Origin of the sequence: Cryobacterium sp. TMT1-2-1, assembly GCF_004403955.1 — a bacterium.
GTDB lineage: Bacteria > Actinomycetota > Actinomycetes > Actinomycetales > Microbacteriaceae > Cryobacterium > Cryobacterium psychrotolerans.
On sequence record NZ_SOHC01000046.1, the window covers coordinates 1 to 107,440 of the forward strand.

The following is a 107,440-nucleotide window of genomic DNA, read 5'->3' on the forward strand; positions in this document are numbered from 1 at the left end:
GGCCCCGGGCGAGCCGCTCCCCGAGGGGCCCGCCCCGGAGAGGCCGGGACGCAGCGCGAGGCGGCCGGCCAGCTCGCGCGGCGTCTCCGTGCCGCGAACCCGCACGGCGTGGTCGACCGCGGTATCGGCCAGCTCCGCCCAGGCGTCCGCGGGACCTCCGCTCCCGGACAGGATCCTCCGCCTGCGGCGCAGGCGCCGGGCCAGGCGCACCACGCCCGGGGTCAGCAGCAGCGCCAGCACGAGCGCGAGGAACAGGCCGCTGCGGAGTAGCGTGGCGGCCTCCTGCTGCCGGGCCTGGGCGGCGGGCACCGCGCCGCTGTCCGCGGTGATGCCCCCGTCGTCGGAACGGGGAGCGGTCGTCGGCGCGGCAGAGGCCGGCACGTCCTCGGGGGTCGTCGCATCCGCCGGTCGGGCATAGTCGGGCACGGTCCCGCGCCCGGGGGTCGGTTCGAAGGGAACCCAGCCGACACCGACGAAGTACAGCTCGGGCCACGCGTGCAGGTCGTGCGAGTCGACCTCGTAGCGGTTCGTGTCGTCCTCCGCGCTCGACGAGGGCGAACCGGGCAGGTAGCCGACCGCGATGCGGGCGGGGATGCCGAGGGAGCGGGCCATGACGGCCATCGCGGAGGAGAAGTGCACGCAATAGCCGCTCTTGACCTCGAGGAAGGTGCCGATGACATCCAGTCCCCCGCCGTCGTAGCCGTCTTCGACCGGGGCGTCGGTGTCGTAGTCGAAGGCGCTGCCGCGCAGATAGTCCTGCAGCGCCACCGCGGCGTCATAGTCCGAGGCGGCGCCCTCCGTCACGGACTTCGCGGTGGCGGCGATGATGGCGGGGCGCGGGAACGGCAGCTTGAGATTCGGCGCGACGCTCACCGGGTAGCGTCCGCGAGCAGCCCTCAGCTGCTCCGCGGTCGGCTGCAGTTCGAGCGCGGTGACGGTGTAGGTCTGCCCACGCGTGGTCGTGTTCGTGCTCTTGATGGTGTGAGTGAGGTTGTTCCAGAACCATCTGCCCTCAAGCCCCTCGACGCGGCTCGCCGGGTTGGGCGCGGGAAGCAGGTCCGTCTCCACCCCGTCGATGACGACGATCGTCGTCGTCTTCGTGGTCTTGACCTCGTCCGACAGGCCCGGCGGTCTCTCGATGCGGTCGACCGTGTTGCTCGTCGTCGCCGCATCGGACCGGGACGTCCAGGTCGTGCCGACGAACTGGTCGAGCGTCAGCAGCTTGAAATACGGCGGCGTTTTTGCCGTCGTGGTGTAGTGCAGCGCCGGCCCGGCATCCGGGCGTCGAAGGTCCTGGCCGAGGTCGATCATCGGGCTGACGCCGGCGCCGAACAGGGGTCCGCTGGAGCCCCCCGCGAACAGGTCGCCGTCCGAGATGGTCGGGGTTGCGGAACTGAGCAGGAGGGCGCTCACGATGCCCAAACCGCCCACCGTGACCGCCGCCCAGGACGGCCCGGGGGCACGGCGGCGCACCGGCGAGTACACGCGCGCCGCCTCGCGGCCGGACGGCGGGCCGTTCGCCTCGGCGACCCGACGCAGGCGCACGTCCACGCGGAGCACCAGAAGATAGGCGGCCGCCGTGGCGATCAGCGCCACGGGGCTGGCCCCCTCGTCGAGCAGGAGTCCGGGCACCGCGACCGGGACCAGCACGGGCAGGCCCGCCAGCGCCGGCCAGCGCAGCGTCAGCGCGAGGGCATCCATCAGGACGGCGATCAGCCCTGCTCCGGCGGCCAGGAGGAACAGGATGCCTTCGATCGGTTCGGCCGGGATGCTCTGCTGCTCGATGGAGGAGACGCCGGTGTCGACCAGGAGCCCGAACCGGTCGATTGTGTCCGGCGTCGGGATCAGCCAGAGCAGCCCGGTTCCCTGGCCGAACAGGAGGGTCAGGGTTGCCAGGAGCACGCCCAGCCCGACGACCGGCACCAGCGCCGACGCGACGCGGGTGCGCCGGAGTACGGCCGCGGAAACGAGCACGATCGTGCCCACGAGCGCCATCGGCCACCACCACGAGGAGCCGCGTAGCAGCGGGCCGAGCACGGCGCTGCCGGCGAGCAGCAGGAGCAGCATGGCCAGGCTGAGCAGCCATCGCCCTCTCCCCCGCCCCGCGCCCGGGCGACCGCGGTTCGTCGCAGCGCCGCTTGTCACAGCGCCGCTTGTCCGAGCGCCGAGGCGCTCAAGCCTGGTCACGGACGGCACCCCGTTCCTGCTGGGCCTGGTCCCAGGCCCCCGGGATGTCCCGGTGGCTGCGCAGCCCGATGCAGTGCCACCCGGCGTCGCGCAGGCGCTCGAGGGCGCCGCGGCTCATGGTGTCCAGGACGAAGGCCACCGCCGGGGCGCAGCGGCCCCGGATCGCGGCGAGCTCGGCGGAATCCTGGGCGTCGATGTCGACGAGCACGGCGAAGGTCGGCAGCTGGCCGCCCAACCCCCGAGAGGCGTCGCCGCGCGGTGAGCTCGCCCGTTGGGCCTCAGCGCCGCGTTCCGCGGCACGCTGGACCGGCGCGATGTTCGCCAGGCCTTCGAGCAGCAGGCGGTCGCCGCCGGGAGCACTGAAGAAGCCGGGCGCGTCTCCGTGCAGCCCTCCCCGCCCCGCGGCGGCCGCCGGGGCCAGCTGGCTGGGCCCCAGTTCGATCAGCTCGACCCGAAAGCCCGCGTCGAGCAGGTGCACGCCCACGCAGGCCGTGAGTTCCACGGCGATTTCGAAGGCCTGGTCCTGGCGGCTCGTGCGCGCCGCGGCCTGGCTCGCCGAGTACTCCGGCCGCCCGCTCAGTGTGGTGTCGAGGATGATGCGCGCGGCCGGGTTGCTGCGCTGTTCCTCCTGGCGCACCATGATCTCGCCGTGCCGGGCGGTGGCCGGCCAGTTCACGCGTCGCATCGGGTCTCCCGGCCGGTATTCGCGGGCGATGAGTTCATCGGAGCTGGGGCTGATGTGCCGGACCAGCTCATGGATCGAACCGTCCCCGCTCCGGATCGACCGGGCGTTGCCGGGCAGCGGGGTGACCCGGGGCGTGACGACGAGGTCGTGGGGCTCCCCGACGGGCCGCTCGCTGACCGCGAGGTCGAACGGGTCGGTGCGGCCGAGCATGAGCGGTCCGAGGTCGTAGACCCCCCGCCGCAGGGGCGTGAGGGTGTATTCGAGCCTCGCGGTGTCTCCCCCGGTGTCCGGGCCGCCCTCGTAGCGGTCGAGCGTCGGAAGCATGACGCTGCCCGGCACCGTGATCCCCGCCGACGCCGTGTCGCGCCAGCGGGATCCGGAGACCGGCCGGGAGGACAGGTTGCGCACGCGCAGCGCGACGACGGCGTCGCTTCCGGCCGGCACGATCACCGGTCGGATGGCGCGGCTGAGCTGCACCCTGGCCGGCCGGACGGTGACGTAGACCAGCGCGACGACGGGCACGGCCAGGAGCAGGCAGGCGACGAACAGGAGGTCGCGCCGGTCGATCACGAGAGCGTTGAGGAAGAGTGCGCCGCCGACGGCGAGGAACATCCCGCCGCGCCGGGTGAGACGCGGGAACCAGACCGGACGGACACGTCGTCGCTGCCGGGACATGACGGTTAGGGTCTGGCCTGCGAACCCACCGGCACCGGGGTCGCTGCGACGATCCGCGCGACGACCTCTTCGATGAGGGGGCCGCTGTCCTGGTGGTGGTGACCGAGCGCCCGGCTGGTGGGAACCAGTCGGTGGCCGAGCACGGCGACGGCGAGGGAGTCGATGTCGTCAGGCAGCACGTACTCCCGCCCGTGGAGGGCGGCCTGCGCCTTGGCCGCACGGATGAGCTGGAGGGTCGCCCGGGGGCTGGCACCGAGCCGGAGGTCGCGGTCTTCGCGCGTGGCGCGCACGAGGTTGACGGCGTACTCCTTGACCGCGCCGGAAGCGAAGACGCTTCGCGCGGTCGTCATCATCGCCCGGAGTTCCGCCCCGGACACGACGGCCCTGATCAGCGAGAGCGGGCTCGTGGTGTCCCGGGAATCGAGCATGGCCAGCTCGGAGTCGATGTCGGGGTAGCCCATGGAGATGCGGGCCATGAAGCGGTCGCGCTGCGCCTCCGGCAGGGCATACGTGCCCTCCATCTCGATCGGGTTCTGGGTGGCCACAACGGTGAACGGGCTCGCCAGCGGGTATGTGGTCCCGTCGACGGTGACCTGTCGCTCCTCCATGCACTCGAGCAGCGCGGACTGGGTCTTCGGGCTGGCCCGGTTGATCTCGTCGCCGATCACGATGTTCGCGAAAACGGCGCCCCGCTTGAATTCGAACCGGCGCTCGGCCTGGTTGAACACCGATACCCCGGTCACATCGGAGGGGAGCAGGTCCGGCGTGAACTGGATGCGGCTGACCGTGCAGTCGACCGACCTGGCCAGCGCCTTAGCGAGCATGGTCTTGCCGACTCCCGGCACGTCTTCGATGAGAAGGTGCCCCTCGGCCAGCAGCACGGTGAGTGCCGTCTGCACAGCGGAGTGTTTGCCGTCGATGACCATTTCGACGTTGCGGATGATCGCGCGGCCCTCGTTCGCCACGTCCGCGAACGTCACCGCTGCCCCACGCTCGACCGGCGCGACGGTGGAATCCGTCGGCAGTCCGGTCGGGAACGGGCTCATACCATCGACCTCTGGAGGTAGGAGGCCACGGCCGGCGGGACGTACGGGGAGATATCCCCGCCGAGCCCGGCCACCTGGCGGACCAGCGAGCTCGAGACGTGCGCGTGGGCGGGGTCGGGGAGCATGAAGATGGTCTCCACGGCGGCGAGGTTTCGGTTGACGATCGCCATCGGCGTTTCGTAGGCCACGTCGATCTGCGACCGGATGCCCTTGACCAGCACGCTGGCCCCGACCTCGACGCAGTAGTCGACGAGCAGGCCGACGCTCCAGGACGACACGATGACGTTGCCCTGCAGGCCGATGTCGCGGATCGACTGGTCGAGCAGTGAGACGCGCTGGGCGATCGGCAGCAGGGCCGATTTGGCCGGGTTGTGCACGACGAGCACGTGGAGCTCGTCGAAGAGCCCGGCGGCCCGCTCAATCACGTCGAGGTGACCGAGCGTGACGGGGTCGAATGATCCAGGGACGACGGCGATCCTGCGCATACAAATCACCCTAGCGCCACGGCGTGCCCGGCGCAGCCGATACCGGCAAGCTCAAAGCCGACCTCTCAGCCCTTGCTCAGAGAGGCCCGCTCGGAGTCGTCGAGCCTGCGCCGGACCGCCTCCTGCAGGGCCGGGACGCTCCGCAGTGCCGGGTCGCCGCCGATGAGGCGCTGCGCGCGGGCGCGGGCCTCGGCGATGATGTCGCCGTCGGTGGCGACGCGCAGCAGACGCAGCGACGACCGACCGCCGGACTGGATGCTGCCGAGCACGTCACCCTCCTGGCGAAGCTCCAGGTCGACCTGGGCCAGTTCGAACCCGTCGAGGGTGGCCGCGACGGCCTCGACGCGCTCGCGCGCCAGCGACCCGGCCTCCGCCGACGTGACCAGCAGGCAGAGCCCGGGAACCTCGCCCCGGCCCACGCGCCCGCGCAGCTGGTGCAGTTGCGATACGCCGAACCGGTCGGCATCCATCACCACCATGGCCGACGCGTTCGCGACGTCGACGCCGACCTCGATCACGGTCGTCGCGACGAGCACGTCGATCTCCCCGGCGGCGAACGCGCGCATGGTCTGGTCTTTCAGTTCGCTCGTCATGCGGCCGTGCAGCGGGGCAATCCGGGCCGACGCGAGGGCGGGTTTGCGCTTCAGCTCCTCGAGCAGGACCTCCACCGACGTCGGCGCGCCGGCATCCGCGGCCGCGGCACCGGGACCGATCGTCGCGCCCTCGATCGTTTCGCCCTGCTCGGGCTCCTTCGGCGCGATCGCGGGGCAGACGACGAACGCCTGGCGGCCGAGCGCGAGTTCCTCGGCGAGCCGGTCCCACACCCGCAGCGCCCAGTTCGGTTTGTCGGCCAGCGGCACGACAAAGCTCTCGATGCCGGCACGGCCGGCCGGGAGCATGGCGATCGTGCTGACATCCAGGTCGCCGAAGACGGTCATCGCGATCGTGCGCGGAATCGGGGTGGCGGTGAGCACGAGCACATGCGGCGGGATGGCGCCCTTGAGGCGCAGCGCCTCGCGCTGGTCCACCCCGAACCGGTGCTGCTCGTCGACGACGACGAGGCCGAGGTCGAAGAAGGAGACGGATTCGCCCAGCAGCGCGTGCGTGCCGATCACGATCCGGGCCTGGCCGGAGACCATCCGCAGCAGGGCGCGGCGGCGGTCGGCGACCGGCAGCTGCCCGGTCAGCAGCACGGGCATGAGCTCCGCGGCGAGGTCGGGCCCGAGGGTGGCCACGATCGAGCGGAGGTGCTGCCCGGCGAGCACCTCGGTCGGGGCGAGGAGCGCGGCCTGGCCGCCGCTGTCGGCGACGGCGAGCATGGCCCGGAGGGCGACGACGGTCTTGCCGGAGCCGACCTCGCCCTGCACGAGCCGGTTCATCGGGGAGCCCTGCGCGATGTCGCGGGCGATCTCGGAGCCGACGGTGTTCTGGTCGGCGGTGAGCCGGAACGGCAGCGCGGCGTCGAAGCGTTCGAGGAAGCCGCCGGGAACGGGGACCCGGGGCGTAGTGTGCCGCTCGCGCAGCACGGTGTGCTGCTGCACCAGGGCACACTGCAGCACGAACGCCTCGGTGAAGCGCAGGGTGTCCCTGGCCGCGTCCCAGTCCGTGTCCGACTCCGGGCGGTGGATCTTCTCGAGCGCGGAGCCGTGCGCCAGGAGCCCGCGCTCCGTGCGCAGGTCGTCGGGAATCGGGTCGGGCACCGCGCCCAGGCTGTCCAGGAGGATCTCGATCGACTTCTGCACCTGCCAGCTCGCGACCGTGCCGGTGGCGGGGTAGATCGGGATCGGTGCTTCCGCCCAGCGCCTGGCGGCGGTCGCATCCAGGGGCGCGGCATCCGATTCGGCGTCGAAGAGCTGGTAGTCGGGGTGCGCCAGCTGCAGGTTGCCCCGGTAGTCGGAGACCTTGCCGGCGAAGATGCCGCGCACGCCGGGCGACAGTTCCCGGGAGCGCCAGGCCTGGTTGAAGAAGGTGAGGGTGAGGATGCCCTTGCCGTCGGAGATCTTGACCTCGAGGATCGATCCGCGGCGCGCCTTCATGCTGCGTTCACGCACCTCGAGGACCTCGGCGACGATCGTGACGTTCTCGTCGACGGGAAGCTGGCTGAGCGCGGTGAGTTCGCCGCGGCGGGCGTAGCGACGCGGGTAGTGGCTGAGCAGGTCGCCGACGGTGGCGACGCCGAACGCCTTCGCCAGCGCGGTGGCGGTGCGCCCGCCGAGCACGTTCTGCAGTTTGCTGTCCAGGGTGACGGCATCGGTGCGCGCATCGGCATCGCGCGCATCGGCACCGTCGATGCCTGCGTCTGCGCCCGATCCGGTCATACTTCGATCGTAGGCGGGGGGCCCGTCATCTCTGGTGATCGTCAACCTCGGCCAGCTGGGCGAGTTCGGCCTGGACGAACTTTTCGTCCGGACGCTCGGCGGCGAGCTCCTGCTGGATGGCGAGCGCCTCGTCGCGTCGGCCGAGGGTGCGGAGGCACCGGGCCACGCCCCACCGCCCGATGAAACGCTGCTCCGGTGTGCCGACATCGGTCGCGACGGTGAGCGCCAGTTCGAACTCCCCGAGGGCCTCCTCCGGCCGGCCGGAGTCGTGCAGGTACCAGGCGAGGTTGTTGTGCAGGGCGACGCCCCAGCGGCGGGTGCGGTCATCCGTCGCCTTGTCCAGCACGAGCAGCCCCTCGATCGTCCACTCTTCCTCGTGCCCGGAGTCGGACACGGCAAGCATGTGCAGGGCGTCGAGGGCGATGAATTGCGCGCCGGCGGATGCAGCCTCCCGCGCGGCGAGGGTGAACAGCGGCACGGCCTGCTCCTGCTCCCCGGCCGACCGGTACAGCCGGCCGCGCTCCAGTGCGGCGCGGGCCCGCACGCGGCCGGAGGGCGACTGTATGTCTATGTCGTCGAGCACGGCGTGGCCCTCGTCGAAGCTCCCCTGCAGCCCCAGGGCGCGCGCCAGCTGGGTCTGCAGCTCCGCCCTCGCGTCGTCGTCGTGCGCGGCGTCCGCTTCGGCGCGGCGGAAGCGCTCGGCCGACGCTGCGGGGTCGTGGAAGTCCCAGAGCGCATCGAGCAGGGTCTGGCTGATCGGCGAGGAGACGGTCATCCATCCATCCTGACATCACCTCGACCCCCTCACCAGCACCCCGAACGATAGGCTCGAGAGGAGATGACGCGAATTGTCGCCGGGTTTGCCGGCTCTCTGACCCTGGCCGTTCCGAAGGCCGGCACCCGGCCCACCAGCGACCGGGTGCGCGAGGCGATCTTCTCGGCGCTCGACGCCCGCGACGCGGTGCGCGGTGCCCGCGTTCTGGACCTGTATGCCGGATCCGGGGCCCTCGGACTCGAGGCTGCCAGTCGCGGCGGGCGAATCGTGACGCTGGTCGAGAATAGCTTCAGCGCGGCTCAACTGTGCAAGAAGAACACCGAGGCGGTGCTGCGGGCAGCGCCCAAACGCGATGCCCCACGGATTCGCGTGGTCGGGCAGGCGGTTCAGTCGTTCCTGGCCGGTACCCCCGACGGTTTCGACCTCGTCTTCCTCGACCCGCCGTACGACCTCACGGACGCCGAGCTCGCCGGCAACCTCGCCGCTCTGGCCCCGCTGCTCGATCCGGATGCGCTGGTCATCGTGGAGCGGAGCTCCCGGTCGCCCGAACCCGACTGGGGCCCCGGCCTGAGGCTCGAGCGCCGCAAGGACTACGGCGACACCACCGTCTGGACGGCCTCCCCCGTCGCCCCCTGACCTCCCCCCGCGAAACCGCAGTTGTGCGCGTTATGCGTGCCGTTTAGCGCGCACAACTGCGGTTTCGCGGGAGGGTGAAGGGGCAGGGGAAGGAGCTAGCCGGCGGCGCCGTCCCAGCCTCGGTAGGGGTCCCAGCCGTTCTGGGTGTGCGGAACACCGTCGACGAGGATGGCGCCGGCAACACTCCCTGCGCCGGCCCCTGCGCCTGTGGCGGGCGCAGCGGTGACGACGCCGAGGGCGCGGAAGCCGTCGGGGAGCATCACGTCCGGCGGGAAGGTGGCGAGCAGGCCGTGGTCTTCGCCGCCGCCCAGAGCGAGTTCGATCCGGTCGCCCAGGGCCGCGGAATCGAAGTCGATGGCCACGCCGCTGGCTCTGGCCAGGCGTCCGCCGTCGAGGGCGAGGCCGTCGGACACGTCGAGCATGGCCGTCGCCCCGGCGCGGGCCGCGGCCGGACCGGCCTCGAGCGGCGGCACGGGCGTGAACTGGGCGGCGAGCACGTCGGGGTGCGTTTCCCGGAGTGCGGCGGCGAGCTCCGCGTTCGGGTTGCCCTGCGCGTCGACGGCACGCTGGAAGAGCAGTTCGAGGCCCGCGCCCGCCTGTCCGAGGCCGCCCGCGAGCGCGACCACGTCGCCGGGGCGCGCGCCGGACCGCAGCACGGGCGCGCGACCCTCCAGATCGCCGAACGCCGTCACAGCGATCGTCAGCACGTCGGAGGCCGACAGGTCGCCGCCGACCACGCCGCAGCCGGGCGCCAGCGCCTCGCAGCAGTCCCGCAGGCCGTCCGCGATGCCCTCGAGCACCGTGATCGGGGTGTGCGGCGGCGCGGCGATGGCGACGACGAGGGCGGTGGGCCTGGCGCCCATGGCGGCGACATCCGACAGGTTCGTCGCCGCGGCCTTCCAGCCCAGATCGTGCGGCGTCGACCAGGCCAGTCGGAAGTCGGGCCCGTGGATCATCATGTCCGTCGTCACCACGTAGCGCCCGTCGGGGGCTGCAATCACGGCGGCGTCGTCGCCCGGGCCGAGCAGGGCGGCGGCGGCGGCCGGTAGCCGGGGGAAGATGCGGGCGAGCACCTCTCCCTCGCTCAGCCCGGCGAGCGTCTCGGTCGTGGTCGCCTTCGAGCCCGCAGCATTCGTCATGCTCAAACGGTAGCCTGAATGCGATGACTTCCAGATTCCCGGCGCTGCGCATCGCGGCCGTCGGCGCCCTCCTTGCGGCCACCGTTGCGCTCACCGGCTGCGTCGCGATCGTTCCGCTCGAACCCGCCGCGGATGCCGTGAACCCGAGCTGCGCGGACCTGATCGTGCGCCTGCCGTCGACGGTGGCCGACCAGCCGGATCGCGAGACGAACGCGCAGGCCACCGGGGCGTGGGGCGACCCGGCCGCCATCCTGTTGCACTGCGGCGTGGAGGTGCCCGGCCCGACGACCCTGCCCTGCGTCAACATCAACGGCATCGACTGGATCGAGGACGACTCGGAGGCACCGCTCTACCGCTACACGACCTTCGGTCGCGACCCGGCGACCGAGCTCGTCGTCGACTCGGAAAAGGTGAGCGGCTCGACGGTCCTGGTGGACCTGTCCCGCGCCGTATCCACCATCCCCGCGACCGGCGCGTGCGTCGGCGCCGAAGACGTGAACCTCCCGCCCGCGCCCTGACCCCCCGCGAAACCGCAGTTGTGCGCGCTAAACGGCGCTGATAACACGCACAACTGCGGTTTCGCGGGATGTCAGCGCCAGGATGTCAGCGGGGGGTCAGCGGCGGGAGAGAGCGACCTCGATGAGCTCGTCGATGAGCTGAGGGTAGGTGTAACCGCTGGCCAGCCAGCAGCTCGGGAACATCGAGATCGGGGTGAAGCCCGGCATCGTGTTGATCTCGTTGATCACCCAGCCCGCCGCGGTGAGGAAGAAGTCCACCCGGGCGAGGCCGGCCGCGTCGATGGCGTCGAAGGCCCTGATCGCAAGCCCGCGCATGACGGCCAGCTCGTCCTCGGTGAGCGCCGCCGGGCAGACGAGGTCGATCCCGGGCGCGCCCCGGTACTTGGCGTCGAAGTCGTAGAAGTCGCGTCCGCTGACGATTACCTCGCCGGCGACGGATGCCCGAGTCGGCTCCCCCGGACGGCCCTGCAGCACCGCGATCTCGAGTTCGCGGCCCACCAGACCGGCCTCGATCAGCACCTTGCTGTCCTCGGCCAGGGCCACCGCCATCGCGTCGGCGAGCTGCTCCGACGTCGTGACCTTGCTCACGCCGACGCTGGAGCCGGCCCGGGCCGGCTTGACGAAGGCAGGGAAGCCGACCCCGGCGAGGGCGGCGTACGCCATGCCGGGGGCCTCGGCCCAGTCCTCCGCCGTGATCGTGCGCCACGGGGCGACGGGGAGCGCCGCATGCTGCAGCACCGTCTTGGTGAAGTGCTTGTCCATGCCGAGCGCGGAGGCGAGCACGCCGGAGCCGACGTAGGGCAGGCCGACCAGTTCGAGCATCCCCTGCACCGTGCCGTCCTCGCCGAACGGGCCGTGCAGGATCGGGAAGACCAGGTCGACCGTGCCGAGGGACCTGGTGCCGGTCGCGTCGGTGACGGTCAGTTCGCGGCTCTTGGTGCTGTCCGGCCAGCGCACCCGGGTGCCGTTGTCGACGACCGTGGGCAGCGCATCGGCATTCAGGCGGAACCGGTCCGGGTCGTTGACTTCGAGCACGAAGGCACCGTCGGGGGTGATCCCGATCGGGATGACCGTGTAGCGGTCCGGGTCAATTGCCGCCAGGACCCCGCCCGCTGTGGCGCAACTGATCGAATGTTCGCTTGAACGCCCCCCAAAGAGCAGCGCCACCGTGAGCTTGTCCGTCATCCGTCGTCCTTTCGCCCTGCGGTTCGTCTGAGTCTGTGGTCAGGTGGGGCGCAAGATCCCGAGGCTTCAGCGTACCGGCCAGCACCTGGCGCACCTGCTCCACGATGGGCATCTCGACGCCCCTGGCCCTGGCCAGTTCGAGGATCGGACCCACCGAGGCGAGGCCTTCCGTGGTCTGCTGCATCTGCTTGACGACGTCGTTGTAGCTGTAGCCCTGGCCCAGGAGCCGCCCGGCCGTGTTGTTGCGGGAGAGGGGCGACTGGCAGGTGGCGATGAGGTCGCCGAGGCCCGCCAGGCCGGCCAGGGTTTCCGGATGCGCGCCGTAGGCGACCGAGAAATCGGTCATCTCGACGAGACCGCGGGTGATGATCGCGGCCTTCGTGTTCTCGCCGTAGCCGACCCCGTCGACGATGCCGATGGCCAGGGCGATCAGGTTCTTCAGCACACCGCCGAACTCGGTGCCGATGACATCCGTGTTCACGTAGGAGCGGAAGTAGCGGGTGGTGGCGAGCACGGCCACGGCCTGGGCCGTTTCGAGGCTGGCCGAGGAGACCACCGCGGCGGTCGGCTGCTCCTTGGCGATCTCGAGGGCCAGGTTCGGGCCGGAAATCGCGGCGATGCGGGCGGGGTCGATCTCGAGGACCTGCTCGATCACGGTGCTCATCCGCATCCCGGAGGATCGTTCGACGCCCTTCATCAGCGAGACGACGATGGCGTCTTCGGAGATGTAGGGCTGGGCCTGGATCAGGTTTTCGCGCAGCGACTGGCTCGGCACGGAGACGAAGACCTGCTCGGCGCCGAGGAGGGCCAGGTCGAGCCTTGAAGTGGCGCGGAGGCCGACGGGCAGGTTGATTCCCGGCAGGTAGTCGCTGTTGCGGCGCCCCTCCGAGATCTCCCGGGCCAGCTCGGGCCGCCGGGCCCACAGCATGACGTCGGCGCCGCCGTCGGCGAGGATCTTCGCGAACGTGGTGCCCCAACTTCCGGCACCGAGAACGGCAACACGTTTGCCTGGCTGAACCTTAGGCTTCAAAACGGCCGGTCTCTTTCTGGTCGTGCTCGGACGGGTTCCAGCGCGTGTTCGGCGCCTTCTCCCCGCGGAGGTCTTCGAGCAAACGGGTGATGGCGTCCATGACGACGGCGGTTGCCTCGTTCAGCGTGGCCGAGTCGAGGGGGCGGCCGCGGAAACGGTCGAGGTCGACCGGGTCGCCGATCTTGACGGACACCGTCTTGCGGGGGAAGAGACTGATCTTTTTGGAGTAGCGCCCCATGATCTCCTGCGCGCCCCAGTGGGCGGCCGGAATGATCGGGATGTCATGCTCGAGGGCGATGCGCACGGCCCCGGTCTTGCCGCGCATGGGCCAGAGGTCGGGGTCCCGGGTGAGCGATCCCTCCGGGTAGACGACGACCATCTGGCCGTTGGCGACCAGTCGCTGTGCGGCCTTCACTGGCTCGCTCCCCCTGATCGACCCACCGCGCTCGACCGGGATCTGACCCGACTTCCGCAGGATCCAGCCGGCCACGGGGATCGTGAACACGGATGCCTTGGCCAGGAAGCGGGGCAGCCGGCCCAGCTTCCAGGACACGACGCCCATGACGACCGGGTCGATCTCGGTGTAGTGGTTCGGCGCGAGCACGAACGCTCCGGCGCGTGGAAACTTCTGTGCGTCGACGATCCGGTAGCGGGCCGCCAGGTTCATGATCGGCAGGATCAGGGCGGCCAGGAGCCAGAAGAACGACGGTCGACTCTTCTCCGAACGGGTTCGGGAATTCTGGTCAGGCGTCATCGGCTGCGGCACGTCCCTATTATCCCTGTCTCCCCCGGCGTCGACGTGCGAATCGCTCGACGTCGAATCACTCGAGATCGAAGTCCGCTCCGAGCAATTGGAGCTTGGTGATGAAGTTCTCGTAGCCGCGGCTGATGATTCCGACGTTGCTCACGGTGGAGGTGCCGTCGGCGCTGAGCGCGGCGATCAGGTGGCTGAAGCCGCCGCGGAGGTCGGGCACCTCGATGTCGGCGCCGTGCAGCTTCGTCGGGCCGGTGATGACGGCCGAGTGGTTGAAATTGCGCTGGCCGAAACGGCACGGATGCCCGCCCAGGCACTCCTTGTGGATCTGGATCGTGGCGCCCATCTCGATCAGCGCGTCGACGAAGCCGAACCGCTGCTCGTAGACGGTCTCGTGCACGATCGAGGTTCCCCTGGCCTTGGTCAGGGCGATCACGAGCGGCTGCTGCCAGTCGGTCATGAAGCCGGGGTGCACATCCGTTTCGATCACCACGGGCTTGAGGTCGCCGCCCGGGTGGTAGAAGCGGATGCCGTCGTCGTGGATGTCGAAGGCGCCGCCGACCTTGCGGAAGACGTTGAGGAAGGTGAGCATTTCGGGCTGGCGGGCGCCGCCGACGAAGATGTCGCCGTCGGTGGCGAGGGCCGCGGCGGCCCAGCTGGCCGCCTCGTTCCGGTCGAACAGGGCACGGTGGTTGAACCCCTCGAGGCGTTTGACGCCCTCGATCCGGATGACCCGGTCGGTGTCGACCGTGATGATCGCGCCCATCTTCTGCAGGATGTTGATGAGATCCATGATCTCCGGCTCGATGGCCGCACCCTTGAGTTCGGTGATGCCCTCCGCGCGAACGGCGGTCAGGAGCACCTGCTCGGTCGCTCCGACGCTCGGGTAGGGCAGCTCGACCTTGGCGCCCTTCAGGCCGTTGGGAGCGGACATCCGGATGCCGCTCTCCTGCTTCTCGACGACGGCGCCGAACTTGCGCAGCACGTCGAGGTGGAAGTCGATCGGCCGGTCGCCGATCCGGCAGCCGCCGAGGTCGGGAATGAATGCTTCGCCGAGGCGGTGCAGCAGCGGGCCACAGAACAGGATGGGGATGCGCGACGACCCGGCATGCGCGTCGATGGCGGCGAAGTGCGCGCTCTCGACGTCGACGGGGTCGAGGAGCAGTTCGCCCTCTTCTTCGCCCTCTGAGACCTTGACGCCGTGCACCTCGAGCAGGCCGCGAACGATGCGCACATCGCTGATGTTCGGCACGTTCTTGAGCACGCTGGGGCTTTCGCCCAGGAGCGCGGCCACCATGGCCTTGGTGACCAGGTTCTTCGCGCCCTTCAGTTCGATCCGGCCCACGAGCGGGATGCCGCCACGGATGGTGATGCGGTCGCCCTTGAGGCCGACGGCTGCGCCGTGGTTCTGCGCGTCCTGGATGAGTGTGCTCACGTATTACCTGCCTTGCGGGGAGAGTTCGGGGGAAGAAAGTGCGGGGAGGGTGCGGGGAAGCCAGGCCTCCCGCGTCGATTCGAATTCCGTGATCCGCGCCTCGTCGCGCAGAGTCAATCCGATGTCGTCAAGGCCTTCGAGCAGCCGCCATCTAGTGTAATCATCGATCTCGAACGAGACTGTGAGGTCGCCGACCCGCACCGTGCGGTCGACCAGGTCGACGGTCAGTTCAAGCCCCGGGTCGGACTCCAGCACGGCCCAGAGCGTCTCGGCGTCCGCCTCGGAGATCTCCCCGGCGAGCAGGCCCTGCTTGCCGGAGTTGCCACGGAAGATGTCGCCGAAGCGGGGGCTCAGCACGACGTCGAAACCGTAGTCGCGGAGCGCCCAGACGGCGTGTTCGCGGGAGGAACCGGTGCCGAAGTCGGCCCCGGCGACGAGCACGCGGGCTCCGCGGTAGGCCGGTTTGTTGAGCACGAAGTCGGGGTCCTGGCGCCAGGCCGCGAACAGCGCGTCCTCGAACCCGGTCTTCGTCACCCGCTTCAGGTAGACGGCGGGGATGATCTGGTCGGTGTCGACGTTGGAGCGGCGCAGGGGAACGGCGATCCCGGTGACGGTGGTGAACTTCTGCATGGTTACTTCTCTCCGTTCGCGGTCGTGTTCGCGGCCGTGTTCGAGGTCGCGCCTGCGGCCAGGTCAGCGGCCAGGTCCCACGGGCTCGACAGGGTGCCGCGGATGGCGGTGGCGGCGGCAACGAGCGGGGAGACCAGGTGGGTGCGTCCGCCCTTGCCCTGCCGGCCCTCGAAGTTGCGGTTGCTGGTCGACGCGCAGCGCTCCCCCGGGGCGAGCTGGTCGGGGTTCATGCCGAGGCACATCGAGCAGCCGGCGAAACGCCACTCCGCGCCGAAGTCGGTGAAGATCTTGTCGAGGCCCTCGGCCTCGGCCTCGATTCGCACGCGAGCGGAGCCCGGCACCACGAGCATCCGGACGCCGTCGGCGACAGAGTGACCCTTGATGATCTCGGCGGCGGCACGCAGGTCCTCGACCCGGCTGTTCGTGCAGGATCCCAGGAAGACGGTGTCGACCCGGATCTGCTTCATCGGCGTGCCCGCGGCGAGATCCATGTATTCGAGTGCGCGCTCGGCCGCCGCGCGCTCGTTGGCGTCGCTGATGGCGGAGGGGTCGGGCACGGTGTCGCTGAGCGAAACGCCCTGGCCGGGGTTGGTGCCCCAGGTGACGAACGGCTCGAGCGCGTCGGCGTCGAGCACGACCTCGGCGTCGAACACGGCGCCGTCGTCGGTCGCGAGGGTTTCCCAGTACGCCACGGCGTCGACCCAGTCCTGGCCGCGGGGCGCGTGGGCGCGGCCCTCGAGGTAGTCGTAGGTGGTCGCATCCGGCGCGATCATGCCCGCGCGGGCGCCGGCCTCGATCGACATGTTGCAGATCGTCATCCGGCCCTCCATGGAGAGGGAGCGGATGGCGCTCCCGCGGAACTCGAGCACGTAGCCCTGTCCGCCGCCGGTGCCGATCTTCGCGATCACCGCGAGGATGATGTCCTTCGCGCTGACGCCGGGGCGCAGGGCGCCGTCCACGGTGATGGCCATGGTCTTGAACGGCTTCAGCGGAAGCGTCTGGGTGGCCATGACGTGCTCCACCTCGCTCGTGCCGATGCCGAACGCCATGGCCCCAAACGCCCCGTGGGTGGAGGTGTGGGAGTCGCCGCAGACGACGGTGATGCCCGGCTGGGTCAGCCCGAGCTGCGGGCCGACGACGTGAACGATGCCCTGCTCGATGTCGCCGAGCGAGTGCAGCCGCACGCCGAATTCGGCGCAGTTTCGCCGCAGCGTTTCGATCTGCGTGCGGCTGGTGACGTCGGCGATGGGCCGGTCGATGTGCAGCGTCGGGGTGTTGTGGTCCTCGGTCGCGATCGTGAGGTCGGGGCGCCGCAGGGGCCGCCCGGCCACGCGCAGTCCGTCGAAGGCCTGCGGGCTGGTGACCTCGTGCACGAGGTGCAGGTCGATGTAGATGAGGTCGGGCGTGCCGTCTTCACCCCGGGCGACGAGGTGTTTGTCCCAGACCTTCTCGGCCAGGGTGCGTGGGCGTTCGCCCGTGATTGCTGCGTTGCTCATGAGTGTGCGTCTTCCTGGGAATGGGGAACAGCCGACAACGGACTCCGCGACGGGCGTGGCCTCAGAACTGGGACCCGTCGCGGCAAGGAAGAAGAAGCAGACCGGTAAGCATCCATTCAGGCTAACACCTCGACCTGTCGTCCACTCAGGCGGAATGCGTCCCGTCGCCGGGCGGCGGCCCGAGCAGCGACTCGACGAACACGACGGTGATGTTGTCACGCCCCCCGCGGGCAGTGGCCTCGTCGACGAGGGCGTCGGCGACATTCCCCCGGCCCTCGGCCGCGTCGGTGTGGGCCGCGAGCACCCGGGTGATGTCGTCGGAGTCGAGTTCCTTGGTGAGCCCGTCGGAGCAGACCAGGAAGGCCTGCCTGCCGGTCGCGGACAGCAGCCACACGTCGGTGTCGACGAACTCGTCGGCGCCGATGGCCCGGGTGATCACATTGCGCTCCGGGTGCTTCTCGGCGGCCTCGGCGGTGATCAGCCCGGCGTCGACCATCTCCTGCACGGCGGAATGGTCGACGCTCAGCTGCTCGAGCGCGGATCCGTCCCAGGTGTAGATGCGGGAGTCGCCGACGTTGAACGCCATCCAATGGAATCCCTCGTTGTCCCCCGCGTCGACGAACGCCACCCCGGCCAGGGTCGTTCCCGAGACGGCCGCGCCGATATCGTCGACGGCGCTGAGGTCGCGCACGGCGTCATTGGACGAGTGGATGGCGTCGAGGATGCGCTCAGGGGTCGAGGGGACATCCGCTTCGATGTGTTCGTCGAACACCCGGATGACCGTCTGGCTGGCGAGGTCCCCGCGGGCGTGGCCGCCCATCCCGTCGGCGACGAGGAAGACCGGGCACTGTGCCATGACACTGTCCTCGTTGACCGCGCGCACCGAGCCGACGTCCGACCGGGCGCTGAACACCAACCGGACAACCCCGGTGGGAAGCATGAGCACGCTCTCGCCATTCACAACCACGTCTACCCCAGCGTTCGTCACGGGTCCTCCGGTCAGGTCCCGCGGCCCCTGGCGGGGGCGCGAATGTCCCACCGTATCAAGAGTTTCGAGCCCGTCCCGCGGGCGGCATCACTCGTCCGCGTAGTGGGGCATCTCTTCGGCCAGGGTGTGGCCGCGCTTCCGGGCGTCGGAGCGCGCCTTGATCACGCTGGCGATGGTCGCCACCGCCATCGACCCGAGGATGACGCCGAGTGAGGTCCAGGTGTCGATCTCCGGGGCCCAGGCAAAGCCCTCGCCGCCGTTGATGAACGGCAGCTCGTTGGTGTGCAGCGCGTGCAGCACGAGCTTGACGCCGATGAAGAACAGGATGAACGCGATGCCGTACTTGAGGTACTCGAGGCGTTCGAGCAGGCCGCCGAGCAGGAAGTACAGCTGCCGCAGGCCCATCAGCGCGAAGATGTTGGCCGTGAACACGATGAAGGGGCTGGTGGTGATGCCGAAGATCGCCGGGATGGAGTCGAGCGCGAAGATGAGGTCGGTCGTGCCGATGGCGAGGAGCACCACGAGCATCGGGGTGAAGATCTTCTTGCCGTCGACCCGGGTGCGCAGCTTCGACCCGTCGAACTCGGCGGAAATCCGGATGTGCTTGCGGAGGAAGCGGATGATGCCGCTCTCGGACTCTTCCAGGTCCTCTTCCTTCTGGAAGGCCTGGCGCACCGCGGTGTAGAGCAGGAAGGCGCCGAAGATGTAGAAGATCCAGCTGAAGTTCTCGATCAGCTGGGCGCCCAGCAGGATGAAGATTCCGCGGAGCACGAGCGCGATGATGATGCCCACCATCAGCGCTTCCTGCTGGTACTTCCGGGGCACGGAGAACCTCGCCATGATGATGACGAAGACGAACAGGTTGTCGATGCTCAGGCTGTACTCGGTGAGCCAGCCGGCGAGGAACTGGCCCGCATGCTCCGCGTCGCCCAGCACGAGCATGAGCAGGGCGAAGACCAGGGCGAGGGCGACGTAGAACGCCACCCAGAGGCTCGCCTCGCGAATCGACGGGACGTGCGGGCGCTTGAAAACGATGAGCAGGTCGGCGATGAGGATGACCGTCAAGACGACGAGCGAGCCGATTTCGAACCAGATGGGGAGAGCGAGATCCACGAGGGCCTTTCACTGTGGTGGGATGCTGCACGGGGTGCTGATGACAGCACGGAACCCGAAAGTCTCTCCCGCACCTGGAAAAAAGATGCCACCGTGCCCGGGGCCCCGGCGTCGCGGCCCGTATTGACGATCACGGCATAGGACCCGAATCGAGTCCAGAGGGATACTCCCCTTCACTCCGAGGAGTCTACCGGATGCCCGGCGGCACGGCTTGCCTGCTGCGCGCTCGCAGCCTCCACACCTCCACCCTCGCGGCCTTCACCCGAGCCGTGATGCACGCCCTTTACACTCAGTGGAGCGTCACAAGCGCTCACGCTGTCGTGATTGACGGCATCCGCACCGCGTCGAACCACCAGTTCAACGATGAACGAAAGGCAACATCCGTGCTCGCACTCTTCAAACCCTCCGGAGCTCCCGGACTCGAGCTGGTCGACCGGCCCGAACCGCGCACCGGCGACGACGAGGTGAAGATCCGGGTGTTGCGCACCGGGATTTGCGGCACCGACCTGCACATCGAGTCCTGGGACTCCTGGGCGGCCGGTACCATCAGCCCGCCGATCATCCCCGGCCACGAGTTCTACGGCGAGGTGGTCGAGGTCGGCTCCCAGGTGCGCGACGTGCACGTCGGCGCCCGCGTCTCAGGCGAGGGCCACATCGTCTGCGGCAACTGCCGCAACTGTCGCGCCGGCCGCCGGCAGATGTGCATCCGCACGCTCAGCGTCGGCGTCAACCGCGACGGCGCCTTCGCCGAGTATGTGGTGATCCCCGAATCCAACGTCTGGGTGCACCTCGAAGACATCGACCCCGACCTCGGCGCGATCTTCGATCCCTTCGGCAACGCCGTGCACACCGCCCTCAGCTTCCCGCTCGTCGGCGAGGACGTGCTCATCACCGGAGCCGGCCCGATCGGCCTGATGGCCGCCGCCGTCGCCCGGCACGTCGGCGCGCGTTTCGTCGTCGTGACGGATGTCTCCGAGCCGCGGCTGGCACTCGCCCGCCAGATGGGCGCCGACCTCACCGTCAACGTCGCCGAGTCACGGATCGCCGACGCGCAGCGCACGCTCGGCATGCGCGAAGGCTTCGACGTCGGCTTCGAGATGTCGGGCCACCCGGGCGCGCTGCCCGAGATGATCACCAACCTCAACCACGGCGGCCGCGTCGCGATGCTCGGCCTGCCGAGCGCGCCGATCGACGTCGACTGGGCCAGGGTCGTCACGCACATGCTCACGATCAAGGGCATTTACGGCCGCGAGATGTACGAGACCTGGGTGGCCATGAGCGCCATGCTGCAGTCCAGTGAATGGCTTCGCGACGCCCTCTCCTCCGTCATCACCGACCGCTTCCCCGCCGCACGCTGGCAGGAGGGCTTCGACGCCGCCCGCGCGGGCACCGGCGGCAAGGTCGTACTCGACTGGAGCGCCCTCTAAGCCCGCACGAACCGGCCTCCCGGCCGACTGCCCCTGGTGGCCCCCTCGCGGGCCCTCGCTAACCCATCACCCCAAGGAGATCCATGTACGGCACCATGAAGGCCCAGCTGCAGGGCTCGCTCGACGACATCCGCGCCGCCGGCCTGTTCAAGAACGAGCGCAGGCTCGCCTCGGCCCAGTCCTCGCACATCCGCACCGGCGGCGCCGAGGTGCTGAACTTCTGCGCCAACAACTACCTCGGCCTGGCCAACCACCCCGACATCGTCGCCGCGGCGCAGACCGCCATGGACGACTGGGGCTTCGGCCTGGCCAGCGTGCGCTTCATCTGCGGCACGCAGGAGCTGCACATCGCGCTCGAGGCCCGGGTCTCCGAGTTCCTCGGCACCGAGGACACGATCCTGTTCTCCTCCTGCTTCGACGCGAACGGCGGCGTGTTCGAGACGCTGTTCACGGCCGAAGACGCGATCATCTCCGACGAGCTGAACCACGCCTCGATCATCGACGGCATCCGGCTCTGCAAGGCCTCCCGCTACCGGTACAAGAACCGCGACATGGCCGACCTCGAGGCGCAGTTGATCGCGGCGAAGGATGCCCGGCAGCGTCTCATCGTCACCGACGGCGTCTTCTCCATGGACGGCTATCTCGCGCCGCTGCAGGAGATCTGCGACCTGGCCGACAAGTACGGCGCGCTGGTGATGGTCGACGACTCCCACGCCGTCGGTTTCATCGGCGAGCACGGGCGGGGAACGCCGGAGCTGGCCGGCGTCGAGCGCCGCGTGGACTTCACCACGGGCACCTTCGGGAAGGCCCTCGGCGGGGCATCGGGCGGCTACGTCAGCGGTCACAAGGAGATCATCGACCTGCTCCGCCAGCGCGCCCGCCCGTACCTGTTCTCGAACACCGTGGCGCCGGCGGTCGTGGCCGGCACCCTCAAGGCCCTCGATCTGGTCGACGCCGGCGGGGAGCTGCGCGCGCGTCTGGGCGAGAACGCGGCCCTGTTCCGCCGCCGGATGAGCGAAGAGGGCTTCGACCTGCTCGAGGGCGAACATCCGATCATCCCGGTGATGTTCGGGGACGCCGCCCTCGCCGCCCGCGTTGCCGACCGGATGCTCGTCGAGGGCGTCTACGTGACCGCGTTCAGCTACCCGGTGGTGCCGCACGGCAAGGCTCGCATCCGCGTGCAGCTCTCGGCGGCCCACACGCCCGACGACGTCGAGGCCTGCGTCCGCGCCTTCGTCGCCTCCCGCGAAACCGCCTAAAGCCCCCTGCATCCTCGCCGAACTGTGAGTTTGGCACCTTCCCGGGCCCCACGAAGGTGCCAAACTCACAGTTCGGCGGCGGGGGTGGCGGCGGTCGAGGGACACGGTAGACAGAAAAAAGCCCTCCCGCTGGTGGCGAGAGGGCTTCGTTGTGGTGACCCCAGCGGGATTCGAACCCGCGTTACCGCCGTGAGAGGGCGATGTCCTAGGCCGCTAAACGATGGGGCCGTTTTTGCAACTTACCGAGTATGCCACACGGGAAGGGGCACCTCCAAACCGAGCGCCTAGGCGCAGATCAATAAGGCTCCAGGCTTCACGTCGACCTGCACCGGCAGGGGGCCGACCCGTTCCCCGTCGGCATAGGCGATCACCCCAGGGCCCTCGATCCGCACGCTCCGGCAGCGCGTCAGTTCCACCTGCGGCAGGTGCGTATGCGTTCCGGAGAATACCTTCGGGAACACGCGCAGCAGGCCAAGCCGAGACAGCGGCTTAACGATGAACAGGTCGAGCAGTCCGTCGTCGATGACGGCGTCGGGGGCGATCAGCATGCCCCCGCCCATGGACGTGTTGTTGGCGACGGAGATGAGCATCGCACTGAGGTTGCGCGGCACGCCGTCGACCGTGACCCGGTATGGGATCGGCCGGAACGTCGCGAGTTCCCGGAGCATGGCGAGCGTGTACCGGCTCTTCCCCCTGGGCCGGCGCATCCGGTTGGCTCGCTCGTTGACGTTGGCGTCGAAGCCCGCGGACAGCACACCGACGTACCAGGTGGTGAGGTCGCCGTGCCGCACCAGGACCGCGTCGATCGCGCGGGGCGGCCGGGTGATCGCCGCCAGCAGGTGACGGATGGCCGCTTCGGTGTCTTCGAGGGGAAGCCCCAGCCCCCTGGCGAAGTCATTGCCGGTTCCGCACGGAACGATCGCGAGGGGCAGGGACGTGCCGGCGAGCTCGTTCACGCCGAGGCTCACCATCCCGTCTCCACCGACGACGACGAGGAGGTCGACGCCGCCGGCAATGGTGGCCTGGACCTCGCGTCGAAGCAGGTCGATGTCGACCTCGGTCAACTCGGTCACGTCATGGCCCAGCTCGCGCAGCGCCGCCACGACCTTCGGACCGACGTCGCGCCGGCGCCCGAAGGACGCAAACGCGTTGATGGCTACGGCAATCCGCAGAACGGGGTGTGGCATATCTCGAGTGTGGCGGTTCCCGCGCTCCGCGCCGACGCACCGCTGGAGCGTGTTGCGCCGGTGTCGGATTGGGTATTAGCTCAGGGGATGAAACTGACCAAGCTGGAACACGCCGCGCTCACCCTCGAGGTCTCCGGAAAAAGGCTCTTCATCGATCCGGGCTCCTTCACGACGGCCCTGACCGACACGGCGAATGCGGCCGGTGTCGTGATCACCCATGAGCACACCGACCACTGGACCCCGGAGCAGCTGGACCGCATCCTCGCGATGAACCCCGACGTCCCCATCTACGGCCCGGCGGGCGTCGCGGCCGCAGCGACCGGCTACCACGTCACGGTCGTCGGCGACGGGGACACGGCGGAGGCCGGCCCGTTCACGCTGCGTTTCTTCGGGGCGCAGCACGCGGTCATCCACGAATCCATCCCGGTCGTCGACAACGTCGGCGTGCTCGTCAATGACGAGTTCTACTACGCGGGAGACGCCTTCACCATTCCGGAGGGCGTGCAGGTCGGCACCCTCGCCGTGCCGGCCGGCGCGCCCTGGATGAAGATCTCCGAAGCGATGGACTACGTGCTCGCCCTCAAGCCCCGGCGAAGCTTCACGACCCACGAGATGGTGCTCTCCCGGGCCGGCAAGGACCTCTCGAACGCCCGGATCAAAGGCGTCACCGAACACGGCGGCGGGGAGTTCTTCCCGCTCGAGCCGAACGAGTCGCTCGAGCTCTACCCGGTCTGTGGCTAACTCAGGAGATTCCGTCGGGTCGGCCACCGCGACCGCGTGATTCCGCGGGCTCGCCCCAGCCAGCTCCCGATTCTCCTGAGTTTGCCACAGGGCGCCCGCCGTGCCTTCGAGCCCGCCGGGATCGGCGCCGGCATCCGTCATCGCCGCCTCCGTCTGTGGCTAACTCAGGAGATTCCGTCGTGTCGCCGACCGCGACCGCGGGATTCCGCGGCGCCGCCCCGGCAATCTCCCGATTCTCCTGAGTTAGCAACAGGGTGCAGCCCTGTCACGCGGCCGGAAAAGGGCGCGCAAGCCGGTCCGAGCCAACTGCAGGACGGTGCGGGCGTCTACTCGCGCAGACCGAACCGGGCGTGGATGGGGTGCATCCAGCGCGGCGCCCACCACAGGTTCCGCTCCAGCGAGGTCATCACCGCCGGCACGAGCAGGGTGCGCACGAGGGTGGCATCCAGCAGCACGGCCACGGCCAGGGCCACGCCGATCTCCTTCATCTGCATCAGCTCCCCGGTGGCGAATCCCGCGAACACAAGCACGATGATCAGACCGGCCGAGGTGATGATCCGGCCCGAGCTCTGCAGCCCGGTCTCGATCGCCAGCCGCGTGCTCTCCCCCTGCTCGTAGTGCTCCTTGATCCGGGAGAGCAGGAACATCTCGTAGTCCATGGCCAGGCCGAAGCCGAAGGTCAGCACGAGTGTCAGCACGAGGGCATCGACGCCGGCGACATCGTCGGCGTTGAAACCCAGCACACCGGCGAGGTTGCCCTCCTGGAAGCCCCAGACGAGCACGCCGACGGCCGCCCCGAGGGAGATGACGCTGATCCCCAGCGCCGTGAGCGGGATGATCACGGACCCCGTCATCAGGAAGAGCAGGGCGAAGGTGGCGACGAAGACGATGAGGGCGGCCCACGGCGCCCCGCGCACCAGGGAATCGGTGTAGTCCACGGAGGCGGCATCCGAGCCGCCCACCCAGTTCTCGAAGTCGGGACGGTCCGCCCGGATTTCGCGCACGATATCGGAGCCCTGGTGTCTCTCGACCTCCACCCGGGACACCTTGTACCCGTTCAGCTCGACCGGAGCGGAGACATCCGTGACGCTCGGGATGGCCCGGACCTCTTCGGCCCAGGCCGCGGCGCCGGCCTCGTCGGTGTCGGACACCAGCTCCACCTGCGCCGGGGTCGCGAGCGGGAAGTGGTCCTCCAGCGCCGTCAGGAATTCGTACTGCGACGATGACGCCGGAATGACGTCATCCGAGGTGCTCGCCACGTTCAGGGCCAGCGCGGGGCTGCCGAGCAGCAGCAGGCCCACGATCCCGGCCAGCGCGACCAGCGCGGGCTTGAGCTGGATGCCGCGGGTGAGCTTCGAGAAGAAGCCCTCGCGCGGCGCGACATCGCCGAACCGGCTGAGCAGCCCGCCGAGACCGGGGATGCGCGTCATCAGGCCGGGCTTCAGCAGCCGCTCGCCGAAGTACCCGAGCAGGGCCGGCACCAGCACAAGGCCGGTGAGGATCGCGATCAGCACCACGGACACGGCGCCAACGGCGATCGCCCGGATGATATTCGGCTCGAACACGAGCAGCCCCGCGGTGGCGATCGCGAAGGTCAGGCCCGAGTAGAGCACTGTGCGCCCGGCGGTGTTCACGGTCGCGCCGACGGCCTGCAGCATCAGTTCGTGGCGATCGAGTTTGGCCAGGTCCGGGGCCGTGCGGGCCCGGGCGACCAGCGCCCGGAACTCCTCGCGGAATCGGCTGACGATCAGCAGGCCGTAGTCGATGGAGAGACCGAGGCCGATCACGGTGATCACGTTCATCACAGTGATGTCGATCTCCATCAGGTACGTGAACGCGTAGAGCGACCCCAGGGCGCCGAGGATCGAGGCGATGGCCCCGATCAGCGGGATGCCCGCCGCCAGGAAGCCGCCGAAGATGATCAGCATGACGAGCAGCGCGACCGGCAGCGCGATCAGTTCGCCCTTCTGCAGGTCTGCCTCCGCCACCGCGACCAGGGATTCAACGATGAGCGGACTTCCGCCCACCTCGACGGTGGCGTCGGTGTCCTGGGCGCGGATCTCGTCGGCCGCCGCGTCCAGGCGGTCGTCCACCTCGCGCAACAGGCTGTCACTGAGCGCCCCGTCGGTCGTCTCCATCGACGCGGTCAGCAGGAGCCCCGTGCCGTCGTCGGCGAGCAGGGGGGCGGCGGCCGGATTCGGCGAACCGCCCGGCAGCGCGGGGATCGCCAGCGGGTTGACCACCTCGGTGACGCCGTCGATGGCCGCCAGGTCCGAGGCGGTGTCCGCCAGGGTCGCCTGCAGCTCGGCGGACGCCGGGTCGACGTTGTAGACCAGCAGCTGGAGTGCCTCCGTGCCGGCGCCCTCGGCGTTCTCGGTGAGCCGCGCGGCCTCGGCGGCTTCGCCGTCCACCGACGGGCCGGAGCTGCCCAGCCGATCGAACAGGCTCTCGCCGGTGACCCCGACCAGTGCCGTCAGGGCGCACGCCGTGAGCACCACCGCCCACGCAATCAGGGTGATGAGCCGGTGGCGTGCAACGGCGATTCCCAGGCTGCGCAGCATTCTTTCGCTCCTTCGTTCGTCGCGCGGTGGCGCTGGCCAGAATACTCCCGCGAGCACAGGCGCCGACGAGCGAGACGTCCGGACGGTTCCCGGGCTCCGTTACCGCCGAATCTGCTCCTTCGCGGCAGTCGGGCGGGCCCGGTGCCGCCTGGCGCGACGGTGCCGGTTGACCTGGTGCACCGCCTCGACCAGGGGCGCCCCCACCGCCGCCGCGAGAACCGCCACGGTGAGAAGCGGCGCGGGGGGCACGGACAGCGCCAGGAAGTCGCCCAGGGGCGGCAGGAACACGAGCACTAGCCCGAGGTGCATGGCGACCAGCAGCAGGATCCGGAATCCCCCGAGCGGCCGGATGAGAACGTTCAACACCCACAGCCCCACGAGGGTCAGCGCGATCACCGAAGCCGACTGCGTCTCTTCGGCGCTGTACCCGCCCTGAACGCGGCTGTAGACCACGACCACGATCACGACCAGGCTCACCGACAGCCCGAACGGCACGCACGCGGCGGCGGCACGCCGCAGGAACCCCGGCAGGTACCGACGCTTGTTCGGCTTCAGCGCGAGGAAGAGTGCCGGGATGCCGATGGTCAGCCCGTCGACGACGGCCATTTGCCTGGGCAGGAACGGGAAGGGCCACAGCAGCAGACCGAAGACGAGCGCCAGGACGATCGCGTATACCGTCTTGGTGAGGAACACCTTCGACAGGAGTTCGATGTTGGCAATGACCTGACGGCCTTCGGTCAGCACCCGCGGCAGGCGGGAGAACGCCCCGTCGAGCAGGACCAGGTTGGAGACCGCCCGCGCGCTCGCGGCACCGCTGCCCATGGCGATGCCGATGTCGGCCGTCTTGAGCGCCAGCACGTCGTTGACGCCGTCCCCGGTCATCGCGACGACGTGTCCGGCGCTCTGCAGGGCGAGCACCATGTCCTTCTTGTGTCGGGGCGTCACCCGGCCGAAAGCGTCGTGGGCCTCCAGCACCCCCGCGAGCAGGGCGGGGTCGGCCGGCAGGTCGCGGGCATCGAAGGCGTTCCCGGTGAGGCCGACCGACCGGGCGACCGCGGCGACCGTGCGCGGGTTGTCGCCGGAGAAGATGCGCAGCCCCACGCCCTGCTCCCGGAAGTACTCGAGCGTTTGGGCGGCATCCGGTCGGATCTTCTCCCGGAACGCGATGATCGCAACGTGCCGGACTCCGGCGGGCAGCACCTCGGCCGTGGCTTCCTCCAGGGTCAGGGGACGAGGGCTGTGCGCGAGCAACAGCGTGCGGAGCCCTGCGGAGGCGAGTTCGGCAGAGAGCCCGGCCGATTCGGCATCCGGATCGGCTGTCAGTATGTCCGGGGCCCCGAGCACCCAGCTTCCCGCCAGGTCTCCGTCGGTGAAACTGGCCGCGCTCCATTTTCTGAGCGACGAGAACCCGATGGTCTGCGCGGGCGTCGTTCCCGGCTCCGCCGCGAAGCGGGTGCCGAGCGCCCTGGCTGTGACGTTTGCGTTCGGGTCCGAGGCGAACCAGCCCAGCGCCCTGTCCCAGCCGGCCGGGGGTTCCGCGCCGAGGGGCACGACCCGGTCGAGGACCAGGCCGCCCTCGCTCAGGGTGCCCGTCTTGTCGAAGCAGAGGATGTCGACGCGGGCCAGGCCCTCCACCGCGGCCAGCTCCTGCACCAGCACCTCGCGCCTGGCCAGCTTCACCGCGGACACGGCGAAGGCGACGCTCGTCATGAACACGAGCCCCTGGGGCACCATGCTGACGATGCTGGCCACAGACCCGAGGAGCGCCTCCCGCCACGCGCCGCTGCCGAGTGCTTCGTCCCAGCCGCCCGCCGCCTGCATCTGCCCGTTCACGACGACCGCGCTGACCGGGATGAGCGCCCAGCTGATCGTTCTCACCACGCCGTTGATCACGGTGCGCAGCTCGGAGTTCACCAGGGTGAACCGCCGGGCCTCGGCGGTGATGCTGTTCGCGTAGGAGTCCGCCCCGACCCGCACCACCCGTGCGGCGCCGTGCCCGCCGACCACGAACGATCCGGACAACACCTCGCGGCCGGCTTCGACCATGACCGGATCCGCCTCGCCGGTCAGCAGCGACTCGTCTATTTCGAGAGCCTGCCCGCGCAGGATGACAGCGTCGGCCGGCAGCTGGTCGCCGGGCCGGAGCACGAGGGTGTCGTCGAGCACGACGTCGCCCCGGGCTGCCTCGACTTCGACGCCGTCCCGGAGCACCCGGGTCCGCGGGCTGTTCAGCAGCGCGAGCCGATCGAGGGTTCGTTTGGCCTTGTACTCCTGGGTGACCCCGATGAGCACGTTCGCGATCACGAAGAAACCGAAGAGGGCATCCTGCCAGTAGCCGAGGACGACAAGCAGCAGGAAGCTTCCCCCCACCACGGCGTTGAACAGGGTCAGCAGGTTGGCCTGGAGGATGCGCGCAAGGCTGCGGCTGGTATCCATCGGCATGAGATTCGTGAGGCCCGCTGCCGTGCGCAGGGTGACCTCTGCCTCGCTGAGGCCCGCCAGTGCAAGCCGCTGCGGGTCAACGGGAGGCAGTTCGGCCCGGGCCGCAGCCGGTTCGTCCACGGTTGCGGCCTGCGCGGTGCGCCTGTGCCGTGAACCCGTGGACCGCATGGCCCCGAGTGTAATACGGCACGCGGAATACGCCCGGATGGGCAGAGAGCAAGCCCCGGCACGCGCGTCGCGCGCGACGCGCCGGGGCTTGGGCGACCGTGCCGGGCGGATGTCACCCGGTGCGAAATCAGGCGGCGACGAGCGTGCGCCAGTCGGCCAGTTCCAGGTTGTGGGCTTCGGCAACCGACCGGTTGGTCACTCGGCCGGCGGCGACGTTCAGGCCCAGGGCGAGAGCGTCGTCCCGCTCGAGCGCGACCTTCACGCCGAGGCCGGCCAGCGCCAGCGCGTAGCGGAGGGTGACGTTCGTCAGCGCGTACGTCGACGTGTTCGGCACGGCGCCGGGCATGTTGGCGACGCAGTAGAAGATCGAGTTGTGCACCGTGTAGGTGGGGTTTTCGTGCGTCGTCGCACGGGTGTCGGCGAAGCAGCCACCCTGGTCAACGGCGATGTCGACCAGCACGGAGCCGGCCTTCATGCGCGAAACGAGGTCGTTCGTGACCAGCTTCGGGGCCTTCGCACCGGGGATGAGCACGGAACCGATCACCAGGTCGGCATCCGTCACGGCCAGGTCGATCTCATAGGAGTTGGACGCGACGGTCTTCAGCCGGCCCGCGTACTGCGCGTCGAGCTGGCGAAGGCGGTCGATGTTGATGTCGAGGATGGTGACATCCGCGCCGAGGCCGAGGGCCATGGCGGCGGAGTTGGTGCCGGCAACGCCCGCGCCGAGCACGACGACCTTGGCCGGGCGCACTCCGGGGACACCGCCGAGCAGCACGCCCTTGCCTCCGGCCGGGGCCATCAGCGACTGGGCGCCGACCTGAACGGCCAGTCGACCGGCGACCTCGCTCATCGGGGCGAGCAGCGGCAGCGCGCGGTTGGCGGTCTGCACCGTCTCGTAGGCGATGGCGGTGACGCCGGCTTCGATCAGGGCCTGGGTGAGCTCCGGCTCGGCGGCCAGGTGGAGGTACGTGAAGAGGATGAGGCCCTGGCGGAAGCGGGGGTACTCGGAGGCAACCGGCTCCTTGACCTTCATGACCATGTCGGCCCGGGCCCACAGCTCGTCGGCGGAGTCAACCAGCTCGGCGCCGGCAACGAGGTATTCCTCGTCGGAGATGTGCGAGCCGATTCCGGCGCCCGTCTCGATCAGCACGGTGTGGCCGTTGGCCAGGAACTCGTGCACTCCGGAGGCGGTGATCGCCACGCGGAACTCGTTGTTTTTGATTTCCTTGGGAACACCAATGATCATGGCCGACTCCGTTGTTCGGTGAAATTGTTGAGGTGGGGGCCGCGAGCCACACCGTGACGGCGTGGAGCAACTGAGGACCAAGCGTAGGAGCAGGATTCATCGCCCTTCCTGGTGCAGAAGGGGCCCATCTGCCCCCGCGCCGGCGAAATCCGCGAAGACCCACGGAAGCCGCCCCGGAGCCACTCGACAAATGTCGAGCCGGCGGGCGCCAATCGTCGCCTCGTGTCCGCTGCGAGGCCCGCCCGGGCCGTAGCATTAGCCCATGAACAGCGCGGATATCGAGGAGCTGGTCGAGTCCCTCGCCACCAGCCTGGACCGCGCTTTGTCGCTCGAAGACGTGGGCGGCGTGCTCCTCGCCTACAGCCGCGACCAGCCGCTCGCCGACCGGGTGCGGGTGAACTTCCTGCTGAGCAAGAAGGTGCCGGAAGACGTCAGCGCCTGGCAGCTCCAGCACGGCATCGCCACCGCCGTTCAGCCCGTCGTCGTTCCCCCGAATGAGGCCCTGGGCATGCTCGGCCGGGTGTGCGTGCCGTTGATGGTGCGCGGCTTCCGCGTCGGATACCTGTGGGCCCTGCAGGGCTCCACCGACGAGTCCCCGGCCGAAATCCTCGACGCGCTGCCGGCCGTGCGTGCGCAACTGGACCACCTGGCCGACCTGCTGCTCGACACCAACACGGCCGAATCCGAACACCGGAGGCAGCGCGAGGCCCAGTTCCTGGCCGCATGCGCCGGGGATCCCGCCGCGGTCGAGGTCATCGCCGGCTGGCCTCAGGTTCACGCCACCGGACCGTGGCATCTCGCCGTCCTGATGGAGCAGCCGGATGACGCGGCGGCGGCCCGCGAGGCGGCGGCGGACCCGGCCGCCGGGCTGTTGCTGCAGAGAATCTCCGCCCTGCAGGCGACGGTTGGGATCGACGCTGCCCGGTTCAGCGCCGGCACCGAGACCCACGCGGTCGTGCTGCTCCGGGACCTGCCGGGCAAGCTGGTCCACGCCGACATCGTCGGCCGGTACGGCGCGGAGGCGACCCGGCGCGGAGGCAAGCCGCGGCGCCCCGACCTGATGGGTGTCAGCGAGGTGTTCCACGACCTGCGCAGGCTCCCCGAGGCGTACGCCCAGGCCCGCAGGGCGGTGCAGGCCGCAGCGGTCGACGGCTGGCTGGGGTCGATCGCTGACTACCGCCGGATCGGCGTGTACCAGTTCCTGGCCGCGAGCAGCCGCAACCTCTCCCCCAGGGAATCCGTCTATTTCGCCGAGCTGCAGGATTTCGACGTCAACCGGGAGCTCCTGCCGATGCTGGAGTTGCTCTATGACACGGGCGGCTCCGTGCAGGATGTGGCCACCGAGCTGCACCTGCACCGCAGCAGCATCTACAACCGGTTGGCGAAGATCCGCTCGCTGATCGGGGCGGATCCGCTGGCCGGCCAGGTACGCCTGGAGCTGCACCTGGCGATGAAGGCCCATCGCTGGTCCCGCCGCCCCCGCATCTAGCGCCGAACTGTGAGTTTGGCGCCTTCGTGGGCGCGGGAAGGTGCCAAACTCACAGTTCGGCGAGGGGTGACCGGTGATCGAGCAGCTGGTGATCGACCACCGGTTGGGATGCGTTAGCGAACGAGCGCGGCCTTCTCGGCGCGGGCTTCCGCCTTCCACTCCTCGATCCGGGCCTGCTGCAACGGCGCCTTGCGGTTGACGTACCAGGCGGCACCGAGTCCGAGGAACCACAGCGGGGCGACGATGAGCGCGAGGCGCGTGTCTTCCGCCTGGCCGAGGGCCCAGAGCATGAAGCCGAAGAAGCCGAGCACGACCCACGGCATGACTCGGGCGCCGGGCATCTTGTACTTCGATGCGGCGTGCAGCTGCGGACGGCGGCGGAGGAACGCGATGTAGCTGACCATGATGATCGACCAGACGAACATCGTCAGCACAGACGCGACCGAGGTGACAAGCGTGAAGGCACCCATGAACGAGTCACCCGTGTACAGCAGCACCAGGCCGGCCAGCAGGAAGATGCACGAGAACAGCAGGGCGTTCCGGGGCACCATGTGGCGGCTCAGCTTGCCGAAGGACTTCGGTGCGTTGCCGTCCTGGGCGAGGCCGTAGACCATGCGCGAGGTCGAGTAGATGCCGGAGTTGGCGCTCGATGCGGCTGATGTCAGCACCACGAGGTTGATCACGATCGCCGCGATGCCGAGGCCGGCCAGGGTGAACATGCCGATGAACGGGCTGCTGCCGGGGTCGATCGTGCGCCACGGGTTGACGGCCATGATGATGACGAGCGCGCCGACGTAGAAGAGCAGGAGTCGCACCGGGATGGTGTTGATGGCGCGCGGCAGGTTCTCTTCCGGGTCCTTCGTCTCCGCGGCTGCCGTGCCGACGAGCTCGATGCCGGCGAAGGCGAAGATGGCGATTTGGAAGCCGAGCACGAAGCCGGCGACGCCGTGCGGGAACATCCCGCCGTCGTTCCAGATGTTCTCGAGGCTCGCAACGGCACCGGAGGGCGACGTGAAATGGGTGGCGATCATCACGATGCCGGTGACGATGAGGGCCAGGATGGCGACGACCTTGACCAGGGCGAACCAGAACTCGGTCTCGCCGAAGGCCTTCACGCTCGGCAGGTTGAGAAGGATCAGCACGACCGGCGTGAGCAGGGCCGGGATCCACAGGGGCGTTCCGGGTGCGAGCACGTTGACGTAGCCGGAAATGGCCACGATGTCCGCGACTCCGGTGACAACCCAGAAGGCCCAGTAGGACCAGCCGGTGAAGAAGCTCGCCCACGGGCCGAGCAGGTCGCCGGCGAAGTCGCTGAACGACTTGTAGTTGAGGTTCGAGAGCAGGATCTCGCCCATGGCCCGCATCACGAAGAAGAGCATGAAGCCGATGATCATGTAGACGAAGATCACGGACGGCCCGGCGAGCGAGATGGTCTTGCCTGCGCCCATGAAGAGGCCGGTTCCGATGGTGCCGCCGATGGCGAGCATCTGGATGTGGCGGCGGCTGAGCGAGCGGGCCAGGTGAGGTTCTTCGCTGCGGCGGTTCTGTGCTGCGGGCGCGGTGCTTGTGGCTCCGGATGCCGCGGTCGTGCGTTCGGACATGTGGCTTCTTCCTCATCGCGAGTTGAACGAAGCCGCAGACAGACGACGACCATGTCAACCGCGTTGGAGCCCCCACGAGTGTGAGGGCCGTTACAACGGTGGTTCTGAAGTAACGACACTAGGTCAGCGTTTTCCCGGCCCCGAGCCGGCACGTGCCCCTGTGAGCATCCGCCGGGTCTGTAGGTGCCCGTTATCTGCCCGTTATACGGATTGCGGCGCTCGCGCGGTCTGCCCGTCCTCGACAGGTGTCGCGACTTCGCGCGTCATCTGTCGCCGGATGTCCCCGGCCCGGTCATTCATTCACGACGGGGTGGGACGATTCAGCGGGGCGCGAACGCGGCGTGGAAGATCGCCCGCGCTCGCCGGGCGACCTCTCGCCGGTCCCCCGGTTGCCTGCGCGCGAGAACGTCGGCCAGCATCGACACCGCGAGCAGCACATCGGCCGCGTCCACCACAGTGCTGATGCGACCGGCCTCCCGCTCGCGGGCGACCATCCGGTCGGCGACGTCGCGGACGCGATCTTCGAGGTGCGCGACCCGGGGATCGTGCGGGTGGACGGTGATCATGTCGATGAACGCGGTTGACACGAGAGCCTGCTCGATCACGAGATCGAGAAGGTCGTCGAGCGTGCTGTCCGGACGGTCGACGAACTCCTCGAGCTCGAGGATGTTCTCGTCGAAAACCGCCACGGCGAGCGCGGTGCGGTCAGGGAAGTGCCGGTAGAGGCTGCCCTGCCCAACCTCGGCCCGGCGCGCCACCGCGCTGAGCGGCGCGGCGAAACCCTCAGTTGCGAAGACCTCTCGCGCGGCGGCGATCAGCGCACGACGATTGCCGGGCCCCGCACTCGGCCCACGATTCTCTTTCCTCTTCACCGCCACGGGTGTAGCGTACTACCGGACAGCGTTGTCCGGTCTTTCACCGAGTAGAAGGAATGCCTCGAATGACATCAGCTCCAGCCCCCCTCACCGGCGACTCCTCCGTCGGCGCCTGGCTCGACCACCCGGTCGGCGGCCCGATCCTGCGCGATCTGCTCGCCCAGGGCGGCCAGAGCGCTGACGTGCTCAGGCCGGTGCGCAAGCTCGCCCTCAAGCGCCTGGTGAAGCTGAGCAAAGGCAGGTTCCCTGCCGACCTGATCGACGAGCTCGTGCGCCGCGTCGCAGCGGGCGACGTCCCCGCCTCGGCCGGGTCCTCCGCCGCCGTCGCAGCCCCCGACGCCGTCCCCGACGCAGCCCCCGAAGCCGTCCCGACGATCGAGAGCCCCGAGTGGGTCGAGCGCATCGACAACGGCCGGTTCTCCGGCAAGACCGTCATCGTGACCGGCGCCGGCTCCGGCATCGGCCGGGCGACGGCGTCCCGCGTGGCCCGCGAGGGCGGCCGCGTCATCGCCGTGGACATCTCCCAGGAGCGCCTCGACGAGTTCGTAGCTGAACTGCCCGCCGCCGACATCGTCCCGGTGCAGGGGGACATCACGGATGACGCCGCGGTCGCACGGATCGTCGCCGCCGCCGGAGACACGATCGACGGCCTCGCCAACGTCGCCGGCATCATGGATGACATGACCCCGGTCGCCGAGATGTCCGACGCGGTCTGGAAGCGCGTCTTCTCGGTCAACGTCGACGGCACGATGAAGCTCATGCGCGCCGTGATTCCCGCGATGCTCGCCCGGGCGACCGGCTCAATCGTGAACGTCGCCTCCGAGGCCGCGTTACGCGGCTCCGCGGCCGGCGCCGCCTACACGGCGTCGAAGCACGCCGTCGTGGGCCTGACCAAGAGCAGCGCGTTCATGTACGGCCCCAGCGGCCTCCGCATCAATGCGGTCGCCCCCGGACCGGTTATCACGAACATCGAGGCCCACTTCGGCTCGCCCCTGGGCGGGCGGCGCGTGCGCGACGGCATGGCCGTGATGCCTGACGCCGTCGAGGCCGACGCCCTCGCGGCATCCATCACATTTCTGCTCAGCGACGACGGCGTGAACATCAACGGTGTGACGCTCGCGAGCGACGGCGGCTGGTCGGCTGCGTAGGAAGGCGGACCGCGGATGCACGCGGGCGTGCGGCATGAACTGCGAGCTACGGCCCTGTCCCCGTGATGGCCCTGTCCCTAGGATGAGGGCATGGCGATGCCTGTCCTGGCGACCAAGCTCTTCATCCCGCGGCTCCGGCCCGGAGCGGTTCCGCGACCGCGCCTCGTGGAGCGTCTGCGTGAGGGGCTCCAGTCCGGCCGAAAGCTGACGCTCATCTCGGCCCCGGCCGGTTTCGGCAAGACCACGCTGCTCAGCGAGTGGATCGCAGATGCCCAGCGACGGGACCCCGGGGTGCGGGTCGGCTGGCTCTCGCTCGACGAGAGCGACAACGACCCGTCCCGCTTCCTCACCTACCTGGTCGGCGCCCTGCAGCGGGCCGATCCCGGTATCGGCTCCGAAGCGTTGCCCCTGCCGCTGCCCTCGTTCGAACCGGCGCTGACGGCCCTGATCAACGACGTCGCCCGGAGTCCGCAGGAGATCATCCTGGTGCTCGACGACTTCCAGCTGATCGAGGAAGAGACGATCCGCGATGCCCTCGTCTTCCTGCTTGATCACCTGCCGTCGAACCTGCACCTGGCCATCGCGAGCCGTAGCGATCCGCTTCTCCCCGTGGCGCGGCTGCGCGCCGGCGGTGAGCTCACCGAGTTGCGTGCGGCCGACCTGCGCTTCACGCCCGACGAGGCCGCCGCCTTCCTGAACCGCATGGTGGACCTGGAGCTCTCGGCCGACGACGTCGCCGCGCTCGAGGCCCGCACCGAGGGCTGGATCGCCGGCCTCCAGCTGGCCGCCCTGTCGATGCGGGAACGTTCGGATGTGTCCGGCTTCATCCAGGGGTTCACCGGAAGCAACCGCTTCGTGATCGACTATCTCGCCGAAGAGGTTCTGCAGCGTCAGCCCGATCATGTCCGCGAATTCCTGCTTCGCACCGCAATACTGGACCGGCTCAGTGGCCCCCTCTGCGATGCCGTGACCGGGCAGAAGGGAAGCAGCGAGGTGCTGGAGTCGCTCGAGCGGGACAACCTCTTCGTCGTTTCGCTGGACGACCGCCGCCACTGGTACCGCTATCACCACCTCTTTGCGGATGTTCTCCGGGCGCGGTTGCTGAGGGACCGACCCGATCGCGTAGCGCACCTCCACAGTCTCGCCAGCGAGTGGCACGAGCGGAACAACCTGCCGGAGGACGCCGTCACGCATGCGCTGGCGGCAGGGGATTTCGGGCGGGCGGCGAGAGTGATCGAGGGTGCCATTCCCGCGATTCGCAAGAGCCGGCAGGATGCCACTCTGCTGCGCTGGTTGACGCTGCTGCCGAAGGACGTCATCGACCGCAGGCCCGTGCTGGGCGTCTACCGCGCGTGGTCCTCGCTCGCCTCCGGTGACGTCGAGGCCGTCGAACCCCGACTGCGAGTGGCCGAGAAGGCGCTGGCTGCCACGACCGATGACGGCACCCCCGCGCACGACTCAGCCGCCGGTGACGAACTCCGGATGCTCCCCGTGACGATCGCCGTGTATCGGGCAGCCGTGGCGCAGGCGCGGGGGGATGTGGCCGGAACACGGGAACAGGCTCAGCGAGCCCTGGACCTCACGGAACCCGACGATCATCTCGGGCGCGGCGCGGCAGCCGGCTTTTTCGGGCTCGCGGCCTGGGCCACCGGTGACCTCAAGGCCGGCGTGCGGGCCTTCGGGGAGGCCAGAACCAGTCTGCGCCTGGCCGGCAACCTGGCCGACGTGCTCGGGACCACGCTCGTGTTGGCCGACATGCTCGTTCCGCTGGGGCGGCTGCGGGAAGCGCAACGGTCATTCGAGCAGGCGCTGCAGCTGGCGGCCGAGCAGGGCGAGCCGCCCCCGCAGTCAACGGCCGACCTGCACGTCGGGATCAGTGAACTGCTCCGGGAGCAGGGAGAGCTGCCCGCCGCGGTGGAACACCTGGCGGCGAGTGAGGCGCTGGGCGAACATGCCTCGTCGCACGAGAATCGGCATCGATGGTTCGTTGCGATGGCTCGAATCCGGCAGGCCGAGGGAGACTTCGACGCAGCCCTTGGCCTGCTCAGCACGGCGGAGCGCCTGTACTTGCGGGGATTCTTCCCGGAGGTGCGCCCGATCGCCGCGATGAAGGCTCGGATCTGGATTGCGCAGGGGAGGCTCGCCGAGGCCCTGGCCTGGGTCAACGACCAGGGCCTGTCAGCCGCGGATGACCTGACCTACCTGCGCGAGTTCGGGCACATCACCCTGGCGAGACTGCTGATAGCGCAACACTGGTCCGATCTGCAGAAGGGATCCATCCACGAGGCACTGGGACTGCTGAATCGGCTGCTCGAGGCGGCGGAAGCCGGACACCGCGTGGGAAGCGCGAACGAGATCCTGGTCCTGCAGGCGCTGGCGCACGCGGCGCAAGGTCACACTCCCCTGGCACTCCAATCGCTGGAGCGAGTTCTCGTCCGGGCCGAGCCGGAAGGCTATGTCCGGCTTTTCACGGATGAAGGCGCCCCCATGGCGGTGCTGCTCCAGGCGGCCGCCGCCAGGGGAATCGCCCCGAACTATGTGGGTCGACTCAGTCGGACCTTCGTCCACGGCGAGGGCGCGACGATCCAGCCCATCCCGGAAGCACTGAGTGAACGCGAACTGCACGTGCTCCGGCTGCTGGCGACCGAGCTCAGCGGCCCCCAAATCGCCCGGGAGCTCTACGTTTCGCTCAACACCCTGCGCACCCACACCAGGCACATCTTCGGCAAGCTCGAGGTGAACAGTCGCCCGGCGGCCGTGCTGCGCGCGGAAGCGCTGGGTTTGATCCAGCACCTCGTTTGACGGAGCACCCCCGCGCGCACAATCACCACATCGATCACCACACAGGGTGATGCCGCGTCACCACATGTCTCCGTAGGTTCGGGTCGTGCTCAGTCATCCGCCTGGGCAACTCAGAACATCGGAGAGCCGCCATGAGCATCACAACGTCCACCCTCACCCGAGCGGCCCCCCTCGCCGCCGCCCTGTCAGGGCTGATCTACATCGTCATCCAGTTCATCCATCCCGGCGACGAGGTCGACTCCCTCACCACCCAGGCCTGGGTGAGCGTGCACAGTCTCAGCTTCGGCATGGCCGTGCTCGGCGTGATCGGCATCACGGGCATCTACCTTCGCCAGGTGCGACAGTTCGGGCTGCTCGGTCTGATCGGCTACGCGATGTTCGGTCTCTTCTTCATCCTGCAGTCGGCCTTCGTCTTCGCCGAGGCGTTCATCGCGCCGTTGATTGCCGTTGACGCTCCGCAGCTCGCCGAGGACTTCGTCGGCCTCTTCGGCCGGCACCAGGCCGTGACCGACCTCGGTCCCCTCGCCGCGCTCCCCCTGGTCGGAGCCGGTGTCTACGTGGTCGGCGCCATCCTGTTCGGTGTGGCCATCCTCCGCGCGCGGGTCCTGTCACGCGGAGCCGGCATCCTTCTCATCGCCGCCGCGGCGGTGACGCCCATTGCCGGTGCGCTGCTGCCGCACACCCTCGAACGAATGGCCGCCATCCCGATGGGCCTGGCCTTGATCTGGCTCGGGTACTCGCTCTGGTCGGATCAGCGCAGGCTTGCAGCCCAGACGTCCTCCGGCGAGCAGGCCTCCCGCCTCGACCGGACGCCGGCAATCTGACGACGACGGATGTCCCGTGCGACGCGAAAGGAGGAGCGCGATGAGTGAGCGAAACCCGATGCCATGCGGGCACGGCCGACTCGATCGGTATGAGATTCGCCTCCAGGGGCAGCTCGATGAGAGCTGGAGCGACTGGTTCGAGGGCTTCACCCTGGCCAACGAGAGCGATGGAACGACCACCCTCACGGGCCCGGTCACCGATCAGGCCGCGCTGCACGGGCTGCTCCGACGTGTCGGCAACCTGGGCGTGACATTGATCTCGGTCAACGTGTTGAGGAGCAGACAACCATGACGAAAGACATCGCGACTGCCGCGCTAAACCGCGGCAATCGAACCAGGGGCCCTCGAGGGCAGTGGCTGGCGCCCGCCGGGTTGATCCTCCTCGCTCTCATCCCGGTGCTCGCCGGGGCGGCGCGACTCACCGAGCTGACCGGCGGGGCCGTCGCGACCCCGCAGAACGCCCGGTTCCTCGACTCCCCCGTGCCCGTCGTGACGCACATCGTGAGCGTGACCGTGTACAGCCTGCTCGGGGCATTCCAATTCGTGCCCGCTCTGCGTCGCCGCAGGGGCGGCTGGCATCGCCTCGCCGGGCGCATCCTCATCCCCGCCGGCCTGCTCGCCGCGCTCTCCGGCATGTGGATGGCGGTCTTCTACCCACACCCGCCCGGAGACGGCGCGATCCTTCTGGTGCTTCGGCTGGTCTTCGGGTGCGCGATGGTGGCCAGTATCGGGCTCGGGATTCGCGGGATTGTGCGCCGGGACTTCATCGGGCACAGCGCATGGATGACCCGCGCCTACGCGATCGGGGTGGGGGCCGGCACCCAGGCCCTGGTGCTCATCCCCCAATCGATCATTTTCGGCTCTTCCAACGAACTCTCCCGAGCCGTGTTCATCGGTGCCGCCTGGCTGATCAATCTCGCGGTAGCCGAGTACGTCATCCGTCGGCGCGCCAGGCCGGCCCGAAATGCTTTCAGTCCCTCGACAACCGCACCCCTGATAACCACACCCTAAAAGAAGGAGTCACCATGAACATGCAACCGGAAACTCGCACCCAGGCTCAGGATTCCCGAATGAAAGCCGCCGTCTATCGCCGGTTCGGGGCTCCGGAGGTGGTGCTCATTGAAGAGCTGCCCAAACCCGCGCCGGGGCCGGGCGAGGTGCTCGTCAAGGTTCACGCGAGCACGGTGAGCGCCGCTGACCACCGGGCTCGCGGGCGTACCGCCCCGAAAGGACTGGGCCTCATGGTCGCGCTCGCGCTCGGCGTCTTCCGCCCTCGCAAACGGGTCCTGGGCATGGATGTCGCCGGCGTCGTCGAGGCCGTGGGCGCGGACGTCACGTTGTTCGCTCCCGGCGACGAGGTGATCGCGATGCTCGGCGGCACGTTCGGCGGGCACGCCGAGTACGTGTGCATTCCGCAGGGTGGCGCGATCACGGCGAAGCCACGCAACATGAGCTTCGAGGAGGGCGTGGCCCTCGTGTTTGGCGGAATCACCGCCCATGCCTTCCTCAGCCGAACCACCGTCAAACCGGGCGACACCGTGCTCGTCAACGGCGCGTCCGGCGCGGTGGGGACCGCGGCGGTGCAGCTCGCCAAGGAGCTGGGTGCGCACGTCACGGGGGTGTGCAGCGGCGCCAACCGGGACCTGGTCACCGCGCTCGGCGCGGACCGGGTGATCGACTACACCACGGAGGACTTCCTCACCGAGGGGCAGTCCTACGACGTCTTGATGGATTGCGTGGGCAATGCCCCGTTCGAACGGGCGGGGGCGTGCGTCAACCCCGGCGGTGCGCTGTTGCTCGTCATCTCCGACCTGAAGGGAATCCTGCTGGCGTCTCGGCACAGCGCACAGAGCGGAAAGCTGGTCACCGCGGGCAACGTCGCGTACACAGCCGAAGCGCTGGCCTTCCTGGTCGGGCTCGCCGAAGCGGGTCGGCTGCACGCGGTCATCGACCGAAGCTACGACCTGGCCGATATCGCCCCGGCACACCGCTTCGTCGACACGGGGCGCAAGAAGGGGAGCGTGGTCCTGCGCCTCGCGAACGGTTGAGCGGCAGGGTGGTCAGATCGGTTGCTGGTCTTCTGGCTCGCGCGCTCACTCGTCACTATTGACTGTATAGTCAGTGCATGCTGACCATTGCTTCGCGTCTCGATGTGATGAACCGGCTCGGCCGGGCGATGGCCGATCCGACCCGGTCGAGGATCCTGCTCACCCTGCTCGAACAGCCCGGCTATCCCGCCCAGCTGGCGCGCGACCTCGATCTCACACGGTCGAACGTGTCGAACCATTTGAGTTGCCTGCGCGGCTGCGGCATTATTGCCGCTGTGCCCGAGGGCCGGCAGACACGGTACGAAGTCGCCGACCGACACCTGGCCCGAGCGCTGACGTCGCTCTTCGACGTTGTGCTCGCGGTGGACGACGGCGTCGAATGCCCCGACGAAAACTGCGACCTGCCCCACTACTGCGGGACCGGAGCATGACCGCCACAGCGAGCGGCCCCGCCCGCGTCATCGACCCCGGCCGCAAACGGATCCTGCAACGCCGGATCCGGATCATCGTCGCCGTCACCATCACCTACAACGTGATCGAGGCGATCATCGCTCTCGCCGCCGGCACCGTGGCCTCCTCCGCCGCCCTGATCGGCTTCGGTCTCGACTCCATCGTCGAAGTGCTCTCCGCCGCCGCGATCGCCTGGCAGTTCGCCGCCCCCGACCCGGAGAAGCGCGAGAAGGTTGCGCTGCGCGTGGTGGCGTACTCGTTCTTCGGCCTGGCCGCCTACGTGATCGTCGACGCGGGCCTGTCGATCTTTGGCCTTCGCGAGCCGGAACACAGCCCGGTCGGGATCGCGCTGGCCGCCGTCAGCCTCGCCATCATGCCGGTCCTGAGCTGGTTCGAACGTCGCACCGGCCGTGAGCTGGGATCGGCGTCGGCCGTTGCGGACTCGAAACAGACCCTCATCTGCAGCTACCTGTCCGCCGCGCTCCTCGGCGGGCTCCTGCTCAACTCCCTGCTGGGGTGGGCGTGGGCGGATTCGATCGCCGCTCTCGTGATTGCCGGGTTTGCCGTCAAGGAAGGTCTGGAAGCATGGAAGGGCGACACCTGCGCCGTGCCGATCAGCGCACTCACGGGCGAGCGAACCCTCGACGCGGACACCTGCTGCTGACAAGCACCTGGTCCGCTCACCGCACCACACCGACAAGGAAAACCATGGTCACCGCAGGCAATAAAGCGAGCATCCGCAACACACCGAGGTTCCGGGCGGCTGTGTTCACGGCAGTTGCGGTGGCGTCCACACTCACCGGATGCTCTGTCCCGACTGATCGCGGGCAGGAACCTGCGGCCGAGAGCGGTGACGCCTTCGGCCACGTCCACGGGATCGGCATCAACCCGGCCACCGGCGCCGCATTCGCCGCCACCCATGCCGGGGTCTTCGAACTCCCACCCCTGGACGCCGACACGGTTCGCGCCGGCGACCTCGAGGGACCCATAGCCGGGCGAGCGCAGGACACGATGGGGTTCACAATGAGCGGAGACACGATGTTTGGGTCCGGGCATCCGGACCCGGCCGAAGAACCGGCTGTGAGCCCGCCAAATCTCGGACTGATCACCAGCAGCGACAACGCCTCCACCTGGGAAACGATCTCCTTGCGCGGGCAAACCGACTTCCACGACCTTGCCGTGGCCCCGGACGGCAACACAACCCGCATCTATGGGCACGACGAGTCCGCCGGCACCGTCTCGATCAGCCGGGATGGCGGCAGCACATGGGCCGCCGGCGCCACGCTTGCCCTGCGCGATCTGAGCGTCGACCCGACGATGCCGAGCACGCTCTACGCCACCACCGCCGACGGACTGGCGGTCAGCACCGACAGTGCTCAGACCTTCACCCTCGTCCCGGGCGCGCCGCCCCTCTACCTTCTGGATTCGCTCGACGAGAAGGCCGGCGGGCTGATCGGGGTAACCGTGGACGGAACCGTCTGGGTCCAATCGGGGAGCAAGCCATGGACATCCACCGGCACCATTGAGGGCGAGACCGAAGCTCTCACCTACGCCGCAACGCCGATGTCTCGACTGGTTGTGGCCAGCGGTCGAGGGATCATGGCCAGCGATGACCTCGGCAAGACGTGGCGCGACGTGGTGCTGAACTGATGACTCGGATGCGGGTCGAGATCCTGCATGCCGAGGACTGCGCGAACGGGAGTCGAGGACATGAACCCGCATGTGCAATAATCTGCGTATGAATGCAGATACGGATGGTTGCGCGCTGGATACGGACAGTGAGTATGTCGAGTTAGCCGTCGAGGTGTTCGCGATGCTCGCCGACGCCACGCGCATTCGGATCATCCTCGCGCTGCGAGACACGGAACTGGCTGTGAACCAGCTGGCGGAAACCGTCAACAAATCCCAGGCCGCCGTCTCACAGCATCTGGCGAAGCTGCGCCTGGCCCGCATCGTGACCACCCGACGCGAAGGCACCCGGGTGTTCTATCGTCTCGCGAACGAACACGCCCGTCAGCTCGTCGCCGACGCCATCTTCCAGGCCGAGCACGCCCTCGAGGGCGTCCCGGCCCACCACCGGCACCCGTACGAAACCGCCGGCACCGAGCACGAGGCCGGCGCCCGTGCTTGAGGTCCTGCGGAACTCGGCCTACCGAAGACTGTTCAGCGCCCAGGTGGTGGCGCTGATCGGCACAGGCCTGCTCACCGTCGCCCTGGGGCTGCTGGCCTTCGATCTGGCCGGCGGGGATGCCGGCATCGTCCTGGGCATCGCGCTGACGATCAAGATGCTCGCCTATGTCGGCGTCGCCCCTGTCGTGTCCGCGCTCACCAGCCACATTCCCCGCAAGGTCTTGCTGGTCTCCTCGGATGTCCTGCGCGCCGGGGTCGCGATCTCGCTCCCCTTCGTCACCGAGGCGTGGCAGATCTACGTCCTCATCTTCGTGCTCCAGGCCGCATCCGCCACCTTCACGCCCGCGTTCCAGGCGCTGATCCCGGATGTTCTGCCCCAGGAAAGCGAATACACGCGGGCGCTGTCGCTGTCCCGCCTGGCCTACGATCTGGAGTCGCTGCTCAGCCCGATCCTCGCCGCGGCACTGCTCACCGTGATCAGCTACCATTCCCTGTTCGTGGGGACGGCGCTCGGCTTCGCCGGCTCGGCCGCGCTCGTGCTATCCGCCACCCTCCCGGCGATGAGGGTCACCGCAGGCACGCCGTTCCTCGACCGGCTCACTCGGGGTGTGCGCGTGTTCTGGCGCACCCCGCCGCTCCGGGCGCTGCTGGCGATGAACCTCGTCGTCGCCGCGTCCACCGCGATGGTGATCGTCAACACCATCATCCTCGTGCAGAACAGCCTCGGACGCAGCCAGGTCGACTTCGCGATTACCCTCGCCTGCTACGGATTGGGCTCCATGATCGTCGCCCTCGCCCTGCCGCGCGTGCTGGATCGGTTTCCAGATCGGCGCGTGATGCTGATCGGAAGCGCCATCCTCCCGGTCGGGCTCATCGCCGTTGCGCTCCTCACCCTGGCGCCTGGTTCCCCAGCCACCTGGCCGGGAGTGCTGACGGTCTGGTTCGTGCTCGGCGCCGCGACGGCGCTGATCCTCACCCCGTCGGCCCGGCTCCTCCGACGCCACTCCGACGACACCAACCGGCCTGCGGTCTTCGCCGCCCAGTTCTCGCTCTCCCATGCCTGCTTCATCGCCACCTACCCGCTCGCCGGGATCCTCGGCGCGACGCTCGGGCTCGCCCCGACCGCCCTCATCCTGGCCGCCATCGCCGTGCTCGCCGGGATCGTCGCCGCCCGGGCGTGGACGACAGCGGCGACAACTGACGAGGCCCAAGGGACGCTCACCTCGCCGTCCTCGAGCGGCCGTTGAGTCTCGGCAAGTGACAACGCGAGAGGCGATAGTCCTCTCGCCCGAGACACGGGCTCGACGGGCTCGACGGGCTCGAAAATCCTTGGGGTTCGATTCGCGGCCGTAAGTGGAATGATCTGCGCTGTGCCGCCAGCGCGATGCCCGCGGGCCGCGCTTCCGGGCGTGCAGTAAAACGGCAGTATTCAGTCGCGAGATACCTGGAATCGCGTGGCGGAACACGCCCGCAAGTCCTGCGGCTTCGGTGCCCGGCTTGCGGGTCCCTGTTCGCCCCTCTCGGGGCTCGGCGAGCGGCCCTCGACCTACCTGGTCGTGAGGGGCAGGAACTCAGGCGCCCTTAGTAGACGTAAGGCTCCGCGGGCCGCTCTGTGGGCGTGATCGCGTCGGGGACGAGCACGATCTGTTCGTCGCTGATCGCGCTCGGGTTCATCTTGAAGCCGCTGCTGATGGTGACCCAGCTGTCTGTTTTGAACTCGTCCTGCCACCCCGGGTAGTAGACGGGGATGCCGATGGGTTGGGCATCCACGGCGCAGCAGCTGACGAAGAAGCGGGCGACGAAGAAGACGTTCTCGGGGTCGCTCTTGTCCGGGGTGACGAATCCCGTGACGGTCGCGGTTTTGTCGGCGAAGAAGTCCTCGCCGGCGCCCTGTCGGAGCAACGACGACCAGTCCCGCACGGTGAACGCCGCGTAGTCGCCGCCGATCAAACCGCTCGCCTCTGCCTGGGTGAGCGTCGACGCCGATCCGTTGAGATCGCGCTGCTTGACCGTTGCCGAGGTCAGCGTCGATGGAGGAAGGACCAGGAGCGTGACCACGGCCGCGACGATAATCAGGACGCTCCCCGCTGACCAGAGCCATCTCCCCCGCCGTCCACCGGTGTCCAGGATTGCTTCCTCGTCTGACGGACGGGGAACGACGGCGAAAGCCACAACGACAAGGACCGCGGCGATGACAGCCATGATGATCGTGAAAACGAAGTATCGCGGGTGGATGTACAACCCGAGTTGCCCGGTGATTCCCAGCCAGACCGTGGAGATGATGCCGACGAGGCTGAGCAGAACGCCCTGCCACTGGTTCACGAGTCGTCTAAACAAGGAAGTTGACCGCCAATCCAAGGGCTGCAGAACATAGCCCGATCACGAGCGTGACTTGCAGGAGAGTTTTCGCGGTGAAGGTGGTGCGCAGGAGCGCGAGCATTTTCACGTCGATCATCGGCCCGAAAACAAGGAAGGCGACGATCGCGCCCGGCATAAACGTCCCACCGAAAGAGAGGATGAAGAATGCGTCCACGTTGGAACAGATCGCAATGACGAATGCGAGCACCATCAATGCGAGCACTGACCAGACCGGGTTGCCTCCCATGGCGACGAGCACCTCGCGGGAAACGCCGACCTGGATCAGCCCCGCGATCCCGGCGCCGACAAACAGCGCCGGCAACATGGCGCTGGTCTCCTGCGTGAACAGGACCGCGCTGCGCCGCATTTTCCCAGTCGGCTGACCGTGATGGTCGCCCAGGGCGCAGGTGTCCTGGAACCGGGGCGTCAGCAGGGACTCAGGCCGGGGGTGCCGGCTGTAAATCCAACCCACGAGGTTCGCGATGAGGAACCCGCCCAGGATGCGGGAAACCAGGATTCCGTCGTCCCACCCGAACGCCTGGTAGGTGGTCATGATCGTCACGGGGTTGAGAATCGGCGCCGCAAAGAGAAACGTCATCGACTCGGCCACCGTCAGGCCCCTGGCCATCAGCCCCCGGGCGAGGGGGACGTTGCCGCATTCGCAGACCGGCAGCAGCATCCCGAGCAGCGACAGGACAACCCGCCGCGCCACCGGGTTCCGGGGCAGGCGGCGGAGCAGGTACCCCTCCGGGAGCCAGGTCTGCACCACGATCGAGAGCATGATGCCGAGGAACACAAACGGGAGGGACTCGATGACCACGCTGATCGACAGTGTGACGAAGTCGCGCGCGGCATCCGCCATCCCCGCTTCGCCCGTGGGCGGGGACACGATCCGAGTGAGGATGAGCGCGGCCAGGATGGTGAGGCCCAGCGTCAACCGGAGTGCAGGCCCGCGCCGAACGGTGAGGGTCTGGCTCATATGCACATCGTATGTGAGTTTCCGGCGCCGGCCGGGAGTCACCGGCACCAGCCGGGGAGGAACCCGGAGATGCTGCGGTTGCTTGCACCCGTTTCCAGGTCAATCAGGACGATCGTCAAACCGGTGGTGGCCGGGAGATTGGGGTAGGAGTCGCTCTTACCATCCGTGGAGAAGATCTCCGCGGCGAGAAATTGTCCGTTCGGAGAAACGCAGAAGTTACGGACGCGGGAAGACTCGGATGGCGTTTGGTAGACGATCTTCGAGCCGTTGTCGTCAGTTACCGTGATCGCAGAGATCATCTCCGTGGTGTCTGTCGACTCCTGATCGAATTGCCGTGCATACCGACCCTGGCCATCCAGGAGGACGAGCTGGCCCGGGTACGCCGTGTCGCTGAGGACGCTCTCGGCAAGGTCAAGCACCGTCACCGTGCCATCCGTGAGGTCAATGGTCGCGCCCTGTGTCGGATCGGCGACCACGAGCTCCTTGGTGCCGGGGATGAATCCGCGGATCTCAGAATGCTGCCCGAGGGGAGTGAGGGTGCCCTTCTTGCCTTCCTTGAGAGCATCGAGGAGGAACACGTTTTCATCCTCCGCCTGGACCACGAGCGAGGTCGTGCCAGGAATGAAGTCCAGATCAACCACTGACATCGGCCGCCCGTCGAGCCCCGCCACCTCCGTTGGAAGGCCCGAACCGGCGGCCAGATCGTAGACGAACGGGGTATCCCGGTACTTGGGCCCGGGAGCTGTCGGGGAACTCGTGAAGGTGTAGGCGATGAGGTTCTCCGACGCGGCCGTGCGCAGCCGCTTAACCGTCCCCTCCGTCGGAAGAGGCACCGGTACCTGCGCCGCGCCAGACAGAGAGACGATCTCCAGGGAAGACGTCTCGTCCTCGCCGATTGTGACCACAGCCAGAGCGTCCGCGAGGACGCCGTACTCCTGGATTCGTGGCGCACTGAAGACAGCCTCCCCGGAGCCGCGACCCAGGATCGTCGTCCGTCGGATCGTGTCCGACCGCTTCAGCCCGGCGTCGTCAACGCGCACATCGCGCTGGAGAGAGTAGATGTCGCTGTCCGGAGTGGTGAACGAATGCTCCAGTGTTGACGTGGCGTCCTGGGATGTCCCCTGGACTCCGCGGACCTTAACCGTGTACGTGGTGTTGTAGCGGAGGATGCCCGTGAACTGGATCGTGATCGCGGAGTCGGCGACGGTCGCAGTGACATCCGTTTTCGGTTCGACCGTCACCTGCTTCTCGTCCACGGACACGAGCGGCTGGTTGGTCTGCAGTAACAGACGCTGGCCGCTTCGCGCTACAGCCCCCTCGAGGTTGAGCTCGGCGGAAGTGAGACGCGGCCCCTGCGTGAAATTCGCCGCCGTCAGAGCGCCGACCACCACGGCGAGGATGGCGACCGTGCCGGAAAATAGCCTCACGAATCGCTTGCCCGATCGGCGGGTAGAGCGAGAAATCTCAGCCGACATCGAGCTGCACGATATGCCCTGTGGGCGGAGTCAACTGGTGACTCAGGTCGGTCGCCTTCGAGCCCGTCGGGCGGGAAGTCCTGCCCCGCCAACTCGCCGTCTGCCTCATGCGTCCAGCCTAATGCGCGACTACTTCGACCGTTGACGAGGTCGTTCGCCTCGTGGCGATTACTCTTAGCCGAGCCTGATGCCCCACGAGCTCATGAACGACACCGGATCAACTTGGGCTCCGCCAACACGGGTTTCGAAGTGCACGTGACAACCCGACGACGCGCCGGTCGATCCGACGAGGGCGACCGTGGCGCCAGCGGCAACTCGCTGGCCCTTGGTCACAACGTTCTGGCTGTTGTGGGCGTAACCGGTCTGGATTCCGTTGCCGTGATCGATCAGGACCCAGTTGCCGTAACTGCCCTGATATCCGGCCTCGATGACGGTTCCCGCTTGTGCCGCGCGCACGGGCTGGCCACAGGGCGCGGCGATGTCGGCGCCCTTGTGGAATGAGCTGACACCGGCGACCGGCGCGTTGGGGCGCGGGCCGAAGGCAGAGCTGATCCGGCCTGCTACCGGCAGCAACCAGCCTTGGCCGGTTCCGACGGCGACGCTGGCGGCTTGGACTTGCGCGGCGGGCTTGGGTTTGGGCTTCGGTTTTGGAGCCGCGGCAGAGGTGTAGTCGTCTCGCTGGACTGTGATCGTTGCAGCCGGACTGACCTGCAGGCTCTGCGCCGGCCTGGACATCGGTACGTTCTGCCCTGGTCCGGAAGGCGGGTCGGGTGCGACCGCGTATGCCGGTACGGAACCACTGACGGCGAGGAGGGCAACGAAAACCATAGCGACCGGCCCGATCATGTGGCGCCGCATCGACGTCCTCACCCTGCCCTCGGCTGGAAGCGATGCATCGCGGGGCTCGTCAATTGGTGACGCCCCGTTGGCGCGGCTATTCAAGGGCGCCTCTCGGCGCAGGGCAAAGCGGACACAGCTTGATGGGACGCATGATTCAACTCTCGTTATCGCGGCGGAGCGCGCGGGGCGGTAGGACACTCGAGCGGGGGCGTTCCAGCCGGGACCAGGTCCGGGGAAACGGCACTCACAAGTGAGTAAGGAGCCCTAAATTGCGACAAGGAGGTCATCATGACGCCAAGTGCATAAGCACCGAGGCTACGTCCTTAGCCTGAGTGAACGGTGTTTAAGCCGACATTTGCTCAAGTTTCTTGCGACCGTGTTGCTGATCGGCTCGATACTGGCGTTCGGATCGAATTGGATCTCACGACACCAGCTCTAGCGCACCTCGATGACGCCCATCATGCCGTTGTCCTCGTGGTCGAGGATGTGGCAGTGGTAGACGGAGCGTCCGGCGAAGTCGTCGAAGGCGATCCGCACCCGGATCTGGCCGCGCGCCGGCACGTTGACAACGTCCTGCCAGATCGCGGTGTCGGGGGCGCGACCATCGGACTCCACGATCTGCATCGGCCACACGTGCAGGTGCACCGGGTGATCCATCGGACTGGTGTTTCTCAGGGACCATTCCTCGACGCTGCCCGCTTCGACCGTGGTGTCCACCCGGTCCCCGTCGAATTCCCGGCCGTTAATGGTGAAGCTCATCATGCCGCCACCCCCGCCCATCATTCCGTCCATTCCCATGGCAAAGGTGAGTTCGCGGCGGGCCGTGACGGCTCTGCCACGGAGGTCCCGGGGCGCCGGCTGGGCCGGCACCGTTGGCGGCGCTGCGACCTCCTCGCCAGCCACGGTCAGGGTCGCCAGCGAGACGCGACCGGTCGACGTGCCGGAGCGCGGCCGTTCGCCTCCGCCCATCATCCCCCCGGGGCCGCCCCGGTCGTATGGCAGCGTCTCGAGCACCGCCGTGCCGTCGGCCATCGTGACCAGCAGGTCCGCCCGATTGCCGGGCGCGAGAACGATCTCGTCCACGGTTTCGGGGGCGCCGAACCGGCCCGAGTCAATGCCGAGCAGCTGCATCCGCTGCCCGTCGAGCCGAAGCCGCAGGTACCGGGACACGCAGGCGTTGACAATTCTCCACCGTTCACGTTCAGCGGGGCGGGCGCTCATCCGAGGGTTCACCTGGCCGTTGACGAGCACGAGTTCGCCTTCCCGGCCCAGCATCTGCTCCATCTGTGAGACGGCCGGGATGCGCCCCAGCCCGTCCAGGGTGATGTCCGAGATCACGAGCACCCGTTCCCGGGCCGCCTCAATCGGTTCGGGATCATCGACGATGATCGCCCCGTAAAGGCCGCCGAAGATCTGATCGGCGACGAAACCGTGGTGGTGGGGGTGGTACCAGTACAAGCCTGGCGGATGGTTCGCCGGCAGCTGGTACTCGTAGTCGAAGGATTCGCCCGGCTCGATCATCACGAACGGATTGTCGCCGTTGCCCTCGGGCGAGACATGCAGGCCGTGCACGTGCAGGTTCGTGGGGTCGTCAAGACCGTTGTGCAAGGCCACCCCAAGCCGGTCCCCCGCCTTAAGTCGAAGGGTTGGTCCTGGAATACCGCCATTGAAGCTCAGGGCACTGGCGCTGCGCCCGCCGATCTGCACCGTGCCGAGGGCCGCGTCCAAGCGAAGCTGCAACCGGCCGTTCGCGCTGCGCAGTTCTGATGGCTCCGCGAGTTCTTCTCCCGGCTGCGGCTGCGCGGCATCTGCCAATGACGACGTCCACAGCAGACCCGCGCCACCAACCACTGTGCCCGCCAGCCCCAGACCGCCGAGCGTCAAAGCGCCGCGGCGGCTGATCGGTTCCACTAGGGGTTCTCGCCGAGCACCTGGACCTGTTCCCGGTACTGCTCGGCCGTCAGCTCGCCTTTGGCGTATCGTTCGTCGAGAATCTGACGAGCCCGGCTCGGGCCAGGTGTCGGACCAGTTGCGCCAGGACCTCCGCTACGACTGCTGCCTCCGCTGAACACGCGCACAGCAAGCACGACAAGCAGCACTATCCCGACCAGCATCAGCAGCCCAAACAGCCACGTCCAGCCCATATTCCCGCCGTATCCCCACATCATGGCTAACTCCTCTATCCGCTGGCACGTTGCACTTGTTACGCCCCATGGTACCCCTGGAGGGTATCCGTGTATAGGGATATGATGAGGCCGGATCAGGCCACACCGTTTCGTTTGCGACAGGGATTCCGCATGGATATTCGCCTCTTGTCAAAGCTTTTGTACCTCCGTGCACGCTGGAAGGGCCGGGATCACTGGACTACCCGCCAGATCGAGGCACATCAGGCACGGCCTTTGCGGGATCTTCGCCGGGCGGCATACGCCGGCTCCGAGTTCTATCGACAGCACCACGCTGGTTTGTTTGACGCGCCGTTGTCCCAACTGCCTCCGGTGACGAAGGCAGACCTGATGGGCCACTTCGACCAGGCCGTGACCGACCCCGGGCTGCGGCTAGCGGATGTGGAAGGGCATCTGCGGAACCTGGTGTCGAGCGGCGCGGACCCCGGGCGCCCCTGGCGGGGTCGCTGGTGGGCAGCGGCCACGGCGGGCACGACCGGGCGGCGAGGCATCTTTATCTGGAATCGGCGCGAATGGGCCACGGTGCTCGCCTCGTACGCCCGGGCCAACGACTGGGCCGGAGTGCCGGCCGGATTGACTCATCCGCTGCGGGTCGCTGTGGTGAGTTCCCGCACGCCGACGCATCAGTCGGCGGTGGTCGGGGCCTCCTTGCGATCCCGGCTGGTGCCGACGCTCCGATTGGACGCCACAAGTCCAGTGGTCGAGATTGTCGCCGAGCTCAATGCCTTCGAGCCTCGGCTCCTTGTCGGGTACGCGTCGGCCCTCAAGCCTCTGGCTGCCGAGCAGCGCGCGGGCCGCTTGCGTATTTCGCCGCAGTCGGTAGTGTCTGCGTCTGAGGTGCTGAGCGAGCATGCTGCCGCCGAAATGCGGGCAGCGTGGGGGTCGGCGCCCTTTGACGTCTATGCCGCTACCGAGACGGCAGGCATCGCGTCGCCATGTGTGTTCCACAACAGCCACATATACGAGGATCTGGTGATTGTCGAACCGGTGGACCAGGCCGGCCTGCCGGTTCCGGCCGGGACGATCGGCGCCAGGATCCTGGTCACCGTCTTGTTCTCCCGAACCCTGCCGCTGATCCGGTATGAGATGTCCGACAGCGTCGGTATCGGCGGTCGGGGTTGCCCGTGCGGTCGTTCATTCGCCCTCCTGGCCGGAATTGAGGGACGAATTGAGGACGTGCTGATGCTGCCCGGGAACACAGCCGAGGTGAGCATCCACCCCAACGTCTTCCACAACGTCCTGGACGACGCAACGATCGCGGGATGGCAGGTCATCCAGGAGCCGGCATCCCTGCGAGTCCTGCTCGCCGGCCTGGCCGCGTCGGCATCGGTGGAGCAGGTTCGCGCCGACGTGGAGGCGGCCCTGGAATCAGCGGGAGTCGTCGGAACCGACCTCGACGTGCGAGTGGTCGACGCCGTCGAGCGCACCGCCCTCGGGAAGGCGCCGCTTGTGCGAGGGTTGCGGAAACGGCCATGAACAACCTGCATGTACTGAGTGGTCGAGAGGACCCGTCATGTCCACCATTGCCATGAATTGCTTCGACGAACGATGGTCGTCGACGTCAAGGATCCGGAGGTCGACATGTATGTCGTACTCAAGGAGCTGGGCGGCCAGGACGCGACGCGCCACCACCTCTCGATCGTCAACCACGCGGTGAAGCGCTCATGATCGGCCGGATTGCCCATTCGTCGATATGCTCGGACCAGCGACCCAGAGAAGCAGACGCAACGCCGTTTGGAGGTGCGACGCAGTGATCGACACGCGACGCTCGAGCCAGCTTGCGAGGACGCCCGCGGCGGTCTCAGCGGCCGTGATCCTGGTCGCCGTTATCTCACTCTTTCTCGGTCTGCATACGCTGCACGTTCAGGGCGATGATGCGCCAGGAACATCCCTCACAAGCCCCTCGGCCGGGCCGCTGGCCTTGGAGTCGCTCGCCAGCGTCGCCGGTGAGACCCGGCAGACATCTTGCCCGGATTGCCAGAGCCACTGCCCAGACGGTGAATCGACTGCTTCGTGTGCGCCTGCCAGCACGCCTGTGCTCATGACGCCTTCCCTCCCTCGGCAGAACGAACCGAATGACCTGGGTCGTATCGATGACTCTGCGGGCGAGGCTCGCCCGGTGTTCGCGTCGCAAAAAACGCACCCGGTTTCGCTCGTTGAGCTGTCCGTCAGCCGCGTCTAAAATCCTGCCACCAGCCCGGGCGCAAGCATCGGATCCGGGTTCCAGACCGGTTTAGGGTTCGGCGTGGGCGCGCGTCGAATGCCGACGGCATCGCATTCCAGAGAGGAACAGTTCGCATGAGTCAGCAAATTGAAACCGCAGTCATCGAGGTGAAAGGCGTCAACTGGGCCTCGTCCAAGGCCGTCGCCGAATCCGTGCTCTCCCGCCGACCGGGGGTGCTGAGCGTGGAGGCAAATCCGGTTGCGCAGACCGCCACGGTCGCCTTTGACCCAGCGTTGACATCAATTGCAGACCTCGCGCGCTGGGTTCGGGACTGCGGTTATCACTGCTCTGGTCGCTCCGTCCCGAACCACATTTGCGACCCCATGGCGGCCGGCAGCTTGCACACATCGCACGACGGACACGCGAGCGGCACGCACGTGTCGCACGAGGGACACGCTGGACAGGCTGGACAGGCCACGACAGCCGCTGTCGAGGAGCCGGTCCCCGCCCATCCCGATCACGCCGGCCACGCCGGCCACGCCGGCCACGCCCAACCTGTCACCAGAACCGCGCAGGAGGCCATGGGCCACGGCGGCCACGGCGAAATGTCCATGGACTCCATGATCCGCGACATGCGCAACCGGTTCATCGTCGCGGCAGCCCTGTCCGTGCCGATCACGCTGTGGTCCCCGATCGGACGTGAAGTCCTTGGATTCACCGTGCCGGCCCCGTTCGGCCTCCGGGACGACATCTTCGCGCTGCTCCTCTCCCTCCCGGTCATCTTCTACTCCGCCTGGATATTCTTCGACGGGGCCGTCCGGGCGCTGAGGGCGCGGACGCTGGACATGATGGTGCTCGTGGCCGTCGGTGTCGGGGCCGGGTGGCTGTACAGCCTGGTCGTCACCCTGACCGGCGGCGGCGAGGTGTTCTACGAAGCCGCCACCGTGCTGGCCAGCTTCGTGCTCCTCGGCCACTGGTTCGAGATGCGCGCCAGGGGCGGCGCCAACGACGCCATCCGCACCCTGCTGGAGCTCGCACCGCCGATGGCGCTGGTCATCCGCGACGGCGAACCGGTGGAAGTCCCCACGTCAGAGGTGATGCCCGGCGACCTGATGATGGTGCGGCCCGGGGCAAAGATCCCGACGGACGGCAAGGTCGAGGACGGAGAATCCGAGATCGACGAGTCCATGGTCACCGGGGAGAGCCTGCCGGTCGCCAAGGCGCCTGGCTCCGACGTGATCGGCGCCACGGTGAACACGACCGGCACGCTTCGCGTTCGTGCCACCAAAGTCGGCGCGGACACCGCGCTGGCCCAAATTGTGGCACTCGTCCAGGAGGCGCAAAACTCCAAAGCCCCGGGGCAGCGCCTGGCCGACCGAGCCGCGTTCTGGCTCGTGCTCGTCGCGCTGATCGGTGGCAGTGCCACCTTCGCGGCGTGGCTACTGGCCGGTGCAACCGTCCAGACGGCAATCCTCTTCGCCATCACGGTCGTCGTCATCACCTGCCCGGATGCCCTCGGTCTGGCCACCCCGACGGCCATCATGGTCGGCACCGGCCTCGGCGCGAAACGGGGCGTCCTGTTCAAGAACGCCACCGCGCTGGAGACCGCGGCACGGATCGATGCCGTCGTGATGGACAAAACCGGAACCCTGACCCAGGGCAAGCCGGAAGTGACCGACTTCATAGCGCTTCGAATCGACGAGGACGAACTGCTGTCCCTCGTCGCCGCCGTGGAACGGGAGTCGGAGCATCCGCTCGCCGCTGCGGTCGTCACCTACGCCGAAACCAGGGGCGTCCCCTCACTTTCCGCAGCTGACTTCCGCAACGTTCCCGGCCATGGGGCCGGTGCCACAGTGGCGGGCCGCCAGGTGTTTGTCGGCAATCGCAAGCTCATGCTCGCCCAGGGCATCGACATCGGCCCGGTGGCCGCGCAACGCGAAGAGCTCGCTGCCACTGGGCGCACGGCAGTCCTGGTCGCCGTGGACGGTCAAGCGGCCGGCGTCATCGCCCTGGCCGACGCCGTCCGTGAGACCGCCGCCGCGGCCGTTGCGGCCCTGCACGACGCGGGCATCGAGGTCGTCATGCTCACCGGGGACAATGAAGCAACCGCGCAGCGGATCGCGTCCCTGCTGAAGATCGACACAGTCATCGCGGAAGTACTGCCCGAAGACAAATCCGCGAAAATCGCCGAACTGCAGGCGGCCGGAAAGCGCGTCGCCATGGTCGGCGACGGCGTCAACGATGCCCCGGCGCTGGCCCAGGCCGACCTCGGCATCGCCATCGGCGCCGGCACGGATGTCGCCATCGAGACGGCAGACGTGGTGCTGATGCGCTCCGACCCGCTCGATGTCCCGGTGGCCCTGCGCATCGGGAAGGGAACCCTGCGCAAGATGCGGCAGAACCTCGGCTGGGCGATCGGCTACAACGTGATCGCGCTGCCGATCGCCGCCGGCGTCTTCTACCCGTCGCTGGGCCTCATGCTCAGCCCCGAAATCGCCGCCATCTCGATGTCCGGCTCGAGTGTCATCGTCGCCGTCAACGCGCTGCTCCTGAAACGGCTCTCCCTGCCCCTACCGAGCGAGCCGGTCGACGATACGAAGGTCGTCGAATCGGCACCGGCGCCGAGTGGCGCGCGTTAGAAGCCGGGAGCCTTGCCGGAGACCTGGATTTCTCGAGCTTCCCTTCGAGCAGCGGGTTCCGCACCGCGCGTGACGGGGGGGTCCTCTCCCTATTGATTGTCCGAAGACGATACAGAGACTTGGAGGCACAGTGTTGTCGTCTACTGTGTTGACCTCCAACGCCTCGCGCGTGGTCGCACTCGACATTGCGCGGGGACTCACGATCTTAGGGATGTTCGTCGCGTCGTCGGCATCGTACTTCGTGGGCTCATCGTGCTGCGGTGGACCCTCGGACTCGGCGCCGCAGTCCTGCTGGTGGGGGCACCTATGCTCGCGGCCGCCCTCAATGGAGCCGGACCCACGATGCAACCGCTGGCCGCCCTCGTGCGGGGCTACTTCCTCACCGGCGACTACCCGGCGCTGATTTTCCTGCCGTTTCTGCTCGTCGGCCTCATCGCGGACCGTTCCGACCTCGGCCGCGCAAAGACCCAGTTCTGGATGATCGCCGGCGGCGTGCTCGCGGCGGTGCTGGGCTACGGCGCGGCTTACGTTCTACCCGGACTGACCGCCCGGGCACATTCGGGTTCCACTGCCGAAATCCTGGGGTCTGGGGGTTTCGCGCTCGCGGTCATCGTTCTCGGCAAGGGACCGCTCGAACGCGGGCTCGCGTTCGCAACCAGAGAGCCAGTGTCTCGGGCGAAGGCTCGCGCTCGTGCAAGGTCTCACGACGCGGCACCGGAGCCGAAGATCCAAAACCGATGAGGGCCTGGAATGGCAGCAAGACCTTGTCGGGACGGTCCAGGGCGCGATGTTGAGGATGAGTCCCGGTCAAGAATCGGGTTGGCGTTCAGCTTCATGTCACCTCCACTACGATTTCCCCGTTGGACGAGATCGCGCTCAACGCACCCCCGCCCAGCTGGCACAACGACGGCGGCCGCTGCGGAGGCCCCGCGTTCGCGCGTCTACCTAGGTCAGTGGCTTCCACGCCCGGCCCCGATCGGTACTCGCGTAAACGGCAGCGTTGCTGCCGCTGAGCGCTGCGGCGTAGAGCGTCTTGCCGTCCGAGGAGAACGTGGCCGCGGACGTGCCCTCTGGCACGGCCAGGATGGTCCAGGTCTGGCCGCCGTCTCCGCTCATCGCGCTGCCGGCCATGCCGACGGCCACCAGGGTCCGGCTGTCGGTCGGGTCCCAGGCCGCCGACATCGCGCCGCTGGGACCGCCCAGCGCCGTCCAGGTGATGCCGCCGTCGGCGCTAGTGACGAGGCCGGTGGACATATCCGGTGCGATCAATCTGCGTGGGTCATGTGGATCGACCAGGATGATGCCCATGAACGTCCGTCCCGCCTGGGCGTTGCGGGTCGTCCAGGTCGTCCCGCCGTCGCCACTGGCGAGCAGCCCGCGCTCGGGCGTGCCGGCGTACACGGTGTCTCCGGCCCCGCCCAGGGCGTGGACGTCACCGAGGTCGCCCTGACCTGTGACGCGAGAAAAGGTGTTGCCATCGGAGGAACGGTAAAGGCCCGGATGTCCGCCGATGAGCGTTTCCCCGCCGGCCGCGGCGGCCCCCATGGGATCGGCACCGTCCAGCGACGGGAGCTGTGTCCACGTCGCGCCGCCGTCGGCGGAGACGGCCCCGCCGTCGTGCCCTCCAACGTATAACCGGTCCTGAAGCACGGTCAACACGTGGAGATCACCGCCGACGTACGGCCCGACGGTGCCCGTTGATTGCTCCCGGGGCACGCCACCGCCGATGGCCGCTATCCAGCCGCCGGCGATGACAGCGCCGATAACGACCGCGACGACCGTTATCCAGATTCGTGCGCGCATGAGCGCCTCCTTCTCTTTCTCGAAGAGAGCGACGTCGAACGCGGCCCAGCCGCGACCGCAAGTGCTCCCGCTGCGGTCGGCTCCGTGGGCACCAGTCTGCCGCTAACCAAGGCGGATTCCCCGTGCGCTCATAAAGCGTTCTGGGTCGATGCGGGCTCCGTCGACACGGGTTTCAAAGTGCACATGGCACCCGCTTGACGCTCCGGTCGTCCCGACCAACGCGATCGCCGCGCCGGCATCCACGGATTGACCCGGTTTGACCAGCACCCTGCTGTTGTGCGCGTAACCGGTTTGGACGCCGTTACCGTGGTCGATGAGAACCCAGTTTCCGTAGGAACCGAGGTCACCAGCGTAGACAACGGTTCCCGCCGTTGCGGCGAATACCCCCCTGCCACACCCGGCGGCAATGTCCGTCCCGTAGTGGAACGCGCCGACACCGGCAACAGGCCTGCTGGGGCGCGGCCCGAAGCGACTACTGATCCATCCGGAAACGGGCAGCGCCCAGCCCTGGCCGCTGAGCTGACCCGAGTCACGTGACCCTCCACCCCCAGTCGCTGCTGCCGCCGCCGCTGCTGCTGCTGCCGCTGCTGCTGCTGCTGCTGCACGGCGTACCGTCTCGCCTTTCGCGAAGTCGGCTTCTGTGGCGGCACGTCCCTCTTTCAGGACCGCGAGTTGCGCCTGCATGGTGCCGGCGTATTGCTGCTGTTCGGCGAGCATTCGTTGCACTGCGGAGCTCGCCTCGACGGCCCTGGTCAATGCCGACTGTGCCTCTGCGGCCAGGGCGCCGAGTGCTTTCTTCGCCACCTTGGCCTGATTTGTCAACGCGGTCGCGGAATTCCTGACCGACGCTGCTTGCGCATAGACAAGGCTCGTGCGCTCGGTGAGTTTGCTCAGTGAACCCAACCGGGAGAACAGGCCTTCCGAGTCGCTGCCATTCAGGAACAATGTCATCGAGAGGTCCGTGCCACCGGATCGAGAGAGCATGGACGCCAGTCTTCCTGCCTGCTTCCGAGAGGCATCCGCGCGCTTGGCGGCTTCGTCGGCCTGCGCCTGCAGAATAGTTGCGCGGTAGGTGGCCTCGTCAAACAACCCCTGGGCGCGCTCATATTCGGCGCCCCGCCGCGTGGCAATGCCCTTCGCGGTCTCGAAGTCTGTCTTCAGTCCCGCGATCAGGGTGGTCAGCTTGTCTATTTGGGTGCGCTTCGAGGCTTCACTGGCCCTAGCGTTTTCGACGTCCGCCCAGGAGGGGTACTCGGTGGCCCGTGCGGGTTGTATGACGCCAGCAGCTGCGACGAGCGAGAGTATGACGACAACGCCCCACGCTCCCCGCCAGGAAACACGCTGACCTCCAGAACCACCGGCCCCATGCGAATTGGCGATCACAGCGGGCCCACCCTCGTGGTGAGCCACGCGAACGGGTCCGTCGGTGTCACGCCATCGAGCAGGATCTCGAAATGCAGGTGAGGACCGGTACTCTGACCGGTGTTGCCAACGCTTCCGACCTGCTGCCCGACGACGACTGGCTGCCCCGGTCTCAGGGCGAGAGAGCCCTCCTGCATGTGGGCGTAGAGGCTGCTGACGAGCCGACCGTCAACCCTGTGGTCAATGATGGCGTACACGCCGAGCCCGCCCTGGTCCGTCGGCGACACTTCGCGCACCACACCGTCAGCGATCGCTTGGATGGGTGTGCCAACGCCGGGGTTCATATCGAGTCCCTTGTGGAAGCTGGAACAGCCTCCACACGGCGGCACCCGAGGCCCGAAGTAGGTCGAGATCGGGACACCCGTCAGGAACGGCCACTGGATCGGACCGAGATAGTTCATGTAGGTTCCGGCAGTCTGAGAGTACGCGAACGGCGCAGGCCGAGGCGCCGTGCCCACCTTGTATCCGTCGCGCTGAACCGTGACCGACGCCGCGGCGCTGACCGGAAGACTCTGCACGCCGGCTGCAACCGAATGGTGCGGTGGCCCGGCAACGGCGCCAGGATTAACGGCGAGGGCGGGCAGAGACACGCTGACCGTGAGGAGCGCGACGAAAGCAATTGCCGTCGACGCGAACGCTCGCTGCCGCAGGGGCTTCGTGGCCGCCCGCAACAGTTTGCGGCGTGTTTGCGGTTGATTTCGGCGTGTCCGCAGTCGATGTTTTCGAGCGCGCTCACGCTCCTCGGCCAGCCTCGTGTTTCGTCGCGATGGGCTTGGGGTCTCTGGTGTCGTGTTGATGACGTGCCTCGTATTCGAGATAAGCAATTCGAGGTCGATTACAGGGTTGCCAGGAGCTCCTTCATGTACTGGATCTCGGCGGACTGGCTGGTCACGATCGCCTGGGCCATGGCCTTGGCATCTGCGTTTTCGCCTGCGTCGAGTTCAGTCTGGGCCATTGCAATGGCCCCTTCGTGGTGCAGCGTCATCTGCTCGAGGAACACCTTGTTGGCTTCTGATCCAGATGCGTCCCGGAGAGCCATCATGTCGTCATCGGACATCATCCCGGTGCTTCCGTGGTCCATCCCGGACATGTCCTCGTCAGCCCCCCAAGCAGTGAGCCACGACTTCATCTGCTTGATTTCCGGATCCTGCGCCGCCTTTATCTGGGTGGCGAGGTCGACGACGCGCTGGTCGACACCGTCCTTGGCCAGAACGTCCTCACTCATCTCCACAGCTTGTTCGTGGTGGGGGATCATCATCTGGGCGAATGTCACGTCGGCCGCGTTCGCTGCGGATGCGCTCGGGGTATTGCTGGTGTCGGAGCTGCCGCCCCCGTTCGTGCCGGCCGTGCCGCCCGTGCAGGCGCTGAGGGTGAGGGCTGCAGCCAGTGCGGCGGCGGCGAGGATGTAGGTGCGTGTTTTGAGCATTGTTCTTCCATTCATTGTCAATCATTTACGAACCGGGAACCCGTTGGGCACGGCAAAGCGGCGCAGCCAGGTGCTGGCGCGCGAGCGGGTTCGTCTAAATGCGACTGATGGAAAGCAGGATGAGGCTGGGCCGGTGAACGTGAAGCGGGATCGTGCGGAACGAGCTGACAACGAAACCGCCGGCGTCAAGAAGTTGCCTGTACACCGAAGGCTGGCGAGTCAGACGAATGAGAGCCACGACAATGAGCAACACCGAGCAGGTCATCGCCAGGATGCCGCAACCGGCCATCAAGTCGTCCCCGAAGCTGAGCCATCCCCCATCGAAGCCGGAGGCGACGGCGACGACGGCATCAGCACCAGCGCTGGCCACCATTTCGTTCGCACCGGTGAGGTACTCAGCTGGCGCTGAGGCGCCCGGTGCAGCGACGGCCATCTCATGCTCTGCGCCGACGCCGGCACCGGAAGAATGAGCGGCGAACAAGCCGAGGAGCAGGGCAGCCGTGGCCAGAACCGACACGATCACGGAGCGGAAGACATGGCGTCGGGGACGTCCCGAGATCGGGGTGTCGTTCACAATCATGTCACCTCCAGTTCGAATCGGATTGGTTACGCACAGTTCGGGCCTCTCATACAGTACCCGATGGCCCGAGCGGCCGGCTGGGAGAACGGTGTCTAGCCGACCGGGGCGAGATCTCGGAGCTCACCCGAGGTCGCGTCGCGCACCGGCGTCGGCTCGGACAGCGGGCGGAATCCGCGGAGCCTGAGGCTGTTGCTCACCACGAAGACCGATGAGAGCCCCATGGCGGCGCCGGCGATCAGGGGGTTGAGCAGGCCGAGCATGGCCAGCGGGATCGCGGCGACGTTGTAGGCGAAGGCCCAGAACAGGTTGGCCTTGATGGTGGCCAGGGTGCGCCGGGACAGCCGGATGGCATCCGCGGCCGCCATCAGGTCGCTGCGAACGAGCGTCAGGTCGCTGGCCTCGATGGCGACATCGGTTCCGGTGCCCATCGCAATGCCGAGGTCGGCCGTGGCGAGGGCCACCGCATCGTTCACCCCGTCGCCGACCATGGCGACGACCCGACCCTCGCGTTGCAGGGCCCGGACGGCCTCGGCCTTCTCGGCCGGGAGCAGCTCGGCCCGCACGTCGGTGATGCCCACTTCCGCGGCCACGGCGCGCGCCGCGCGCTCGTTGTCACCGGTCAGCAGCACGGGGCGCAGGCCGAGGCGGCGGAAGGCGGCGATCGCGGCCGTGCTGCTCGCCTTGACCGTGTCGGACACGGCGAGGACGCCGCGCGCTTGCCCGTCCCAGGCGACGGCGACCACGGTCTGCCCGAGCGACTCGAAGGAGGTGAGCGCGTCCGTGAGTTCCACCGGGAGCGTGATGCTCCACTCGTCGGCGAGCCAGCGCGGGCGGCCGACGAGCACGAGGTGCCCGTCGACGACGGCCTGGACGCCGAGTCCGTCCGTGGAGGCGAATGAATCCACCGGCGGCAGCGGGCCCAAACGGTGCTGTGCGCCCGCGACAATTGCGGCGGCGATCGGGTGCTCGGAGCCGGTCTCGGCGGCACCGGCGAGACGCAGGAGCTCCTCCTCGGTCACGCCGACAGCGGGAATGGCGGCGACGAGGCCCATCCGGCCGGTGGTCACCGTGCCGGTCTTGTCGAGCACGATGGTGTCGACGCGGCGGGTGGACTCGAGGATTTGCGGCCCCTTGATCAGGATGCCCAGCTGGGCGCCGCGCCCGGTGCCGACGAGCAGGGCGGTCGGGGTGGCCAGCCCGAGGGCGCAGGGGCACGCGATGATGAGCGTCGCCACCGCCGCCGTGAAGGCCACGACCGGGCCGGCGCCGATGAGGAGCCATACGGCGAGGGTGGCCAGAGAGAGCACGATCACGATCGGGACGAAAATGGCCGACACTCGGTCGGCCAGGCGCTGCACGTCGGCCTTGCCGGCCTGCGCCGTCTCGACGAGACGGCCGATCTGGGCGAGTTCGGTGTCCGAGCCCACGCGGGTGGCACGCACGACGAGCCGGCCGCCGGAGTTGAGCGTGGCGCCGACAACAACGGCGCCGGGGCCGACCTCGACCGGAACGGCCTCGCCGGTGAGCATGCTCGCGTCGACGGCGGAGTTACCCTCGACGACCTCGCCGTCGGTGGCGATCTTCTCGCCGGGGCGCACGACGAACAGGTCGCCGACCATCAGCGAGGCGGTCGGGACCCGGGTTTCGACGCCGTCCCGGAGCAGCGTTGCTTCCTTCGCGCCCAGTTCGAGCAGCGCCTTGAGCGCCGCGCCGGAGCGTTTCTTGGCTCTGGCCTCGAAGTAGCGTCCGGCCAGGATGAAGACGGTGACCGCGGATGCGACCTCGAGGTAGATCTCGTCGGCCCCGGCCCCCGGCTCGGCCGTGAAGGAGAATTCCATCGTCATGCCGGCCATCCCGGCCATGCCGAAGAACAGCGCGTAGAGCGACCAGCCGAGCGAGGCGAGCACGCCGACGCTGATCAGGGTGTCCATGGTGGCCGCTCCGTGGCGGGCGTTGACCCAGGCCGCGCGGTGGAACGGCCAGGCACCCCAGACCGCGACGGGCGCGGCGAGGGTGAGGGCGAGCCACTGCCAGTTCGTGAACTGGAGCGCGGGGATCATCGACATCAGCGCGACGGGCGTGGCGAGCGCCGCGGAGACCAGCAGCCGGCGGCGCAGGCTGTTCACTTCCTCGTCCGGCTCGTCGGCGGCATCCGGCAGAGCGGGAGGGGCCGGCAGCTCGGCCGTGTAACCGGTCGCCTCGATGGTCGCGATGGCCTGCTCGACGGTCGTGCCGTCCGGCACGAAGACGGTGGCCTTCTCGGTCGCGTAGTTGACCGATGCCTCGACGCCCGGCATGCGGTTGAGTTTCTTTTCGATCCGCGCCGCACAGGACGCGCAGGTCATCCCGCCTACGACAAGTTCGACCTGCTGACCGCTCATCGGGCCGGGGTCACCAGCTCGTAGCCGGCCTCGTCGATCGCGGCCGCGACCGCGTCAGGGTCAAGCGCGCCAATGCTGGAGACGGTGACTTTGGAGACGCCGCCCGAGACGAGGGCGACCTCCACGTTCTTTGCGCCCTCGAGCTGGCTGAGTTCCTCGGTGACGCTCTTCACGCAGTGCCCGCAGGTCATTCCCGCCACCTCGAAGGTACTCGTCGTCAGTCCGACGTTGGTCGAGGCGGCACCCGCTGGTGCGTGAGCATGCGTTCCGCAGGCGCAGGACGCGTCGGTCAGGCCAAGGTCATTCTGGTTGGTCGTGCACATGAGCAGTCCCTTTCGATCAGTGTTACCCCCCAGGGGTACATATCCACTATACCCCCGGATACCACCAGGGGGTATAGTTGTGTCATGAACGAATCGACCGAAGCGGCGGGCGCGACGCATTCCGGCCCGCACGGGTACATCTCGAATAAGGATGATTACCTCAAACGCCTGCGCCGGATTGAGGGGCAGGCCCGGGGCCTGCAGGGCATGGTGACGGACGAGAAGTATTGCATCGACATCCTCACCCAGATTTCGGCGATGACGAGTGCCCTCCAGTCGGTGGCCCTGGGGCTTCTCGACGAGCACCTGAACCACTGCGTCGTGAATGCCGCCGCGGCCGGGGGCGACGAGGCGGACCTGAAGATGCGCGAGGCCTCGGCCGCGATCGCGCGATTGGTCCGCTCTTAGTCCCACCGCTCTGTTGATTGAACGAGCCCTTCGACGAAACGGGAGCACGTCATGAAAGCGGAGATCCTCCACATCGACGATTGCCCCAGCTGGGAAGAAGCGGGTCGTCGCCTTCGCGTGGCGCTGGATGCGACCGGCCATCAGGTTACGGTCATCACGTACACGCTCGTTGCCTCATCCGCCGCGGCGGCGCAGGTGCCATTCGCTGGCTCTCCGACCATCCTCATTGACGGCACTGATCTGTTTCCCTCTGCTGGGCGCACCAACGACCTCGCGTGCCGGGTTTACATGACACCCGAGGGCCTCGCTGGCCGACCGACGCAAGGACAGCTTCAGGAGGCGCTGGCGTCTCATGGATGAGAAGGCGGAGATCCGTTGTTCCTGCTGTGGCCGTCCGTTCCCGCGCCGTCGTCTCCACGCGCTCGGAGACTCCGAGGCCTGCCGACGATGTGGCCTGTGGGTCGCCCTTCGACTCCACCCCGACCTCCGATAACCGATCCGACGCTCCGCGAAGCCGCGTCTGCATCGCGGACGACATTCTTGCCCCCTTGCGGTTTGGCTAAGAATTCAGCCTGAGGTGTAACGCGATGCCCGCCGACCTCGCCTTCCGGGGTCGGCAGATAACAAGGGGCGTGGCGGCGACGAGGCATTCGGAAAGAACCATGTCCAACCGTCCCACAAGAGGTTCCCATGAAGAAAGTGCGCGAATAGGGCGAAGATCGACGATTGCGCACTCGGGCCGTCCGATCGCGTCCCGGTTGCGCGACCGAGATGGTCCTTGAATCACTTACGGCGAGTTGCTCATCGGCGGTGTCCAATCCCGCGCCGGGACACCGAGAAATTCCTCCGGCATCCGTGTTGCGCAATGGCCATCCAAAATGGCATCGGCTCCGAATACAGGTAAGCAGGGGTTTTCTCGCCCCGGCGAAGCCGGAGGCAATAATGGACACGAGCAAATTCACCACCACGCGACGGCGACTCTGGCCGTGGGCTGCCATTGCCGGTGTCGTGAGTGCCGGCGCATTCCTGGCGGTCGCCGAGCTGGTGGCGTTGCTCATCGCGCGCGACGGGAGCCCCATCCTGGGGGTCGGCTCGTTCGTCATCGACATCGTGCCGCAGTGGGCCAAGGAGTTCGCGATCCAGACCTTTGGATCGAACGACAAGCTATTCCTTCTGATCGGTCTCGGTGTCGGGATCGGGATCGCGGCAGCGGCCGCAGGGGTACTTGAATTCGTCCGCCCGCTGATCGGTGTCGCAGTCCTGGTCGTCGCCGGCGTCGCCTCGGTCGCCTCCGCAGTCACCAGAGCTGCGGCCACACCCTTCGCCTCCCTGCCGACCATCATCGGAACCGTGGCCGGCAGTGTGCTGCTGTATCTGCTGGCTCAACGACTGCGCTCGTGGCGCGACAGTGTGGCCGAACCGGATATGCAGCGTGCGGCCCTGGACCGGCGAGGCTTCATCCGCTTCGCGGCAACGGCGGGAGCGATCGCTCTCGTCGTCGGCGTCGGAGCACGAGTTGTGAACGTTACCAGCTCGTCGATCGCCGGGATCCGTAAAGCCCTGAAGCTGCCGGCGCCGCGTTCGACGGTGACGATTCCAGCGGGCGCCGATCTGCGCATTCCGGGCATATCTCCGCTGTTCACGGCGAACAAGGACTTCTATCGCGTGGACACCGCGCTGAGCGTGCCATCCATCGATCCCGAAACGTGGCGGCTCACCATCGATGGCCTGGTCGACAAGCAGGTGAGCCTGAGCTTCGATGACCTCGTCGGGATGGGGCTCGACGAGTACGTGATTACGCTCACGTGCGTGTCGAACGAGGTCGGGGGCAACCTGGTTGGAAATGCGAAATGGCTGGGCGTGCCGATCCGCAACATCCTGAGCCTGGCATCGCCGAGATCGGGCGCCGACATGGTCCTGTCGCGCAGCGCCGACGGATTCACCGCCAGCACCCCGCTGTCGTCCCTGACCGACCCAGGCTTGAACGCGATCCTCGCGGTCGGCATGAACGGCGAACCGCTTCCCCTTGAGCACGGGTTCCCTGTGCGGATGGTCGTGCCCGGGCTCTACGGTTACGTGTCTGCCACCAAATGGCTCACCGAGCTGAAAGTGACGACGTTCGCGGCGGACACGGCGTATTGGACTCCCCGCGGGTACAGCGCGACGGCTCCGATCAAACTGTCGTCCCGCGTCGACACGCCCCGCATCAATAAGGCCATCGATCCGGGATCCACGAGGATCGCGGGCGTGGCGTGGGCGCAAACGGTCGGCATCGCAGGAGTCGAGGTGAACATCGATGACGGCGACTGGCAGCAGGCGACGCTGTCGACCCCGGTCAACCAGGACAGCTGGGTTCAGTGGTATCTGGACTGGAACGCATCCTCGGGCACCCACTATGTGGCTGTTCGGGCGACCGACAAGAACGGCAAGCTGCAAGAGCAGGAGCCCAGCCCGATCGCACCCAACGGTTCAACCGGCTGGCAGAAGACACTGATCCGGGTCAATTGAAGGTTGGGCCTGGCGCCGAGTTGGTCCACGGCGTCTTAGCTGACCCTGAACTCTGCCGGTCAGACCGGAAGAGCCACCGCACGATCGCACCGCAGCTGACGAAAAGGGCGCCGCTTACCAGAAACGGTACTGACAAGGACAGCGACGACGCGAGCACCCCGCCGAGAGCCGCGCCCACCGTGAGACCGATGAGACCGAGAACCTTGGACGATGCATTGACCCGGCCCCGAAGGCCCTCGGGAACTAGGCGCTGCCGAAGCGACCCCACGCAGATTCCCCACACGACGGAGTGCAGGATGTACGCGGCCAGGAGAGCGGCGGCCACCCACGGGATCCGGACGAACGCTAGCGCGAACATGGCCACGGCTCCGAGGCAGAGACTTCCCACGATCGTCCATCCGTATCCCACTCGTGACCGTAGAGGAGCAGCAACGATCGAGCCGACAAGACCGCCCAGTGCGGAAATCGCCAGGATCAGGCCATACCCCGCTGGGCCAAGTCCCAGCCTGTGCTGGGCAAACAAGACCAGAACGGAAAACGGCATCATGTACGCGACACTCGCGAGCCCGCCGACGACAGCCAGGCCGCTCAGCAGACGATGCCCGCGGAGCCAACTGGCGCCGTCGGCGGCTTCACGGAACACGGATCGGCGAGGCGATGAAAGGGCGTTGACGGCGCCCTTGCGCGGGAGCGCGAGGAAGAAGAACCCGGCCGCCGTGTAGAGGCCGCCGGCGGCCAGGACCGGAACCGCCACCCCCAGTGCGAACAGGAAGCCGCCCAGTGGCGGACCCGCGAATTCATCGGCGACGAGTTGAGCTGCCGAGATGCGGCTGTTCGCCTGGTCCAGTTTGTTGGCGGGAACAACGGACGGCAGGATCGAAAGTGCCGCGTTGTCCGCGGCAGTCTCCAGGATTCCGACGCCGGCGAGGACGATGTACAGAAGCGGAATGGAACCCAGGCCGATCGCGAACAGGACCGCCATAATGACCAGGAGCGCCGCCCGACTGAGATTCGTAATCCACAGGATCGTTCGACGGTCGAACCGATCGACGTAGACCCCGACCGGGACAACCACGAGCAAACGCACCGCCGAGTACATGGCGGCAAGGCCGGCGATGAGAATCGCATCCGTCGTCAACGATGTCGCGAGCAGCGGTATCGCAACGAAAATCAGGCCGTCGCTCAGATTGCCGGCCGCACTGCCCGCCCACAGCTGCCTGAACCCTCTACCCAACGACACGTGCAAACCCTAGCTGCCCCGAGCCATCGACGATTTATGTCGAGGCGCCGAAATGCTTCCGCGCCGGGTTCTGGCGCAGCTCTGGTATCTTCACCGTGTGACCCGACTTCGACGGAGCGACACGACGAAGCCCGGCTTCGCCAGGCGGCGTGCGGGGCGCGGCTTCAGCTACCGGGATCCGGCCGGTGGACTGGTAACCGACCCGCAATTGCGGGCCCGATTCAATGCCCTGGCAATCCCCCCGGCATGGACGGATGTCTGGATTGCACCGCATCCGAACGCCCACATCCAAGCGACGGGACTGGACGACGCCGGCCGCCGCCAGTACCTCTACCATCCGGCGTGGCGCCTCAAACAGGACAGAGTGAAGTTCGATCGGGCGCTCGCGCTCGCCGAGACCCTTCCGGCGGCACGGGGAACGGTCACCCGTTGGCTGCGCCAGGACGGAGAGTCCCGCGAACGCACGCTGGCTGCGGCCTTCCGGATGCTCGACAGCGGGTCTTTGCGGATCGGTAGCGAGCGCTACACCGACGCGCACGGCAGCCATGGCCTCTCGACCCTTCTCAGCTCGCATGTGCAACTCGACGGCGACACCCTGTTCCTGCGTTTTCCCGCCAAGAGCGGTCAGGTCTGGGAGAGCAGCATCAGGGATCCTGACCTCGCCGCTTTCCTCCGGGAGGGCAATCGCTCCCCGGACGACCCTGTTCTGAGCTGGTCGGAGGGCGGCGAGCGCCGTGCACTCACCGCCACCGAGATCAACGCGTTCATCAAGGAGCGCACGGGATCTGATTTCACCGCGAAGGACTTTCGCACCCTGAGTGGAACTGTCGTCGCGGCGGTCAGCCTGGCGGCGGCCGGACCGGCCGACAGCATCCGCGAACGCAACGCTGCGGTCTCGCAGGCGATGCAGGATGCGGCGGACGTGCTCGGCAATACGCCCACGATCGCGCGGAAGAGTTACGTGGATCCGCGCGTACTCGACTATTTCATCGCGGGCGAGACCATCGGCACGACCAGGCTCGCCTCCGGCGAAGCGGCACTGCGAAGCCTGCTCATCAGGTGACTGTCCGTGCATGAGGTCAGCTCGGCGACGCGGCGTTTGCGAGCATTCATAACGTCTGCAGCCTGTCGCGGGTGACTGAAACAAAACAGCCCCTGGTTTCCGCGGAAACTCAGGGGTTAAAGCTGGGGCACCTGAACTCGAACCAAGAACAACTGATGCGAGCCGGACTGCGAGTCTCGGCGGCTTCCCATCCCCAAGTCCCGCGTGATTTCGCGGAAGTTGGTGGATGTAGTTCACCAGTTGCTACGTATCGATACGGGCTGTTCTGGCACTTTCCGAGGCTTTTTGGCACTCAAAGTGGCACCCGCGAAACTCGGCATGAAGTCGGCCGGAAGCCGCGCCGTTCGCCGCCCGCTGAGAGCCAAGTTCTTTCAAGCGGGGTAAACGGAGCGACTCTTCAGTCGGAGCGCCGCAGCCCATTATTCGCGGCGCGGGCGAGTGCGGTTAGGGTCCCCCTTGCGAGCGACATAGCGAGACAATTCATCGTTGGTGGCACAGCCGACCGTCATGACGCGCGCAAGCGAAACGAAGCTGCCCGGGTCACTACCTACGCGGGCAGCGCTGGCGATTAGCAGTTCCACGTCGCGGTTCAGCGCGGGCCGGGAGAGCTAAACCGGCGGTCAATGATTGCGACGATCGCTGCGGCTGTGGCGATGCCGGCGGCGAGGACCGTTGGAAGGTGGAGCGCCGTGCCGATGAGCGCACCGGCGGCGGCGGTTCCGGCTGAGCCTGCGGTGATTTTCAGGGCGCCGACCCACACGAAGATCTGCCCGCGCGCGGCGGCCGGGGAGTGTTCGCTACGCGCGGCGAGAGTGGCGGCGAAGAAGTACGAGTTCGCGATGCCGACCGCGGCATACGCGACGACCGCGGCGGTGAGATTCGGAACGAGCAACACGGCGAAGAGAGCGGCAGCGACGATCAGGGCGAGATAGGGCATGAGCACGTCCGCATCACCTCGAAGAGGGCGAATCATCACATCGACCGACCCTGCGAGACTGCCAGCGCCGTAAGCGGCGATGAGCGCCGCCGCCGCGCCCGCGCCCTCCCCGAGGCTGGCCGTCGACGACACCGCGACGATCGGCAGCACTGCGACAGACAACGGCGGCCGCGATGGCCTTCAACCTCACCCGCGCCGCGGCGACCATCGCCGGCACCGACCTGGCCAAAGCGACCACGGCCACCATCCGACGCAAATTCGTCACCGTCCCAGCCAGGATCGTATTGTCCGCCAGACGCATAATGCTCCACCTGCCCGGTTAATGGCCATGGGAAATCGTGTGGACCACCCTATTCCGCCACAGCACCGAGCGCCCCGACCCGCGCCCAGCTGACGACAAGACCCCCGAACCAAACGACTAGAACCACGAGTGGAACACCACGGGCAGCGAGGCCCCGCGTTCAACCGCGCCCAACAGCCCCAACCCGGGTCAGAGCCCGACCCGAGCCCCACGCCGATCGGTGGATCGAGGCTAAGTCCGCACCCTGCCGCCGTGACCAGTAGCAGCTATCTGTCGGCAGCGCTCCTCGGCGGGCTGCAGGTCAACTCCCCACTGGGGTGGGCGTGGGCGGATTCGATCGACGCTCTCGTGATTGCGGGTTGCCATTCAGACTGGAAGCCTGATTCCCGGGAGATCGCGGACGCTAAGGAGCGGGCACATGATCCACGTTAGATCCAAAGATTCAAATGTGAAGAACGTAGGTCTTGAGATCGCTCATGGTCTGGGCCATGTGGCTGTCCATCGCGAGTCGCGCGCGCTCGGGGTCACCGGAGGCCAGAGCTTCAAGTATTTGGGCGTGTTCGCGGAGGGCGTTCGCCTGAATTTGCACGATTTTGGAGGTCTGGGCGCGCCGTGCTGAAAGAACGTGTGACAGCGGTGCGAAAAGGACGGCTACAAATACGTTGCCCGAGGCGTGCAAGATTACGTCATGGAATGCGAGGTCCGCTTCGACGAAGCGGCCGACATCGTTGGCCGCGTGAGCCTCGCCCATTGCTGTCACGTGCTCGAGCATGCTCTCAAGTTCTTCCGCGGTAATGCGGCGGGCAGCGAGTTCGGCGGCACCGGACTCCAGCATTCGGCGCAGTTCGATCAGCTGAACCGCTGCAGTGGCGTCGTTCTCGCCCTCGGCGGCTGCGCGCAGGACGGCCCCCATCGATGTCCAGCGCCGCAACTCATTCACGTAGGTGCCGCGCCCGCGCTCGATCCGGACCACGCCTTGGGCTTCCAGGGTTTTGACGGCCTCGCGGACCGTCATTCGGCTGACCTCGTGCTGCGCCGTGAGCTCGAGCTCGCCCGGCAGGGTGGACCCGGGCGGGAATTCACCGGACACGATCCGGTTAAGGAGGTCATCCGATACCATGCCCACCAGTGACTGACGTGCCATGCTGCTCTCCTCCCGGGAATTTCCTGTTCAGCTTACGGTGTGACACACACGCGACGGGTACGGCAATAGCGCGCTGACTCGCGCGCTGTTCAGATCTTACTAAAGATAAGATGTCAGACACGCGCGCAGTGCGAACCTGAGCGTGTTCAGCCATCAATCTTCGGGAGATGTCGCCATGCAAACGCCGATCGACAGTCACGCCAATCAGGTCATCGTCACCGTTCTGGGCCTTGGTGCGATGGGCCTACCCATTGCCACCCGGCTGGTCCGGCAGTTCCGAGTCCACGGCTTCGACCTCCATGAGGATCGGAGACTTCTGGCTGCCGCCGTCGGCGTGGAGACTTTCGATTCCGCTGCTGCCGCCGTCTCCGGAGCAGGAATTGTCCTAGTCGCCGTGCGAACCGGCGAGCAACTCAATGACGTGCTCTTCGGTGCAACCGGAGTGGCCGAAGCACTGTCGTCTGGTTCCGTCGTTATCTTGACCAGCACCGTCGGCAGTGATGCGATCCCGGCGGCGGAGAGGTTGGCCGACCTGAACGTCGCCCTCGTGGACGCACCGCTTTCGGGAGGACCGTTGCGGGCCAGCGCAGGCGACCTGCTCATCATCGTGGGGGCCGAGCCCCGGGCGTTGGAACGGGCGCGGCCGGTTCTGGAGTGTCTCGCCTCCACTCTCACCATCGTTGGAGACAAGCCCGGGGACGGCCAGGCGCTGAAGACGGTCAATCAGCTGCTCTGCGGTGTGCACATTGCGGCAGCCGCCGAGGCGCTGGCGCTGGCGGATGCCCTCGGCCTGGACCTGGCCAGGACTCTCGAGGCGCTTGAGGCTGGGGCTGCTGGCTCCTTTATGCTGTCCAACCGCGGCCCTCGTATCCTCCAGGCGTACGACGAGGATGGCGCCCAGGTGCTCAGCCGGCTGGACATCTTCGTAAAAGACATGGGGATCGTCGGCCGAGCCGCGCGCGCCGCCGGGTCGCCCTCCCCGCTGGCCGCCGCCGCAGAACAGCTTTACCTGCTGGGCCAGGCGCAGGGCCTGGGTGCGGCAGATGATTCCGCCATCATCAAAGTTCTCGCACCATCCAAACGGTCCTGACCCAACACAAAGGAAGTCTCATATGCGCACTCAACTCGACGTCCTCGTCCGGACCGCACTCGCCCGCGGAGCTGCGGTGCCCGCTTTCACCTGTTACGACTTCACGACGGCGCTGGCCGTGGTGGAAGCCGCGGAACACATCGGGGCGGGGGTGATCCTGCTCGTTGCACCCAAGACGGCCGCTTCGCCAGTCGGGCTTCGACTCATCCGTGCCCTGCGGGGACTTGCCGACGCTGCCGCGGTTCCCGTTTCCATCCAGCTTGACCATGCCAGTGACATCACGGCCATCCTGGCTGGAGTGGCTGCAGGCGCCGACGCCGTCCTGGTGGATGGCTCCGCCCTGACCTATGAGGAGAACATCCAGCTGGTTCGGGCGGCACGGGACGCCATCGGCGACCCCGGAATTGTGCTGGAGGCGGAATTGGGGGGGTTAGCCGGGGACGAGGACAGGGCCTTTGCCCTGAACGCCTCCGGACTCACCGATCCCGGGCAGGTGGCCGACTTTGTAGCCCGTTCCGGGGCGCAGCTGCTCGCCGTTGCGATCGGCAATGTGCACGGACGGTACGCAGGCGAGCCCCGGATCCGCTGGGATGTACTGGCTGACATCACCAGCAGAACCAAAGTCCCTGTGGTGCTCCACGGAGCGTCCGGACTGGCCGCCCAGGACCTGGCACAGGCACCGGCGAGTGGGGTGGGGAAGGTGAACTTCAACACAGAACTGCGCACCGGAGTTCTGTCCATGCTGCAGATGGAAATCCTTGCTCACCGCGAGGACGGGGAGAACCTTCTGGGGATCCTTGACCTCTGGCGGGAGACGGTGCGGGCATTCACCACTGCGTCCCTGGAGACGCTCTCAGGACGCGCGAACCACTAGATCTGGGGGAAATCGAAAGTGGCCGGATCGCCGCTGGTCCGCAGCCCGGATTCGAGCCCATTGATCGAGTCAATTTCCTCCTGGGTGAGCGAGAAATCAAAGACATCGATGTTCTCGTGCACGCGATGCTCGCTCACTGACTTCGGAATGACGATGAATCCGCGCTGCAGGTGCCAGCGCAGCACGACCTGGGCAGGCGACTTCCCATGATTCTGGGCGATGCTCCGCATGACGGCACCGGTCAGATCCTGTCCCTGGCCGAGGGGGCTGTACGATTCAACGGCGATCCCACGGGCGGCGGAGTACGCAATGAGCTCGGCCTGCTGGAAGCTCGGGTGCAGTTCGATCTGGTTCACGGCCGGAACGATGTCGCCCTCCGCCAGGATCCGGTCGAGGTGAGGCTGGAGGAAATTCGACACCCCGATGGCGCGAACGACACCATCCGCATAAAGCTTCTCCAGCGCCTTCCAGCTTTCCACGAAGAGGTTGTGGCGCGGGTAGGGCCAGTGGATCAGGTACAGGTCGATGACGTCGAGCCCCAGCTCTTTGCGGCTCGTCTCGAATGCCCTGAGAGCGCCTTCATGCCCTTGATCGGCGTTGCGGAGCTTGGTCGTGATGAAGATTTCGTCGCGCGGGATCCCGCTTGCGCGTACGGCTTCGCCGACTCCCGCTTCGTTGGCGTAGGCCGCCGCGGTATCGATGTGGCGATAGCCGGCTTTCAACGCTCGGTCGGTTGCAGCGCGCACATCGCCAGGCTCGATTTGGTATACGCCGAAGCCCAGCTGGGGGATCTTGACGGAGTTGTTGAGGACGATTGAGGGAATGGTCGGCATTGGTTCTCATCTCTATTGGGGTGGTGCGTGATGTTCTCGGCTCTGGGGCAAGTGTCTAACGGTTGTAGTTGGCCATGGGGCCTCGGAGCGTCAATCCCACGTCATCGCACGCAGCGATCACATCCGCTGCCAGCGGGCCCTTCTCCGCCGCGAGGATGTTGGAGTGCAACTGCTCGAGCCGCGAAGCGCCCAACAGGATAGCGCCGACGTCCGGTCTATTCATCAACCAGCGCAATGACAGTTCGATGAGCGTGATGCCGGCGCCGGCAGCGATCTTTGCCAGGGAATCGATCGCGGTGAAGAGCCGAGGATCCCAGTACCGCTGTTTGTACATTTCCGCCAGCTTCGAACTTCCGAAACGCCCCTCAGTGGGCAGCTCGGCGAACCGGTGACTTCCGGTGAGCAAACCGCCGCCCAGCGGGTTGTACACCATGGTCAGCAGGCCGGTCGCGCCGGCGAACTCAAGATATTCTTCCTCGATGCGCCTGGCCACCAGGTTGAAGAGCTGTTGCGCGACGACGGGACGCGGGGTGCCGATGGCATCCGCGACGTAATTGAGTTCGCTGATCTGCCAGGCAGCGAAATTCGAGACGCCCAGAGCGCCGATCGTCCCCTGCCGAACGAGTTCCGCGACGGCGCCCATGGTCTCCTCCAGGGGAGTGGCGCGGTCCGGCTGGTGCAGATAGAACAGGTCGATGCGCTCGACTCCCAGGCGGCGAAGACTGCCGCTGACAGAGCGGCGCAGACCGGCGTCGGAGAGCGGGGAGTGCTCCCCGGCGTCAGGATTCGGCATGCCCGCCTTGGACGCTAGCAGAACGGAATCGCGGCGTTTGGGTAGGAGTGAGGCCAGGATTTCCTCACTCGCTCCACCGGCGTACACGTTGGCCGTATCAATCACGGTGATGCCTGCATCCAGGGCAGCGTCGACCAGCGAGGCAGCCGTGGCAGCGTCGACTGTGTCTCCGAACGTCATCGTGCCGAGGGCAACGTGAGAGATGGGCAGGTCGAGGCCTGCGACATGCGTTCCATGCATCGGCGTACTTCCTTCAGCCAGGTCTTCTTCTGTGGATTACCCTGCCATGATTGCGCAAAACGCGCAAGCCAAGTAGCGTGATGTGCGCAGGAGCGCTGTGAACGTGGACGGTAAGAGGGCATCGGAGAGGTGAGGAATGACGCGCATCGTGGCGCAGCCCGTTCCGTTTTGAACGCACTAGGCATTGCGTGGCTCGAGCCGCCGGCCGAAATCCAACAGGGGGCGGTACTTTCACTTACCGACCGCAACACGCTTGTCGTCACCAGACCCGGAACTTTCGGAGGGCACGGCAGCCTGCGCACCATCCTCGACCGCGTCCACGCATATCTGGCAGCCGGGACCGTCCAGCCGGAGATGCCTAGGAAGGCACATTCATGAATACCTTTGAACCGCAGGACCTGCCCGTCCTAGCAGTGACGATGGGCGACGGTGCGGGCGTGGGACCCGAAATTGTGGTTGCGGCGCTCCTGGACCCGAAGACGAGTGCGGAAAGCCGGCCCGTTGTCATCGGCGACGCGCTCCGGCTGCGGCAAGTCGCTGAGCTCATCGGGGCCACGGTCGCGATCGTGCCCGTCGACAGCGTTGCCGATGCCGTGTTCGAGCAGGGCCGGATCAACGTCATCGACCTGGCGTTGCTGCCTGAGGACTTGCCTTGGGGAGAACTGTCCGCGGCGGCAGGTCACGCGGCCTACGAATACATCAAAGTCGCAGCGGAGCTGGTCATGTCCGGTGAGGTCCAGGCAATCTGTACTGCTCCCTTAAACAAGGAGGCGCTGCACGCGGCCGGCCACCTCTATCCGGGCCACACAGAACTCCTCGCCAGCCTGACCGGAACGGATGAAGTGTCGATGATGCTGTCACCCAGCCGAATCAAGGTCATCCACGTCACGACGCATATCGGCCTGGTGGACGCTGTAAGGAAGATCAACCCGGGGTTGGTGGAACGCACAATTCGCCGTGGGCATGAGGCGCTAGTGCGGGCGGGCAACCCCCAGCCGAAAATCGGCGCCTGCGCTATCAACCCGCATGCCGGCGAGGGCGGACTGTTCGGCCAGGGCGAAGAGGCCGAGAAGATCGAGCCCGGCGTCAGGGCGGCGCGTGGTTCAGGCATCGATGTGTACGGTCCTCTTGCGGCAGACACGCTATTCTTCCTGGCTGGTCGCGGCGACTATGACCTGGTCGTAGCGATGTATCACGATCAGGGTCATGGTCCCGTCAAGGTCTTGGGCATCGAAGCCGGTGTGAACATCACGGTCGGAACGCCGGTGATTCGCACCTCGGTTGATCACGGCACCGCCTTTGACATTGCGGGAAAGGGCATTGCGGACCCGCGAAGCATGGTCGAAGCGCTGCACCAAGCAGCAGAGATGGCCACTCGCCCGGGCGTGGCCGCATGACACCGTCGGAAACCCGCCGTGAGGAGATCGTTCGCCTGGCCACCACGGCGGGTACGGCTAACGTCGAGGATCTGGCTATCCACTTCCGTGTCACGGCGTCAACAATTCGCCGGGATCTCGCGGCATTGAACGCACAAGGCAAGCTCGCCCGCACCTACGGAGGCGCACTCGGTCTCGTCGCGCACCCCGAAGCTTCATTACGGGAACGCATGGGCGAGGCCTACGAGGAAAAGCGTGCCATCGCACGATGGGCCGCGGCCCGGGTGCAGCCAGGCGAGAGCTTGCTGCTGGATGCCGGCTCCACCGTCGCTGCCGTCGCCCATGAATTGCGCTCGGCCAGGGATCTTCGCGTTGCGACCGTGGGGTTGACCGTGCTCCAGGAACTGGCAGATGCCAAAGGCATCCAGGTCGAATGCCTGGGAGGTCGATTGCGTCGGCTGAGCCAAAGTTTCCTGGGGTCGCTGACGGAAGCCGCATTGGAACGAATGACGTTCGATCGAGTCTTCCTCAGCGCCGACGCCGTCACGCCAGGCAACGGCATCTGCGAGGCTGACCTGGAACAGACCAGGCTCAAGGAGCTCATGGCGCGGAGAGCAGAAAAGATCTACGTTCTTGCACACGGCGCCAAGCTGGGCAAGAGCCCGTTCCATGCGTGGGCTCGCCTTCCGTTGCCGTGGAATCTCGTCACGGACAATTCCGCTTCCGAAGATATCGTCGACGCATTTGTCGCCGAGGGCGTCACCGTTGTTGTCGTGGACGGCTTGAGCGCGTAACTGCCGCCGCCGTGCCCGCCTGGTTTCGGGTCTTCCGGCGCGCCCTCCGGGCCTCTGCCGCCGCCCGGCGCGGTACCTGTGAGGATGCCCGGCCCCTGCCGTGGCCCCTGCCGTGGCCCCTGCCGTGGCCCCTGCCGTGGCCGCCGATTCGGAATTGTTACCTTACCGGATTGACAAGCTCGCGCGCTTCGATAAAGATAAGTCATCAGACGTCCTGCGTCTTACCTCAAAGGAGATTAGTCGTGTCAAAGAAGATTGCGATCCTGCATACCAGCTTCGTGTTTGTCTCCGTGGAGCCGGTGATCAACAACCTCATCGCAGAGCTCATTCCGGACGCCGAGGTCATTCACTTCGTTGACTCTGACGTCCTCGCCACGGTCGTTCGCGAGCAGGGGATCTCGGCGAACAGCGCATTGCGGATGACGCATCTTGCGCAGGCGGCAGAAGCGGCCGGCGCCGATATCATTTTCTCGGCGTGCTCGTCGCTGGGCCCGGCGCTGGACGTCGCTGCCCGCAGCGTTCACACGCCCATCGTGAAGATCGACGAGGCCATGGCCATACAGGCAGCCCGCGAGGGAACCAAGATCGGTGTCCTGGCCACCGTCCCCACCACGCTCGGACCGACTTCTGACCTCATCTCCGCACGGGCAGCGGAGATCGGGCGAACGGTCACGATCGAGCAGAGGTTGTGCAGCGGTGCCTTCGATGTGCTGATGTCGGGAGACCGTGCCAAGCACGACGAAATGGTGACCGAACAGGCCATGGATCTGGCGAAGAGTGTTGACATGATCGTCCTGTCGCAGGCATCTATGAATCGTCTTGCAGGCAGCCTGCACGAGCAGACGAAGCTTCCGGTGTTGTCCAGCCCCCGCATCGGCGTGGAATATCTGGCCCAGCGCGTCGCGGAACTCGGGGAATGAAGCCGAAGAACCTCGCCGAGGAGGTGAGGGATGCCGACGAGTTGTTGGTCGCCGGACCCCCCGTCCTGCGCCTGCCCGAGGCCCGCCTGCAGATTCGCGAAGCGAACGCCGCCAGCCGAACCTGGGTGATCGTGCTCGATGACGATCCGACGGGAAGCCAGTCGGTTCAGGGTGTCCCGGTGCTCACCGGGTGGACCCCTGACGATCTTCACTGGGCTTTCGACCAGCCCGCGAATGGCTTCTTCATCCTCACCAACACCCGAGGGCTGAACCAAGACGAAGCTCGGGCCACCATTAGGGACGTCGCTGACGTCATCGACCGAGTCGCCACCGAGCTGGGCGCGCACTACACGTTGATCACACGCAGCGACTCGACCCTGCGCGGGCATTACCCCCTGGAAACGGACGTGCTCATCGATCTCGCTCGTTCAGCGGGTACGCCCTACGACGCCTTGATCATCGCCCCTGCGTATATTGCGGCGGGAAGGGTGACCGAGGGCGACGTCCACTATGTCGGCACCGGAACCTCTTTTGTACCGGTCGGCCAGACGAACTACGCGCAGGATGCGACCTTCGGGTTCACCAGTTCCAACCTGCGGGACTACGTGCAGGAGAAAACGCACGCGGCCGTCTCATCGGACAGCGTTCTCAGCCTCAGCCTCGAAGACATCCGGGTTGGTGGGGCGGAACGAGTGCGTGACGTTATCCGCAGCTGCAAAAACGCCACCCCGATCATTGTCAATGCGCTGGATGAGGCCGATCTCGATGTTGTCGTCCTGGGCCTCATCCTGGCGGAAGGGGACGGGGCTCGGGTACTGAGCCGCACCGGCCCCTCCTTCGTCGCGGCGCGGCTCGGCATCAAGGGTCGGGCACCGCTCTCCCATGATGAGGTCTTCGCCTCTGGAGAACGTTCGGGAAACGGGTTGGTGGTCGTCGGTTCCCATGTTGAATTGACCACCCGACAGGTCGCGCGGTTGAAGCGCGATGTCGCCGATCTGGCAACCATCGAATTGGACGTTCCGAGACTGCTCGATCCGGCGCAGGCCGACGACGAAATGTCCCGGTGCGGTGATGCCCTGGTGGCAGCCCTCAACCGAACCGATGCGCTGCTCGTGTCAAGCAGGCAGCAAATCGTGGGAGATTCGGGTCATTCCAGCCTCGTAATCGCTCAGGCCGTATCGCACGCGCTGGTGACGCTAGCTGCGCGAGCCGTCGACGAAGTCCCGCTGAAATGGGTACTTGCCAAGGGTGGAATAACCTCAAGCGACGTGGCCACAGAGGGGCTCGACATTCGCCGTGCAACGGTCGTCGGACAATTGTTTCCCGGAATCGTTTCGGTCTGGGTTCACGAAGGCGGTATCGGGCGGGGGCTAAAGGGCCTCCCGTACGTCGTCTTCGCCGGCAATGTCGGGGATGAGTCCACCCTCGCGGACGCAGTCCGTATTCTGCGAGGCAATCAGGCGGGCGTGGGCCTATAAGAACAACGAATCGTCATTTACGAGTGGACGCGGTCGAGAAACGGTGTCCACCAGGAGCAGCAGTACCCACGGCAACAGTTCTATGCACTGATTACAAAGGAGTAGTAATGCGAAAAATCACCATCGCCGCCGCCATGCTGGCCGCGGCAGCCTTCGCCCTCTCGGGCTGCAGCGCGACGACCACCGAAACCAGCCCGGCGGCAGAATCGACCGGTGACAAGCCGGTCTACGTGTTCCTTCCCAAGTCCCTCAACAACCCCTACTGGGTGGACGCCCGCAAGGGAATGGAAGACGAAGCGGCCAAACTTGGCGTCACGGCCAAGTTCCTCGGCCCGGACACAGACGATGCCGCCGCACAGGTAGCCATCTTCGACTCAATCCTCGCCACCAAACCTGCCGGGATTGCCATCTCACCGAATGACCCCGCGAGCGTTCTCGACAACATCGCCAAGGCGACGGCGGCTGGCATCCCGGTCATCGCGTGGGACGGGCCGGTTCCCAACAGCGACGTGTTGGGCTACATCGGAACGGACAACGTCGCTGCCGGTGTCCAGGCAGGCGAGGCTCTGGCCAAGAGCGTCGGCAATAAGGGCAAGGTGGCGGTTGTGATCGGCAGCCTGAGCGCGGTCAACCTCAACCAGCGCCTCGAGGGAGTCAAGAAGGCATTGGCGAAGCACCCCGACATCCAGCTGGTAGCCACCGAGGTTTCCGGTGAATCCGTCGCAACCGCGCAGACAGCCTCCGAGACGATCCTTCAGGCCAACCCGGACCTCGCCGGATTCATCGGCATCGGCGGTTCCGACCTTCCCGGTATCGCCGGGGCTCTAAAGTCGGCCGACAAGTGCGGAACCGTCAAGGCCGTGGGCTTCGACGTTGTTCCGCAGGGTGTTGAGGGCATGAACAACGGCTGCGTGGATGCGCTCATCTCGCAGAAGCCCTTCGGAATGACCGCACAGGCACTCCAGATCCTGGTTGACTTCCACAACAAGTCGTCCAAGCTGGAGAAGGACTTCGTGGTCGACACCGGCGTCGTGACGGTCACTCCCGACACGCTGGCGGAATTCCAGAAGACCGCGCACTAGCATCCACACGGATTGCGGGGTCGGCTGAGAATCCGCCGGCCCCGCATGTCATCCACACCCGTACCAAGCACAAGGGAGCAGCAATGGCTGAGCACACGCTCATCGCAATGCGGGGTATCGTCAAAAGGTATCCAGGCGTTACCGCACTTCGCGATGTCAGCTTGTCGGTCGAGCCGGGCGAGGTGATGGCTCTCGTCGGGGAAAACGGTGCCGGCAAGAGCACACTTTTGAAGATACTCGCCGGTGCGGCACGTGCCGATGAAGGCGTCATCGAGGTGTCCGGCCAGGTCGTTCAGGTCCATTCGCCTCGTGAGTCGCAGGCCCATGGAATCGCTGTCATCTATCAGGAACTTAACTTGGCCAATGATCTCAGCGTTGCCGAGAACATCTACGTTGGTCGGGAGCCGAAGACCCGATTCGGGACCGTTGACTTCCACGCGATGAAGAGCGGCGCCAGTCGGCTCCTGACCAGCCTCGGAATTAACATTTCGCCAGACGAGATCGTCGGAAACCTCAACATCGCCCTGCGCCAGATGGTTGAGATTGCGAAGGCGCTGCTCGTCGACGCTCGCGTTGTCGTGATGGACGAGCCGACCTCTTCGCTGACCGAAGAGGAAGTGGCGACCCTCCTCACGCTCGTGCGCCAGCTCCGCGCCACCGGCGTGAGCGTGATCTACGTTTCGCACCGCATGCGTGAGATTTTCGAGATCGCCGATCGGATCACGGTCATGCGTGACGGATCGGTTGTGGGCGTGTGCGATGCCCAGACAACCAGCCCGAACGACATCGTCCAGATGATGGTTGGCCGTGAACTGGAAGACCTCTACGGGGTGCGCACCGTTCCCGTGGACCACACGGCGATCCCCACGCTGGAAGTGCGGGGACTCAGCTCCGGGGCGCTGCTGCACGACGTGAGCTTTTCGGTTCGACCAGGAGAGATCGTTGCCCTGGCCGGATTGATCGGCGCCGGTCGGAGCGACGCAGCGATGACAATCTTCGGTGCGGTCAAGCGCCGCGGAGGAGAAATCCTCATTGACGGACAGCCGATGGCGTTGCGGACGCCGAATGAGGCAATGGCTGCAGGGATCGGTTTCGTGCCCGAGGACCGGAAACGCCAAGGGTTATTCCTGGGGCTGCCCGTCAGAGAGAACATGTCATCGGCCTCTCTGCCCAGGATCAGCCGGTTGTCCGTAGTGTCGCAACGCCAGGATCGAGAACTCGCTCGCAGATATGCGAAGCAGCTTGGCCTGCGAGAGTCGGCTATCGAAGTCGCCGCCGGCACCCTCAGCGGCGGGAACCAGCAAAAGGTGGTTTTGGCTCGTTGGCTTGCCCGACTCCCCAAGTTGCTCATCCTCGATGAGCCCACGCGCGGCGTCGATGTTGGCGCGAAGGCCGAGATTTACCAGCTGATCCGTACGATCGCCGGCGAAGGCGTCGCGGTGCTGGTCATCTCTTCCGAGCTGACTGAAGTTTTGGGAATCGCCGACCGCATCCTCGTCATGAGAGAGGGTTACGGCGTCGGCGAACTCGACGCTGCCCAGGCAACCGAGAAGCGGGTCATGGCTATGGCAACAGGAGTACAGGAGGACGGTTCATGACAAGCAATGGAGAGATCGTGAAGCAAGAAACGCACGGGGCGTCAAGTACCAACCAGCTTGCACCAGCGATTGCGCGTACGACGCTGGGCCAGAAGACCCGCAAAACGCTGCGGAAGATCGTCACCGCGCGCGAGTCAACCCTCGCCGCGGTCGTGATTCTCCTCGTGGTTTACCTGTCGTGGGCTTCTCCATACTTCTTCACAGCCGGGAACCTCACGGTTGTCGGACGGCAGATCGGTCTTGCCCTGATCATCAGTGTAGGAATGACCTTCGTCATCCTGATCGGCGGAATTGACCTGTCCGTGGGGTCCGTGGTCGCGTTTGTTAGCGTCCTGACCGGCGTTTTCATAGTAAACTTGGGGATCTCGCCGATTGTGGCAGTGCTTCTCGCCCTGGTCGGGGGTGCCGTTGTGGGGCTCGTGAACGGCTCAATCAATGCGTTCATGGGCATACCTTCGTTCGTCGTGACGCTTGGCATGTTGGCTGTGGCCCGCGGCTTGTCCCTGGGCATTACCAGTGGCTCGACGATCAGTGGGTTCCCGTCCGAATTCCTGTTCATTGGACAGGGTGCCTATCTCGGTATTCCCATCCCGGTTTGGGTCGCGGCGATCGTCGCCATCGCGGCGCACCTCGTGCTCACCCGCACCACGTTCGGCCGTCATGTCTACTTCGTTGGATCAAATGAGGAAGCGGCAAAGCTGTCGGGCATTCGAGTCCGACGCGTGAAGATCTCGGTCTTCGTCATCGCCTCGACCCTCGCCGCCGTTTCAGGGATCTTGGAAACCGCGCGATTGAGCGTGGGCCAGCCCGCTGCCGGGAATGGATACGAGCTGCTGGCTATCGGGGCAGCCGTTATCGGTGGAGCAAGCCTCTTCGGCGGAGTGGGCGGAATCCTGGGAACAGCACTCGGAACCTCACTCCTCCTGCTGATCCAGAACGCGCTCATCCTCCTGGGCATTTCCGCCTACTGGCAGCAGGTGTTTAGCGGGGTGATCATCGTGGGCGCGGTCGCTTTGAACATGTGGCGCAAGCAACGTAACTGACACGCACATCACAACAGCGCGTCGAACGGACGCGCATAACACTGCAGCACAGAAGGAGCAATCATGAAGGTACTTATCACCGGAGCCCACGGTAAGGTCGGCCGTGCCGCCACCCAGGCCCTGCTGGACGCCGGTCACGACGTCCTCGCGACGGACTTGACCCGCCCCGGATTTGAGCGACGCGCCGAAGGAACGGCCCGCTACCAGATGGCCGACCTGACGGATGCCGGAGAGGCGTTCGCCGTCGTGAGCGGCGTCGATGCCGTCGTGCACGTGGCTGCGATCCCGGAGCCAACCGGAAACCCCGCGCATGTCGTGTTCCGCACGAACCTGATGGCCACTTTCAACGTTCTCGAAGCGGCCGTCCGGTTCGGGGTGAAGCGCTTCGTCAACATCTCGAGCGAGACGGTCCCCGGTTTCTTCTTCCCGGAGCGGGACTTCCTGCCCGACTACGCCCCGGTCGACGAGGAACACCCGGCCCACCCGCAGGACCCCTACGCCCTGTCCAAGCACTTCGGCGAACAGCTGATGAACGCTGCGGTCGAGCGGTCGGACATCCGTTGCATCTCCCTGCGCCCGAGCTGGGTTCAGAACGAAGGCAACTACGAGCAGAACCTTGGGCCGCAGGTGCGCGACGCCGCGGTGCTCAGCCCGAATCTGTGGAGCTACATCGACGTCTATGATCTGGCAGACGCGATTGTGCTGGCCACCGAAGCCGACCTGCCCGGGCATGAGGTTTTCTACATTGCCTCACCGGACAACGTCGGTGGACGGGACTTCGGCGAGATCCTGCACAAGTACTACGGCGACACGATCGAGCTTCGACCAACTGATCGGCCTGACGCCTCGGGAATCTCCAGCGCGAAGGCGCAGCGCATGCTCGGCTGGACCCCGAAGCGGTCGTGGCGCGACTACCTCGACGCCGACGGCAACGCGCTTCCGCGCGGCTGAGCGCAGCCCACGATGCCGCTGACGGGCGGTGCAGACAATGCATCGCCCCGTCGGTACCACGCTGCCTTCGGCAAACCACATTCAGGCGAGTAGAACGACGTAAGAAACACGAGGAAACAGTGAGACGCAACAACGGCACCCTGCACCCACAACTTTCGCGAGTGATATCCGAGTGCGGGCACACCGACTCCATCGTCGTGGCCGATGCCGGCCTTCCCATTCCCTCATCAGTCGAGCGAATCGATCTGGCGTACCGAGCCGGAACACCGTCCTTCCTGGATGTTCTGGAAACGGTTCTGGCGGAGTTCGTTGTCGAGAAGGCCATAGTTTCGCTTGAAATGGTCGAGGATAGCCCCGAAATGTTGCAGGCAATCACGCAACGGTTGGTCGAGGTCGGTGTTTCAGTGGAGTTCGTGCCGCACACCGAGTTCAAGCAGAAGACCCACCAGGCTCGCGCGGTGGTTCGCTCCGGCGAGTTCACGCCGTACTCCAACGTTCTCTTATACTCGGGCGTTCCTTTCTAGGGAGGCCACCCGATTGGGAGCCTCGAAGGAAAAATTTCCGACGATGCAGGGAGCGAACCCGGAGAAGCCGACCCGACCAGGCGGCACCCGCAGACCACCGGACTACATAAACGAAATATGAGGCCACACCTTGACTATTGCCCCGCTAAGAATCGCAGCGATCCCAGGTGATGGCATCGGAGCGGAGGTGGTGGCCGCTGGGCGTCGCGTGATCGACGCGCTTGCCGCGGCATCGGATGGACGACTCGCCGTCGAGTGGACCGAATTTCCGTGGGGTTGTGGGTACTACGAAGCGACTGGGTCCATGATGCAAGAGGGTGGAGTGGCGGCTCTGCGAGACTTCGATGCCATCTACTTCGGCGCAGTAGGGTGGCCGACTGTGCCCGACCACGTGAGTTTATGGGGTCTGCGCATAGCCATCTGCCAGGGGCTTGACCAGTGGGCCAACGTCCGACCGGTCCGATTTCTCCCCGGCGTGAAAAGCCCGCTTCGGAAAGCCGACGAGGTTGAGCTTGATTGGATTGTCGTGCGCGAGAACAGCGAGGGCGAATATTCAGGCTTCGGCGGTCGAAATTTCGGAGGGCGTTTGCCTGGCGGAGAGATAGCCGTGCAATCCTCGGTCTTCACCGAAGTAGGTTGCGAACGAATCATCCGCTACGCCTTTGAGGTGGCTCGGACGCGTGTCCGCAAGAAGCTCACGAGTGTAACCAAGAGCAACGCGCAGCAGTACGGGATGGTGTTATGGGACGACGTTTTCAAGAGGGTTGCGCATGATTACCCCGATGTTGAGATCGACACCTGCCTTGTTGACGCGATGGCCGCACGCTTTGTGCTGCACCCCGAGCAGTTGTCTGTGGTGGTCGCCTCGAATCTCCACGCTGACATCTTGTCTGATCTCGGCAGCGCGCTGGCCGGAAGCCTCGGCCTGGCCGGTAGCGCCAACCTAAACCCGGAGCGGCGTACGCCGAGCATGTTCGAGGCCGTGCACGGCAGTGCGCCCGACATCGCCGGCCTTGGCATCGCGAATCCGATCGGGGCAATCGAGAGCGCGGCGCTCATGCTGCGCCATCTCGGTTTCCCAGCGGAGGCCGACTGTATCGAGCGTGCTATCGATCGCACGACCGCCGCCGGCGTGCTGCCCCGTGACCTGGGCGGGGAAGCGAACACCGCGGAAGTGACTGCGACGATTCTGCGTTTCCTCAACTGACTCAGGTGCGCCGGCCTAGTCATATGGTCGAGGCGACGCTCAGTCCAGACGGTGCGCGATGTCCCGAACGAGGCCAGCCTGTTACAGCTTCGTGTCGACGTGTCGCAGGTACTCATCGGTCACGGTGAAGGTGGCTGGGCCGGCGTGTGGTTCGCGGTGTTCGCTGCGGTCGCGGCATCCGGCGAGGCCGGCGCGGAGCTTGAGCGAGTCGAGGGTGGGCCAGAGTGCTCGTTGGTGCCAGTCCACGAGGGCGGAGGAGGCTTTGGCGGAGCGGGTGTCGTACGCAGCGCGGTGCGAGACCATGAGTGAGTATTTGCGGGTTCGGGGGCCGGTGAATATTGCCTTCGGGGGCCACTGGCGCCCGACCGCGCGAGCCTTTATGCCTTGACCTGGCCGGCGGTGTGTTCTCGCATGTTGTGGCCGCCGGTCTCGACCCAGATGGTGTTGTGCACGATGCGGTCCATGATCGCGTCGGCGTGAACCCCGGAACCGAGACGCTGGTGCCAATCCTTTTGGGCGTATTGGGTGCAGAACACCGTTGATGCTTGGTCGTAGCGGCGCTCGAGGAGTTCCAGAAGCATGCTCCTTGTGCTCTCGTCGGGCTCGTCGAGGAGCCATTCATCGATTACCAGGAGCTTGAATGCGGCGTACTTGTTCAAGAACTTCGTCGTGCCGGAGGGTTCATCGCGGGCCAGCTGCCAGGCCTCTTCGCGCTCCGGCATCCGAATGTAATGTGCTCGCACTCGGTGCAGGCACGCGGCCTACGCCAGCGCGCACCCCAGATGCGATTTCCCCGACCCGGTGAATCCTTGAAAAACGACGTTCTGCTGCCGGTCGATGAATGAGCACGTGCCCAGCCCCGCGATCATCGATCGGTCAAGGCCGCGTTCCTCGACGAGGTCCAGGCGGCGCAGGGCAGCGTTTGGATTTCGCAGGTTCGCCCGGCGGATCAGCCCCTCGACCTTGGTTTGGGTGAAGACGAAGTGGGCGTCATCGACGGCGAGTTTGATCTTCTCCTCGAATGCCAGACCGAGGGTGAGGGTGTCGTCCTGTGCGTCGAAGGCGTCCAACAGGGTGGCGACGCCCATTTCGCGGAGTTTGCGTTTGGTCTCGATATCCATCCGGCTCATCGTGCACCGCCTCCGGCGTAGTAGTCGGCGCCGCGGACATATCCGCCGGATTCGGGTTCGGTGGGTTCGAAGCGCGGAATCCTGCGGGTACCTTTCTTGTCTTGCCCGGTCTCCAAGATATGTTCGCGTGACCGAGGAACTCCTTAATATGAGGGAGAGGAACGCCGGCGCGCAGCATCTGCATCGCGCGGGCATGCCGAAGCTGGTGAGCATGGATCTTCTCCGGAAGCTCCGAACACTGCGCTCGTGCCGCGGCGGCATGTTTGTTCAGCAAGTAGGAGATGTTGTCCTGGCTCATCTGGTGGCGGCGACCTGCCCGGACCGTGAAGGACAACGGGGCTGTTGTCTCGGGGGCGCCGGGGTGGAACTCGCGTCGGTAGTGGTCGAGATGGCGTGCGGTCTTGTCCATCAGGGGAACGGTTCTGCTTTTGCGCCCTTTGCCGGTGAGCGTCACGCGGCTGGCGCCGATCGTGGTGTCGATATCGGCCGGGGTCAGGTCGAGGATTTCCTGGATCCGTGCTGCGGCATCGAAGGTGAGCAGGATGAGGGTGGTGTCCCTGCGACCGCGGCTGGTGTCTTGCCCGGGTGCGCGGATCAGCGCGTCGACGGCGGGCATGCTCAACCCGTCCGGAGCCCGCGCCGGTGTTCGGGCGGGCTTCACCTGTCTGACACCCAGCCAGATCGACACGAGCGACGCGCGATGTCAAGCTGAGTGGAGTCACTCGGGTGAGCTTGTGACGGCTGTGTCGGGGATGTTGATTCCGACGGTGCCGGCTGGTGCGGGTGTTCTTGGTCGCGCGCGGACTCGTTCCGGGTGCTTCTGGTGATAGTGCTGCAGGGCACGGTCGCGAATGCGGTGCGCATGCTTCCAGGAACCGTCGTGCACTTGCTGGGGTGTGAACAAAGCGATGCCGGAGTGCCTGTGGGTCGTGTTGTACCAGGGCACGTAGTCGGTCAGGTGATCGCGTGCGGTCTGGAGATTGTCGAAGATCCCTGGGTAGTTCGGCCGGTACTTCATCGTGCGGAACTCGGACTCGGAGAACGGGTTGTCGTTGGAGACATAGGGCCGGTTGTGGGTCTTGGTGACATTGTGCTCTTCGAGGAGCTCGGCCAGAGCGCTCGAGCGCATCGCGGGTCCGGAGTCGGCGTGCACGAACTGTGGGGTGCCGTGTTGACGGAACGCGGTCTGGAACATCTCCACGGCGAGGTGGTCGCTCTCGCGATCTTCGACCCGCCAGCCGGTGATCTTGCGGGACCAGATGTCGATGATCGAGTACGCCTTGAACGCTTTCCCCCGCCACGGAGAGCGCAGATCGGTGATGTCCCAACTCCAAACCTGGCCAGGCCCGGTCGCTATCAACACCGGCTTCTCCCGGGGTGTTCGGGACCCACGCCTCGTGGGCACCAGGGGGCGTGCGCTCTGATCCTCGATATCGGCGGCGATACGCCACCATGGCCTGCGCCCGGCGAGCATTACACCCCGGTCCCATGCGGACGCGAACGTGTGATCGACAGAGTGTCCGCCCGCCCAGCCCGCCGTGATCTTCTCCGCGATCGCTCTCCGATCGGTTGTGGGGATACGAGACAGGTAAGCGCGATCTTTCTGCAGGACAGGCTCGGACACCCGTGCGCGGGGCGTATGCCGGTACTGCCATGTTGATCGTGCGACGCCGGCGATCGCCAACGCATTACGTTGCGAACCTGTCGTGCGCGTCAGCTCAGCTACGAGCTCGTTCTCCAACGTCAAGAATTCGACGGATCGGGGGTCGTCGGGTTGTCTGCGGGCTCTTCCTCGCTCATCGCGTGCAAGAGCCCGATAGCTTTTCCCAGCGCGGCATTGGTGTCCTCCAACTCGTGCACTCGCGCGCTCAGCCGCGCGACCTCAGCCGCGTGTGCCGCGTGCTCAGCCGCACGTGCTTTCTCCAGCGCAGTGCGCTTGCCCGGTGGAACAGTCATAGGACTACCCTCTCGCGGAATCAGCCCGCGATCGAGATCCCCCTCGTACACCGCGTCGCGCCAACGAGTGAGCGTGTGCCTCGAGACGCCGCGCTCCGCCAACCAGGCGCATTTCCGCCCGTACGGCAGCCCGTGGTACTCATGAACGAACTCGCGGATCTCCGCCGTGGTGAATCCTGGGCTTATCGACATTCCCCTGCCTCCTTCTGATCGTGAACTGACTCACAATCAGCCTGACGCAGAGGGTCGGGAATCGTTTGTGGCACCCAAAGTGGCACTTTTGGCGGTTAGCAGTATGTCTCGAAACAAAAAATGCCCCTGGTTTCCGCGGAAACTCAGGGGTTAAAGCTGGGGTACCTGGACTCGAACCAAGAACAACTGAACCAGAATCAGTCGTGTTGCCAATTACACCATACCCCAATGCCCGTTCCGAAGACCGGGCCGGGAGCTACTCTAGCCCATCCGGGCGGGCCCGGACAAACCCGCCGGTGAGTCGCGCGGGTCGCGCCGGCCTGCCCCTCAGTCGAAGCTGAACTCGTCGACGATCATGCACGTGCTGTCTCCCGAGCAGGTTGCCGTCACGGTGAGGTCGACCCCCAGGGCGTCGTCGGTGTGGATGCGGTACTCGTAGGCGGCGTCGGCCTTGAAGGCCTTCTCCGCGGCCGTCGGAAAGCCGGCGAGGTCGGCATCCGGGATGCCGTACCGGGCCGCGCGGCCCCGGAGGAGGTCGAGCGTGTTGCGGTAGCCGAGCACCCGGGTGGAATCCTCGACCCTCGCCGCGGCAAGGCGGCCGCCGGCGGTCGTGATCTCGATCGAGGTGCCGTTGAAGCGCATGCTGCCGCCCGGCCCGAGCACGGTGAGGTACTCGTAGACGCCCTCTGTGGGCGGCACGACCGTCAGTCGGCCGGAACGAGACAGCCCGAGCGGTTCGGCCGGGATCGGCACGGTGGTCGCGTCGATGGAGACCCTGCGCGTGTCGGCGATGTAGCTGAGGCCGTCGTCAGTGAAGAGCGAGGTGCCCTTGGCCGTCACCGCTCCGGCGGGGGCGGCCGTCGGGGCCGTGCCGACATCCGTGACCCGCGTGTTCACCGCAATCGTGAACGCGGCTCCGATCGCGGCCAGCAGCACCGCGGCGGGAATCCAGGATCGGATCGCCTTGCGGCGGCGCAGCTGCTCATGAGTTGGGGGCACCCGCATACTCTATGGGTGCGCGGGCGCCCCGGCCGTCGAACCGAACGGTCAGTCGACCAGCGTGGAGGCCAGGCGCGCGAGGCGCGCGACCGACTCCGTCTTGCCCAGGATCTCCATCGACTCGAACAGAGGCGGCGACACGCGCCGGCCGGAGACGGCCACCCGCAACGGTCCGAAGGCGACGCGGGGCTTGAGGCCCAGCCCGTCGATCAGCGTCTCGGTGAGCGTCGTGTGCACGCGGTCGGTGTTCCAGTCCGTCTCGGGGATGTCCAGGAGGGCGGCACTGGACGCGGCCAGGATCTCGCGGGCGTTCGCCGGGAGCGATTTGAGGGCATCCGCCTGGTATTCGAGCACGTCACCGGCGGTGAAGAGGAAGCCGAGCATGCCGGGCGCTTCGCCCAGCAGCGCGATGCGCTCCTGCACGAGGGGCGCTGCCGCCGTGAGGATGGCCTGCTCCTCGGCGCTGAGCGGCTCGCTGATGTCGCCGGCAGCGACGAGGTACGGAACGACCCGCTTCGCGAAGTCGGCGGGATCGAGCAGGCGGATGTGGTCACCGTTGATCGACTCGGCCTTCTTGAGGTCGAACCGGGCCGGGTTCGGCAGCACGTCGGCGACGTCGAACGCGGCGATCATCTCGTCGATCGAGAAGATGTCGCGGTCGCTGGCGAGCGACCAGCCGAGCAGCGAGAGGTAGTTGACGAGCCCCTCCGGGATGAAGCCGCGGGCGCGGTGGTGGAACAGGTTGGACTCGGGATCGCGCTTGGAGAGCTTCTTGTTGCCCTCGCCCATCACGTAGGGCAGGTGCCCGAAGCGCGGGATGAAGGTGGTCAGCCCGATGTCGATCAGCGCGTGGTACAACGCGATCTGCCTGGGCGTGGAGGAGAGCAGGTCCTCGCCGCGCAGCACGTGCGTGACGCCCATCAGCGCGTCGTCGACGGGGTTCACGAACGGGTAGAGCGGATGTCCGTTGGGCCGCACCAGCACGAAGTCGCTGAACGAACCGGCCGGGAAGGTGATCTCGCCGCGGACCAGGTCGTCGAAGGAGGTGTCGCCGCCCGGCACCTTGAGGCGGAGCGCCGGCTTGCGGCCCTCTGCGCGGTAGGCGGCCTTCTGCTCCTCGGTCAGGTTGCGCTCGAAGTTGTCGTAGCCCGTCTTCGGGTCGCGGCCGAGCGAGACGTTGCGCAGCTCGATCTCCTCGCCGGTGGCGAAGCTCTCGTAGAGGTGGCCGGAGACCTTGAGCTGCTCGATCACATCGCGGTAGATGTCGTAGCGCTGCGACTGGCGGTACGGCGCGTGCGGTCCGCCAACGTCGACGCCCTCGTCCGAGTCGAGTCGCAGCCAGCGCAACGCGTCGAGCAGCTGCAGGTAGCTTTCCTCGGTGTCGCGGGCCGGATCCGTGTCCTCGACCCGGAAGATGAACTTTCCGCCGGTGTGCCGGGCGTAGGCCCAGTTGAACAGGGCCGTGCGGATCAGCCCGACGTGCGGCGTTCCGGTGGGCGACGGGCAGAACCGAACACGGACATCGCTGCCGGTTGCGGTGGACACGGGGTATGAACTGGTCTCAGACATCACCCCCGATTCTACGCGTCGTTCGCCCCGGCGCCGGGGACCGCGGAATCGGGGGCCGACGGGTCGGGGGCCGCGAGCGCACCCAGCTGGCGCAGGGTCGCAGCGAGGGCCGGGACCCGGGTCGCCCCGGATGCGGTCACGGCGTGCACCGTGCGCTGGTCCCGGCCGGTCGTCGGCCGGATCACGATCCCGGCACGGACGCCGACGGATTCGACGGCGAGCATCGGCAGCATCGCGACGCCGATCCCCGCCTCTACCAGGCCCAGCACGGCCGCCACGTTGTCGGTCTCGTAGGCGATGCGGGGCGCGAAACCCTGGCGGCCGCAGAGCTCGAGGAGGTGGCCGCGGCACCGCGGGCATCCGCCGATCCAGTTCTCCTCGGCAAGGTCGCCGAGGTCGACGGCGTCGCGGCCGGCCAGCCGATGCGTCGTCGGCAGCACGAGCATCATCTCGTCGCGCCGCAGGGCGGTCACGGCCAGCCCCTCCGTGCCGGCGCGGTGCGGGTCGACCCGGTCGCCGGGGTAGCTGAAGGTGATCGCCAGGTCAGCCCGATGCTCGCGGACCGCGGCGACGGCCTCCGGCGGCTCCGCTTCCAGGTAGGTGATCCGGATGCCGGGGTGCCGCTCCGCCATGACGGCGAGCAGCCTGGGGACGAGAGCCGCGGACGCCGAGGGGAACGCGGCCAGTCGCACCCGGCCGGCGCGCAGGCCCTGCAGCTCGGCCAGTTCCCCGGCCGCGGCCTCCAGGGCGCTGGTGACGGCGACCGCGTGCCTGGCGAGCACGCTCCCGGCCTCGGTGAGTCGCACCGTGCGCCCGACGCGCTCGATCACGGCCATCCCGAGACGTTGTTCGAGTCGCTTGAGCTGCTGGCTGACGGCGGGCTGGCTGTAGCCGAGCGCGATCGCGGCGGCGGTGATCGAACCGTGCTCGGCCAGCGCGCGGACGACGCGCAGCGAGTGGGAGTCAAGATCGGACGGAGCGATGCGGGGCATCTGCGAAGAATAGCCGATGACGAATAACGGATGCTTATGCTTTGCATCGATCACTGGTCATTGTTGAATGAATGGCCCGGGCGCAGGCTTGACGTATGGACCCCGCACCATCCCCCACCGTCCCGCCCCCCGGCACCGCCATGCCCTCCGCCACCATTCCGCCCTCCGCGGGCATCGCAGCGTCCGGCCCGCGTGCCCGGCTCGGTGTCCGCGAGGCGCGCGGCCGGTTCAGCGGCGGGCGCGGCTACCTCGCCGCGTGCACGCTGGGCCTGCCGACCCGGGAGACCCTCGCTGCCATGCGGGCCGACGCCGAGGAGTGGTCGCTCGGCCGGGCCGACGCCGCGAGGTACGGCGCGGTGGTCGAGCGGGTTCGGTCGGGGTATGCGGGCCTGGTGAGCGTGCCCGTCGGCGCCGTCGCGATCGGCTCGCAGGCATCCGTCATGGCCGGACTTGTCGCGGCGAGCGTGCCGGACGGCGCCGAGGTGCTGTGCGTCGACGGCGACTTCAGCTCGATGGTGTTCCCGTTCCTCAGCCAGCGGCACCGCGGGGTGACCGTGCGCCATGTGCCCCTCGGCGAGCTGGCCGGGAGCATCACTGCGAACACGTGGCTCGTCGCCTGGTCGCTCGTGCAATCGGCCACAGGAGCGATCGCCGACACGGAGGCCATCGTGGCGGCCGCGCACCGGTCAGGCACGTTCACCCTGTGCGATACGACGCAGGCGGCCGGCTGGATGCCCGTCGACGCGTCGCGGTTCGACGCGACGATCTGCCACAGCTATAAGTGGCTGTGCGCTCCGCGCGGGGCGGCCTTCCTCACCGTGAGCGCGCGGCTGGCCGAAGAGCTCAACCCCGCGCAGGCCGGCTGGTACGCCGGCGAGTCGCCCTGGGCATCCTGTTACGGCCCGGAGATGAATCTCGCGACCGACGCCCGCCGCTTCGACGTCTCCCCGGCGTGGCCGGCCTGGGTGGGCGCCGAACCCGCGATCGAGCTGTTCCGGAGCCTCGACCTGGCCGAGGTCCGCGCCCACGCCGTGGGGCTCGGCGACGCGCTCTGCGACGGCCTGGGGATCGACCGGCTCGGCCAGGCCATCGTGAGCTGGCCGGATGCCGACGGCCAGGGCCTCGGGCGCCTCACCGCCGCGGGGCTGGTCGCGTCCGGTCGCGCCGGCCGTGCCCGCGTGGCGTTCCACCTCTGGAACGACGAGGACGACGTCGCCGACGCGCTGACGGCCCTCGGCCGCTGACTGGCCGCTGGCTGGCCGCTGGCCATGCTCCTGACCGGCTCGCAAGCCGGTCAGGAGCTGAATCAGGCCTGAGCGGCAACGGCCTTGATGATCGCCGTGGCGAGAGCGGCGGAGGAGGCGGGGTTCTGACCCGTGTACAGGTTCCGGTCGATCTCCATGTGCTCGCCCCAGGGTGCCCCGGCGACGAAGTCGGCTCCGAGTTCGACCAGGCGGCTCTGCACGAGCCAGGGCGCCTTCGGGGCAAGCCCGCCCAGTGTCTCTTCCTCGTCGGTGAACCCGGTCATCCGGTAGCCGGTGAACGGCCAGGTTCCGTCGTCGCGACGCGCGGCGAGAAGTGCTGCCGGGGCGTGGCACAGCACACCGAGGATGCGACCCGAGTCGAGGGCCTCGGTCAGGATGCGGCCGGAGACTGCGTCGACCGCGAGGTCTTCCATCGGGCCGTGGCCGCCGGGGTAGAAGACGACGTCGTAGTCGGTGACGACGACATCGGAGATCGAGCGCGGCTCGTCGAGCTCGGAGCCGATCGACCCGAGATAGTCGACGATTTCGGCGGCCCGATCGACTCCTCCGGCGGCCTGGGGAGACAGGCTGCCGGCGTCGATGGTCGGGGCGACCCCGCCCGGGGTCGCGATCGTGATCTGCCAGCCGGCATCCGCGAACTGCCGGTGCGGCTCGGCGAGCTCCTCGGCCCAGTAACCGGTCGGGTGCAGCGTGCCGTCGTTGAGGGTCCAGTGGTCAGCGGCACTGACGACGAAAAGTACGGAATTCATGGGTTCTCCAAAGTGGTCTGGGGTGGATGAGTTGAGCGCGGTTTAGGCCGTGCGGACGACCATCTTGCCGGTGTTCTCGCCGCGCATCAGACCGAGGAATGCCCGGGCCGTGTTGTCGATCCCGTCGACGACGGTCTCGTCGAAGACGACCTCGCCGTTCGCGAGCCAGCCGGACATGTCGGCGGAGAAGGCCGGGAAGTGCTGCACGTAGTTGCCGACGGTGAACCCCTTCAGGCTCAGTCCGCGGGTGATGATGTTGGACATGTTGCGCGGTCCGGCGGGGGCATCGGTGCTGTTGTACAGCGAGATTGCGCCGCACAGCGCGGCCCGGCCGCCGTTGTTGAACGCCCCTAGCGCGGCTTCGAGGTGGTCGCCTCCGACATTGTCGAAGTACACGTCGATGCCCTCGGGTGCCGCGGCGGCGAGCTGGTTGGCGAGCGAGCCGTCCTTGTAGTTGAATGCGTCGTCGAAGCCGTACTTCTCGGTCAGGAGCGCGACCTTCTCGGCCGAGCCGGCGGAGCCGATCACGCGCCCGGCGCCCTTGAGCCTCGCGATCTGCCCGACCATGGTGCCGACGGCCCCGGCCGCACCGGACACGAACACCGTGTCGCCTTCCTTGAGGCCGGCGATCTCGAGCAGGCCGACGTACGCGGTGAGGGCGGTCATGCCGAGCACGCCGAGATAGGCGGAGAGTGGGACGCCTGGGATTTCGGGGACAACGCGGAACCCGGAGGCATCCTCCTGCACCAGGTCGCGCCAGCCGTGCTGGTGCACGACCACGTCGCCGACGGCGACGGCGTCAGAGGCGGATGCGATCACCCGGCCGACGGCCCCGCCGGTCATGGTCGCGCCGAGCGCGTAGGGCGCAGCGTAGGACTTGGCGTCGTTCATCCGTCCGCGCATGTAGGGGTCGACCGAGACGAACTCGTTGGCCACGCGCACCTGGCCCGGAGCGAGGTCGGGCAGGGTCACCTGCACCGTGCGGAAGTCGGCGGCGGTGGGCCAGCCGACCGGGCGGGCGACGAGCTGGGTCTGGGTGCTGATGGATGAGGCCATGGATGACTCCTCTGTTGCGTGTGGAACGAAGGTGTTTTTGGAACGACTGGTCCACTATATAGTGGACTGAGCGATACACAAACTGAACGAGACACGAACAGGAGGGCTCACCGTGGGACGGATCCAGGCATTCGACACCGTCGCCGTCGTTCAGGCCGCGCGCGACCTGTTCTGGGACAAAGGCTACGAGGCGACCTCGCTCGCCGACCTGGAGGCGGCGACCGGGCTGGCTCGATCGAGCCTCTATCACGCCTTCGGCAGCAAGCGCGGGCTCTTCGACGCGGCGGTTGCGGACTACCTCGATACGGTCATCCGGCCCAGGCTGCAGGTGTTGCTGACCGGCGCGACCGACACGAGCGCACTGCTCGCGTACCTCGACGGGCTGCGTCTCGCGGTGCAGAGGCGCGCGGACGCCTCAGACGGCTCGGACAGCCCGGACGGCTCCCGCGGCTCGAACAACTCGGGCGACTCCCGCGGCTCGGGCAACTCCCCCACGCGCGGCTGCCTTCTCATCAATTGCGCTGCAGGCCTGGCCGCCCATGACGACCCCGCCCGCGAGGTCGTCGACGGATACCGGGCCGAACTCGTGGCCGCGCTCAAGCATGCCCTCCTCTCGGCCGGGGCCGGGCGGCCCTTCCAGCCGACGCTCGTCGATGAGCGAGCGCGAACCCTCGCCTCCTTCACGATGAGCGCCATGCTTCTCGCCCGGGTCAACACGGACGAATCGGCAGCACTTCTGGAAACGGCATCCGGCCTGGTGCGGTCCTGGATGCCCGAGGTCGGGTCGACGGCGTAGCCCCGAGTTGGCCGGAGGCGGCAGCCCGGTCTGCCGGGCCCGTCGGCCACTCCTCCACAGCCGCCGATCAGGCGGAGTTATCCACAGGAATTACGAGCTTGACCGGGTTATTCAGTCGTCGAGGAATGTCAGTGGGTACCCGGAGAATAGCTGCATGGACCCCCGCAATGCGCTCCAGCTGGCCTCCGTCGGCGACATCGTCGATGCGGTCGTCGCGGCGGATCGGCTGCTCGCGACGGTGAGCGCCCACCGGGCTGAACTCATCGACGAGGCGCGGCGGCGAAGCGAGCTGAGCGAAGCGACAACCGCCCGGCCGGCGGGCGCCCGGTGGGACGCCCGCACCATGGCGCGACGCGAGCTCCTGTCCGAGCTTGCCTGCGCACTCCGTCTCCCCCAGCGCAGCATGGAAACCCTGCTTGCCGAGAGCGAGGCCCTGGTGCACGAGTTGCCGGCCACCATGTCGGCGCTTCGCGCGGGCGAGATCAGCTACCGGCACGCGAAGGCCATGATCGATCACGCGGGGTCGCTCCCCGCCGAATCACGGAAAGGGTTCGAGGAGGCCCTGCTGCCGCAAGCGAGTCGGCTCACCGTCGCCAAGTTCGACGGCACGGCGCGAAAGGCCAGGGAGCGCACTCATCCCGAGACGATCAGCACGAGGCACGAGAAATGCGCCGGCGACAGGGCTGTGCAGCTCGTGCCCGCCCGCGACGGAATGGCCTGGTTGAACGCATACCTGCCCACCGCCACCGCGCACTCCATCTACAACCGGATCAGCGATCTCGCGATCAGTCTCCAACGGCCCGACGAGACGCGCACCCTCACCCAGCTCAGGGCCGACGTGCTGTCAGAGCTGTTGATCGACGGTGTCGGTGCGCCCGGCACTCCGTCCGCCGGCCTCGGCCAGGGCGTCCGCGCTACGGTGCTGATCACCGTTCCGGTCATGACCCTCCTCGGCCACAGCGAGGAACCCGGCCACCTCGAAGGCTACGGACCGATCGACCCGGAAACCGCCAGGCGCCTGGCCGCGAAGGCGCCCAGCTTCATACGCATCCTCACCCACCCCGAGACCGGATGTGTGCTGTCGGTCGGCCGATCCCGCTACAAGGTGCCCAAAGACCTCCGCCGCTGGCTCAGGGTGCGCGACGAAACCTGCCGGTTCCCCGGCTGCAACCGCAGTGCCTCCCGCTGCGACATCGACCATGGCCTCGACTGGCAGTTCGGCGGGCGCACCGACTCCGACAACCTGGCCAATCTCTGCCCACCCGATCACGAGCTGAAAAGCGAGACCGGCTGGAGCGTCAAACACGCCAGGGACGGCACCCTGAACTGGACCTCCCCCGGCGGCCGAACCTACAGCACCGACCCCGCGACCCCGATGGGGCCCGCCCCGCCCCCGCCGTTCTAGGCCTCGCCGGCTCCTGCACTCCCTCGCCGAACCGTGAGTTTGGCACCTTCCCGAGCACAACGAAGGTGCCGAACTCACGGTTCGGCGAGAGGGCGAGAGGGCGAGAGGGCGAGAGGCGAGAGGAGGTAGGAGGTTGGATGTAGGAGGGCGGGGCTACCGCGCGCGGCGCACCGGGTTCGACAGCGTGCCGATGCCCGGGATCTCGACCAGGACGGTGTCGCCGTCGGCGATGGCCCGGGAACGACCGGACGCGCCGGTCAGGATGACGTCGCCGGGCAGCATCGTGAAGACGCCCGAGACGAAGGAGACGAGCTCCGCGATCGAGTGGCGCATCAGTGCGATGTCGTCGCTCTGCACGTCCTCGCCGTTGACCTGGCCACGGATGACCGCCGCCGCGGCGTCGAACTCGGTGTCAATGACCGGCCCGAGGGGGCAGAACGAGTCGAAGCCCTTCGCCCTGGCCGGCTGCCCGTCGCGCTCCTGCAACTCGTGCGCGGTGACGTCGATCCCCACCGTGTAGCCGAGGATCACGTCTGCGGCCTGCTCGACCGGCACATTCTTCGCGATCTTGCCGATGACGATCCCGAGCACGCCTTCGGCCCGCACGTCGTTCACTCCGGCCGGGAGCACGATCGGGTCGCCGGGTCCGACGACGGCGGTGTTCGGCTTGAGGAACAGCACCGGTTCGCCCGGCTCCCCGTCCGCCTTCTCGTGCGCAGTGAGGAACGCGGCATTGGCCACCCCGACGATCTTCGACCGCGGGATCACCGGGACGAGCAGGCGCACGTCGTGCAGCGCCACCCGCTCCCCCGTCGGGTCGTAGCCGGCGAACATCGGATCGCCCTTGAGCACGACGAGTTCGTCCTCATCGACGATGCCGAACGCGATGATCTCCCCGCGGCTGAACCGCGCGATCTTCATGCCCGGGATTCCGGGGCGTCGAGCCGGGTGAGCCAGCCGTGGCGGTCGGGGCGACGGCCGTACTGGATGTCGGTGAGCTCCTGGCGGATCGCCATGGTGATTTCCCCGGCGGGCGCGTCGGCGTCGCCGATCTCCAGGTCCTTGCCCTTGAGCTGGGCGATCGGGGTCACGACGGCGGCGGTGCCGCAGGCGAAGACCTCGGTTATGGCGCCGGATGCCACGCCGTCGCGCCACTCGTCGAGAGTCACCTCGCGCTCTTCCACGGTCATCCCGCGGTCACGGGCGAGCTGCATGATGCTGTCGCGGGTGACGCCCTCGAGGATCGACCCGGTCAGTCGCGGCGTGACGAGCGTGTCGGTGCCGTGCACGAAGAACACGTTCATGCCGCCGAGTTCGTCGATGCGGGTGCCCGTCTCGCCGTCGAGGAAGAGCACCTGCGCGCATCCGTTCTCGTTCGCCTCCATCTGCGGAAGCAGCGACGCGGCGTAGTTGCCGCCGCACTTGGCGGCTCCGGTGCCGCCGCGCCCGGCGCGGGAGTAGTCGGCCGCCAGCCAGATCTTCACGGGGGCCACGCCGCCGTGGAAGTAGGCACCGGCCGGGCTGGCGATCACGTAGTAGCCCACCTTGTGCGCGGCGCGCACTCCGAGGAAGGTCTCGTTGGCGATCATGAACGGGCGCAGGTACAGGCTCGTCTCGGGAGCGGATGGCACCCAGTCGCCGTCGACGGCAACAATCTGCTTGATCGATTCGATGAAGTCGCGGGCGGGCAGCTCAGGCAGGGCGAGACGGCGTGCGGAACGCTGCATCCGCTCGGCGTTCTTCTCCGGGCGGAAGGTCCAGATCGAGCCGTCGGCGTGCCGGTAGGCCTTGAGTCCCTCGAAGATCTCCTGCGCGTAGTGCAGCACGGATGACGCCGGGTCGAGCATCAGCGGGCCGTACGCGGTGACGCGGGCGTCGTGCCAGCCCTCGTCGAGGGTCCAGTCGATCGTCACCATGTGATCGGTGAAGTTCTTGCCGAAGCCGGGGTCGGCGAGGATGGCCTCGCGCTCGGCGGCCGAGCGCGCGTGGGTCGACGGAGTGACGGTGAAGGTCAGCGGCGCTCGTTCGGTGGCAGCGGTCGCGGCAATTGTCTGGCTCACTGGAGTCCCTTTTCTGTCGGACGGGTCACGATGGTCTCGGTCAGGCGGGTCACGATCGCATCGCCCACATCGGCGGTGCTGCGCGGGGCCGAGTCAACGCCCCGGTCGGCGCGGTCGGCGATATCGGCGGTGACCGCCGCCTTCACCCGGGCGCCGGCCTCGGTCAGGCCGAGGTGGTCGAGCAGGAGCGCGACCGAGAGGATGGCTGCGGTGGGGTCGGCGAGTTGCTTGCCGGCGATGTCCGGAGCGGAACCGTGCACCGGCTCGAACATGCTGGGGAAGCGGCCGTCGGGGTTGATGTTCCCGGAGGCGGCAAGCCCGATGCCGCCGCTGATCGCCGCTGCCAGGTCGGTGAGGATGTCGCCGAACAGGTTGTCGGTGACGATCACGTCGAACCGGCTGGGCTGGGTGACCATGAAGATGGTCGCGGCGTCGACGTGCAGGTAGTCGACCGTGACATCCGGGTACTCGGTGGCCACGGCCAGCACGATCCGCTGCCACAGGCTCCCGGCGAAGACGAGCACGTTGGTCTTGTGCACGAGCGTCAGCCTGCGGGCGGGCCGCCCCTGCGCCACGGCGAACGCGTGGCGCACGACCCTTTCGACGCCGAAGGCCGTGTTGACCGACACCTCATTGGCCACCTCGTGCGAGGTGCCCTGGCGGATGGACCCGCCGTTGCCGACATACGGGCCCTCCGTTCCCTCGCGCACGACGACGAAGTCGACGGCACCGGGTGCCGCGAGCGGGCCGGGCACGCCGGGGAAGATCACGCTGGGGCGCAGGTTCACATAGTGGTCGAGCGAGAAGCGCAGCCCCAGCAGCAGACCACGCTCGATGTTCGCGTCGGCGAGCCGCGGATCGCCCGGAACCCCGCCCACTGCGCCAAGAAGAATCGCGTCGTGCGAAGCGATTGCTGCCAGGTCCGCGTCGGTCAGCACGTCGCCGGTTTCGAGGAACCTGGCCGCCCCGAGCGAGAACTCGGTCTTCTCGAAGGTGACCTCCTCGCGGGCGGTCACGGCATCCAGAACCTTGACTGCTTCGGCGATGACCTCGGGGCCAATCCCGTCTCCGGGGATGACAGCAAGCTTGATTTGACGTGACATTCGGCTCCGTATGTCTGAAAGTAACCAGTAGATAAACCCTACTGCCGCGAATCGTGTGTCTAAGCTGGACCAACCCTGACAACCGAAAGAAAGCAGAACACCATGAGTATCGGACTGGGAATTTTCCTTTTCGTCGTTGGCGCCATCCTTGTCTTCGCCCTCAACGTCAGCGTTGATGTCATCAACCTCGACCTCGTCGGCTACATCCTGATGGGTGCCGGAGCGGTCATCACGATCCTGGGTCTCGTCCTGATGACCCGCAAGCGCAGCAGCGTCGTCACCACGCGCAGCGCCGTTGACCCCGCCAGCGGCGAGCAGGTCACCCGCCACGAGAACAAGGCCAACGACATCTAAGTCAACGACATGCACGTGCGCGGCATCTAACCGTTCGACCAACGGTTCACGCACGAGGGAGGCCCCGGGGATCGCTCCCCGGGGCCTCTTCCCTGTCACGGACACCGCTTACCGGGCCTTGCGCAGCGTCAACCGGGCCACGCCGGCCGCCAGCAGCACGAGAGCGACCCCGATCCAGGCGCTGGGCCCGATTCCGCTGCCGAAGGCCGCCCGCGCCGACTCCAGGAGCGCCGCCGCGGCATCCGTCGGAAGCCCGGCGGCCACCGACACCGCGCCGCCGAGCGTCTCCCCTGCCGCGGCCTGCTCGGGGCTGGTCAGCCCATCGGGAAGCACAACGGCGTTGCGGTAGGAAGCGGTGAGGATCGAGCCGAGGACTGCCGTGCCGAGCACCGCGCCCAGCTCGTAGGCGGTCTCCCCGACGGCCGCGGCCGCGCCCATCTTCTCGGCCGGGGCGTTCGTCACGATGAGTTCGTTGGAGACCGTCTCCGCGGCTCCGATCCCGATGCCGAGGGCCACGAAGACCAGGGCCATGCCGACCGCATCGAGCGAGTCTCCGACCAGGGCGACGGCCGCGTAACCGCCGGCCGACACCAGCAGCGCGAGCGGGACAAGCACCGAGGGTCGCACCCGCCGGGCGATCGGCACGACGAGCAGGCCGGCGATCATCATGGTGACCAGGCCCGGCACGAGAACCACGCCCGCGTTCAGCGGCGACAGGCCCAGCACGAGCTGCAGGTACTGCGAGACGAAGAACAGCCCGCCGACGAGCGCGACCACGCTGAGCAGGTTGACGCCCACCGCCCCGCTGAACGCACCGCGGCGGAACAGCCGCAGGTCGAGCATGGGCTGGACGAGCCTGCGCTGCCGGCGCACGAAGAGGATGCCGAAACCGACTCCGAGCAGGATCGGCGCGAGGGTGGCGGGGCCAGGTCCGTGCTCCGCGACCACCTTGATGCCGAAGACGATGGGCAGCATCGTCACGATCGAGAACAGGATGCTCGGCACATCGATTCGCCCGGGATTCGGATCCCGGGACTCGGGGACGAGGAACGGCGCGAGCGCGAGCAGCGGCAGGAGCAGCGGAACGGCCAGGAGGAAAACCGAGCCCCAGGCGAAGTGCTGCAACAGCACCCCGCCCACGACGGGGCCGAGGGCGCTTCCGGCGGCGAAACCACTCGCCCAGACCGCGATGGCCAGTCGCCGCTGGTCGCGGTCGACGAAGACGGAGCGCAGCAGCGACAGGGTCGGCGGCATGAGCATGGCGCCGAAGATTCCGAGCACGGCCCGCGCCGCGATGAGCCACTCGATGGTCGGTGCCGCCGCCGCAACCACGGAGACCGCGCCGAAGCCGGCCGAGCCGATCAGCAGCAGCCGGCGCCGCCCGATCCGGTCACCGAGGCTGCCCATCGCGACGAGCAGCCCGGCCAGCATGAGCGGGTAGACGTCGATCATCCAGAGCAGTTGCGCGCCGGTGGGGCCGAGGTCCTCCGAGATCGCGGGCAGGGCGAGGTTGAGCACGGTGTTGTCGATCGACACCAGGAGCACCGGCAGCATGAGCACGGCCAGCGCCCACCACTGCCGGCGTCGGCGTGCGGCGACGTGCAGGGGCGAAGATGCGGTAATCGTAGGGCGTGACATGAACGGGCGGCTTTCTGGACTCGTGTTGCATTTACTATACCGTCCAGACGGTATAGTCATCCAGTGGGCAGGCTTGGCGCTCGCCTGAGCGGCGTGAGATCCGGCGAGGCAGGCGCCTCGGTACGATGGCCGCATGGCCTTGTCCTCCCCCGCACCGTCCACCCCCGCCTCCTCCCTCGCCGCGGTCCCCACCCGGGACCGGATCCTCGACGCCTTGGTGGCCGTGCTGATCGACCAGGGTGAGCGCGCCGCGACGCTGGATGCCGTCGCCGCCGCCGCCGGGGTGTCCAAGGGCGGCCTGCTCTATCACTTCGCCTCGAAGGATGCCCTCGTGGACGGCTTGATCGCGCGCCTCCGCGCGCTCGTCGGGGTCGACATCGACAACATCCGCTCGGCCCCGGCCGGCGTGGTCGACTATCTCATTCGCACCTCGGTCAGCGAGGGCACGCCCCTGGACCGGGCGATCGTCGCGGTCGCCCGGCTGGCGCAGGGGTCACATCCGAGCGCGAACCAGGCGCTCGCGGACATCCGTCGCCAGTGGCTCGCCGTCGTCGAGGAAGCCGTGGGCGACCCCGGCACGGCGGAGGCGATCATGCTGATCAGCGACGGCCTGTACTACGAGTCGACGCTGGCACACCCGGGCGCGCCGGCGACATCCGGCCAGGACGCCGCCGCGCTCGACCGGCTTCTCGGAGTGATCGAACGGCTGACCGCCACTGGGACCTGACGGCAGCGCTCGTAGGGCGAGCGCCCGTCGCGCTAGTCGGTGAGGTCGATCTCCACCAGGATGTCGGCCTCAATCGCGTCGCGCACGCTGGCCAGGAGACTGGCCGGAACCGGCGAGTCCACGGTCAGGATACTGAGCGCCTTGCCTCCGGCAACGTGGCGGGCGATCTGCATGCCGGCGATGTTGATCTGGGCATCGCCGAACTCGCGGCCGTAGACGGCCACGATGCCCGGGCGGTCCGTGTAGAGCATGACGATGAGGTTCTTCGCGAACGGGACCTCGACCTCGTAGCCGTTGACCTCGACGATCTTCTCCGCCTGCTTGGTGCCGGTCAGCGTGCCGGAGACGGAGACCTGCGAGCCGTCGGCGAGGGCGCCGCGCAGCGTGATCACGTTGCGGTATTCGGGCGACTCGGCCTCGGTGATCAGGCGCACGCTGACGCCGCGCTGCTCGGCGAGGAGCGGCGCGTTCACGTAGGACACGGTCTCGCTCACGACATTGGTGAAGATGCCCTTGAGCGCGGCCAGGCGGAGCACACTGACGTCGTAGTCGACAAGCTCGCCGCGCACCTCGACGTCGACACTCGTGAGCGGGCTGTGCTGCGCGAGCCCGGAGAACACCTGGCCGAGCTTCTCCACCAGCGGGATGCCGGGGCGAACATACGGGTCGATGACGCCGCCGGCGACGTTGACCGCGTCGGGCACGAGCTCGCCGGACAACGCCAGGCGCACCGACCTCGCGACGGAGACCCCGGCCTTCTCCTGGGCCTCGTCGGTCGACGCGCCGAGGTGGGGCGTGGTGATGATGTTGTCCAGGCCGAGCAGCGGAGATCCGGTCGGCGGCTCGCTGACGAACACGTCGAGGCCCGCGCCGGCGATCGTGCCGGTGGTCAGCGCCGTGAACAGGTCGTCCTCGTCGATCAGCCCGCCGCGGGCGACGTTGACGACGAACGCGGTCGGCTTCATCAGCTTGAACTGCGCCTCGCCGATCATGCCGGTGGTCTCCGGCGTCTTCGGCATGTGGATCGTGATGAAGTCGGACTGCGCGAGCAGTTCGTCCAGGCTGACCGGCACGACCCCGAGCTGCTGCGCCCGGGCCGACGTGATGTAGGGGTCATAGGCGATGACGTTGGTGCCGAACGCCTGCATACGGGCCGCGATGAGCGCGCCGATGCGGCCCAGCCCGATGATGCCGATGGTCTTTTCATACAGCTCGACACCGGTGTACGTGGAACGCTTCCACTGCCCCTCGGCCAGGGCGCCGTGCGCGGCCGGGATGTGGCGGGCCAGGCTGATGATGTGGCCGACGGTGAGTTCGGCGGCCGAGATGATGTTCGAGGTGGGCGCGTTGACGACCATGACGCCGGCGGTGGTGGCCGCCTTGATGTCGACGTTGTCGAGGCCGACGCCGGCGCGGGCGATGACCTTCAGCAGCGGCGCGGCCGCAATCGCCTCGGCATCCACCTTCGTCGCCGACCGCACGAGGATGGCGTGCGCCGTCGCAAGCTCGGCGATCAGCGCGACACGGTCCGTGCCGTCGACCTGGCGCACGTCGAAATCGGGGCCGAGGGCGTCGACGGTAGCGGGCGAGAGTTCTTCGGCGATCAGGACGACAGGCTTCGACACGAAAAGGGATCCTTCGTTTGCGACAGGCAAGGGATGTGCGCCGCGACCGTGGGGCGCCAGATACCAAATCAGCCTACTGGCTGCACAATGGACCGATGAGCAGCGTTACGTTTCCCGGCATCCAGTTGGCCCTCCGCCTGGTGCTGGCCCTCCTCTTCGTGGTGGCGGGAACCGCGCATTTTCTGCCCGGCGTGCAGCGCACAATGGCGGCGATGGTGCCGCCTCGCCTGCGCTGGAGCGGATTCGCCAACCCGCGCAACCTCGTCATCTTCACCGGGCTCTGCGAACTGGCCGGAGGAATCGGACTGCTCTACCCGCCGACGATTATGACGTCCGGCGTCTGCCTGGTGGTGTTCCTCGCCCTCGTCTTCCCGGCGAACGCGTATGCCGCCCGCCACCCGGAGCGTTTCGGGCGGGTCTCCATCCCCCTCGTGCCGCGCCTCATCGGCCAGCTCGCCCTGATGGTCCTCATCGCTCTCGCGATCGCCTAAAACCCCCGCGAAACCGCAGTTGTGCGCGCTAAAACGCCCGAATAACGCGCACAACTGCGGTTTCGCGGGGAGAGGACGGGGAGTGATGGGGGTTAGAGGAGGAGGGCGCCGAGGCCGAAGGTGAAGATGTCGAGGGTGAGCGCGGCGACCAGGCAGAGCCCGACGAGGAAGAGCACGGCCCGGGCCACGGCCGTGCGGCCCCGGCCGAGCCGGAATGCCAGCGCATAGACGACCACGGGCAGCAGAACACCGCCGATGAGCACGGCCCACGCGCCGCCGTTCAGTTGCGTGTCGAGGCCCTGCGCGGCGAGGTTGAGGCCGACCAGATTGGTGACGGCCTCCCAGACGTCCCAGGCGAAGAAGAGCCCGAAGAAGATGGCGATGGTGAGGCTCACCCACTGCGGCGTGGGTCGCCCGGTGCGGGCGGCCTCGACCTTCGCCTCGGATGCGTCGCTCATGAGATACCTCCGGTGCCGAGAATGAATGGGAGCGGCGCGAGCAGCACCGCGCCGGCGAGGAGCCAGCTGATGCGCGCGTTGCCGTGCCCGGAGGTGAGCCAGTAGGTCGCACCGAACCAGGCGGCGGGCGCCGCCACGGCGAGCCCAAGCCCCAGCGAAAACATGAACCTGGCCACCGGCTCGATCAGCGAGTTCTCGATCCGGCCGACGCCGAGGAACCAGCCGATCGTGTACAGCAGGTAGATCCCGGCGAAAACGCCCAGGGCGATAAGCGCGGCCGAACTCGCCGGGGCCGCTGCCTCGCGTGCCGCCTGCGCCTCCACCGCGGTCGTCGGCCCGGCGACGGACCACCCGTCCGGGATGTCGGCCGGCGGCTCGGCCTCGGGCGCCGGCTCGGGCGCCGGC

General features: G+C 67.3%; 98 protein-coding genes, 2 tRNA genes and 2 pseudogenes. 45 read left to right on the forward strand and 57 right to left on the reverse strand.

All coding sequences use genetic code 11. The features are described from left to right. The 6 genes from E3T33_RS08250 to E3T33_RS08275 form a co-directional block, all read right to left on the reverse strand. On the reverse strand, positions 1-2,067 hold a 2,067-nt coding region (locus E3T33_RS08250; RefSeq protein WP_134575114.1), incomplete at its 3' end, for a DUF3488 and transglutaminase-like domain-containing protein. A gap of 106 nt (positions 2,068-2,173) precedes the next feature. Next, positions 2,174-3,547, reverse strand: a complete 1,374-nt coding sequence (locus tag E3T33_RS08255) for a DUF58 domain-containing protein (RefSeq protein WP_134575115.1) — start codon at positions 3,545-3,547, stop codon at positions 2,174-2,176. 5 nt (positions 3,548-3,552) lie between these two features. Continuing rightward, positions 3,553-4,473 (reverse strand): MoxR family ATPase, encoded by a 921-nt coding sequence (locus E3T33_RS08260; RefSeq protein ID WP_241982887.1) that lies wholly within the window; start codon positions 4,471-4,473, stop codon positions 3,553-3,555. 116 nt (positions 4,474-4,589) lie between these two features. Further along, entirely contained in the window at positions 4,590-5,078 is a 489-nt protein-coding gene (coaD, locus tag E3T33_RS08265) for a pantetheine-phosphate adenylyltransferase (protein WP_092323644.1), read from the reverse strand. A 65-nt stretch (positions 5,079-5,143) separates the two neighbouring features. Then, positions 5,144-7,396 (reverse strand): ATP-dependent DNA helicase RecG, encoded by a 2,253-nt coding sequence (locus E3T33_RS08270; RefSeq protein WP_092323645.1) that lies wholly within the window; start codon positions 7,394-7,396, stop codon positions 5,144-5,146. Between the two features lie 25 nt (positions 7,397-7,421). After that, positions 7,422-8,171 carry a tetratricopeptide repeat protein gene (locus E3T33_RS08275; RefSeq protein ID WP_134575117.1) on the reverse strand — a complete coding sequence of 250 codons (750 nt, stop codon included), beginning with the start codon at positions 8,169-8,171 and terminating at the stop codon, positions 7,422-7,424. Between the two features lie 63 nt (positions 8,172-8,234). Between E3T33_RS08275 and rsmD the strand changes: the two genes are divergently transcribed. Beyond that, positions 8,235-8,807 (forward strand): 16S rRNA (guanine(966)-N(2))-methyltransferase RsmD, encoded by a 573-nt coding sequence (rsmD, locus tag E3T33_RS08280; RefSeq protein WP_092323647.1) that lies wholly within the window; start codon positions 8,235-8,237, stop codon positions 8,805-8,807. A 95-nt stretch (positions 8,808-8,902) separates the two neighbouring features. Here rsmD and thiL read toward each other — a convergent pair whose 3' ends face one another. Next, positions 8,903-9,946 carry a thiamine-phosphate kinase gene (gene thiL, locus E3T33_RS08285; protein WP_092323649.1) on the reverse strand — a complete coding sequence of 348 codons (1,044 nt, stop codon included), beginning with the start codon at positions 9,944-9,946 and terminating at the stop codon, positions 8,903-8,905. A 23-nt stretch (positions 9,947-9,969) separates the two neighbouring features. Between thiL and E3T33_RS08290 the strand changes: the two genes are divergently transcribed. Next, positions 9,970-10,464 (forward strand): DUF3515 family protein, encoded by a 495-nt coding sequence (locus E3T33_RS08290; protein WP_092323650.1) that lies wholly within the window; start codon positions 9,970-9,972, stop codon positions 10,462-10,464. Between the two features lie 96 nt (positions 10,465-10,560). Here E3T33_RS08290 and E3T33_RS08295 read toward each other — a convergent pair whose 3' ends face one another. The 8 genes from E3T33_RS08295 to E3T33_RS08330 form a co-directional block, all read right to left on the reverse strand. Continuing rightward, positions 10,561-11,649 carry a D-alanine--D-alanine ligase family protein gene (locus E3T33_RS08295; protein WP_134575118.1) on the reverse strand — a complete coding sequence of 363 codons (1,089 nt, stop codon included), beginning with the start codon at positions 11,647-11,649 and terminating at the stop codon, positions 10,561-10,563. Next, on the reverse strand, positions 11,552-12,679 hold the full coding sequence (locus E3T33_RS08300) for an NAD(P)H-dependent glycerol-3-phosphate dehydrogenase (RefSeq protein ID WP_134575119.1): 1,128 nt from the start codon (positions 12,677-12,679) through the stop codon (positions 11,552-11,554). The genes E3T33_RS08295 and E3T33_RS08300 overlap by 98 nt, the downstream gene beginning before the upstream one ends. Then, positions 12,669-13,433, reverse strand: coding sequence for a lysophospholipid acyltransferase family protein (locus E3T33_RS08305; protein WP_134575148.1), 765 nt, complete (start codon positions 13,431-13,433; stop codon positions 12,669-12,671). The genes E3T33_RS08300 and E3T33_RS08305 overlap by 11 nt, the downstream gene beginning before the upstream one ends. Before the next feature lie 67 nt (positions 13,434-13,500). Next, positions 13,501-14,868: a UDP-N-acetylglucosamine 1-carboxyvinyltransferase gene (murA, locus tag E3T33_RS08310; RefSeq protein ID WP_092323656.1), complete on the reverse strand. Its 1,368-nt coding sequence runs from the start codon at positions 14,866-14,868 to the stop codon at positions 13,501-13,503. A 3-nt stretch (positions 14,869-14,871) separates the two neighbouring features. Next, entirely contained in the window at positions 14,872-15,498 is a 627-nt protein-coding gene (leuD, locus tag E3T33_RS08315; protein ID WP_092323658.1) for a 3-isopropylmalate dehydratase small subunit, read from the reverse strand. A gap of 2 nt (positions 15,499-15,500) precedes the next feature. Further along, positions 15,501-16,994, reverse strand: a complete 1,494-nt coding sequence (gene leuC / locus E3T33_RS08320; protein WP_134575120.1) for a 3-isopropylmalate dehydratase large subunit — start codon at positions 16,992-16,994, stop codon at positions 15,501-15,503. A gap of 145 nt (positions 16,995-17,139) precedes the next feature. After that, a complete protein-coding gene (locus E3T33_RS08325; RefSeq protein WP_241982880.1) occupies positions 17,140-17,955 on the reverse strand; it encodes a protein phosphatase 2C domain-containing protein in 816 nt (271 codons plus the stop codon). Positions 17,956-18,069: 114 nt separating this feature from the next. Further along, positions 18,070-19,095, reverse strand: a complete 1,026-nt coding sequence (locus E3T33_RS08330) for a TerC family protein (RefSeq protein WP_092323661.1) — start codon at positions 19,093-19,095, stop codon at positions 18,070-18,072. A 383-nt stretch (positions 19,096-19,478) separates the two neighbouring features. Here E3T33_RS08330 and tdh point away from each other — a divergent pair, with 383 nt between their 5' ends. Then, complete coding sequence (gene tdh, locus E3T33_RS08335; protein ID WP_241977132.1) at positions 19,479-20,522, forward strand: L-threonine 3-dehydrogenase; 1,044 nt, start codon at positions 19,479-19,481, stop codon at positions 20,520-20,522. Positions 20,523-20,605: 83 nt separating this feature from the next. Beyond that, a complete protein-coding gene (locus E3T33_RS08340; protein WP_134575121.1) occupies positions 20,606-21,781 on the forward strand; it encodes a glycine C-acetyltransferase in 1,176 nt (391 codons plus the stop codon). A 152-nt stretch (positions 21,782-21,933) separates the two neighbouring features. Here E3T33_RS08340 and E3T33_RS08345 read toward each other — a convergent pair. Both E3T33_RS08345 and E3T33_RS08350 read right to left on the reverse strand, forming a co-directional pair. Next, positions 21,934-22,009: transfer RNA gene (locus E3T33_RS08345), tRNA-Glu, on the reverse strand. 56 nt (positions 22,010-22,065) lie between these two features. Continuing rightward, positions 22,066-22,968 (reverse strand): YegS/Rv2252/BmrU family lipid kinase, encoded by a 903-nt coding sequence (locus E3T33_RS08350; RefSeq protein ID WP_092323665.1) that lies wholly within the window; start codon positions 22,966-22,968, stop codon positions 22,066-22,068. Positions 22,969-23,055: 87 nt separating this feature from the next. Here E3T33_RS08350 and E3T33_RS08355 point away from each other — a divergent pair, with 87 nt between their 5' ends. After that, entirely contained in the window at positions 23,056-23,709 is a 654-nt protein-coding gene (locus E3T33_RS08355; RefSeq protein ID WP_092323667.1) for an MBL fold metallo-hydrolase, read from the forward strand. 326 nt (positions 23,710-24,035) lie between these two features. Here the strand turns inward: E3T33_RS08355 and E3T33_RS08360 are convergent, their stop codons facing one another. The 3 genes from E3T33_RS08360 to ald form a co-directional block, all read right to left on the reverse strand. Beyond that, positions 24,036-26,270, reverse strand: a complete 2,235-nt coding sequence (locus tag E3T33_RS08360; protein ID WP_134575122.1) for an MMPL family transporter — start codon at positions 26,268-26,270, stop codon at positions 24,036-24,038. Positions 26,271-26,369: 99 nt separating this feature from the next. Beyond that, complete coding sequence (locus E3T33_RS08365; protein ID WP_134575123.1) at positions 26,370-28,880, reverse strand: HAD-IC family P-type ATPase; 2,511 nt, start codon at positions 28,878-28,880, stop codon at positions 26,370-26,372. Between the two features lie 127 nt (positions 28,881-29,007). Continuing rightward, on the reverse strand, positions 29,008-30,126 hold the full coding sequence (gene ald, locus E3T33_RS08370; RefSeq protein WP_092323671.1) for an alanine dehydrogenase: 1,119 nt from the start codon (positions 30,124-30,126) through the stop codon (positions 29,008-29,010). A gap of 262 nt (positions 30,127-30,388) precedes the next feature. Between ald and E3T33_RS08375 the strand changes: the two genes are divergently transcribed. Then, positions 30,389-31,615: a helix-turn-helix domain-containing protein gene (locus tag E3T33_RS08375; RefSeq protein ID WP_092323673.1), complete on the forward strand. Its 1,227-nt coding sequence runs from the start codon at positions 30,389-30,391 to the stop codon at positions 31,613-31,615. A gap of 113 nt (positions 31,616-31,728) precedes the next feature. Here the strand turns inward: E3T33_RS08375 and E3T33_RS08380 are convergent, their stop codons facing one another. Both E3T33_RS08380 and E3T33_RS08385 read right to left on the reverse strand, forming a co-directional pair. Then, a complete protein-coding gene (locus tag E3T33_RS08380; protein ID WP_092323674.1) occupies positions 31,729-33,216 on the reverse strand; it encodes an amino acid permease in 1,488 nt (495 codons plus the stop codon). A gap of 320 nt (positions 33,217-33,536) precedes the next feature. Continuing rightward, complete coding sequence (locus E3T33_RS08385) at positions 33,537-34,094, reverse strand: TetR/AcrR family transcriptional regulator (RefSeq protein WP_134575124.1); 558 nt, start codon at positions 34,092-34,094, stop codon at positions 33,537-33,539. A 62-nt stretch (positions 34,095-34,156) separates the two neighbouring features. On the opposite strand from E3T33_RS08385, the gene E3T33_RS08390 reads away from it, so the two are divergent. The 11 genes from E3T33_RS08390 (at position 34,157) to E3T33_RS08440 (ending at position 44,740) form a co-directional block, all read left to right on the forward strand. Beyond that, positions 34,157-35,239 carry an SDR family NAD(P)-dependent oxidoreductase gene (locus E3T33_RS08390; protein ID WP_134575125.1) on the forward strand — a complete coding sequence of 361 codons (1,083 nt, stop codon included), beginning with the start codon at positions 34,157-34,159 and terminating at the stop codon, positions 35,237-35,239. A 90-nt stretch (positions 35,240-35,329) separates the two neighbouring features. After that, positions 35,330-38,041 (forward strand): LuxR C-terminal-related transcriptional regulator, encoded by a 2,712-nt coding sequence (locus E3T33_RS08395; protein WP_134575126.1) that lies wholly within the window; start codon positions 35,330-35,332, stop codon positions 38,039-38,041. Between the two features lie 131 nt (positions 38,042-38,172). Continuing rightward, entirely contained in the window at positions 38,173-38,865 is a 693-nt protein-coding gene (locus E3T33_RS08400; RefSeq protein ID WP_134575127.1) for a hypothetical protein, read from the forward strand. 40 nt (positions 38,866-38,905) lie between these two features. Then, positions 38,906-39,157 carry a hypothetical protein gene (locus tag E3T33_RS08405; protein ID WP_198414451.1) on the forward strand — a complete coding sequence of 84 codons (252 nt, stop codon included), beginning with the start codon at positions 38,906-38,908 and terminating at the stop codon, positions 39,155-39,157. After that, a complete protein-coding gene (locus tag E3T33_RS08410) occupies positions 39,154-39,876 on the forward strand; it encodes a DUF2306 domain-containing protein (RefSeq protein ID WP_092323682.1) in 723 nt (240 codons plus the stop codon). Before E3T33_RS08405 ends, E3T33_RS08410 begins: the two co-directional genes overlap by 4 nt. 14 nt (positions 39,877-39,890) lie before the next feature. Next, positions 39,891-40,913: an NAD(P)-dependent alcohol dehydrogenase gene (locus E3T33_RS08415; protein WP_241982881.1), complete on the forward strand. Its 1,023-nt coding sequence runs from the start codon at positions 39,891-39,893 to the stop codon at positions 40,911-40,913. 77 nt (positions 40,914-40,990) lie between these two features. Continuing rightward, entirely contained in the window at positions 40,991-41,344 is a 354-nt protein-coding gene (locus E3T33_RS08420; RefSeq protein WP_092323685.1) for a metalloregulator ArsR/SmtB family transcription factor, read from the forward strand. After that, on the forward strand, positions 41,341-42,027 hold the full coding sequence (locus E3T33_RS08425; RefSeq protein WP_092323686.1) for a cation transporter: 687 nt from the start codon (positions 41,341-41,343) through the stop codon (positions 42,025-42,027). Before E3T33_RS08420 ends, E3T33_RS08425 begins: the two co-directional genes overlap by 4 nt. Positions 42,028-42,146: 119 nt before the next feature. Continuing rightward, positions 42,147-43,013 carry a F510_1955 family glycosylhydrolase gene (locus tag E3T33_RS08430; RefSeq protein ID WP_134575128.1) on the forward strand — a complete coding sequence of 289 codons (867 nt, stop codon included), beginning with the start codon at positions 42,147-42,149 and terminating at the stop codon, positions 43,011-43,013. An 88-nt stretch (positions 43,014-43,101) separates the two neighbouring features. Next, on the forward strand, positions 43,102-43,494 hold the full coding sequence (locus E3T33_RS08435) for a metalloregulator ArsR/SmtB family transcription factor (RefSeq protein ID WP_174775380.1): 393 nt from the start codon (positions 43,102-43,104) through the stop codon (positions 43,492-43,494). Continuing rightward, complete coding sequence (locus E3T33_RS08440) at positions 43,487-44,740, forward strand: MFS transporter (protein WP_092323691.1); 1,254 nt, start codon at positions 43,487-43,489, stop codon at positions 44,738-44,740. Before E3T33_RS08435 ends, E3T33_RS08440 begins: the two co-directional genes overlap by 8 nt. A 334-nt stretch (positions 44,741-45,074) precedes the next feature. On the opposite strand, the gene E3T33_RS08445 is transcribed toward E3T33_RS08440, so the two are convergent. The 6 genes from E3T33_RS08445 to E3T33_RS08470 form a co-directional block, all read right to left on the reverse strand. Continuing rightward, positions 45,075-45,815: a TIGR03943 family protein gene (locus tag E3T33_RS08445; RefSeq protein WP_092323692.1), complete on the reverse strand. Its 741-nt coding sequence runs from the start codon at positions 45,813-45,815 to the stop codon at positions 45,075-45,077. A gap of 7 nt (positions 45,816-45,822) precedes the next feature. Further along, positions 45,823-46,830, reverse strand: coding sequence for a permease (locus E3T33_RS08450; RefSeq protein WP_092323694.1), 1,008 nt, complete (start codon positions 46,828-46,830; stop codon positions 45,823-45,825). Between the two features lie 38 nt (positions 46,831-46,868). Beyond that, the gene (locus E3T33_RS08455) at positions 46,869-48,086 is read right to left on the reverse strand and encodes a hypothetical protein (protein WP_134575129.1); all 1,218 of its coding nucleotides are present in this window, start codon (positions 48,084-48,086) and stop codon (positions 46,869-46,871) included. Between the two features lie 393 nt (positions 48,087-48,479). Continuing rightward, positions 48,480-49,040 (reverse strand): M23 family metallopeptidase, encoded by a 561-nt coding sequence (locus E3T33_RS08460; RefSeq protein WP_166784446.1) that lies wholly within the window; start codon positions 49,038-49,040, stop codon positions 48,480-48,482. A gap of 540 nt (positions 49,041-49,580) precedes the next feature. Then, complete coding sequence (locus E3T33_RS08465; protein WP_134575130.1) at positions 49,581-51,056, reverse strand: multicopper oxidase family protein; 1,476 nt, start codon at positions 51,054-51,056, stop codon at positions 49,581-49,583. Then, on the reverse strand, positions 51,056-51,313 hold the full coding sequence (locus E3T33_RS08470) for an SHOCT domain-containing protein (RefSeq protein ID WP_092323700.1): 258 nt from the start codon (positions 51,311-51,313) through the stop codon (positions 51,056-51,058). Before E3T33_RS08470 ends, E3T33_RS08465 begins: the two co-directional genes overlap by 1 nt. Positions 51,314-51,640: 327 nt before the next feature. On the opposite strand from E3T33_RS08470, the gene E3T33_RS08475 reads away from it, so the two are divergent. The 4 genes from E3T33_RS08475 (at position 51,641) to E3T33_RS08485 (ending at position 56,872) form a co-directional block, all read left to right on the forward strand. After that, positions 51,641-52,804 carry a phenylacetate--CoA ligase family protein gene (locus E3T33_RS08475; RefSeq protein ID WP_241982882.1) on the forward strand — a complete coding sequence of 388 codons (1,164 nt, stop codon included), beginning with the start codon at positions 51,641-51,643 and terminating at the stop codon, positions 52,802-52,804. A 57-nt stretch (positions 52,805-52,861) separates the two neighbouring features. Further along, positions 52,862-52,996, forward strand: a complete 135-nt coding sequence (locus tag E3T33_RS15665; protein ID WP_256332739.1) for a hypothetical protein — start codon at positions 52,862-52,864, stop codon at positions 52,994-52,996. 630 nt (positions 52,997-53,626) lie between these two features. Continuing rightward, complete coding sequence (locus E3T33_RS08480; protein WP_174843277.1) at positions 53,627-56,131, forward strand: heavy metal translocating P-type ATPase; 2,505 nt, start codon at positions 53,627-53,629, stop codon at positions 56,129-56,131. A gap of 252 nt (positions 56,132-56,383) precedes the next feature. After that, positions 56,384-56,872 carry a hypothetical protein gene (locus tag E3T33_RS08485; protein ID WP_134575132.1) on the forward strand — a complete coding sequence of 163 codons (489 nt, stop codon included), beginning with the start codon at positions 56,384-56,386 and terminating at the stop codon, positions 56,870-56,872. Positions 56,873-57,076: 204 nt separating this feature from the next. Here E3T33_RS08485 and E3T33_RS08490 read toward each other — a convergent pair whose 3' ends face one another. The 7 genes from E3T33_RS08490 to E3T33_RS08520 form a co-directional block, all read right to left on the reverse strand. Then, positions 57,077-57,934 carry a hypothetical protein gene (locus tag E3T33_RS08490; protein WP_092323703.1) on the reverse strand — a complete coding sequence of 286 codons (858 nt, stop codon included), beginning with the start codon at positions 57,932-57,934 and terminating at the stop codon, positions 57,077-57,079. 102 nt (positions 57,935-58,036) lie between these two features. Further along, on the reverse strand, positions 58,037-59,317 hold the full coding sequence (locus E3T33_RS08495) for a M23 family metallopeptidase (protein WP_134575133.1): 1,281 nt from the start codon (positions 59,315-59,317) through the stop codon (positions 58,037-58,039). Next, positions 59,314-59,757 (reverse strand): M23 family metallopeptidase, encoded by a 444-nt coding sequence (locus tag E3T33_RS08500; RefSeq protein ID WP_134575134.1) that lies wholly within the window; start codon positions 59,755-59,757, stop codon positions 59,314-59,316. The genes E3T33_RS08495 and E3T33_RS08500 overlap by 4 nt, the downstream gene beginning before the upstream one ends. A gap of 434 nt (positions 59,758-60,191) precedes the next feature. Continuing rightward, positions 60,192-60,782 carry a DUF305 domain-containing protein gene (locus E3T33_RS08505; protein ID WP_134575135.1) on the reverse strand — a complete coding sequence of 197 codons (591 nt, stop codon included), beginning with the start codon at positions 60,780-60,782 and terminating at the stop codon, positions 60,192-60,194. 94 nt (positions 60,783-60,876) lie between these two features. Then, entirely contained in the window at positions 60,877-61,362 is a 486-nt protein-coding gene (locus tag E3T33_RS08510; protein ID WP_092323709.1) for a hypothetical protein, read from the reverse strand. Positions 61,363-61,454: 92 nt separating this feature from the next. After that, the gene (locus E3T33_RS08515) at positions 61,455-63,743 is read right to left on the reverse strand and encodes a heavy metal translocating P-type ATPase (protein ID WP_134575136.1); all 2,289 of its coding nucleotides are present in this window, start codon (positions 63,741-63,743) and stop codon (positions 61,455-61,457) included. Continuing rightward, on the reverse strand, positions 63,740-64,066 hold the full coding sequence (locus tag E3T33_RS08520) for a heavy metal-associated domain-containing protein (protein ID WP_092325113.1): 327 nt from the start codon (positions 64,064-64,066) through the stop codon (positions 63,740-63,742). The genes E3T33_RS08515 and E3T33_RS08520 overlap by 4 nt, the downstream gene beginning before the upstream one ends. 84 nt (positions 64,067-64,150) lie before the next feature. On the opposite strand from E3T33_RS08520, the gene E3T33_RS08525 reads away from it, so the two are divergent. The 3 genes from E3T33_RS08525 (at position 64,151) to E3T33_RS08535 (ending at position 66,982) form a co-directional block, all read left to right on the forward strand. Beyond that, a complete protein-coding gene (locus tag E3T33_RS08525) occupies positions 64,151-64,474 on the forward strand; it encodes a metal-sensitive transcriptional regulator (RefSeq protein WP_092325111.1) in 324 nt (107 codons plus the stop codon). 51 nt (positions 64,475-64,525) lie between these two features. Further along, positions 64,526-64,834 carry a thioredoxin family protein gene (locus tag E3T33_RS08530; RefSeq protein ID WP_092325109.1) on the forward strand — a complete coding sequence of 103 codons (309 nt, stop codon included), beginning with the start codon at positions 64,526-64,528 and terminating at the stop codon, positions 64,832-64,834. A 582-nt stretch (positions 64,835-65,416) separates the two neighbouring features. Next, positions 65,417-66,982: a molybdopterin-dependent oxidoreductase gene (locus tag E3T33_RS08535; RefSeq protein ID WP_134476212.1), complete on the forward strand. Its 1,566-nt coding sequence runs from the start codon at positions 65,417-65,419 to the stop codon at positions 66,980-66,982. Here E3T33_RS08535 and E3T33_RS08540 read toward each other — a convergent pair. Continuing rightward, positions 66,975-68,222, reverse strand: a complete 1,248-nt coding sequence (locus E3T33_RS08540; protein ID WP_092325105.1) for an MFS transporter — start codon at positions 68,220-68,222, stop codon at positions 66,975-66,977. The two genes, E3T33_RS08535 and E3T33_RS08540, sit on opposite strands and share 8 nt — an antisense overlap. 97 nt (positions 68,223-68,319) lie before the next feature. Here E3T33_RS08540 and E3T33_RS08545 point away from each other — a divergent pair, with 97 nt between their 5' ends. Beyond that, a complete protein-coding gene (locus E3T33_RS08545) occupies positions 68,320-69,285 on the forward strand; it encodes a DNA topoisomerase IB (RefSeq protein WP_241982883.1) in 966 nt (321 codons plus the stop codon). A gap of 589 nt (positions 69,286-69,874) precedes the next feature. On the opposite strand, the gene E3T33_RS08550 is transcribed toward E3T33_RS08545, so the two are convergent. Continuing rightward, entirely contained in the window at positions 69,875-70,372 is a 498-nt protein-coding gene (locus E3T33_RS08550) for a hypothetical protein (protein ID WP_198417259.1), read from the reverse strand. A gap of 17 nt (positions 70,373-70,389) precedes the next feature. On the opposite strand from E3T33_RS08550, the pseudogene E3T33_RS08555 reads away from it, so the two are divergent. Beyond that, positions 70,390-70,545 (forward strand): annotated as a pseudogene (locus E3T33_RS08555) (IS1380 family transposase); the annotation flags it as partial. A 420-nt stretch (positions 70,546-70,965) separates the two neighbouring features. Here the strand turns inward: E3T33_RS08555 and E3T33_RS08565 are convergent. Then, positions 70,966-71,667: a FadR/GntR family transcriptional regulator gene (locus E3T33_RS08565; protein WP_092325097.1), complete on the reverse strand. Its 702-nt coding sequence runs from the start codon at positions 71,665-71,667 to the stop codon at positions 70,966-70,968. A 175-nt stretch (positions 71,668-71,842) separates the two neighbouring features. On the opposite strand from E3T33_RS08565, the gene E3T33_RS08570 reads away from it, so the two are divergent. Together E3T33_RS08570 and E3T33_RS08575 are read left to right on the forward strand one after the other, a co-directional pair. Then, positions 71,843-72,757 carry an NAD(P)-dependent oxidoreductase gene (locus tag E3T33_RS08570; protein WP_134575138.1) on the forward strand — a complete coding sequence of 305 codons (915 nt, stop codon included), beginning with the start codon at positions 71,843-71,845 and terminating at the stop codon, positions 72,755-72,757. A 22-nt stretch (positions 72,758-72,779) separates the two neighbouring features. Beyond that, on the forward strand, positions 72,780-73,631 hold the full coding sequence (locus tag E3T33_RS08575; RefSeq protein ID WP_134575139.1) for a class II fructose-bisphosphate aldolase: 852 nt from the start codon (positions 72,780-72,782) through the stop codon (positions 73,629-73,631). Here E3T33_RS08575 and E3T33_RS08580 read toward each other — a convergent pair. After that, positions 73,628-74,464 carry an aldo/keto reductase gene (locus E3T33_RS08580; RefSeq protein WP_092325090.1) on the reverse strand — a complete coding sequence of 279 codons (837 nt, stop codon included), beginning with the start codon at positions 74,462-74,464 and terminating at the stop codon, positions 73,628-73,630. The genes E3T33_RS08575 and E3T33_RS08580 overlap by 4 nt on opposite strands. Before the next feature lie 55 nt (positions 74,465-74,519). Further along, the gene (locus E3T33_RS08585; RefSeq protein ID WP_134575140.1) at positions 74,520-75,497 is read right to left on the reverse strand and encodes an aldo/keto reductase; all 978 of its coding nucleotides are present in this window, start codon (positions 75,495-75,497) and stop codon (positions 74,520-74,522) included. A gap of 374 nt (positions 75,498-75,871) precedes the next feature. On the opposite strand from E3T33_RS08585, the gene pdxA reads away from it, so the two are divergent. From pdxA to E3T33_RS08635, 10 genes are all read left to right on the forward strand, one after another. Then, positions 75,872-76,894 (forward strand): 4-hydroxythreonine-4-phosphate dehydrogenase PdxA, encoded by a 1,023-nt coding sequence (pdxA, locus tag E3T33_RS08590; protein WP_241982884.1) that lies wholly within the window; start codon positions 75,872-75,874, stop codon positions 76,892-76,894. Continuing rightward, positions 76,891-77,667 (forward strand): DeoR/GlpR family DNA-binding transcription regulator, encoded by a 777-nt coding sequence (locus E3T33_RS08595; RefSeq protein WP_092325086.1) that lies wholly within the window; start codon positions 76,891-76,893, stop codon positions 77,665-77,667. The genes pdxA and E3T33_RS08595 overlap by 4 nt, the downstream gene beginning before the upstream one ends. A gap of 242 nt (positions 77,668-77,909) precedes the next feature. Next, positions 77,910-78,587 carry an aspartate/glutamate racemase family protein gene (locus tag E3T33_RS08600; RefSeq protein ID WP_092325084.1) on the forward strand — a complete coding sequence of 226 codons (678 nt, stop codon included), beginning with the start codon at positions 77,910-77,912 and terminating at the stop codon, positions 78,585-78,587. Further along, positions 78,584-80,065, forward strand: a complete 1,482-nt coding sequence (locus E3T33_RS08605; RefSeq protein ID WP_092325082.1) for a four-carbon acid sugar kinase family protein — start codon at positions 78,584-78,586, stop codon at positions 80,063-80,065. Before E3T33_RS08600 ends, E3T33_RS08605 begins: the two co-directional genes overlap by 4 nt. Positions 80,066-80,172: 107 nt before the next feature. Then, the gene (locus E3T33_RS08610; protein WP_092325080.1) at positions 80,173-81,147 is read left to right on the forward strand and encodes a sugar-binding protein; all 975 of its coding nucleotides are present in this window, start codon (positions 80,173-80,175) and stop codon (positions 81,145-81,147) included. An 83-nt stretch (positions 81,148-81,230) separates the two neighbouring features. After that, complete coding sequence (locus E3T33_RS08615; RefSeq protein WP_092325078.1) at positions 81,231-82,745, forward strand: sugar ABC transporter ATP-binding protein; 1,515 nt, start codon at positions 81,231-81,233, stop codon at positions 82,743-82,745. Then, positions 82,742-83,788, forward strand: coding sequence for an ABC transporter permease (locus tag E3T33_RS08620; RefSeq protein WP_092325076.1), 1,047 nt, complete (start codon positions 82,742-82,744; stop codon positions 83,786-83,788). The genes E3T33_RS08615 and E3T33_RS08620 overlap by 4 nt, the downstream gene beginning before the upstream one ends. Before the next feature lie 63 nt (positions 83,789-83,851). Then, the gene (locus E3T33_RS08625; protein ID WP_134575141.1) at positions 83,852-84,739 is read left to right on the forward strand and encodes an NAD(P)-dependent oxidoreductase; all 888 of its coding nucleotides are present in this window, start codon (positions 83,852-83,854) and stop codon (positions 84,737-84,739) included. Positions 84,740-84,858: 119 nt separating this feature from the next. Next, positions 84,859-85,263 (forward strand): D-ribose pyranase, encoded by a 405-nt coding sequence (gene rbsD, locus E3T33_RS08630; protein ID WP_092324198.1) that lies wholly within the window; start codon positions 84,859-84,861, stop codon positions 85,261-85,263. A gap of 130 nt (positions 85,264-85,393) precedes the next feature. After that, positions 85,394-86,470 carry a tartrate dehydrogenase gene (locus E3T33_RS08635; protein ID WP_092324199.1) on the forward strand — a complete coding sequence of 359 codons (1,077 nt, stop codon included), beginning with the start codon at positions 85,394-85,396 and terminating at the stop codon, positions 86,468-86,470. Positions 86,471-86,551: 81 nt separating this feature from the next. Here E3T33_RS08635 and E3T33_RS08640 read toward each other — a convergent pair whose 3' ends face one another. After that, entirely contained in the window at positions 86,552-86,773 is a 222-nt protein-coding gene (locus E3T33_RS08640) for a hypothetical protein (RefSeq protein WP_092324200.1), read from the reverse strand. A gap of 74 nt (positions 86,774-86,847) precedes the next feature. Continuing rightward, positions 86,848-87,813: pseudogene (locus E3T33_RS08645) on the reverse strand (ATP-binding protein). Here E3T33_RS08645 and E3T33_RS15230 point away from each other — a divergent pair. Next, positions 87,728-88,312, forward strand: coding sequence for a hypothetical protein (locus tag E3T33_RS15230; protein ID WP_166784445.1), 585 nt, complete (start codon positions 87,728-87,730; stop codon positions 88,310-88,312). The pseudogene E3T33_RS08645 and the gene E3T33_RS15230 sit on opposite strands and share 86 nt — an antisense overlap. Before the next feature lie 6 nt (positions 88,313-88,318). On the opposite strand, the gene E3T33_RS15235 is transcribed toward E3T33_RS15230, so the two are convergent. The 6 genes from E3T33_RS15235 to E3T33_RS08680 form a co-directional block, all read right to left on the reverse strand. Continuing rightward, positions 88,319-88,963 carry a DDE-type integrase/transposase/recombinase gene (locus E3T33_RS15235; RefSeq protein ID WP_166784448.1) on the reverse strand — a complete coding sequence of 215 codons (645 nt, stop codon included), beginning with the start codon at positions 88,961-88,963 and terminating at the stop codon, positions 88,319-88,321. 380 nt (positions 88,964-89,343) lie between these two features. Next, positions 89,344-89,748 carry a hypothetical protein gene (locus E3T33_RS08660; RefSeq protein ID WP_092324205.1) on the reverse strand — a complete coding sequence of 135 codons (405 nt, stop codon included), beginning with the start codon at positions 89,746-89,748 and terminating at the stop codon, positions 89,344-89,346. A gap of 156 nt (positions 89,749-89,904) precedes the next feature. After that, positions 89,905-89,976 (reverse strand) — tRNA-Gln (locus E3T33_RS08665). A 99-nt stretch (positions 89,977-90,075) separates the two neighbouring features. Continuing rightward, the gene (locus tag E3T33_RS08670) at positions 90,076-90,747 is read right to left on the reverse strand and encodes a hypothetical protein (protein WP_134575144.1); all 672 of its coding nucleotides are present in this window, start codon (positions 90,745-90,747) and stop codon (positions 90,076-90,078) included. Between the two features lie 48 nt (positions 90,748-90,795). Further along, complete coding sequence (gene gltX, locus E3T33_RS08675; protein ID WP_134575145.1) at positions 90,796-92,316, reverse strand: glutamate--tRNA ligase; 1,521 nt, start codon at positions 92,314-92,316, stop codon at positions 90,796-90,798. Between the two features lie 11 nt (positions 92,317-92,327). Beyond that, positions 92,328-93,308, reverse strand: coding sequence for a LysR family transcriptional regulator (locus E3T33_RS08680; protein ID WP_092324210.1), 981 nt, complete (start codon positions 93,306-93,308; stop codon positions 92,328-92,330). A gap of 95 nt (positions 93,309-93,403) precedes the next feature. Between E3T33_RS08680 and E3T33_RS08685 the strand changes: the two genes are divergently transcribed. Then, the gene (locus tag E3T33_RS08685) at positions 93,404-94,552 is read left to right on the forward strand and encodes an aminotransferase class V-fold PLP-dependent enzyme (protein WP_241982886.1); all 1,149 of its coding nucleotides are present in this window, start codon (positions 93,404-93,406) and stop codon (positions 94,550-94,552) included. Between the two features lie 62 nt (positions 94,553-94,614). On the opposite strand, the gene E3T33_RS08690 is transcribed toward E3T33_RS08685, so the two are convergent. Then, positions 94,615-95,322 (reverse strand): type 1 glutamine amidotransferase domain-containing protein, encoded by a 708-nt coding sequence (locus E3T33_RS08690; RefSeq protein ID WP_092324211.1) that lies wholly within the window; start codon positions 95,320-95,322, stop codon positions 94,615-94,617. Between the two features lie 42 nt (positions 95,323-95,364). Next, positions 95,365-96,378, reverse strand: coding sequence for an NADP-dependent oxidoreductase (locus E3T33_RS08695; protein WP_092324213.1), 1,014 nt, complete (start codon positions 96,376-96,378; stop codon positions 95,365-95,367). 112 nt (positions 96,379-96,490) lie between these two features. Between E3T33_RS08695 and E3T33_RS08700 the strand changes: the two genes are divergently transcribed. Further along, positions 96,491-97,174 carry a helix-turn-helix domain-containing protein gene (locus E3T33_RS08700; protein WP_134575146.1) on the forward strand — a complete coding sequence of 228 codons (684 nt, stop codon included), beginning with the start codon at positions 96,491-96,493 and terminating at the stop codon, positions 97,172-97,174. 154 nt (positions 97,175-97,328) lie between these two features. Beyond that, entirely contained in the window at positions 97,329-98,579 is a 1,251-nt protein-coding gene (locus tag E3T33_RS08705; RefSeq protein ID WP_134575147.1) for an HNH endonuclease signature motif containing protein, read from the forward strand. A 153-nt stretch (positions 98,580-98,732) separates the two neighbouring features. On the opposite strand, the gene E3T33_RS08710 is transcribed toward E3T33_RS08705, so the two are convergent. The 3 genes from E3T33_RS08710 to E3T33_RS08720 are packed head-to-tail and all read right to left on the reverse strand — an operon-like array spanning position 98,733 to position 101,742. Beyond that, positions 98,733-99,500 carry a fumarylacetoacetate hydrolase family protein gene (locus E3T33_RS08710; RefSeq protein WP_092324217.1) on the reverse strand — a complete coding sequence of 256 codons (768 nt, stop codon included), beginning with the start codon at positions 99,498-99,500 and terminating at the stop codon, positions 98,733-98,735. After that, a complete protein-coding gene (locus E3T33_RS08715) occupies positions 99,497-100,639 on the reverse strand; it encodes a branched-chain amino acid aminotransferase (RefSeq protein WP_198417094.1) in 1,143 nt (380 codons plus the stop codon). Before E3T33_RS08715 ends, E3T33_RS08710 begins: the two co-directional genes overlap by 4 nt. Beyond that, complete coding sequence (locus E3T33_RS08720) at positions 100,636-101,742, reverse strand: 3-isopropylmalate dehydrogenase (protein ID WP_092324219.1); 1,107 nt, start codon at positions 101,740-101,742, stop codon at positions 100,636-100,638. Before E3T33_RS08720 ends, E3T33_RS08715 begins: the two co-directional genes overlap by 4 nt. Positions 101,743-101,844: 102 nt before the next feature. Between E3T33_RS08720 and E3T33_RS08725 the strand changes: the two genes are divergently transcribed. Further along, positions 101,845-102,096, forward strand: coding sequence for a DUF6458 family protein (locus E3T33_RS08725; protein WP_092324220.1), 252 nt, complete (start codon positions 101,845-101,847; stop codon positions 102,094-102,096). A 108-nt stretch (positions 102,097-102,204) separates the two neighbouring features. Here E3T33_RS08725 and E3T33_RS08730 read toward each other — a convergent pair whose 3' ends face one another. Further along, positions 102,205-103,734, reverse strand: a complete 1,530-nt coding sequence (locus E3T33_RS08730; RefSeq protein ID WP_092324222.1) for an MFS transporter — start codon at positions 103,732-103,734, stop codon at positions 102,205-102,207. 133 nt (positions 103,735-103,867) lie between these two features. On the opposite strand from E3T33_RS08730, the gene E3T33_RS15670 reads away from it, so the two are divergent. After that, positions 103,868-104,461, forward strand: a complete 594-nt coding sequence (locus E3T33_RS15670; RefSeq protein WP_092324223.1) for a TetR/AcrR family transcriptional regulator — start codon at positions 103,868-103,870, stop codon at positions 104,459-104,461. A gap of 32 nt (positions 104,462-104,493) precedes the next feature. On the opposite strand, the gene serA is transcribed toward E3T33_RS15670, so the two are convergent. Next, complete coding sequence (gene serA / locus E3T33_RS08740) at positions 104,494-106,086, reverse strand: phosphoglycerate dehydrogenase (RefSeq protein ID WP_092324225.1); 1,593 nt, start codon at positions 106,084-106,086, stop codon at positions 104,494-104,496. Between the two features lie 95 nt (positions 106,087-106,181). On the opposite strand from serA, the gene E3T33_RS08745 reads away from it, so the two are divergent. Further along, positions 106,182-106,577 carry a DoxX family membrane protein gene (locus E3T33_RS08745; RefSeq protein WP_092324226.1) on the forward strand — a complete coding sequence of 132 codons (396 nt, stop codon included), beginning with the start codon at positions 106,182-106,184 and terminating at the stop codon, positions 106,575-106,577. Between the two features lie 92 nt (positions 106,578-106,669). Here E3T33_RS08745 and E3T33_RS08750 read toward each other — a convergent pair whose 3' ends face one another. Further along, complete coding sequence (locus E3T33_RS08750) at positions 106,670-107,035, reverse strand: hypothetical protein (RefSeq protein WP_092324228.1); 366 nt, start codon at positions 107,033-107,035, stop codon at positions 106,670-106,672. Further along, positions 107,032-107,440, reverse strand: a 409-nt coding sequence (locus E3T33_RS15240) for a hypothetical protein (RefSeq protein ID WP_166784449.1), incomplete at its 5' end; no start/stop codon positions are given. The genes E3T33_RS08750 and E3T33_RS15240, both read right to left, overlap by 4 nt.

Bases quoted from the DNA above. Each gene is read 5' to 3' on its own strand.
- E3T33_RS08255 (WP_134575115.1), bottom strand. From the start codon at position 3,547: ATGTCCCGGCAGCGACGACGTGTCCGTCCGGTCTGGTTCCCGCGTCTC.
- E3T33_RS08260 (WP_241982887.1), bottom strand. From the start codon at position 4,473: ATGGTCATCGACGGCAAACACTCCGCTGTGCAGACGGCACTCACCGTG.
- coaD (WP_092323644.1), bottom strand. From the start codon at position 5,078: ATGCGCAGGATCGCCGTCGTCCCTGGATCATTCGACCCCGTCACGCTC.
- E3T33_RS08270 (WP_092323645.1), bottom strand. From the start codon at position 7,396: ATGACCGGATCGGGCGCAGACGCAGGCATCGACGGTGCCGATGCGCGC.
- E3T33_RS08275 (WP_134575117.1), bottom strand. From the start codon at position 8,171: ATGACCGTCTCCTCGCCGATCAGCCAGACCCTGCTCGATGCGCTCTGG.
- rsmD (WP_092323647.1), top strand. From the start codon at position 8,235: ATGACGCGAATTGTCGCCGGGTTTGCCGGCTCTCTGACCCTGGCCGTT.
- thiL (WP_092323649.1), bottom strand. From the start codon at position 9,946: ATGACGAATGCTGCGGGCTCGAAGGCGACCACGACCGAGACGCTCGCC.
- E3T33_RS08290 (WP_092323650.1), top strand. From the start codon at position 9,970: ATGACTTCCAGATTCCCGGCGCTGCGCATCGCGGCCGTCGGCGCCCTC.
- E3T33_RS08295 (WP_134575118.1), bottom strand. From the start codon at position 11,649: ATGACGGACAAGCTCACGGTGGCGCTGCTCTTTGGGGGGCGTTCAAGC.
- E3T33_RS08305 (WP_134575148.1), bottom strand. From the start codon at position 13,433: ATGACGCCTGACCAGAATTCCCGAACCCGTTCGGAGAAGAGTCGACCG.
- leuD (WP_092323658.1), bottom strand. From the start codon at position 15,498: ATGCAGAAGTTCACCACCGTCACCGGGATCGCCGTTCCCCTGCGCCGC.
- leuC (WP_134575120.1), bottom strand. From the start codon at position 16,994: ATGAGCAACGCAGCAATCACGGGCGAACGCCCACGCACCCTGGCCGAG.
- E3T33_RS08340 (WP_134575121.1), top strand. From the start codon at position 20,606: ATGTACGGCACCATGAAGGCCCAGCTGCAGGGCTCGCTCGACGACATC.
- E3T33_RS08350 (WP_092323665.1), bottom strand. From the start codon at position 22,968: ATGCCACACCCCGTTCTGCGGATTGCCGTAGCCATCAACGCGTTTGCG.
- E3T33_RS08355 (WP_092323667.1), top strand. From the start codon at position 23,056: ATGAAACTGACCAAGCTGGAACACGCCGCGCTCACCCTCGAGGTCTCC.
- E3T33_RS08360 (WP_134575122.1), bottom strand. From the start codon at position 26,270: ATGCTGCGCAGCCTGGGAATCGCCGTTGCACGCCACCGGCTCATCACC.
- E3T33_RS08365 (WP_134575123.1), bottom strand. From the start codon at position 28,880: ATGCGGTCCACGGGTTCACGGCACAGGCGCACCGCGCAGGCCGCAACC.
- ald (WP_092323671.1), bottom strand. From the start codon at position 30,126: ATGATCATTGGTGTTCCCAAGGAAATCAAAAACAACGAGTTCCGCGTG.
- E3T33_RS08375 (WP_092323673.1), top strand. From the start codon at position 30,389: ATGAACAGCGCGGATATCGAGGAGCTGGTCGAGTCCCTCGCCACCAGC.
- E3T33_RS08380 (WP_092323674.1), bottom strand. From the start codon at position 33,216: ATGTCCGAACGCACGACCGCGGCATCCGGAGCCACAAGCACCGCGCCC.
- E3T33_RS08390 (WP_134575125.1), top strand. From the start codon at position 34,157: ATGACATCAGCTCCAGCCCCCCTCACCGGCGACTCCTCCGTCGGCGCC.
- E3T33_RS08395 (WP_134575126.1), top strand. From the start codon at position 35,330: ATGGCGATGCCTGTCCTGGCGACCAAGCTCTTCATCCCGCGGCTCCGG.
- E3T33_RS08400 (WP_134575127.1), top strand. From the start codon at position 38,173: ATGAGCATCACAACGTCCACCCTCACCCGAGCGGCCCCCCTCGCCGCC.
- E3T33_RS08405 (WP_198414451.1), top strand. From the start codon at position 38,906: ATGAGTGAGCGAAACCCGATGCCATGCGGGCACGGCCGACTCGATCGG.
- E3T33_RS08410 (WP_092323682.1), top strand. From the start codon at position 39,154: ATGACGAAAGACATCGCGACTGCCGCGCTAAACCGCGGCAATCGAACC.
- E3T33_RS08415 (WP_241982881.1), top strand. From the start codon at position 39,891: ATGAACATGCAACCGGAAACTCGCACCCAGGCTCAGGATTCCCGAATG.
- E3T33_RS08420 (WP_092323685.1), top strand. From the start codon at position 40,991: ATGCTGACCATTGCTTCGCGTCTCGATGTGATGAACCGGCTCGGCCGG.
- E3T33_RS08425 (WP_092323686.1), top strand. From the start codon at position 41,341: ATGACCGCCACAGCGAGCGGCCCCGCCCGCGTCATCGACCCCGGCCGC.
- E3T33_RS08435 (WP_174775380.1), top strand. From the start codon at position 43,102: ATGAATGCAGATACGGATGGTTGCGCGCTGGATACGGACAGTGAGTAT.
- E3T33_RS08450 (WP_092323694.1), bottom strand. From the start codon at position 46,830: ATGAGCCAGACCCTCACCGTTCGGCGCGGGCCTGCACTCCGGTTGACG.
- E3T33_RS08460 (WP_166784446.1), bottom strand. From the start codon at position 49,040: ATGTCCAGGCCGGCGCAGAGCCTGCAGGTCAGTCCGGCTGCAACGATC.
- E3T33_RS08470 (WP_092323700.1), bottom strand. From the start codon at position 51,313: ATGATGTGGGGATACGGCGGGAATATGGGCTGGACGTGGCTGTTTGGG.
- E3T33_RS08480 (WP_174843277.1), top strand. From the start codon at position 53,627: ATGAGTCAGCAAATTGAAACCGCAGTCATCGAGGTGAAAGGCGTCAAC.
- E3T33_RS08490 (WP_092323703.1), bottom strand. From the start codon at position 57,934: ATGCGCGCACGAATCTGGATAACGGTCGTCGCGGTCGTTATCGGCGCT.
- E3T33_RS08500 (WP_134575134.1), bottom strand. From the start codon at position 59,757: ATGAACTATCTCGGTCCGATCCAGTGGCCGTTCCTGACGGGTGTCCCG.
- E3T33_RS08505 (WP_134575135.1), bottom strand. From the start codon at position 60,782: ATGCTCAAAACACGCACCTACATCCTCGCCGCCGCCGCACTGGCTGCA.
- E3T33_RS08510 (WP_092323709.1), bottom strand. From the start codon at position 61,362: ATGATTGTGAACGACACCCCGATCTCGGGACGTCCCCGACGCCATGTC.
- E3T33_RS08515 (WP_134575136.1), bottom strand. From the start codon at position 63,743: ATGAGCGGTCAGCAGGTCGAACTTGTCGTAGGCGGGATGACCTGCGCG.
- E3T33_RS08520 (WP_092325113.1), bottom strand. From the start codon at position 64,066: ATGTGCACGACCAACCAGAATGACCTTGGCCTGACCGACGCGTCCTGC.
- E3T33_RS08525 (WP_092325111.1), top strand. From the start codon at position 64,151: ATGAACGAATCGACCGAAGCGGCGGGCGCGACGCATTCCGGCCCGCAC.
- E3T33_RS08530 (WP_092325109.1), top strand. From the start codon at position 64,526: ATGAAAGCGGAGATCCTCCACATCGACGATTGCCCCAGCTGGGAAGAA.
- E3T33_RS08535 (WP_134476212.1), top strand. From the start codon at position 65,417: ATGGACACGAGCAAATTCACCACCACGCGACGGCGACTCTGGCCGTGG.
- E3T33_RS08565 (WP_092325097.1), bottom strand. From the start codon at position 71,667: ATGGCACGTCAGTCACTGGTGGGCATGGTATCGGATGACCTCCTTAAC.
- E3T33_RS08570 (WP_134575138.1), top strand. From the start codon at position 71,843: ATGCAAACGCCGATCGACAGTCACGCCAATCAGGTCATCGTCACCGTT.
- E3T33_RS08575 (WP_134575139.1), top strand. From the start codon at position 72,780: ATGCGCACTCAACTCGACGTCCTCGTCCGGACCGCACTCGCCCGCGGA.
- E3T33_RS08580 (WP_092325090.1), bottom strand. From the start codon at position 74,464: ATGCCGACCATTCCCTCAATCGTCCTCAACAACTCCGTCAAGATCCCC.
- E3T33_RS08585 (WP_134575140.1), bottom strand. From the start codon at position 75,497: ATGCATGGAACGCATGTCGCAGGCCTCGACCTGCCCATCTCTCACGTT.
- pdxA (WP_241982884.1), top strand. From the start codon at position 75,872: ATGAATACCTTTGAACCGCAGGACCTGCCCGTCCTAGCAGTGACGATG.
- E3T33_RS08595 (WP_092325086.1), top strand. From the start codon at position 76,891: ATGACACCGTCGGAAACCCGCCGTGAGGAGATCGTTCGCCTGGCCACC.
- E3T33_RS08605 (WP_092325082.1), top strand. From the start codon at position 78,584: ATGAAGCCGAAGAACCTCGCCGAGGAGGTGAGGGATGCCGACGAGTTG.
- E3T33_RS08610 (WP_092325080.1), top strand. From the start codon at position 80,173: ATGCGAAAAATCACCATCGCCGCCGCCATGCTGGCCGCGGCAGCCTTC.
- E3T33_RS08615 (WP_092325078.1), top strand. From the start codon at position 81,231: ATGGCTGAGCACACGCTCATCGCAATGCGGGGTATCGTCAAAAGGTAT.
- E3T33_RS08620 (WP_092325076.1), top strand. From the start codon at position 82,742: ATGACAAGCAATGGAGAGATCGTGAAGCAAGAAACGCACGGGGCGTCA.
- E3T33_RS08625 (WP_134575141.1), top strand. From the start codon at position 83,852: ATGAAGGTACTTATCACCGGAGCCCACGGTAAGGTCGGCCGTGCCGCC.
- E3T33_RS08640 (WP_092324200.1), bottom strand. From the start codon at position 86,773: ATGGTCTCGCACCGCGCTGCGTACGACACCCGCTCCGCCAAAGCCTCC.
- E3T33_RS08660 (WP_092324205.1), bottom strand. From the start codon at position 89,748: ATGTCGATAAGCCCAGGATTCACCACGGCGGAGATCCGCGAGTTCGTT.
- gltX (WP_134575145.1), bottom strand. From the start codon at position 92,316: ATGTCTGAGACCAGTTCATACCCCGTGTCCACCGCAACCGGCAGCGAT.
- E3T33_RS08680 (WP_092324210.1), bottom strand. From the start codon at position 93,308: ATGCCCCGCATCGCTCCGTCCGATCTTGACTCCCACTCGCTGCGCGTC.
- E3T33_RS08685 (WP_241982886.1), top strand. From the start codon at position 93,404: ATGGACCCCGCACCATCCCCCACCGTCCCGCCCCCCGGCACCGCCATG.
- E3T33_RS08690 (WP_092324211.1), bottom strand. From the start codon at position 95,322: ATGAATTCCGTACTTTTCGTCGTCAGTGCCGCTGACCACTGGACCCTC.
- E3T33_RS08695 (WP_092324213.1), bottom strand. From the start codon at position 96,378: ATGGCCTCATCCATCAGCACCCAGACCCAGCTCGTCGCCCGCCCGGTC.
- E3T33_RS08705 (WP_134575147.1), top strand. From the start codon at position 97,329: ATGGACCCCCGCAATGCGCTCCAGCTGGCCTCCGTCGGCGACATCGTC.
- E3T33_RS08710 (WP_092324217.1), bottom strand. From the start codon at position 99,500: ATGAAGATCGCGCGGTTCAGCCGCGGGGAGATCATCGCGTTCGGCATC.
- E3T33_RS08720 (WP_092324219.1), bottom strand. From the start codon at position 101,742: ATGTCACGTCAAATCAAGCTTGCTGTCATCCCCGGAGACGGGATTGGC.
- E3T33_RS08725 (WP_092324220.1), top strand. From the start codon at position 101,845: ATGAGTATCGGACTGGGAATTTTCCTTTTCGTCGTTGGCGCCATCCTT.
- E3T33_RS08730 (WP_092324222.1), bottom strand. From the start codon at position 103,734: ATGTCACGCCCTACGATTACCGCATCTTCGCCCCTGCACGTCGCCGCA.
- E3T33_RS15670 (WP_092324223.1), top strand. From the start codon at position 103,868: ATGGCCTTGTCCTCCCCCGCACCGTCCACCCCCGCCTCCTCCCTCGCC.
- E3T33_RS08745 (WP_092324226.1), top strand. From the start codon at position 106,182: ATGAGCAGCGTTACGTTTCCCGGCATCCAGTTGGCCCTCCGCCTGGTG.
- E3T33_RS08750 (WP_092324228.1), bottom strand. From the start codon at position 107,035: ATGAGCGACGCATCCGAGGCGAAGGTCGAGGCCGCCCGCACCGGGCGA.